This window comes from Pseudomonas sp. LS44, from assembly GCF_024730785.1.
GTDB lineage: Bacteria > Pseudomonadota > Gammaproteobacteria > Pseudomonadales > Pseudomonadaceae > Aquipseudomonas.
In genome coordinates this window covers 3965376-4080718 of the sequence record NZ_CP102830.1, presented here as the reverse complement: position 1 = coordinate 4080718, position 115343 = coordinate 3965376, and the positions used below count along the sequence as shown (strand labels likewise).

Genomic DNA, 115343 nt, shown 5'->3' with positions numbered 1-115343 from the left:
CATGACGTCGAACATGGCGGCCAAGGCCTGCCGGAATCCCTGGGCCTGGCCGTCAGCGAAATGGTTGGCCAAGCCAACTGGTCGTGGGGCATGTACCCGGGCCTGTCGCACGGCGCGATGAACACCATCTCCGCCCACGGCACCCCGGATCAGCAGCACACCTACCTGACCAAACTGGTCTCCGGTGAATGGACTGGCACCATGTGCCTGACCGAACCGCATTGCGGCACCGACCTGGGCATGTTGCGCACCAAGGCCGAGCCGCAGGCGGATGGCTCGTACAAAATTACCGGCACCAAGATCTTCATCTCCGCCGGTGAACACGATATGGCCGACAACATCGTTCATATCGTCCTCGCCCGTCTGCCCGATGCGCCGGCCGGTACCAAAGGTATCTCGCTGTTCATCGTGCCGAAGTTCCTGCCGCAAGCCGACGGTTCGGTTGGCGAGCGCAACCCGGTGTCCTGTGGCTCGCTCGAGCACAAGATGGGCATCCACGGTAATGCGACCTGCGTGATGAATTTCGACGCCGCCACCGGTTGGTTGATCGGTCCGGCGAACAAGGGTCTGAACTGCATGTTCACCTTCATGAATACCGCTCGCCTGGGTACCGCGCTGCAAGGCCTGGCCCACGCCGAAATCGGTTTCCAGGGTGGCATCAAGTACGCTCGCGAGCGTCTGCAGATGCGTTCGCTGACTGGCCCGAAAGCACCGGACAAACCCGCTGACCCGATCATCGTGCATCCGGACGTGCGCCGCATGCTGCTGACCATGAAGGCCTTCGCCGAAGGTAACCGCGCGATGGTGTACTTCACCGCCAAGCAGGTCGACATCGTTCAGCGCAGCCAGAATGAAGAAGAGCGCAAAGCCGCCGATGCGCTGCTGGCGTTCCTCACCCCGATCGCTAAGGCGTTCATGACCGAAGTCGGTTTCGAATCGGCCAACCACGGCGTGCAGATCTTTGGTGGTCACGGCTTCATCGCCGAGCACGGCATGGAACAGAACGTTCGCGATGCGCGGATTTCCATGTTGTACGAAGGCACCACCGGCGTGCAGGCGATCGACCTGCTCGGGCGTAAAGTCCTGGGGACCCAGGGCGCTGCGCTGAAAGGCTTCACCAAGATCATCCACAAGTTCTGCCAGGCCAACGAAGGCAACGAAGCCGTGCAGGGCTACGTCGCGCAACTGGCCCAGCTGAACAAAGAGTGGGGCGAGCTGACCATGAAGATCGGCATGGCCACGATGAAGGACCACGAAGAGGCCGGCGCCGCTTCGGTGGATTACCTGATGTACTCCGGCTACGTTTGCCTGGCCTACTTCTGGGCCGACATGGCGCGCGTGGCTGCTGAGAAGCTGGCCGCCGGCAGCGAAGACGCGGCGTTCTACAAGGCCAAGCTGCAGACCGCGCGCTTCTACTTCGCGCGTATCCTGCCGCGGACCCGCGCGCATGTGGAAACCATGCTGTCGGGTGCCAGCAACCTGATGGAAATGGCCGAAGAAGATTTCGCACTGGGCTACTAAGCCTTACGCGGGTCGACTCGAAACGCCGCCTACCGCGAGGTAGGCGGCGTTTTTGTTGGTGCAATAGACCTTCCGGGCGCTCCTACAGAGAGTCCCGAGTCACGGCGAAACGCGGTTTCCCCAATCAATGGTCAGCAGATAAGGCAAAATGCCAGCTTTCTATCCTGTCGATTAAGTCCGGAGCTCGCGTGCCTTCCTCTGCTGCCTTCAAATTCAGCCATTTTCTGCCCTCTGCGCTGCTGCTCGGCGGCGGTCTGGTGGCAGCGAATCTGGGCGGTTTGAGCGAATTCTTCAACTCGCTGTTTAATGTACTGCCGACCCTGCTGTTGTTGCTCGGCGGCGCCTTCTGCCTGGTCTACAGCCGCCAGCGCGAAGCCTTCCTGCTCCTCGCGGTGTACCTGGCGTATTTCTTTCTCGACAGCCAGGCCGATTACTTCCGCGAACACGGCAAACCGTTACCGGACGCGGCGCTGGTGTTTCACCTCTGCTCGTTGCTCCTGCCGCTGCTCTATGGCCTGTACGCGTCCTGGCAGGAGCGCTCGCACTTGTTGCAGGATCTGGTCGCCCGTGGCGCCGTGCTGCTGGCCTTTGGCAGTGTCGCGGCCGGCTTGGCGCAACGCTATCCGCAGGCCTTACTCGGCTGGCTGACGGAAGTTCGCTGGCCGCTGTTGCACGCAAGCTGGATGCCGCTGATCCAACCCGCCTACGGCCTGTTTCTGCTCGCCTTCGGCTTGCTGGTGGTCCAGTACCTGCGCCACCCGCGGCCGCTGCATGCGGCGCAATTGCTGGGGTTGTTCGGCTTGCTGTGGATGCTGCCAAAGACCTTCAGCCTGCCGTTCGCGCTGAACATCATGAGCAGTCAGGTGATGCTCATGCTGGTCGCGGCCGTGGTGCATGAGGCCTATCAGATGGCCTATCGCGACGAGCTGACCGGCTTGCCGGGACGCCGCGCCTTGAACGAGCGCTTGCAGCGCCTCGGGCGCAGCTATGTGATCGCCATGGCGGATGTCGATCACTTCAAGCAGTTCAACGATACCCACGGCCATGACATCGGCGATCAGGTGCTGCGCCTGGTCGCCAGTCAGCTGCGCAAGGTCGGTGGTGGCGGCACTGCCTACCGCTATGGCGGCGAGGAATTCACCTTGCTGTTCCCCGGTAAGAGTCTGGAGGAATGCCTGCCGCATCTGGAGGCCGTGCGTGAGGCGGTCGCCGGCTATGCCCTGCAGTTGCGCGACAAGGGCCAGCGGCCGCGCGACGATCAGCAAGGTCGGCAACGGCGCGGCGCCGGCAAGGCCGCCAGCGTGTCGGTGACGATCAGCATCGGCGTCGCCGAGCGCCATCAGCAGCCCGGCTTTGAACCGGTGATTCGCGCCGCCGACAAGGCGCTTTATGCGGCCAAGGCGGCCGGCCGCAATTGCGTGCGCGCGCATGGCCAGCAGCGTCGCGGCGCGGTGCGCGAACGCCAATCGGGCGCCGCCACTGTCACTCGCTGATAGAGCCCTATTCAGCCGGCCCAGTGTAATTGTCGCTCCGCGCCATCGGCAGTAGCCTGCAGTTTTCCCGCCGCGCTCGGCCGACCTGCCGATGGAGAACTGTCATGCCTGAGTACAAAGCCCCGCTGCGCGACATGCGCTTTCTGTTCGATGAAGTGTTCGATTTCTCCTCCACCTACACCGCCGTCGGCGCCAACGACGCGACCCCGGATATGGTCAACGCGATCCTCGAAGAGGGCGCCAAATTCTGCGAACAGGTGCTCGCGCCGCTGAACCGTTCCGGTGACGAGGAAGGTGCTGTCTGGAACGACGGCGTGGTGACCACGCCCAAGGGCTTCAAGGAAGCCTTCGCCCAGTACGTCGAAGGCGGCTGGAACGGCCTGGCCGCCGACCCGGCCTACGGCGGCCAGGGCCTGCCGCATTCGCTGGGCCTGGTGATCGCCGAGATGGTCGGCACCGCCAATACCTCCTGGGGCATGTACCCGGGGCTGACTCACGGCGCGATGTCGGCGATCCACGCCCACGGCAGCGCCGAGCAGAAAGACACCTACCTGACCAAGCTCACCGCGGGCACCTGGACCGGCACCATGTGCCTGACGGAGCCGCATTGCGGCACCGACCTCGGCATCATCAAGACCCGCGCGGTGCCGCAGGCAGACGGCAGCTACGCAGTATCCGGGACGAAGATCTTCATCTCCGCCGGCGAGCACGACATGAGCGAGAACATCATCCACCTGGTGCTCGCCAAGCTGCCGGACGCGCCGGCCGGCACCAAGGGCATCTCGCTGTTCATCGTGCCGAAGTTTCTGCCCAACGCCGCCGGTGACGCAGGTGAGCGCAACGCTGTGGCGTGCGGCTCGATCGAACACAAGATGGGTATCAAGGCTTCGGCCACCTGCGTGATGAACTTCGACAGCGCCAAGGGCTTCATGATTGGCGAGGCCAACAAGGGCCTCAACTGCATGTTCACCATGATGAACCACGCGCGCCTGGGCACCGGCATGCAGGGCCTGTGCAACGGCGAGGCGAGCTACCAGGGCGCCGTGCGCTACGCCAACGACCGTCTGCAGATGCGCGCACTGACCGGGCCGAAGGCGCCGGACAAACCGGCCGACCCGATCATCGTCCACCCGGACGTGCGCCGCATGCTGTTGACCATGAAGGCGTTCAACGAGGGCAACCGCGCGCTGGCCTACTTCACCGCGCAACTGCTCGACCTGCTGCACAGCCCGGATGCCGAACAGGTCGCCGAGGCCGAGGGGCTGTTGGCCTTCCTCACGCCGATCTGCAAGGCCTTCATGACCGACACCGGCCTCGAGGTGACCAGCCTCGGCATGCAGGTGTTCGGCGGCCACGGCTACATCCGCGAGTGGGGCATGGAGCAGCTGATGCGTGACTGCCGCATCGCACCGATTTATGAAGGCACCAACGGCATCCAGGCCCTCGACCTGCTCGGCCGCAAGGTGCTTGGCAGCCAGGGCAAGGCGCTGCGCAGCTTCACCAAGATCGTCCACAAGTTCTGCCAGGCGCAGGTTGAGTATCCGCAGCTCAAGACCCAGGTCGCCGAGCTGGCGCGCCTCAACCAGCAGTGGGGCGAGCTGACCACGCGCATCGGCATGGCGGCGATGAAAAACCCGGACGAGGTGGGCGCGGCTTCGGTGGACTACCTGATGTATTCCGGCTACGTCACCCTGGCTTACCTGTGGCTGCGCATGGCCGCGGTCGCCCAGGCCAAGCTCGAGGCCGGCAGCGGCGAACCGGCGTTCTACGAGGCCAAGCTGGCCACCGCCGAGTTCTACTTCAAGCGCCTGTTGCCGCGCGCCGGTGCGCACCTGGCGGCAGCGGACGCTGGCAGCGAGGTGTTGATGCGCCTGTCGGCTGCGCATTTCAGCGCCTGATCAACGGTAGAAGCGTCGCAAAAGCCCGCCTTTAGGCGGGTTTTTGCGTTCTTGGGCCGGCGTATTTAGCGGTGACTGAGTGGTCATGACACGACTCTATGTCCCGTAAAAGTTGTTAAGTAAACTCGGCAGCCTCGTTTCATTCCTGCCCGCAAGGCCCCGTCGCAACGCTTGAGGAATCATCATGGCTGACTACAAAGCACCCCTGCGCGATATGCGCTTTGTTCTCAACGAAGTCTTCGAGGTTTCCAAGCTTTGGGCCCAGCTGCCGGGTCTGGCCGAGGTGGTCGACGAAGAAACGGCGGCGGCGATTCTCGAAGAAGCCGGCAAAGTCACCGGCGGGGTGATCGCCCCGCTGAATCGCAGCGGTGACGAAGAAGGCTGCAGCTGGAACGACGGCGTGGTGACCACCCCGCAAGGTTTCCCGGCGGCCTACCAGACCTACGCCGAGGGCGGTTGGGTCGGCGTCGGCGGCGACCCGGCGTTCGGCGGCATGGGCATGCCCAAGGTGATCTCCGCGCAGGTCGAGGAAATGGTCAACTCGGCCAACCTGTCGTTCGGTCTGTATCCAATGCTGACCGCCGGCGCGTGCTTGTCGATCAACGCCCACGCCAGCGAAGAGCTGAAGGAAAAGTACCTGCCGAACATGTATGCCGGCGTCTGGTCCGGCTCCATGTGCCTGACCGAAGCGCATGCCGGCACCGACCTCGGCATCATTCGCACCAAGGCCGAACCGCAGGCCGACGGCAGCTACAAGGTCAGCGGCACGAAGATCTTCATCACCGGCGGCGAGCACGATCTGGCCGAGAACATCATCCACCTGGTGCTGGCCAAGCTGCCCGACGCGCCGGCTGGGCCGAAAGGCATTTCGCTGTTCCTGGTGCCGAAGTTCATGGTCAACGTCGACGGTTCGCTGGGCGAGCGTAACGCCGTGGCTTGCGGCTCGATCGAGCACAAGATGGGCATCAAGGCCTCGTCGACTTGCGTGATGAACTTCGACGGCGCCACCGGCTGGATCGTCGATGCGCCGAACAAAGGCCTCGCGGCGATGTTCACCATGATGAATTACGAGCGTCTGGGCGTCGGCATTCAGGGTCTGGCGCTCGGCGAGCGTTCCTACCAGAGCGCCATCGAATACGCCCGTGATCGCATCCAGAGCCGCGCGCCGACCGGCCCGGTGGCCAAGGACAAAGCCGCCGACCCGATCATCGTGCACCCGGACGTGCGCCGCATGTTGCTGACCATGAAAGCGCTGAACGAAGGCGGCCGCGCCTTCTCCAGCTATGTGGCCATGCAACTGGATACCGCCAAGTACAGCGAAGACGCCGCTACTCGCAAGCGCGCCGAAGAGCTGGTCGCCCTGCTGACGCCGGTGGCCAAGGCGTTCCTCACCGACATGGCGCTGGAAACCACCGTGCACGGCCAGCAGATTTTCGGCGGCCATGGTTTCATCCGCGAGTGGGGCCAGGAGCAGCTGGTGCGCGACTGCCGCATCACGCAGATCTACGAAGGCACCAACGGCATCCAGTCGCTCGATCTGGTCGGCCGCAAAGTGGTCGGTAGCGGCGGGGCGTTCTACAAGCACTTTGCCGACGAGATCAAAGCCTTCACCGATTCGGCCGATGCCTCCTTGGCTGAGTTCGTCGAGCCGCTGAAACAGGCAATCGCCAACCTCGAGCAGATGACCGCCGACCTGCTGGAACGCGCCAAGGCCAACCCGAACGAAATCGGCGCCGCCTCGGTCGAGTACCTGCAGGTGTTCGGCTACACCGCCTACGCCTACATGTGGGCGTTGATGGCACGGGCCGCGCTGGCCAAGCAGGATCAGGGCGAGTTCTACGTCAGCAAGCTGGGCACCGCGCGCTTCTTCTTCGCCCGCCTGCTGCCGCGTATCCACTCGCTGACCGCCTCGGTCAAGGCCGGCAGCGAGTCGCTGTTCCTGCTCGACGCCAACCAGTTCTAGCAGGCCGTTGAAAAACGTAGCGAGCGAAGGCTAGACAAGGCGAAATCAGGCGAAAAAGCGCAGTTTACGAGCGGTAAATGAGCATTTTTAGCCTGATTTCAACGCGGTATAGCCGAGCGCAGTAGTTTTTCAACGGACTGCTAACGGTGCCGTGATGCAAAAAGCCCCGCTGATGCGGGGCTTTTTTATGCGCGCTGAAGCGTCTGCAGCGAACCTATTAATCCTGTTTCAGGTTCTTGGCCAATTCGGGATTGTCGATGAACGCGTTGCGGTTGCCCTGGAGCATTTCGATCTGCTCGTTGCGGGTTTTCTCGGCGGCATCCGGCGGGTCCAACTCGTTCCAGCGCTGGTACATCTGCAACTGGCCAACGATGGGCAGACCGTATTCCTGGTGCATGTAGAAGATCGCTCGCGCCACATCGCCCTTGGCCGCGTCGCGCGGTTCGATCAACTGAAAGGTCGCCTTGAGGTCGCAACCGATATCGGCGAACTTGCTCGGCACGTCGTCGCCGACCTCGCCGAACTGCGCATTGCGCCGCGCCAGCTCGACGCGGGTCAACTCTGGATACAGGTTGTGCAGGTCGGCGAGCAGGTAGTCGAAAGCGGGATTGACCACCCGGCACTGGTTTTCCGTCATGCAGCGCAGGGCCGATTTGACCTGCTTGCCGGTATATACCGCGCTGGCGGTGTACTGGCTGCTTTCGCCGGTGAACGGCTGATCGCAGTACAGCGTGTTGCCGCCCTTGCCATACAGCTTCGGCCAGAACACTTGCTCGATGGCAACTTTGGCGTCTTTCAGTTGATCTTGACCGGCTGAGAAACACGGCTGGGCGACACTCGCCGCCAGACAAGTTAGGGCAATCGCAACGGCTCGCATGGGACCACCTGGTAATTCTTTGTTGTTAGATTGTCGGACAGCCAAAGTCTAGCAAGTGGCCAGCATTCTGGGGAGCCAACCAACCGCTTGCTTTTCTTGTAAGCCAAGGCTTACAAGATTCGCCGCATATTGGCGGCTATTGCCGTTCGTCGCTCACAGTTATCCTGCTGTACATGGACCCCGCGCAGGAAGCGCTGAGCACCAACAGGGATATCTGGGATGCCGTCAGGATGACGGATGGATCAAGGATGTCAGGAAACGGAAGTCAGGTTCAGTCTGCAAAAGCCCCGCCTCGGCGGGGCTTTTTTTCGCCTCGATAAAACCCATCCACGCTTTGGCAGAGCTGAACAGTGAGCGAGTAGCCGGCGGGTGAGGCATCCCCAGCCTCGGGCGCAGCTTGCCAGCGTGAATTTTTTCTGTTTATATTTCATGAAAATAAATTAATAGAACTTCACGCTCCCCGTTGGCATCCCACTGCTCCGCCAGCAGCAGTTTGGCCAACCCCGCGAACGACCGATGGCTCCGCGCGGTGATGGCAGTGCAAGCGTTGTGCGTCTGAAGTGAGACCGTATTGATGGACATGCAGGAAGAAATCGAAGGATTGGCAATCCTGATCCGCGATCTGCGCAAACACAAAAACATCACACTTGGTGCGCTGGCCGAGCGCATTGGTCGCTCGGTGGGTTTTCTCTCCCAAGTCGAGCGAGGCCTGTCGCGGCCGACGGTTGCCGATCTCACCGCGATCAGCGCGACGCTCGGCGTGCCCACCACCTATTTCTACAGCCTCAGCCGCCCCCGGGCGTTGCCCTGGGTGACGCGTCCCGACGAGCGTCGCACGCTGTATTACGGCGCCGGGATTACCGACGTATTGCTCTCGCCGAGCATGTCGGCCGGCTTTTCCATGCTTGAAAGCCATCTGGAGCCCGGCGCCAGCAGCGGCGAAGGGCACCTGAACGATAGCGACGAACAGGGCGGCTTCGTCCTCGCAGGCGAGCTGACCCTCTGGCTGGGCGACCAGCCGCCGGTGACCCTGCAGCCCAACGACAGCTTCCAGCTACCGGCGCACGCGCAGTTCCGCTACGCCAACCTGACCGATCAGCCCACCCGCGTACTTTGGGTTTTCACCTGACCCCCGGATCAGCACCATGACCAGCACCGATACGTTTCCCGATCTGCTCAGCGAGGTGCGGACCTTCCGTACCGAGCACCCCGACGTGCGTTATGTCGACCTGATTTCCCTGGATATCCCCGGGCACTTCTACGGCAAGCGTTACCCCATCGAGATGCTCGAAAAGGTCGCCGCCGGCAGCCCGCTGAAATTGCCGCAAAACTGCGTGCTGCTGGGTACCCAAGGTGGCTTGTACGAAATTGGCGACTACTGCTTTCGCGATGGTGACCCGGATGCCGTGCGCCGGCTGGTGCCGGGCACCCTCAAGCCGGTGCGCTGGGAAAGCCAGCCGCTCGGCCAGATGCTGATCACCTCGGACGGCACCGCCGCGCCGATCGAGTTCGAGCCGCGCGAAGTGCTGGCGCGGGTGCTGCAACGGCTGGCGGCGCGCGGCATCCATCCGGTGGTGGCCTTTGAATTGGAGTTCTATCTGTTCGATCGCCACCTGCAAGGCGGCCTGCCGCAGTTCCCACGCGACTCGCTATGCGGCGATGAAGACAGTCAACCGAACATGCACATCGAGCGGCTGTCGCGCTTCTCCGAGGTGCTCCACGAGACGGTCGACGCGGCCCGCGAGCAGGGCGTGGATGCCAACGTGATCACCGCCGAGCTCGGTCCTGGGCAGTTCGAAATCAACTTCGCCCACTGTGACGACGGCCTGCGCGCCGCCGATTGGGCCGCATTGTTCTGCCGCAGCACACGCGGTGTGGCGCTCAAGCATGGCCATCGTGCCAGCTTCATGAGCAAGCCCTATTTGCAGGCACCGGGCAGCGGTATGCACGTGCACGTCAGCCTGTACGATGCGGCCGGCAACAATCTGCTGGCCGCCGATGAACAGCGACCGCTGCGCCATGCGGTTGCCGGCTGCCTGGAGTGGCTGCCGCACTGCATGCCGATCTTCGCCGCCAATCACAACGCCTTCCGCCGCTATGGCGCCATGGTCAACGCCGCCAGTCGCGCCAGCTGGGGCTTCGAAGACCGTGACGCGTGCATCCGTATCCCCGAATCCGACCCGCGCAACCTGCGGATCGAACATCGCCTGGCCGGCGCTGACGCCAACCCTTATCTGGTGTTGGCGGCGATCCTGGCCGGCATGGAGCACGGCCTGGATGCCGCGCGCGCGCCGATCGCACCGCTCAATCAGGACCGGCAAAGTGGCATCGACTTCCCCCAGGACATGCTCGCCGCGGTGCGCGCCATGGAGGATTTCCCAGCCGTGCGGGCCGGGCTGGGCGACGAATTCGTGATGGTCTATTGCGCCAATAAACGCCAGGACCATCAGGCGTTCATGCAGGAGATCAGCGCGCGCGAATACCGCTGGTTTCTTTGAGGGGTTGCGCAGCCCGAAGAGCATCGAGTCTGCCGCTGTCGCAGCCGGCAAGATGCTCAAGCGGGGCTTGTGCGCGAGGGTCAGTGGCTATAAGCAGGAAGGCTGCGTAACTCACCACGCGTCAGCTCGTAGGTGCGATATAGCAAGTACAGCGAGCCGACAACCGGCAGAATCACCAGCAGCAATGCATAGCGCAGCGACTCGATACCAAACAGTGGCTGCAAGGCATCGCTGAACAGGCCGGTGAGCAGTGGGCCGATGCCGATGCCGAGCAGGGTGGAGACGATGGTCTGCAGGGCCATGGCGGTGCCGCGCCGATTCGCTGGTACCAACTGGGTCACCAGATTGTACGAGGGCGCCACCCACCATACGGCGAAGAAGCTGTAGAGCGCGCACCAGAGCATGGCGCTGGGCACCGGCACGCTACCGATCTGTACCAGCAGCGCGCTCGGCCACAACAGGTAAGCGGTCAATGCCGCGATGGCGGTCAGGTGTCCAATTACCGGAATGCCGATTTGCCAATGGCGATTGCGTTGCGTCAGATGATCGCTCAGCCAGCCACTGAACAGCCCGCCGATACCGGCGGTGGTGCCGCAAATCACCCCGGCCAGCAATCCCGCATGTTGTAGCGACAGATCATGGGAGCGCACCAGAAAGCTGGTGTTCCACATGCCGATGGCATAGGAGCTGAGGGTGGTCAGGCCGCAGGCGAGAATCAGGCAGCGGTAGGCGGGCATGGCCCAGAGGTTGCCCGCTTCACTGGCCATGCCTTGCAGCGGGTGCGCCGCATGGGCGTTGGCCAAATCCCAGCGGCCACGCGCGGGCTCACGGACCATGAACGCCAGCAGGCTGGAAAACAGCAGCGCGGGCAGGCCGATGGCAATAAATGCCGTGCGCCAACCATAGTTGTCGACCACCCAGGCGCCGACACTCAGGCCGATGATGGCGGAGAAGGTCGGTGCAGCGGTGAAACAACTGATGGCGAACGAGCGTCGATGGGGGGGATATAGGTCGGCGATGATCGACATCGACGCCGAAGTGGTCGGCGACTCGCTCACTGCCACGAGCATCCGCGCGACGGCCAGCACCAGGAAGCTGCCGGCCAGGCCGCAGGCCATGGTAGCCAGGGCCCACAGCAGGCAGGACATGGCCAGCAGGCGAGTGCGCGGCATGCGATCGGCCAGGCGGCCGGCCGGCAGGGCGAGCACGGCGTATACCGCCGCGAAGGCCAGCCCGGAAATCAAGCCCATTGCCGTGTCGCCGACGCCGAACTCGAGCTTGATCGGCTCGATCATGACCGCCAGGATCTGCCGCCCGACGAAGTTGTCGGCAAAGACCATGGCAATCAGGCACAGCAAGCCATGGCTGCGCCAGCCGGCGGTCGCGGATTGCGCGCTGGACATAGGGAATTCCTTGGCGCCCGGTTCGAGGTGACTCGAACCGGGCACGACTCTTAAGCGCTGGCGCGCTGTTTGGCCAAGGTCATGGCGGTGTCTTCGATCATGTCTTCCTGACCGCCGACCATGCCGCGGCGGCCCATCTCGACGAGGATTTCCCGCGCCGACACGCCGTACTTCTTCTCCGCGCGCTTGGCGAACAGCAGGAACGAACCGTAGACCCCGGCATAGCCCATGGTCAGGGCGTCGCGGTCGCTGCGGATGGGGAAGTCCATGATCGGCACCACCAGGTCTTCGGCGACATCCTGAATGCCGAATACGCTGACGCCGGTTTCGATGCCCATGCGGTCGCAGACCGCCACCAGCACTTCCATCGGCGTGTTGCCGGCACCGGCACCCAGGCCCGCGCAGGCGGCGTCGATGCGCGTGGCCCCGGCGGCGATGGCGGCGATGGAGTTGGAGACGCCCATCGACAGGTTGTGGTGGCCGTGGAAGCCGATCTCGGTCTCCGGTTTGAGCACCTCACGCAGGGCGGCGATCCGTGCGCTGACGTCATGGGGCAGCATGTAGCCGGCCGAGTCGGTGATGTAGATGCAGTTGGCGCCGTAGCTCTCCATCAGTTTGCCCTGGGTGACCAGGCCTTGCGGGCTGTTCATGTGGGCCATCATCAGGAAGCCGACGGTGTCCATGCCCAGCTTGCGGGCGTAGGAGATGTGCTGCTCGGAGACATCCGCCTCGGTGCAGTGGGTGGCGACACGGATGGTGTTGACCCCCAGCTCATGCGCCATCTGCAGGTGATCGACGGTGCCGATGCCCGGCAACAGCAGGGCCGAGACCTTGGCCTGTTTCATCAGCGGGATCACCGCCGATAGGTATTGCTCGTCGGTGTGCGCGGGGAAGCCGTAGTTCACCGAGCTGCCGCCCAGGCCGTCGCCGTGGGTCACTTCGATCAGCGGGACGCCGGCGGCGTCCAGGCCGCAGGCGATGTCTTTCATCTGCTGCAGGCTGATCTGGTGGCGTTTGGGGTGCATGCCGTCGCGCAGGCACATGTCGTGGACGGTGATTTTCTTACCGTGAAGGTCCATGGGGTGCTCCTTAGGCGATGGCGGGTTGGGGGGCGCTGGCGCTGAGCGTCAGGTCGCCCTTGAGGATTTCCTCGGCGAACATCTCGGCGGTGCGCGCGGCGGCGGCGGTCATGATGTCGAGGTTGCCGGCGTATTTCGGCAGGTAGTCACCGAGGCCTTCGACCTCCATGAAGATTGACACGCGGTTGCCGTCGAACACCGGGCCGTTGACCAGCTTGTAGCCGGGCACGTACTTCTGCACCTGCTCGATCATCGCCAGGATGGCGGCGCTGATGGCGGCCTGGTCCGGCTCGGACTCGGTCAGGCAATGCACGGTGTCACGCATGATCAACGGCGGCTCGGCCGGGTTGATGATGATGATCGCCTTGCCTTTTTTCGCCCCGCCGACTTTCTCGACTGCCGCCGAGGTGGTGCGGGTGAACTCGTCGATGTTCTTGCGTGTGCCCGGGCCGACCGACTTGGAGGCGGCGGTGGCGATGATCTCGGCATAGGCCACCGGCTGCACACTGGAGACGGCCGCCACCAGTGGAATGGTGGCTTGGCCACCGCAGGTGACCATGTTGACGTTCATCGCGCCGAGGCTGAGGTTCTGCTTGAGGTTGACCGGCGGTACGCAGTACGGGCCGATGGCGGCCGGGGTGAGGTCGATCATCAGCACGCCCAGCTCATTGAGCTTGCGGCTGTTCTCGGCGTGGACATAGGCCGAGGTGGCGTCGAAGGCGATCTGGATACCGTCTTCGAGCACGTGTGGCAGCAGGCCGTCGACGCCGTCGCTGGTGGTCTTCAGGCCCAGTTCACGGGCGCGGGCCAGGCCTTCGGAAGTGGCGTCGATGCCCACCATCCAGACCGGCTCCAGCACCTCGCTGCGCTTGAGTTTGTAGAGCAGATCGGTGCCGATATTGCCGGGCCCGATCAGGGCGCATTTGATCTTTTTGCTCATGACATTGCTCTCGATCAGAGGAAGGTAGGCCGGTGGCTCAAGAAACGAAGCGCAGACGGGAGTCGCCCAGGCCGCTCAGGGTCAGGCTGATTTCGTCGCCGGGGACGACCGGCACCAGGGGCGCCAGGGCGCCGGACAGAATGATTTCGCCCTTGCGGAACGGGATGCCGAACTCGCCGAGGGTATTGGCCAGCCAGGCCACCGCGGCGCAGGGATGGCCCTGCACCGCCGAGCCCAGGCCGCTGCCGGCCGGTTGGCCGTTCTTCCACATCTGCAACTCGACTTTGGCCAGGTCCACCTCACGCGGGTTGACCCGCTGCTGACCGAGGGCGAAGACGCCACAGGAGGCGTTATCGGCGACGGTGTCCTGGATGCGGATCTGCCAGTCCTCGATGCGCGAGTCGACGATCTCGAAGCACGGCAGCACCCATTCGCTGGCGGCCAGCACGTCGTCGGCGGTGATGCCCGGGCCGTGCAGGTCTTCGCCGAGAATGAAGGCGATCTCGCCTTCGGCGCGGGGCTGCACCAGGTTGTAGGCGGCAAAGCTGACGTCACTGCCGTCCAAGACCTGCATGCGGTCGGTGAGGAAACCGAAGTCCGGCTGATGCACGTCGAGCATCTCCTGCACCGCGCGGCTGGTGACGCCGATCTTCTTGCCGATCACGCGCTCGCCCAGGGCTTCGCGGCGTTGCAGGAAGCGCAGGGAGATGCGGTAGGCGTCGTCCAGGCTGATGGCCGGATAACGGCTGGTCAGCGGGGCCAGGCTGTGGCGTTCGCTCAGGGCGCGGAACAGTTCATCGCCGAGGGCTTCAATCAGGTGTGCATCCATAGAGGGGTCGCTCTGTGGGGAGTGAATAAAAAGCCGAGCCGCCCGCAGGCGAGCCCGGCAAAAATGCTTAGCTGGGCCAGACGCTGAAGTCGGCGCCGCCATCGACCTCGAGGATCTTGCCGGTGACCCAGCCCGAGGCGGGTGAGGCCAGGTACAGCGCGGCGGCGGCGATGTCATCCGGCTCGCCGAGGCGCTTGAGCGGGGTGTTGGTTTCCATGGTGACGCGCATGGCATCGGGCATCACAGAGGCCAGGGCGTCGGTCAGGATCGGTCCGGGCGACACCGCGTTGACGCGGATGTGCGGGGCGAATTCCTGGGCCAGCAGGCGCGTCAGGTGGGTCAGCGCCGCCTTGGCCGTGCCGTAGGAGGTGAAGTGGCGCTGGGCGTAGCGCGCGGCCACCGAGGTGATGTTGATGATGTTGCCGCTGCCGGCCTCACGCATCAGCGGCACGCACAGCTGGCTCAGGGCGTAAGCCGAGGAGACGTTGAAGCTCATGACCCGCTCGAATTCTTCCGGGCTCATCTTCAGCGGGTCGTTCGGGCCACCGCCGCCGGCGTTGTTGACCAGGTGGGTGATTCGGCCGAGTTGTTCGCGGGCGTTGCTGACCAGGGCCTGGCGTTGTGCGCTGTCGGTCACGTCGCAGCTCAGGGCCAAGGCGCGCCGGCCACGGCTGCGGACTTCTTCGGCGACCGCTTCGACATCCGCCAGGGAGCGGGCGGTACAGACCACATCGGCGCCGGCATCGGCATAGGCGAGGGCAATGGCGCGGCCAATGCCACGGCCGCTGCCGGTGACGATGGCCACGCTACCGGTCAGGTTGAAGCGTTGCAGAATGCTCATGGCTGTCCTTGTTGTTCGAGTGGTTAAGCGTTGCTTAGCGCGGCGCCCAGAGGTCCGGCAGACCTGGGTCGGAGGCGTCGATCAGGCGTTTGAGCAAGACCTTGAGCGCCTGGGCGTCGCCGGCACCGAGCTTGGCGGCGATGTCTTCTTCCACCGCTTTGGCCAGGGCCATCTCCTGCAACGAAGCCTCACGGCCATTGGCGGTCAGCACATAGCGCACCTGCTCGCCGTTGACCTCGCGGGCCACCAGCTTTTGCCCTTCGAGGAAGCGCATGCTCGCCAGGCTGACGACCTGACCGGTGTACTCGACGAAGCTGTTGAGCTCCTCGAGGGTCAGGTTGTCGCGGATGCACAGCACCGAGAGGATGAAGAAGGCGTGATCGTCCAGCTGCTGGTTGGTCAGCAGGCGGCGCAGGGCATGGAGCATCTGGTAGTGCGCGCGACCGAGCAGATAACCGAGCAAGTCCTCGGTGTAGCTGCACTCGGGCGGTGGCGGAGTGGTGGCCAGACGCAGTTCGCTTCTCGGCTTGCGCGTGGCCAGGGCGTATTGGCCGCTCTGGAAGGCCAGCGGCGCGCGATCGCTATGATCGAACGCGAGCACTTCGCCGACGAAGATCACATGGTCGCCGCCCTCGTACTGGAAGGCCGTGCGGCACTGGAAGCGTGCCGTACAGTCCTGCAATAAAGGCGCCTCGCTGATCCCCGTGTCGAGTTCGACTTCGGCGAACTTGTCCTCGCCCTGCTTGGCGAAGCGCCCGGACAGGGTTTCCTGTTCGGTCGACAAGACGTGCACGTTCCAGTGCCGGCCATTGCTGAACACGGGTAGGCTGCGGGCGTTCTTGGCCAGGCTCCAGAGCACCATCGGCGGGTTGAGCGACACCGAGTTGAAGCTGTTGGCGGTGATGCCGACAGGGGAGCCGTCTTCGGCCTGGGTGGTGATGATGGTCACGCCCGTGGTGAAGGTGCCGAGTGCGGTACGGAATGCTTGGGGATCGAAACTGGTTTGCACTGCCATGATTGACCTCATGGATTGGATTTACGTGACGGCAGTATTCCCAGGCCCTGGGCGCGTGGCATCGTCTTAGTGGACTAAGAGCCTGGTTGCGATCTGCCGTACGTCGGCCAGGCGCTGTTAAAGATAGTCATGGCCCCGTTAAGTGTTGCGCCTCGCTTGTGTAGGGCGGGTTAGCCGCGTAGCGGCGTAACCCGCCAGCGGCGGCGCTTTGGGCATCGGTCTTCAGTCAGGTCGGTGGGTTACGCCTGCGGCTAACCCACCCTGCGAGCCTGCTTTCGATCTGCTGCGCGTCGGCCATGCGGTGTTGAAAATGACGATGTATCTGTTAAGTGTTCGCCACCACTTGTGTAGGGCGGGTTAGCCGCGTAGCGGCGTAACCCACCAGCAGTGCCGACCTGAGCATCAGTGTCCAGCAGGGTCGGTGGGTTACGCCTGTGGCTAACCCAGCCTACGAATCTTCAGTCAGCAGGCTCCAGGGAAATCCCGCCCGCCACTCGTCCGATTGGACGAGGCGCCGCTCGGGCATATCGGACTAGTTTCACCCAGGGTGCCGTCGGTCGTTGGCCATGGTGGGCAAAGACTGTGTTGCTGGCCCATGCATATTTCAGGAGGCACGAATGAGTTGCGCAATTTCATCCGTTGAGGGGCTGTCGGCCCTGTTGGCCGGGCAAAAGGCAGCATTTATCGCGGCAGGCGCGGTCAGTGCCGCCGAGCGCAAAGCGCGTATCCAGCGGGTGATCGACTTGCTCGTGCAGCACCATATGGCCCTGGCCGAAGCGATGGACGCCGACTTTGGCGGGCGCCCGCAAGGCTACTCGCTGATGAACGACGTGCTGGGCTCGCTGGGATCGCTCAAGCATGCGCGTGACCATCTGGAAGGCTGGATGCAGGATGAGCCGCGCCCCGCCTTCTTCCCCTACGATCAAATGGGCGCCGAAGCCTGGGTGATGCACCAGCCGAAAGGCACGGTCGGCATCATCGGCACCTGGAACGCGCCCTTGTATACCTTGCTCAGCCCCCTGGCTTGCGCCCTGGCGGCCGGCAACCGGGCGATTCTCAAGCCGTCGGAGGTGGTGCCACGTACCGCCCGGCTGGTGGCCGAGATGTTTGCCGAGGCCTTCGACCCTCTCGAGGTCGGCGTGGTCACAGGCGAGGCGGACCTGGCTCAGGCGTTTACCGCACAGCCGTTCGACCATCTGGTCTTCACCGGCAGCACCGCGGTGGCCAAGTCGGTGATGCGCAACGCGGCCGAGAACCTGGTGCCGCTGACTCTGGAGCTGGGCGGCAAGTCGCCGGTGATCGTTGGGCGCAGCGCCAACTTGGCCAACGCGGCCTCGCGCATTGCCATCGCCAAGGCCACCAATGGTGGGCAGATTTGCATCAACGCGGACGTGGTCTATGTGCCGCGCGAGCAGCTTGAGGATTTCCTCGGCGCCCTGGGTAACGCCTACGGCGAACTATTCCCTGCGGTGGCCGGCAACCCCGACGTGGTCGCCGTGGTCAATGCCCGTCATCTGGCGCGGGTCGAAGGTTATGTGCAACAGGCGCAGGCCGCCGGCGCACGCATCCTGAGCCTGCCGGAAACCCTGGCCGCTGACCCCGAGGAGCGTCGTCGGCCGCTGCGAGTGGTGATCGATCCGCCGCGTGACAGCCAGATCATGCAGGAAGAGATCTTCGGCCCGGCGCTGGTGCTGTTGCCCTATGACGAGGTCGACCAGGCCATCGCCGATATCAATTCCCGGCCGCGTCCGCTGGCCCTGTATTACTTCGGCGAGGATGCCGAGGAGCAGCGCCACGTGCTGGAACATACCCTCTCGGGCGGCGTCACCCTCAACGACGTGATGATGCACGCGGCCCTGCATGACGCGCCGTTTGGCGGTGTCGGCGCGTCCGGCATGGGGCATTACCACGGCCGCGAAGGCTTCATCGAGTTCAGCCACCTGCGCACCGTGTTCAAGGCTCCGGCTTATGATCCGCGCCGCGAGTGGGGCATGTTGCCGCCCTATGGTGAGCACTACCTGGCGGCGATGGTGGCCCAGATCACCCGCGACTAACCAGGCTTCAGACTGTGATGGTTCTGGCGCGTCCCTGCGCCAGGGCCTTCGCTTGCTTACCTGTGCGACGGAACGACACCCATGTTCAAGACGATCACCATTGCCCAGCGCCTGTGGTTCTGGGCGCTGCTTGCTAGTCTGCTGTTCTTCGCCGCCGTTGGTTTCGGCTGGTACGGCCTGCAGCTGGCGCGCGACAGTCTGAGAACGGTTCACGACGAGCACCTGACTGCGTTGCTCAGCTTCGGCGACATTCAGAAGCGTCTGGACGATAACCGGCGCCTGGCGTTGCTGGCCTTTCAGTACGATCCAGAAGGCCCCCTGGTCGTGGCTCACGACCGTCCGGTGGGTGCCACCCTGGACATCATCGAAGCCAATAATGGCGAAATCGCCCGTCTCTGGGGGCTGTACCTGCAGCGCCCACTGGGCGACGAGGAGAAGCAGGCGGCGGACGCCTTCAGTACTCACTTTGCCACCTGGCTAAGCGAGCTGGAGATGGCGGTGGAGACCATGCGCGTCGCCGACTTCAGCACGCGCTATGTGGTGTCCTTCCTGCGCCTGGGCGAGCCCGAGGGCGAAGCGGCCAGCAAGGCCCTGGCCAAGCTGCGGGCATTCCAGGAAGACGGTATCGCGCGCGCCTACCAGGCCGCGCAGCAGCGTTACCGCCTGACGGTGACGGTGTACCTGATGCTGGCGGTGTTCGGCGCGCTGGCCGGCAGCGTAACCGCGTATTCCACCTTGCGGCGCCTGAAGATGGCCTTCGCCATTGCCTCCGACAACTTGCGGGCGATCGCCCGTGGTGACCTGTCGAACAAGGTCGCGATGAGCGGGAACGATGAGTTCGGGCGCATGCTGGCGGATGTCGCCCTGATGCGTGACAACCTGCATGGGTTGATCGCCGAGATGCGCCAGCAGGTGCAACGCCTGAGTGTCGAGGCGCGGCAACTGGCGGGAACGGCCGCGCACGCCTCGTCGGCGGCGCAGGAGCAGGCCGCGGCGGTGGGCGGCATTTCTAGCGCGGTGGAGCAGTTGTCGGTGTCCATCAATGAGGTGGAAAACCATGCCGGTGCCTCGCGGCGGATCACTCAGGAATCCGCCGGCCGCTCCGGCGAGAGCGAGGGTTTCATCAGCGACATGGCCGAGGAGATGCACGGCATCGCTGCGGTGGTCACCGATACCGCGCAGCATGTCCGCGAGCTGGAGGCGTTTTCCGGGGAAATCAGCGGCGTGCTAAATGTCATCAATGCGGTGGCCGAGCAGACCAATTTGTTGGCCTTGAACGCCGCCATCGAGGCGGCCCGCGCCGGCGAGCAGGGTCGTGGTTTCGCCGTGGTGGCCGACGAGGTGCGCCTGCTGGCGCAGCGTACCGCCAGTTCGATTGCCGAGATCAGTTCGACTGTGACGCGGATACAGGAGGGCACCCGTGAGGTGGTGGTCGGTATGGAGCGGGCGGTCACGCGAGTGCAGGGCGGTGCCAACCTGGCGCAGAAGGCCGGCGCTTCGGTCGCGCAAATCCGTACCGGCACCGCACAGGTGATCCGCGCGGTGGACGATATCGGCGCGGTGCTCAAGGCCCAGGTGGAGGCGACCCGTGAGATCGCCCAGCGGGTCGAGGGGGTATCGACGGGCACCGGCGAATTGTCGGCCAATGCCGGCCGTAGCGCGGCGGCGGCGGTTGACCTGGAGCACTTGGCCGAGAGCCTGAAACAGCTTTCCGAACGCTTCAATATCGGCGCTGGAGAAAGCGTCGTAGGTGAGCGCGTGAGCGCTTAGCGCCTGTGCAAGGTTTCGAGAGACCGGCACCGGTCATTGCCCAGCGGTGGAAAATGCTGCGCAGTTTTCCACCCTACGCCAACGTTCAGGCTTTGTAGGGTGGATAACGCTGTGCTTATCCACCATTGCGCCGGCACGGAGCGGGCAGTGGAGAGAGCTTGCGCGAACTATTGGTAACACATTGATTTAATAGATATTTAAGTGAATTTAGGCGCGAGCCGAGTCTGTTTGTTCCTCCAACAATCACACAAGAAGCGGAGTTCAGAGCATGGACAAGAGTGTTATGCCACCAGTCGACGAGATCGCTGCAGCCTCGTCTGAATCTGCCACGCCAGCTGGCTGGCCGCGCCGCCAGGTGCTCAAGGCCGGCGCCGTGGCGCTCGGGGCCGGATTGTTCGGGCGGTTTGCCGATGCCACGGCCAGCGCCGGGCTCTCGGCCAGCGACTATCTGGGCCTCGACGCCTGGGCCATGGCCAAGGGGCTGCAGGCCGGCCAGTTCAGTGCCGAGGATCTGCTGGCGGCGGCCATGGCGCGCTGCGATGCGGTCAATCCGCAGCTCGGCGCGGTGAATATGCGCCATGACGACTATGCCCGGGCCTTGTTGCTGGCGCGCCGCAGCGCAGGCACTTCGGCCAAGGGCGCATTGGCCGGTGTGCCGATTCTGCTCAAGGATCTCAGTACCTATTTGACCGGCACCGTCACCAGCAATGGCAGTCGGCTGTTCAAGGACACGCCACCGGCGAAGTTCACCAGCACCCTGGTCGCCCGTTACGAGGCGGCCGGCGCAGTCGTCTTCGGCAAGACGGCCAGCCCCGAGTTCGGCCTGACCACCACCACCGAGTCGCAGCTCTGGGGCCAGACCCGCAACCCCTGGAATCTGGCGATGAGTGCCGGCGGTTCCTCCGGTGGCGCGGCTTCGGCCGTGGCGGCGGGCATCGTGCCGGTGGGCCATGCCACCGACGGCGGCGGTTCGATCCGGATTCCGGCGTCCTATTGCGGGCTGGTTGGGCTGAAGCCGAGCCGTTACCGCATCCCCAGCGGCCCCGGGCGCTTCGAGGGTTCGTTCGGCGCCAGCGTCGGTAACGTGGTGTCGCGCAGCGTGCGCGACACGGCGCTGTTTCTCGATGCCGGCCAGGGCCATGAGCCGGGCAGCCCGTATTGGGCTCAGCCGTTGGTGCGCCCTTATGTCGAAGAGTTGGGACGAGAGCTGGGGCGTCTGCGCGTGGCCCTGGTCCGCGAGTCGCTGACCGGCGCGCCGTTGGATCCGGCCATCGCCAAGGTGCTGGAGGAAACTGTGAAGCAGCTGCTCAGCCTCGGTCACGAGGTCGAGGAACTGCGTTTGCCGATCGATCCACGGCAATTGTTCGGCGCCCATGGTGAGGCCCTGGGTGCCGCGGTGCTGACCATGGTGCACGATCGCGAGCAGGCGCTCGGCCGGTCGCTGCGCCCCGATGAGCTGGAAATCGTCACCCACACGGTCCTGAGTAATGCGACGAAAGTCACCGGCGAGGGGTTGTACCGTGCCCGGCAATCGTTCGAGGCGATCAGCGCGACCATGGAGCAACAGTTCGAGCGCTACGACGTGATCCTCTCGCCCGTCACCGCCAGCCTGACCCCGGCGCTGGGCCAGCTGGCCCTCAATCAGCCCTACGAGAGTTATGCACAGAAGGCCATGGGCAGCGCTGGCTTCACCGTATTGGCCAACGTCAGCGGCCAGCCGGCGATTTCGCTACCGCTCGGCTGGAGCGACAACGGCCTGCCGGTCGGCATGATGTTTACCGCGCGGATCGGTGCCGAAGACCTGCTGCTGCGTCTGGCCGGGCAGCTGGAGCAGGCGCGGCCCTGGGCGGCCAGGCGCGCCGTGCTGTAAGAACCCGGTTCAATGTCCCGTGAGACCGGCACTTGGCATTGCCCAGCGGTGGAAAATGCTTCGCAGTTTTCCACCCTACGCCAGCGTTCAGACTTTGTAGGGTGGATAACGCTTTGCTTATCCACCATTGCGCCGCACGGCGCGGTCATCGGAGAGACCTTGAACAGGTCCTAGTGCCCTGAATTTGAAGTTCGTTTAAGAATTGGCGACAAAAGACGGCGCCAAAATTAAACAGCCAACTTCTGATTCAGGACACTAGTCCGCTTTGACGATGAACGATAAGTCGCCGAGTCCGATCATCAATCATGGCCCGCGCAACCGCGCACGAGATTGGGAGAACTGACGGATGGATAGCATGCGAGAAAAGACTCGGGACGAAATCGAACTGATTGAACGAGCGCGGCGCATGGTGCCGGCACTCAAGAGCCGCACGGCGCAAGCCGATCGCGACTTCAAGGTCCCCAACGAAACGATTGCCGAATTACAAGAGGCGGGCCTGCTGCGCGCCTTGCAGCCGAAGGCGTTTGGCGGCTACGAAGTCGATCCGCGGACCTTCTTCGAAATCCAGATGACCCTCGCCGAGGGTTGCATGTCCACCGCCTGGATCTACGGCGTGATGGGCGTCCACCCGTGGCAGCTGGCGCGCTACCCGATCGAGGCGCAGCGCGATGTCTGGGGGACGGATCACGGGACTCTGATCTCCTCCACCTACATGCCGGTGGCCAAGGTCACGCCGGTGGAAGGTGGCTACCGCGTCAGCGGGCGCTGGGGCTTCTCCAGCGGTAGCGAACACTGCCAGTGGTGCTTCCTGGGCGGCATCATTCCGCCAGAAGGCGAGCTGGCTGCCGAGCACGGTACTTTCCTGCTGCCACGCAGCGACTACCGCATCGAGCACAACTGGGACGTGCTGGGCCTGCGCGGCACCGGCAGCCACGACATCATCGTCGAAGACGTCTTCGTCCCGGCGCACCGCGTGCAGCGCACCAACAACTGCACCCTCGAGGCGACGCCGGGGCGCTTGGTCAACACCAACCCGATCTACGCCATTCCGTTCGCCCAGGTGTTCTCCCGCGCGGTGTCCACGTCGGCCATCGGCGCGCTGCAGGGGGCGATCAACGAGTTCTGCGCCAACGCGGCGGCGCACATCGGCAAGCACGGCATCAAGACCGCCGACGATCCGGTGGCGCAAACCACCGTGGCGGAGGCGTCGATCATCGTCGACAGCCTGCGTCTGGTGCTCGACCGCAACTACGCGCACCTGCTCGAACTGGCCAAGGCCGGGGAATATCCGGATGTGGAAACCCGTCTGCTGTATCGCTACCAGTCGTCCTATGTGACCAACGTCTGTGCCGAGAAGGTCAACGAACTGCTGCGCTGCATGGCGGCCTCCGGCCTGTACAACACCAATCCGGTAGCGCGACTGTTCCGCGACCTGCACCAGGCGCGCGGGCACATCGCCAACAACTACATGGCCTACAGCCGCAGCCTCGGCGCGGTGCAATTGGGCCTGCCCAACCCGGATCCTTACGTGTGATGGTGACCCGGGCCGGCCTGCAGCTGCGGTCGGCCCGACACCTGAATCCCCGGCCTGCGTGCCGGGAGCTCTCTGATCACAGCTAATGGCATAACAACAATGACGGCTCAAGTTCAGTCTCAGACCAGCTACGACGTGATCGTCGTCGGCTCCGGCGCAGGTGCGATGACTTCGGCGCTATTCGCCGCCGATCAGGGTCTTTCCGTGCTGATTGTCGAAAAAAGCGACAAATACGGCGGTACCTCGGCGATTTCCGGCGGTGGTATCTGGATTCCCAATAACCACTATTTCGCCGAGAAGGGCGGCAAGGACAGTTTCGATCTGGCCCTGCAGTACCTCAAGGCCGCGACCGGCGAGCACGGCGATGAAGTGCGTCTGCGGGCCTACCTGAACAACGCTCCGCAGATGATTCGCGCGCTGGAAGACAACAGCCGGGTGCGTTATGCCGTGGCGGAAAAGTATCCGGACTATTACCAGCAGCTGCCGGGCTCGCTGCCGGGCGGCCGCTCGCTGGACCCCGAGCTGTTCGACACCAGCCTGCTCGGCGATGAACTGGACAACCTGCGCAAGCCTTCGCCTTCGACCCTGTTGATGGGCTGCATCGCCTGGACCGCCCGGCATGCGCACAAGGTCATGTCCCGCGAGTTCGGCTGGCGCCTGCTGATTGTCGGGTTGATGGTGCGCTACAAGCTGGACTTCAAGTGGCGGCGCAAGAGCAAGATCGACCGCCGTGCCTCCCTGGGCAGCTCGCTGGTGGCCTCGCTGCGCCGCTCCCTGATGGACCGCAACGTGCCGCTGTGGCTGAACACCGATTTCCGTGAGCTGCTCACCGAACAGGGCCGGGTCACTGGCGTGCGGGTGCAGCAGGGCGGCCAGGAGCTGGAACTGCACGCCCGCCGTGGGGTGATTTTCGGCTCCGGCGGCTTCGAACAGAATCAAGAACTGCGCGAGAAGTACTTGCCGCAGCCGACCCGTCGCGAGTGGAGCGCCACGCCGCCGGGCAACAACACCGGTGCGGCGCTGGAAGCCGGCATGGCACTGGGCGCCGCGACGTCGCTGCTGGACTGGGCCTGGTGGGCACCGACCATCGCCGTGCCGGGCGAGGATAAGCCGCGCGGAATCTTCGCCGAGCGCGCCTTCCCCGGCGCCATCGTGGTCAACGGCCTGGGTCGGCGCTTCGTCAACGAAGCCGCGCCGTACCTGGAGTTCGTCGACGCCATGTACCGCGACAACCAGAGCAGCGGCGGCAAGTCGACCCCGGCCTGGGTGATCTTCGATGGGCATTTCCGTTTCCACTACGCCATGGGCCCGTTGATGCCGGCGCAGGTGGCGCCCGACAGCCGCCTGCGCAAGGCCTGGCTCAACAGCGTGTACTGGAAGGCCGACAGCCTGGCGGAACTGGCCGGGCAGATCGGCGTCGATGCCGCTGGGCTGGAGAGCACCGTGCAGACCGTCAATGAATACGCCCGCACCGGGGTCGATGTGGAGTTCGGCCGCGGCGGCAACGTGTTCGACCGCTACTACGGCGACAGCAATGTCAAACCCAACCCGTGCCTGGCGCCCTTGAAGAAGGGGCCGTATTACGCCATGCGCCTGGACGCCGGCGATATCGGCACCAAGGGTGGCCTGTTGACCAACGAACACGCCCAGGTGGTGAGTGAAGATGGTCAACCGATTGCCGGCCTGTATGCCATCGGCAACTGCTCGGCGTCGGTGATGGGCACCAGCTATCCGGGCGCCGGCGGCACCCTCGGCCCGGCCATGACCTTCGGCTACATCGCCGCCAACCACATTGCCGGCAACCCATAAGGAGTCGCCATGCCATCTCCAGTCCGTACCACCTGCACCGATATCCAGCCCGCGCTGCGGGTTGCCGACGCCGATGCGCTGCAATGGGATGACAGTTGCGATGTCCTGGTGATCGGCTGGGGCGCGGCGGGAGCCTGCGCCGCCCTCGAAGCCCGCGCCAATGGCGCCGACGTGCTGGTGGCCGATCGGTTCACCGGCGGCGGCGCCAGCGCCAAGAGTGGTGGCGTGGTCTACGCCGGCGGCGGCACCCGGCACCAGCAGGCGGCCGGTTTCAGCGACACGCCCGAGGCGATGTTCGATTACCTCAAGCACGAAACCGAGGGCGTGATCAGCGACCAGACCCTGCAGCGCTTTTGCGCCGACAGCGTGGCCAACCTGGCCTGGCTGGAAAGTCACGGCGCCCCTTATGCCCACAGCATGCCACCGGGCGGCGGCAAGACCTCCTATCCGTCGGATGGCTACTTCCTCTACTACTCGGGCAACGAGCTGGTGCCCTCGCACACCGACAGCCTGCCGCCCGCTCCGCGCGGTCACCGCACGGTCGGCAAGGGCCAGGGCGGCGCGGTGCTGTATGCGCACCTCAAGGCCGCCTGCCTGCGTAACGGCGTGCGTACCCAGTTGCAAGCGGCGGCCCGGCGGCTGGTGCTCGACGCCGATGGGCGGGTGCTGGGCGCCGAACTCTGGTGCCTGCCGGCCGGCAGTCAGCAGGCGCAGCTGCACGCCAAGCTGGCGGCGCGCGCCGAGCGCCTGCAGAACTTCGCCCCGGGTTATTGCGACAGCCTGCGGCGTCGGGTCAGCCAGCTTGAGCGCGACTTCGCCAAGCCACGGCTGATCCGTGCCCAGCGTGGGGTGATCCTCAGCACCGGCGGCTTTATCTTCAATCGCGAGATGCTCGCCGAGCATGCGCCGAAATTCCGCCGCAACTTCAAGGTCGGCGCCACCGGTTGCGATGGCAGCGGCGTGCGCCTGGGGCTGAGCGCCGGGGCGGTGAGTGATCGCCTGGAGCGCGTGTCGGCCTGGCGTTTTCTCAACCCGCCGCTGTGCTGGCCGAAAGGCATTGTGGTCAACACCCGTGGCCAGCGCTTCGTCAACGAAGAGGTCTACGGCGCGACGCTGGGCCAGCCGCTGTGCGAAGAGCAGGGCGGCAAGGCCTGGCTGGTGCTGGATGCGCGGCTGCGCAAGCAGGCGATCAAGCAGGCGCTGTTCGGCGGTTACTGGTGGTTCCAGAGCGTGCCCGCGCTGGCCTTGATGCTGCTGGGGGTGCGCAAGGGCCAAAGCATCGAGCAACTGGCCGGCGCCACCGGGATGCGCGCCGATGTGCTGCGCAGCTCGTTGCAGGCCTATAACGCCGCGGCGCGTGGCGAGGCGGAGGACGCCTTCGGCAAATCGCCCAAGAGCCGGCAGGTGCTCGATCAGGGGCCGTTCTACGCCTGCGACATTTCGGTCGATAACAAGGCGTTCCCACTGGGGGCGCTGACCCTCGGCGGGCTCAAGGTCGATGAAGACAGCGGCGCCTTGCTGGACAGCAACGGCCAGCCGATTCCCGGCCTGTTCGCCGCCGGGCGCACGGCCATTGGCATTCCTTCACATCTGTATATCAGTGGCCTGTCGCTGGCCGACTGCGTGTTTTCCGGGCGGCGCGCCGGGCAGGCCGTGGCCGCCTCCGCAGTGCCGATCGCAGCCGAAGCGCTGGCGCCGGCGTACTAATTTCTTTTCAGGAGACAACCAACATGGCAGGACGAGTTCAAGGCAAGGTGGCGCTGGTCACCGGTGGCGCCAGTGGCGTCGGACGCGAGACTGTGCTGCTGCTGGCGCGTGAAGGCGCGCAGGTGCTGATCAGCGACATCAATGTCGAAGCCGGCCAGGCGCTGGTCGCCGAGATCGGCGGCGCGGCGAGCTTCATTCGCCATGATGCGGCCAGCGAGGCGGATTGGAACGCGGTCATCGAGGCCCTGCGCGCGCGTTACGGGCGCCTCGATATCCTGGTCAACAACGCCGGCATCCTGCTCAAGGGCTCCATCGAGGATGCCAGCCTGGACGACTGGCATCGCCTGCAGCGGATCAACTCCGACAGCGTGTTTCTCGGCTGCCGTGCCGGTATCGCGCTGATGAAGGAAGGCGCGGGCGGCTCGATTATCAACATCTCGTCCCTGGCGGCCCTGGCCGGCAAGGATGACTACGCCGCCTACAGCGCCTCCAAAGGTTCGGTGGCGGCCCTGACCCGCTCGGTCGCGGCCCATTGCCGGCGCAGCAAGTACCGCATCCGCTGCAACTCGCTGCACCCGGACGGCGTGCTGACGCCGATGACCAATGCCCAGTATCCGGCGGGCATGGACCCGAGCAAATTCACCATCGACATCGACCCGATGAACCGCATGTGCCTGCCGGAAGACGTGGCCGCCAGCGTGCTGTACCTCGCCAGCGACGATTCGCGGGCGATCAACGGGGTCGAGCTGCGTGTCGACAGTGGCCAGTTTGTGATGAGTATCTGATATGAGCACTCCTGACTATCTCACCGTACGCGTGGCGCGGGTGATCGAAGAAACCTTCGACAGCCGTTCGCTGGAGTTCGAGCTGCCGGCTGAGCTGGTCGAACGTTTTAGCTACCGGCCGGGACAGTTCCTGACCCTGCGCGTGCCGTTCGAAGGCGGTTGGTTGCCGCGCTGCTATTCGCTGTCGAGCACGCCGTTGCTCGAAGAGCCGCTGCGGGTCACCGTCAAGCGGGTGCGTGACGGACGGGCCTCGAACTGGTTGTGCGACGCGGTGCAGGCCGGTGACAGCCTGCAAGTGCTGGAGCCGGCCGGGATCTTCGTGCCGCGTAATCTGGACACCGACCTGCTGCTGTTCGGCGGCGGCAGCGGGGTCACGCCGGTGCTGTCGATCCTGCGTTCGGCCTTGCTGGCCGGCAGCGGGCGCATCCTGCTGATCTACGCCAACCGCGACGAAGCCTCGGTGATCTTCCGTGATGAGCTCAAGGCCCTGGCCAGCGAGCACCCGCAGCGTTTGCAGGTGATCCACTGGCTGGACTCGGTGCAGGGCATCCCGGCGGTCGCCCAGCTGGCCGAGCTGGCTCGCCCGTTCGCGGCGGCCGAAGCCTTCATCTGCGGCCCCGGGCCGTTCATGGATGCGGCGGTCAGTGCGCTGAACAGCCTCGACATGCCGCATGCGCGGGTGCATGTCGAACGCTTCGTGTCCCTGCCGGAAGAGGGTTCGATAGCGGAGCATGCGCCGGTCGATACCACCCAGGTGAGCAGCCAGTTGTCGGTGCGCCTGGACGGTGAAGAGTTCGAGATGCCCTGCGCCGAAGGCGAAACCATTCTCGAGGCCATGAAGCGCGCCGGCCTGAAACCGCCGAGTTCGTGCCTGGTCGGCTCCTGCGCGACCTGCATGTGCACGGTCGAAAGCGGCGCGGTGGAAATGCTCCGCAACGAAGCCCTCGACCAGGACGAAATTAATGAAGGCTGGACCCTGGCGTGCCAGTCGCTGGCCCGTAGTGAGCACCTGCGGGTGCGCTTCCCTGAATGATCCGTTTGCCGAGTCCGTCACCATGACTGCATTTTCCGCATCACCAGACACCTGCGCTGCCAGTAATTCGCTGCCCCAGTCGATTCCCGCCCTGTTGTCCGCGGCCGCCGAGCGCCATGCCGGGCGGGCGGCCATCGAGGAAAACGGGATCGCCACCGATTACCGCGACTTGCCGGAGCTGGCTCTGGGGGTCAGTCGCAGCCTGATGGCGTTGGGTATTGCGCCTGGCGACCGGGTGGCGATCTGGGCGCCGAACTGCCGCGACTGGATTGTCGCCGCGCTGGGCGTGCATTGCGCCGGCGCGGTGCTGGTGCCGCTGAACACCCGCATGAAGGGCGGCGAGGCAGCGGATATCCTGCTGCGCAGCCAGGCGCGGGTGCTGTTCGTCCAGGGCGAGTTTCTCGGCGTCGACTACCAGGCACAGCTGGCGCCGCAACGTCCGGCCAGCCTCGAACACCTGGTGCTGTTCGGCACGGCAGAGCCGCAGCAGGCCGGTGATCTGAGCTGGTCCGGGTTCCTCGGCAAAGGCGCTGCGGTGAGTGCCGCGGACGCCCGCGCGCGGGCGGCGGCGGTGGGTCCGGAGGATTTGTCCGATTTGTTGTTCACCTCCGGCACCACCGGCAAACCCAAGGGCGTGATGAGCGCCCACGGACAGAACCTGCGGGCCTTCAACGAGTACGTCAAGGTCATCGGCCTGCAACCCGGCGACCGTTACCTGATCGTCAATCCGTTCTTCCATTCCTTCGGCTACAAGGCCGGGTGGCTGACCTGCTTGCTGGCCGGGGCGACCATTCTGCCGCAGCCGGTGTTCGACGCAGAAGCGGTGTTCCAGCGCATTGCCGCCGAGCGCATCAGCGTGCTGCCGGGGCCGCCGACCCTGTACCTGTCGATGCTGGCCCACCCGCGTCTGGCCGAGACCGATCTGTCGAGCCTGCGCATTGCCGTGACCGGCGCGGCGACCATTCCGCCGGTGCTGATCGAGCGGATGCGCAACGAGCTGGGTTTTGCGGTGGTCACCACGGCTTATGGCCTGACCGAATGCGGCGGCCTGGCGACCATCTGCAACCCGGATGACCCGGCGGAAACCATCGCCGGCACCAGCGGCCAGGCGATTGCCGGGACCGAGGTGAGCATTCGTTCGGCGGACAACCAGCCGCTGGGCGCGGGCGAGTCGGGGGAAATCTGCCTGCGTGGCTTCCATGTGATGCAGGGCTATTTCAACGACCCGGCCGCCACCGCCGAGACCATCGACGCCGAGGGCTGGCTGCACACCGGCGACGTCGGCAACCTCGATGCGCGCGGCAACCTGAGAATCACCGACCGGCTCAAGGACATGTTCATCGTCGGCGGCTTCAACTGCTACCCGGCGGAGATCGAAGCCGGGTTGATCGAGCACCCGGCCATCGCCCAGGTGGCGGTGATCGGCATTCCGGACGAACGCATGGGCGAAGTCGGTTGCGCCTGCGTGGTGCTGCGTCACGGCCAGCAATTGGATGAGCCGGCCCTGATCGCCTGGGCCCGCGAGCGCATGGCCAACTACAAGGTGCCGCGCCAGGTGCGCTTCTTCCAGGCGCTGCCGGTGAATGCCTCGAACAAGGTGGTCAAGAACGAGCTGCGGGCGGCGCTGGCTGGCTAAGTCCGTAGGATGGGTTGCCCATCGGTGGAAAATGCTTCGCAGTTTTCCACCCTACGCGGTCGTGCAGATTCGTAGGGTGGATAACGCTGTGCTTATCCACCGACCGGCCGTCAGGCCGGCAATGGCGATGCCTTATGGCGTCGATGGCGGGTTACGCCGGCGGCTAACCCACAGGTCTTTCAGCGCGCCATCGCGAATGAATTCGCTCCTACAAGGCCTGCGGCTCTAGGTCGATCAGAGGTAGGGCGGGTGAAACCCGCGAGCGGCGAACATTGGCGGGTTGCACCCGCCCAAAAGCGGCGCGCTTGCGTAGTCAGGCCGATCAGCGCCCTTCGAACTGCGGCGGGCGCTTGTCGATAAAGGCCTGCATGCCTTCCTTCTGGTCGCGCGAGGCGAACAGCAGGGCATTGGCCTTGCGCTCCAGAGCCAGGCCGGCTTCCAGCGGCGCGTCCATGCCGGCGAGGATGACTTCCTTGATCTGCTCGGCGGCCAGCGGCGGCATCGCCGCAATCAGTTGTGCCATCTGCAGGGAGTGGGCCTGCACCTGATCGTCGGCCACCACTTCGCTGACCAGCCCGGAGATCCAGGCTTCCTCGGCGGTGATCGGCTGGCCGGTCAGCGCCATGCGCATGGCCTTGGCCTTGCCCACCGCGCGCACCAGGCGCTGGGTGCCGCCGATGCCGGGCATGATGCCGATGCGGATTTCCGGCTGGCAGAAGCGCGCGCCGTGCCCGGCGACGATGATGTCGGCGAGCATGGCCAGCTCGCAGCCGCCTCCATAGGCGTAACCGCAGACGGCGGCGATCACCGGCTTCGGGCAATGCTGGATCGGTGCCCAGACCCGCTCGGTGTGGCGTTGGTAGATATCGATCGGGCCGACCCCGGCCATGCTGTTGATGTCGCCGCCGGCGGCGAACACCTTGTCGCCGCCGGTCAGCAGGATGCAGCGCACCTCGGGGTCGACGCCCAGCGCGCTGAAGTGCTGCGAGAGCAGCGCCTGCAGCTCCAGGCTCAGGGCATTGGTCGCCTGCGGGCGGTTGAGCCGCAGCAAGGCGACGCCGGGGGCCGGGTATTCCAGCAATACCGGTGGAGCCAGTGGATCAGGCATGGGCTTCCTCATTCTGTTAGCGCAGATGGCCGCTTCATCGGGCTCCGTCGCAGGGACGGCGGCAATGCTCTGGATTGTTGCGGCCACGGGTTTGGCCTTCATCGTCCATTTAGACGAAGTTGGCGCGCGGCTTTGTCCCTAGAGTGCCAGTCATTACAGAAATAAGGAGCGCGCCATGAGTGGTCACTCGGGGCTGGATTACAACGGTAAGGTGGTGCTGATCACCGGCGGCACCAAAGGCATCGGCGCGGGTATCGCCCGCAGCTTTCTGGCGGCCAATGCCCGGGTCATCGTCTGCGGGCGCACCGCTCCCGAGGAGTTGCCGAGCGTGGGTGAGGCCCGTGCGGCGTTCATCGCCGCCGACGTGCGCGACCAGGATTCGCTGCGCGCCTTGTTCGACACGGTGCGTGCCGACTACGGCCGCCTCGACGTGCTGATCAACAATGCCGGCGGCAGCCCGGCGGCGGAAGCCGCCACGGCTTCGCCGCGCTTCCACGAAGGCATCATCCGCCTCAACCTGATCGCGCCGCTGAGTGTTGCGCAGCTGGCCAACCAGCTGATGCAGGAACAGGCGGAGGGCGGCTGCATCGTCTTTATCGGCAGCATCAGTGCCCTGCGCGCCTCCCCGGGCACCGCAGCCTATGGCGCGGCCAAGGCCGGGGTCTTGGCTCTGGTGCAGTCGCTGGCGGTGGAGTGGGCACCCAAGGTGCGGGTGGTGGCAGTCAGCCCCGGCCTGGTTCGCACCGAGCTGTCCCATCTGCACTACGGCGACGAGGCCGGCATCGCGGCGGTCAGCGCGGGTATTCCGGCTGGGCGCATGGCCGTGCCGGAAGACATCGGCAATGCCTGTCTGTTTATCGCTTCACCGCTGGCCGGTTACGCCAGCGGCTGCAACCTGCTGCTGAATGGCGGCGGCGAACGTCCGACGTTCCTCGCTGCTGCGCAGGCTGCATCCAACTGATCGACCCATGGCGGCGCGCCGGAGTCGGGCGCCGTTCTCAACACGCAGGAGACGAACTTGGCTGATCCAGAATTGCAATCCAAAGTGCGCGCCCTAGTGGGGCGCGAGTACGGTCGCGTGAATGCCTGGGACGAAGTCAATGCGCCGATGATTCGCCAGTGGTGCGAAGTCATGGGCCTGGACAACCCGCTCTACAGCAACCCGCAGTTGGCCGCCAACAGTCGTAACGACGGGCTGGTGGCCCCGGCATCGATGCTCCAGGTCTGGTGCATGGAAGGCCTGCACGCGAACAACTATCCGCCCGGCTCGACCACTGAGAACCCCTACGAGGTGCTCAAGATCATCGAGAGCTACGGTTACCCGGCAGTGGTGGCGGTGAACTCCGAGCTGACCTTTGAGCGCAACGTGCGCCCCGGCGAGAAGCTCTACTACACCACGCGGCTGGACGCGGTCGGCGACGAGAAGACCACGGGCCTGGGCACCGGTTTCTTCGTCACCCTGATCATGAGCTACTTCAGCGAGCAGGCCGGTGGCGACGAGAAGGTCGGCGAGCTGCTGTTCCGCGTCTTTAAGTTCCGCCCGGCCCATGTGCAGAAGCCGGCGGCCGCAGCGGCGGAAATGCCGGCAGCGCCCAAGCGGCCCAAACCGGGCGTGAGCGATGACTCGCGTTTCTTCTGGGACGGCTGCACCGAAGGCAAGCTGCTGATCCAGCGTTGCACCCAGTGCGCGACCTTGCGTCACCCGCCGGCACCGGTGTGCATCGAGTGCCACAGCTTCGACTGGGACACCCTGCAGGCCAGCGGCAAGGCCAGCCTGTATTCCTTCGTGGTGATGCATTACCCGGAAGTGGCGCCCTTCGATCACCCCAACCCGATCGGCTTGATCGAGCTGGACGAAGGCGTGCGCCTGGTCGCCGGCCTGGTTGGCGTCAAGCGCGAAGACATCCGCATCGGCCAACGCCTGCAGGTCGAATTCCAGACCTTCGATGGTGATCTGGCGCTGCCGATGTTCCGGCCGTTGGCAGAGTAGGGGGCGGCATGAATTTCGAATTCAGCGAAGACCAGCGCGCCATTGCCGAAATGGCCGGCAGCCTGATGAGCGACTACTGCACCGACGACCGTCTGCGCGAGTTTGACGTGGCGGGCCAGCCGTATATGCATGGCCTGTGGACGGCGTGCGTGGAGACCGGCCTGCAAGCCTTGGCCATCCCGGAAGCGGCCGGCGGCAGCGGGCTGGGCATGACCGAATTGATGTTGCTGCTCGAAGCCCAGGGCCGCGCCCTTGGCCAGGTGCCGCTGTGGCGTCACCAACTGGCGGCGGCGACCCTGGCGCAGTTCGGCGGCGAGGCGTTGGCGCCCTGGGCCGAGCAAGCGGCCAGCGGTAGCGCGCTGTTGAGCCTGTCGCTCGATGGCCTGAGTAGCGCCCATGGCATCGAACTGCAAGCGCAGCCCGACGCCGACGGCTGGCGTCTGGACGGCCGGGTCGCGGCCGTGGCCCTGGCCGAGCAATCGGCCGCGGCATTGGTGGTGGCGCAGGTCGAGGGTCAGCCACGGCTGGTCTTGCTGGACCTGAGTCACGCCGGTATCAGCACAGTGCCGGGGGTGATGACCCACGGCGAAGCGCTGGCCGACCTGCAGGTGCAGGGCGTCACTCTCGCTGCTAGCCAGGTGTTGCCGGTCGCCGCGCTGGACTGGCTCGAGTCCCGCGCCATCGCCGCCCTGGCGGCCTTGCAGTTGGGCGTCAGCGCCGAACAGATCCAGCGCACCGTCGCGTACGTCAGCGAGCGCGAGCAGTTCGATCGCCGCATCGGCAGTTTTCAGGCCGTGCAGATGAGCATGGCCGACGCGCATGTGGCCCTCGAAGCCTTGCGCGGTGCGCTATGGCAATTGTGCTACCGCCTGGACGCCGGCTTGGCGGCACCTTCCGAGGCCCTGGCCACGGCTTGGCTGGCCTGCGAGGCCGGGCACCGGATCGGCCACATCGCACAGCATGTGCACGGTGGCATCGGCGTCGACCTGACCTATCCGATACACCGCTTTCTCTACTGGAGCCGCGCCCTGAGCAGTGCCCTGGGTGGCTCGGCGGCGAGCTTGGAACGTCTCGGCGATTGGCTGAGCGATAACGACACGTTGGGATGGAAATATGACCTCGAAGAACACCAAGCGCTTTGAAGACGTGCGCCCCGGCGAAGTGTTGCCGGAGCTGGCGATCCCGATCACTGTCAGCCTGATCACCGGGGGCGCGATCGCCACCCGCGATTACTTTCCCGGTCACCATGACCTGGAGGCGGCGCGCGAGCTCGGCTCACCGCATATTTTCATGAACATCCTCACCACCAACGGCCTGGTCCAGCGCTTCGTCGAAGAGTGGGCGGGCCCGGAGGCGCGTTTCCTGTCGCTGAAAATCAAGCTCGGAGCGCCGAACTACCCGGGTGACTGCATGACCTTCAGTGGTGAAGTGACCCATCAGGATGCCGCCACGCGCAGCCTGGAAGTGACCCTCAAGGGCAAAAATTCCATGGGCAACCACGTGACCGGTACGGTCGCGCTGGTTCTGCCCTAAGTCGCGGGAGACAGAACAGATGACGAATTCGTCGATTTCCGGGCGCGCCGCCATTGTCGGTCTGGGCGCGACCGAGTTTTCCAAGAACTCCGGGCGCACCGAACTGCGCCTGGCCATGGAAGCGACGCTGGCGGCACTGAAGGATGCCGGTATCGATCCGTCCGAGGTCGAGGGCTTCAGCTCCTACTCGGTGGACAAGGTGCCGGAGTACGAGATCGCCCGCCTGCTGGGCTGCAAGGACGTCAAGTTCTTCTCCCAGGTGCCCCACGGCGGCGGCGCAGCCTGCGCCCCGGTGATGCACGCGGCGATGGCCGTGGCCACCGGCGTGGCCAAGGTGGTGGTGGTCTACCGGGCGATGAACGAGCGTTCCTGGTATCGCTTCGGCACTGGTAGCTACGGCTTCGGCGCGACGCCGTTCTTCGATAACGTCAACTACGGCTGGTACATGCCCCACGGCCTGCACACCCCGGCCTCCTGGGTCGGGATGTTCGCCCAGCGCTACATGCACCGTTACGGCGCCACCTCCGAAGACTTCGGCCGAGTGGCCGTGGCCGTGCGCGACTTCGCCGCGACCAACCCGGCGGCGTTCTTCTATGGCAAGCCGATCACCCTCGAAGAGCACCAGGCCTCGCGCTGGATCTGCGAGCCGCTGCACCTGCTCGATTGCTGCCAGGAGTCCGATGGCGCGGTGGCCATGGTTATCACCTCGGCCGAGCGCGCCAAGGACCTGCGCCAGAAGCCGGTGGTGATCAAGGCTGGCGCCCAGGGCATCAGCGATGGCCAGCAGAGCATGACCTCGTTCTACCGTGACGACATCACCGGCCTGCCGGAGATGGGCGTGGTCGCCAAGGAACTGTACGGCCAGTCGGGCCTGGGTCCTGATGCGTTCCAGACCGCGGTGATCTACGACCACTTCACCCCGTTCGTGTTGCCGCAGCTGGAAGAGTTCGGTTTCGTCAAACGCGGTGAGGCCAAAGACTTCATCCGCGCCGGCCACCATGCGCGTGGCGGCAAGCTGCCGATCAACACCCACGGCGGGCAGTTGGGCGAGGCTTACATCCACGGCATGAACGGCATTGCCGAAGCGGTGCGCCAGGTGCGTGGCGTGGCGGTGAACCAGGTCGCGGATGTCGAAAACGTGCTGGTAACCGCCGGGACCGGCGTGCCTACTAGCGGCCTGATTCTCGGCTCGGCATAAGGAGCGGCCCATGTTCGTCGATCTCACCCCCGAACAGCATGCTCTGCGCCTCAAGGTTCGCGACTATTTCCAGAACCTGATGACCCCCGAGCTGCGCCAGCAATTGCGCGGCAAGGAAGGCGGCGAGCTGTACCGCAACACCATCGCCAAGATGGGCCGTGACGGCTGGCTGGCCGTTGGCTGGCCCAAGGAGCACGGCGGCCAAGGCTATGCCGCCACCGAGCAGTTGATCTTCTTCGAAGAAGCCAACATCGCCGGTGCACCGCTGCCGTTCGTGACCATCAGCACCGTGGGCCCGGCCTTGATGGCCCATGGCTCGGCGCTGCAGAAGGAAAAGTTCCTGCCGGGGATCGCCGCTGGTGAAGTCATTTTCGCCATCGGTTACTCCGAAGCCGGCGCCGGCAGCGACCTGGCGGTGCTGAAAACCACGGCCCGCGAAGACGCTGACGGCTTCGTGGTCAATGGCAGCAAACTCTGGACCTCGGGCGCCGAGGCGGCCGACTACATCTGGCTGGCGGCGCGTACCGATCCTGAGCGGCCACGGCACAAAGGCGTGTCGATCATGATCCTCGACACCACGGCCGAGGGCTTCTCCAGCACCGTGATCCCGACCACCAGCAACCCCACCGCCGCCACCTACTACGACAACGTACGGGTGCCGCGTGAGATGCTGGTCGGCGAACTGCATGGCGGCTGGAAACTGATCACCGCCCAGCTCAACCACGAACGCCTGGGCCTGGGTGCCTGGTCGGACAAAGTGGTCGGGTTGTTTCGCCGGGTTTATATGTGGGCACGCAGCGCCGACGAGCAGGGCCACCGTGCCACCGACAAGGCCTGGGTGCGCCGCGAACTGGCTGAGTGCTATGCACACCTGGAGGCGATGCGGATGATCAACTTCCGCATCGCCGCCGACCTCGAACAGGGCCGCATGGACGTGGCACTGGCCTCGACTACCAAGGTCTACGGTTCGGAATCGGCCATCGAGATCCTGCGCAAGCTCTCGGCGATTGTCGGTGTCGGCGGCCTGGTGCGTGCCGGATCGGCGGCGGCCTCGCTGCTCGGCGAGCTGGAATACGAAGTGCGGGCCTCGGTGACGTTGACGTTCGGCGGTGGCACCAATGAAATCCAGCGCGAGCTGATCGCCCAGTTCGGCCTGGGAATGCCACGTACGCAGCGCTGAGTGGTCTGAACCACTCAGCCAACACAACAATGACGTCCCTTTTAGGTGAACGAATGAGCGCAATCGAACAATTCAGACAAGCGACGCGCACCTGGCTGGAAGCCAACTGCCCGCCGTCGCAACGCACCGCTATCCCGGAGGGTGAGCTTGTCTGGGGCTCCAGCAAGCCCGAGTTCCCCAGCGAAGACGCCCGCCTGTGGTTCGAGCGTATGCGCGACAAGGGCTGGTTTTGCCCGCAGTGGCCGACCGAGTACGGCGGTGGCGGCCTGAGTGCCGAAGAAAATGCGGTGCTGGAGCGTGAGATGCGCCGCCTCAAGTGCCGGCCGCCGCAAATCAACCTGGGCATCTGGATGCTCGGCCCGGTGTTGCTGGAGTTCGCCAGCGAGGCGCAGAAGCTGGCCCTGCTGCCGCCGATGTGCCGTGGCGAAGTGCGCTGGTGCCAGGGTTTCTCTGAGCCGAATGCCGGTTCCGACTTGGCCAGCCTGAAAACTGCGGCGGTGGAGGATGGCGACGACTTCGTGGTCAACGGCACCAAGATCTGGACCTCCTACGGCGACAAGTCCGACTGGATGTACGCCCTGGTGCGCACCGACCCCAAGGCGCCGAAGCACCTGGGCATCAGCCTGATCGTGCTGGACATGAAGAGCCCGGGAGTGAGCGTTTCGCCGATCGACCTGATCAGCGGCAAGTCGGCGTTCTGCCAGGTGTTCTTCGACAACGTGCGCGTGCCGAAAAGCCAGTTGATCGGCCAGATCAATGCTGGCTGGAACCTGGGCAAGAGCCTGTTGCAGCACGAGCGCAAGGCGATGTCCACGTTCGGCGAGTTCAGCCTGCCGAACCAGTTCCATCTGCTGCCGTTGATCCGCCAGTACCTGCCGCAAGGCGCGTCGGCCGCCGACCAGGCCTTGCGGGCACGGGCTCAGGCCTGCGCCATGGACGAGCATGCCTACAGCCTGACGGTGCAGCGCATGGGCGAAGAGGCGCGGGCGCGCAAGGACATCAGCGGGATCATGGCGATCATGAAGCTGGTGCATTCCGAACAGGAACACGACAAGTTCGAAATCCTCCTCGATGCTCTTGGCTACCGTGCGCTGGGCTGGGAGGACGAGAGCTTCAGCGAGCAGGAGTTGGCGCTCACCCGTAGCTGGCTGAGCAGCTACGCCCTGAGCATTGCCGGCGGCTCGTCGGAAGTGCAGTTGAATGTCATCGCCAAGCGGGTCCTTGGCCTGCCAAGCGTTTAAGGGGAGTTTGACGATGAGTCTGGTATATAGCGAAGAACAGAGCCAACTGGCCGACAGCGCCCGCGATTTTCTCGCCGCGCGCAGCCCGGTGGCCGCCCAGCGTCGTTTGCGCGACGAAGCCAGCGAGCTGGGTTACGACCCGCAGCTGTGGCAGGACGCCGTGGGCCTGGGCTGGAGCGCGATTCCGTTTCCGGAAGCGTTCGGCGGGCTGGATTTCGGCTGCATGGGCCTGGGGCCGATTTTCGAGGAGATCGGCAAGAACCTCTCGGCGTCGCCGCTGCTCTCCAATGTGGTGCTCAGCGGTTCGTTGCTGCACCTGGCCGGCTCGCCTGCGCAGCAGGACCAGTGGCTGACGGCGCTGATCGGCGGTGAGCGACGCCTGGCCCTGGCGCTGGAAGAGCAGCCGCGGCATGCCCCGCTGCACACGGCCCTGATCGCGACGGCCGACGGCGCGGGCTTCCGCCTCGACGGCGAGAAGGGTTTCGTCATCGATGGCCTGGGCGCGGATGCCTACCTGGTGGCTGCGCGCACCTCCGGCCAGGCCGGGGACGAGCAGGGCATCAGCCTGTTCCTGGTGCCGGCGACAGCGCCGGGGCTGAAGGTCAGCGCGCTGTCGTTGATTGACTCGCGCAATTGCGCACGTCTGCACTTCGACGGCGTGCAGCTGGGCGCCGATGCCCTGCTCGGCGCTGCCGGAGCCGCCTGGCCGGCACTCGATACGGCGCTGGATCGTGGCCGGGTGTGCCTGGCCGCAGAGTTGCTTGGCGCCTCCGAGCAACTGTTCGCCAGCACCCTCGATTACCTCAAGACCCGGGTGCAGTTCGATGCGCCGATCGGTTCGTTCCAGGCCTTGCAGCACCGTGCGGCGCGTTTGCATGTCGACCTGGTGCTGGCCCGTAGCACGCTGATGGCGGCGCTGGCGGCGCTGGACGACAGCAGCCTGAGCGCTGCCGAGCGCGGGCGGCTGGTCAGCCTGGCCAAGTGGAAAACCGGCGAGACCGCCACCCGTGTCAGCAACGAAGCGGTGCAGATGCACGGCGGGATTGGGGTCACCGACGAGCTGGATGTCGGCCTGTATCTCAAGCGGATACGGGTGGCTCAGGCGTGCCTGGGCGACAGTGATTTTCACTGTGAGCGCTACGCGGCACTCGACGAGGCGCACGCCTGACTGCGGGTACCAGCCTCTCAAGGAGCAGCTAAATGCACTCACTCGAAGGAAAAGTCGCCATTGTCACCGGTGCCGGTCAGGGGATTGGCCGCGGTATCGCCCTGGCCTACGCGGCCAGTGGCGCCACGGTGGTGGTCGCTGATATCAACCCGGAAACCAGCGTCGAGACCCAGGCCTTGATCCACGCCCGCAGCGGCAAAGCCGTGGTGATTCCCTGCGACATCGCCGAAGAGCAGAGCGTGCAAGCGCTGGTGGATCAGGTGATAGAGCAATTCGGGGCGCTGCATATCCTGGTCAACAACGCCTACCTCGGCAATAAACCGGCGGCTCTCGAAGACAAGTCGGTGGCTGACTTCGAGCGTGCCTTGCGAGGCAGCTTGTACGCGCCGTTGGCGGCAATGCAGCGGGCTTTCCCGCATATGCGTCGTCAACAATGGGGGCGGATTATCAACCTTTGTTCGCTGAACGGGGTCAACGCCCACCAGCATTCGGCCGACTACAACGTCAGCAAGGAAGCCTTGCGCTGCCTGACGCGTAGCGCCGCGCGTGAATGGGCCGTGCATGGCATCACAGTCAACGCCATCTGCCCTGGGGCGCGCACGCCAGCTTATGAGCGCTATGCGGCGTTGGCGCCAGAAAATGCCGCGCTGCTGCTGCAACAAAACCCGATGGGGCGCATGGGCGACCCGGAACTGGACATCGGCAGCGTGGCCTGTTTCCTGGCAAGCGATGCGTCACGCTACCTGACCGGCGATACCTTATTTGTCGATGGTGGTTCACATATCAACGGCGTGGCCTGGCAGCCGCCGGCCCGTCAGACGGTATAAAGCCCGGACTATGTTTTGGAGAATAAGAAAATGAAGATTGAACAGTGGCAGAGTGCCTGGCAGCAATTGACTGCCCCGGGCGCACCTTTCGAAGTGGTGACCCCGGCCGATGGTGGTCCGGCGTACTTTCGCAATGCCGCCGCCAACCTGCTCGAGGCGGTCGAGGTCGGTCGCCAGCACGGCGATCGCGAGTTTCTGGTGTGGGATCAGCAACGCCTGACCTTCGCCGAGTTTTTCGCCCAGGTCGATCGGCTGGCCGGGCAACTGGTCCAGCGTTTTGGCGTGCGCCAGGGTGATCGGGTGGCGATTGCCATGCGCAATCAGCCGACCTGGCTGGTGGCCTTCATCGCCATCCAGCGCTGTGCCGCCGTCTGCGTGCCGCTCAACAGCTGGGGCCTGCGCGACGAGTTGTTCCATGGCCTGGAGGACAGTGGCGCGACGGTGTTGCTGTGCGATGAGCCGCGCCTGCAACTGCTCGCCGATGATCTACGCACCCTGGAGTTGCCCAGCATCGTGGTTGGCCTGAGTGACGAGCAGCCAGTGCCGCCGCTGTGCCAGCGTTACGAAGCGCTGCTGCAGGAGCCGTTGGTGAACGTGCCGACGGTGCGCATCAATGCCGATGATCCGGCGCTGATTCTCTACACCTCGGGCACCACCAGCCGCGCCAAGGGCGTGCTGTCTAGCCATCGCGCGGTGTGCCAGGCGCTGGCGGCCCTGGAGTTCCAGGGCATGTTCGGCGCCATGAGTTCGCCCGAGCGCATCGGTGCGATGATGAAAAGTGGCTTTGCTCCGACCAGCCTGATGGCGGTTCCGCTGTTCCATGTCAGCGGGTTGCATGTCCAATTCCTGCAGCCCTTGCGTGCTGGGCGGCGGGTGGTACTGATGTACAAGTGGGACGTGGACAAGGCTTTAGATCTGATCCGCGATGAGCGTTGCACCCAGTTCAACGGCGCACCGCTGATGATGCAGCAGCTGCTGACCTCGCCGCGCTTCGGCGGTGCCGACACCGCCAGCCTGTTCGCCCTCGGCCTGGGCGGCGCGGCAGCCACCAGCAGCCTGCTGGCGCACCTGCGCGAGCGCAAGCCCGAGGCCATCGCTGGTGCCGGTTTCGGTCTGACCGAAAGCAATGGCATCGGCGCTGCCATCGGTGGCGACCAGTTTGCCTACAAGCCCCGTTCGGTTGGCTGGCCGTTGCCGATTGTCGAGGTACGCATCGGCAATAACCCGCACGAACCCGTGCCACAAGGGCAGGAGGGCTTGATCTGGCTGCGTTCGCCGACCCTGATGAGCGGGTACTGGAACTTGCCTGTGGAGAGTGCCGAGACCCTGCAGGATGGCTGGTTGGACACTGGCGACATCGGCCGCATGGATGACGAGGGCTTCCTCTACATCACCGACCGGGCCAAGGATCTGATCAACCGCGGCGGCGAGAAAATATCCGCTGGCGAGGTCGAGTCCTGTGCCTGCGAAATGCCGGGGGTGATCGAGGCGGCGGCCATTGCCATCGCCGATGAAACCCTGGGCGAGCGCCTGGTGTTGATCGTGCGCAGCGAGGCTGATCCAGCGCCGTCGAGCGAACAGATCTGCGCATTCATTGGCCAGCGTCTGGCGGCTTACAAGGTGCCTGCGCAGGTTTGTGTCCAGCGTGAGCACTTGCCGCGCAATGCTTCTGGCAAGGTGCTCAAGGCCGAGCTCAAGGCCGCTTTGGCCAGTCGCTGACTGAGAGCCTGTTCAAGGTCTCACCAGTGACCGCTGCGTGTCGGCGTGATGATGGATAAGCACAGCGTTATTCACCCTACAAAGTCTGCATGACCGCGTAGGGTGGAAAACTGCGGAGCATTTTCCATCGATGGCCGTGACAGATGTCGGATTCGCGAGGCATTGAACACCCTCTAAGAACCTGTCTGCGATCTCCTGCCTGTCGGCCAGTCTGTGTTAGACACGGCTTCGGAAACCGCTTTCGGCTAACGCACTTCAATGCGGCCCCCGAAGGGGCGAACGTAGCGAGTCATGCTCATGTACAGCTCGTAAACTGCGCTTCCTCTTGCCTGGCTCTAATTCAGAAGATCGTAAACAGGCTCTAAGTAGTCTTTCCGGACGTTGTTCTTCCTGCCAGAACGGGAAGAATAGAGTCACATTCCGGAAATCGTTTACCCGCTAAAAAGGCAGTAGGGTTGTATATGCAAATCAAAACAACAGGCGCGCTGCTCGCAGCCGCGATGGTAGTCAATGCCGGCTTGCTCGGCAGTGCAATGGCGCAAGTGTCGCCGGACGAAGCGGCAAAGCTCGGCAAGGAACTGACCTGTGTCGGCGCCGAGAAAGCCGGTAATGCCGAGGGCACCATCCCCGAATACACCGGCAAGTACCTGGGCGAAGTGCCGGGCTGGAATCACGTGAAGTTCTCTGGCGATCATCCGGTTGACCCGTACGCCGCCGAGAAGCCGATTCTGGTGATCACCGCGCAGAACATGAGCCAGCACGAGGCTCACCTGAGCGAAGGCCAGAAGGCGCTGCTGAAGAAGTACCCGACCACCTACAAGATGAATATCTATGCAGGCCACCGCGATTTCCGCTACCCGGACTATATCTGTGACCGGCTGATGAAAAACGCCCTGAATGCCAAGGTGGTCAACGATGGCATGGGCGTCGAGGGCGGCGCTCAGGATTCGTTCCCTATCCCGAAAAACGGTCTGGAAGCACTGTGGAACAACCTGTTGCCGGTGCGTGCCTGGACCGAGGTAAAGACCACCGATCTGGCATCGGTATTGCCCACCGGCAGCATCGGTTGGGGGCGTACTTATCAACTTAACCTGTCGCAGGCCAACTCGCCGACTGTCGAGCCAAAGGCCGACGACACTGTCAGCGCCATGGCCATGAACACCACGCTCAAGCCCGCTCGCGACAACGGCAACATGACCATCGCGCACGAGCCCTATAACTACCTGACCAGTGGGCGCCAAGCCTGGAGCTACAGTCCCGGGACCCGCCGTGTGCGCCAGTTGCCTGGTTATGGTTTCGACCAGCCGATGGCCGGCACCAACGGCACCATGATCATCGACGAAGACCGCTTGTTCAACGGCTCGCCGGAACGCTACGACTGGAAACTGGTCGGCAAGCGTGAGGTCTATATTCCGGCCAATGCCTTCAAGCCCAACGCGGCTGATATCAAGTACGCCGACATGCTGACGCCGAACCACCCCAACCCCGAGTTCATGCGTTATGAACTGCGCCGCGTCTGGGTTCTGGAGGCTGACCTGAAGGCAGACTATCGCCACGTCTACGGCAAGCGCGTGATGTTCATCGATGAGGACACCTGGCATGCGGTCATGTCGGACAACTACGACACCCGTGGTGAGCTGTGGAAACACGCCATGGTCAACTACTACTACCACCCGGACATGAGCGCCTGGCAGGCCGGTTCGCAGTTCTTCATGGATCTCAACTCGGGCCAGTACACCGGTTACAGCATGACCAACGAGGCGAAGAAAGGTCCGGTTCTCAACGAAGGCAAGCTCACCCCGGACATGTTCACCGCCGATGCGGCACGGGCAATGGGGCGTTAATCCTTCAGGTTCTGTGGCTGTACGGTCGGTACTCGGGATTGTGCTTTTGCCATGAGCGGAAAGCATCTGCCGAGTGATTAAAATCTGGCAGGTTCTTAGCACTACCCTACGTCCACAAAGCAAAAGGCCCGCTCGTGCGGGCCTTTTGCTGTCTCCATGGTGCCCAGATGGGCGAGTCCGGCACCCGTTCCAGTGCGTGCCCTCGCAATGCTTCGGGCAAGGTGCTCAAGGCCGAGCTCAATGAATTTTTGGTCAGCTGCTGACTAAGTAGTCTTTCCGGACGATGCCCTTCCCGCCAGAACGGGAAGAATGGGGGTGCACCCCCCAGAAATCGCTTACCCGCGAAGGAGGCAGTACATGAAAATAAAAACAACAGGCGTAATGCTCGTAACTGCAATGGCTGTCAATGTTGGTTTGGCAGGTAGTGCATTGGCGCAAGTGTCGCCTGAAGAAGCGGCAAAGCTGGGCAAGGAGCTGACCTGTGTCGGCGCCGAGAAAGCTGGTAATGCCGAGGGCACTATCCCCGAATACACCGGCAAGTACTTGGGCGAGGTGCCAGGCTGGAAGCACGTGAAGTATTCCGGTGGTCATCCGGTTGACCCATACGCCGCCGAGAAGCCGATCCTGGTGATCACCGCGCAGAACATGAGCCAGTACGACGCTCACCTGACCGAAGGCCAGAAGGCACTGCTGAAGACGTACCCGACCACCTACAAGATGAACATCTACCCAGGCCACCGGGATTTCCGCTACCCGGACTATATCTGCGAGCGGGTGATGGGCAACGCCGTGAATGCCAAGCTGGTCAATGATGGCATGGGTGTCGAGGGGGGCGGTCCTGATCCTTTCCCGATCCCGAAAAACGGTATGGAAGCGCTGTGGAACCACCAACTGCCAGCACGCTCCTGGACCGAGGAAAAGTCCAGCGATGTGGCCTCGGTATTGCCCAACGGCAGCATCGGTTGGGGGCGCACCTATCAACGTAACCTGTCGCTGGACAACTCGCCGCCGAATGCCGAGACCGTAGAAGGCCTCTCTTCGATGAGCTGGAACTCCATCTTCAAGCCCGCTCGCGACAACGGCAACATGACCATCGTGCATGAGCCCTACAACTACCAGACCAGTACTCGCCAAGCTTGGAGCTACAACGCATCGACCCGTCGTGTACGGCAGTTGCCCGGTTTTGGTTTCGACCAGCCGATGGTCGGCACCAACGGCACCATGACCACCGACGAAGACCGCATGTATAACGGCTCGCCGGAGCGCTTCAACTGGAAGCTGGTCGGCAAGCGTGAGATCTATATCCCGGCCAATGCCTACAAGCCCAACACGGCTGATATCAAGTATGCCGACATGCTGACGCCGAACCACCCCAACCCCGAGTTCATGCGCTTTGAACTGCGTCGCGTCTGGGTCCTGGAGGCCGATCTGAAGCCAGACTATCGCCATGTCTATAGCAAGCGCGTGCTGTTCCTCGACGAGGACATCTGGAGCGCAGTCATGGCGGACAACTACGACACCCGTGGCGAGCTGTGGAAACACGGCATGGTCAACTACTACTACCACCCGGACATGAGCGCCTGGCAGGCCGGTTCGCAGTTCTTCATGGACCTCAACTCGGGCCAGTACACTGGTTACAGCATGAGCAACGAGGCGAAGAAAGGTCCGATCCTCAACGAAGGCAAGTTCACCCCGGATATGTACACCGCTGATGCGGCGCGGGCGAACGGGCGTTAATCCTCGGGTCGATTGACTGGATGGCCGAATCGGAGAATCGATAAGGCCATTTAAAGCAATATCTACCTGATGTTTATCAATAGGTCGGTTGAAGATGATTAAGAAGAATTATAAAAACCCCCTGCTCTTGATGGGGCTTGTTTTGTTTTCGGGTGCGTCCAGCGCTGCTACAGAAACATCCAAGCCGGATGTCAAAGCGGTTCAGCGTTTTGAATTGCGCTCTGAACTCATGGCGCAATATCCTGGTGTTCTGAACGCGTTGCAATCAAATGCGAACGCAGGTTTTGGTGGCCCTCAGTCAGCTGCCATTGCCAACCATATGTACAGCCGCACCAATCAAGCCGCGATTGACGATGCACGCGCAAAGCTGGTTGTCGAACCGCACGGCAAGGGCACTTGGTTGTTGCGCTTCCCTTATGTCAATGTCGCGGTATTTGAAACATCCGAAGGGCTGGTCCTGGTTGATAGTGGTTATGCACCTGCCGGCCCGGCTCTAGTCGAGGCGTTGCGCAAGATCAGTAACAAGCCCGTCAACACAGTTATTGTCACCCATCATCATGCCGATCATGGATTCGGTACTTGGGCGCTACTCAAGGCTGGGGAAAATCCGCGAATCATTACAACCGAAACATATCTTTCCGAATTGGCGCTGGATATTAAAACGGCCAACTATTCCATCGTTCGCCTGAACAACCAGGATCCCCGGGATGTTCCACGGCGAATGGAAGACACCGTCTTGCCAACGGAGACATTTCAAAATACCAAAACCCTGGTTATTGGTGGCGAGGAGTTCGTCCTGACCCACGCTCGAGGCGAGTCGGCCGATCAACTATGGGTCAATGTCCCTTCGCGCAAAATAGTTGTCAGTGCTGACTATTGGCAGCCCTTCCTGCTCAACGCCGGCAATGGCAAGCGCCGTCAACGGTATGTGGCGGAGTGGGCCCAGGCATTGCGCGATATGGCGGGAACCAAGCCGGAACTGGTTCTGCCGATGCACGGTGCGGCAATGACCTCTCCCGCCGAGGCCCAGGACAAGTTACTGGCCTCTGCCGACATGCTTGATTCGGCAGTTACCCAGGTGATCGACGGGCTGAATGCCAATAAGCGCCCAGATGAAATCGTCGCTTCCGTCAAGTTGCCGGAGCGCCTGCAAGGGCGTGCGGATATGGTGGAAACCTACAATCGCTTTCAAAACGTCGCCAGCATGGTCTTGAAGGAGTATGGCGGTTGGTGGGACGGTATACCTTCGGATTGGGATCCAGCCCCTCGGTCAGACTCCAGCAAAGAACTGGTTGAAATGAGTGGCGGGATCGATAAGGTCACTGCTCGGATTCGAGTGTTGCTGGACGTTAACCCGGCGTTGGCGTGCCAATTGGCAGATATCGCCTATTTTGCCGCTCCCGATAATGCGGATGTTTTACAGGTTGCCATGGATGCCTATGCAAAGCGTATTGTGCCGGGTATTCCAACTCAGGAACTTACTGTTTATATGGAACATATGCTGAGTCTGAAACAGCGCCAGAAGGCTTTGGCTGATAATTCAGCGCTTGTCCCCAAAAAGTAATCTCGTGGCGCTGTCTGATAGTAAGTAAGCTATTTATCAGCCGAAACCCTGTGTGTGGTGTTCCATGCACAGGGTTTTTTGTTGCTTGTAGTTTTGTCTGCGCTAACTGCGCAGTAACGTGTAGCACTTTTATAAATAATTGCGCGTATTTTTCGGCGCATTTCATCGTTTTGTTTACGCCGACTGTTTTTCCTCAATAAGTAGTCTTTTTGGACGATGCCCTTCCCGCTAGAGCGGTAAGAATGAATTCGCAATCCAGAAATCGGTTATCCGCGAAGGAGGCAGTACATGAAAATAAAAACAACAGGCGTAATGCTCGTAACTGCAATGGCTGTGAATGTTGGTTTGGTAGGTAGTGCATTGGCGCAAGTGTCGCCTGACGAAGCGGCAAAGCTCGGCAAGGAGCTGACCTGTGTCGGCGGCGAGAAAGCAGGTAATGCCGAGGGCACTATCCCCGAATACACCGGCAAGTACCTGGGCGAAGTGCCGGGCTGGAAGCATGTGAAGTATTCCGGCGATCAGCCGGTTGATCCGTACGCTGCCGAGAAGCCGATCCTGGTGATCACCGCGCAGAACATGGGCCAGTACGACGCTCACCTGACCGAAGGCCAGAAGGCGCTGCTGAAGAAGTACCCGACCACCTACAAGATGAACATCTACCCAGGCCACCGCGATTTCCGCTACCCGGACTACGTCTGTGACCGGGTGCTGAAAAATGCCCTAAGTGCCAAGCTGGTCGATGATGGCATGGGTTTCGACGGGATCGGCCAGCTTGCGTTCCCGATCCCGAAAAGCGGCATAGAAGCACTGTGGAACAACCTGCTGCCGGCGCGTGCCTACACCGAGGAAAAGATCACCGATCTGGCATCGGTATTGCCCGATGGCGGAATCGGTTGGGGGCGAGCCTATGGTCGTAACCTGTCCCAGCAAAACTCGCCGACTGTGGAGCCGAAGACCGCAGACGGCATCAGCGCCATGAGCTGGAACACCACCTTGAAGCCCGCTCGCGACAACGGCACCATGAGCATCTCGCACGAACCCTACAACTTCCAGGCCAGCGCTCGTCAGGCCTGGAGCTACAACCCCTCGACCCGCCGTGTACGCCAGTTGCCCGGTTACGGTTATGACCAGCCGATGATCGGCACCAACGGCACCATGACCATCGACGAGGACCGTTTGTTCAACGGCTCGCCGGAGCGCTACAACTGGAAACTGATCGGCAAGCGTGAAATCTATATCCCGGGCAATGCCTACAAGCCTAACTCGGCTGATATCAAGTATGCCGACATGCTCACGCCAAACCACCCCAACCCCGAGTTCATGCGTTATGAACTGCGTCGCGTCTGGGTCGTGGAGGCCGACCTGAAGCAGGGCTACCGTCACGTCTATGGCAAACGCGTGCTGTTTCTCGACGAGGACACCTGGCATGCGGTCATGGCGGACAACTACGACACCCGTGGCGAACTGTGGAAACACGCCATGATCAACTACTACTACCACCCGGACATGAGCGCCTGGCAGGCCGGTTCGCAGTTCTTCATGGACCTCAACTCGGGCCAGTACACCGGCTACGGCATGAGCAACGAGCAGAAGAAAGGCCCGATCCTCAACGAAGGCAAGTTCACCCCGGATATGTACACCGCTGATGCGGCACGGGCGATGGGGCGTTAATCCTTCAGGTTTTGTTGCTGTACGGCCTGTACTCGGATTTGTGCTTTTGCCATGAAGGCAAGGCGTCTGCCGAGTGATTAAAACCGGAGGTATGCACAGAGCTCACTTAGGTGGGCTCTGTATTTATGTGCCCAGCACCAAGTGGTGTTGAGTGCGGATTGTCCTATCGCTGTTCCGGGGCAGTGGTGGTCTTAGAGTCTGTCCAAGGTCTCTCCAGTGACCGCTCCGTGTCGGCGTGATGGTGGATAAGCACAGCGTTATCCACCCTACAAAGTCTGCACGTCCGCGTAGGGTGGAAAACTGCGAAGCTTTTTTCACCGATGGGCTGGACGCGTGCTGCTGATGACTGCGGTTCGCTCGCTGAGCTCGCGTCGCCAGATCAATTTCTGAATACGCTGCGCCCTGGTGTCTAGTCATCAAGGCGGTAGTGAGGGCTGACAATGAAAAAACGTTGGGTAATTGCCACGACTGCGGCGGCCGTAGTCGCGGCCTCCTTTGTGCTGTTGTCGATCGCCAATCGCGAACGATCGGAAGCGGTCCCAATCGAGGGTAAATCGTCCGCGCCCATCCAATGGGATGCCACGTACACGTCGACGTCGGTTCCGGGCACGTCTGAAGCGCACCCCTATCTCGCCTCGATCGGCATGATGCATGGGGACGGCTTTCAGTCTGATACGCACTCGGCCGTAGGGCCGATGGGTACTGCGCTTGAGGTTCGCACGCGGCAGGCAGGCAATACCTTGCCGCGCCAATGCGCGACTTATGTGATCCGCTCCGACGGCAAGATCGTGTCCATGTGCGGGGGCATTGCAGGCTTTCGTATCGTCCTGATCGATCCGGCGACGCTTGAGGCCTTGGCCTCTTACGATCTGCCGCTACGGCCGAGTTCGTTCCAGGCGCTGATCAAGCGCGACCCCAACCTGATGATGAGTGACACCTCTGGTGGGGCCTATCTGTTCCTCGATAATCAGGACCGTATCGTCCTTGGCGACAGCCGCCAGATGATCCAGCGCATCGCTATGCGTCAGGAGGGTGGCAAGTGGCGTTTCGTCGTCGATAAGGAGTGGGACATGCGCCCCTATGTCCCGCATGACTGCCAGAACTACGACAACTGGTTCCCGCCTGGTGCGTGCGACATGATCACATCCGTCGCGCCTGACTATGCAGGACGCTATTGGTGGGTGACGCGCTTTGGTCGCGTGGGCACGCTCGATCCTGAAACCGGGCTGGTCAAGCAAGTGCAGCTGCAGAACGAGGAAATCCAGAACGGCGTCGCGATGGATAGCCGTGCTGTCTATGTATTGTCCGACCATGCCCAGTACGCCTTTGCTGCGGACAAGGATGGCATGCCGCAGCAACTCTGGCGGCAGGCCTATGATCGTGGCAGCGAGCGCAAGGTCGGTTCGATCAATCAGGGCAGCGGTACGACGCCAACGTTGATAGGCGATCGCTATATCACCTACGCCGACAATGCGGACTCGCGCATCAACATCATCGTGTTGCGGCGTGGCGATCTGCAGCCCGGTGAGCAGCGCGAAGTCTGCCGGGTTCCCGTGTTCACCGCAGGAAAAAGCGCCACCGACAATTCAATGATTGGCTGGGGCCGCTCGATCCTGCTGGAGAACAACTACGGCTACCAGAACGCGCATGTGCAAAAGGATTGGAATGCCGTGATGGGTGGCGTGGTCCGAGTCGACATCCGTGAAGACGAAAGCGGTTGTGACACGATCTGGACCTCGCCGCTAAAAGTCCCCTCAGTGGCCGCCAAGATGTCAGCCGGTAACGGCATTGCCTATTACTACACGTTCGACATTGGCCCGGAGGGCAAGCCGGATTGGTCGATCGCCGGCCTGGATTTCCGCACCGGTAAGCAGGTCATCAAGATCCCTACGGGGCAGGGCAAGGTCTTTGACACCAACTGGGCCACGATGGCGATTGCTCCTGACGGCGCGCTCTATGTAGGCACCACGCGAGGATTGGTCCAGGTGCGCCAGCGCAACTGACGCCTTGATCGACGGCCTGACGGGTAAGCGCCGCTGAGTTGGCGGCGCGGATCCGTCAGAGGCCTGGCATCTGGGGCACTATCCAACTTGAATCAGTCCACACCCCCGGAATAGACCTCCCGCTTGACGCACAGCGCTTGGCTTCTAGCCTACAAGCGAATGAGCGTGGATAGGGGGACGACGGACATGGGTATTAAGCGACTGACGCACCGTGCAAGAACCGACGATGTGACCGCGGGCATAGCGACAAAGGCAGTGTGCATCCCGCCGCCACGAGCCTCAACGCTGGTTTGGAGGCAACATCTGCCGTCATCCCCTCGTTTCCAGCTCGGCATTCTTGCGGCGACTATTGCCATGACGTGCCTGGGCAGCTCCCCGGTATCTGCGGACTGCACCCCGAGCACCCCGGCAGATGGCGGCACGGTGACGTGCACAGGCGGCTTTATCGCCGGCGGCGTCAACAGCAGCGCAGCGAACATCACCGTCAATGTCGACAGCAGCGCCCAAGTCGGTAGTGGCGTCTCCCTGTCAGGGACCGGCCAGAGCACGGTCAACAACGACGGCACCATTCAAGGGGCAGCGGTTACGCTGACCAACCCTACAGCCGACTCAAGCAAGACGCTGACCAACAACGGCACGCTCAACAACGGCATCGTCGGCAGCGGCGACGGCACCATCACCATCAACCAGAACGGCACCCTGAACAGCGGCGGCATCACCATCACCGGCAACGGTACGAACACCCTGATCCTGTCCAGCGGGCACAGCACCAACGGTACGGTGAGCCTCACCGGCGCGGTCAACCGCGTCGAAAGCTCCGGCAACTTCAACAGCGGGCTTCAGCTGAACGGCACGGTCTCCAATACCTTCATCAATCGCGGTGGGCAGGTCAGCGGCGTCGATACCTATGTCGGCCCCAGCAACTTCATCCGGAACGACGGCGGTACCTTCAACAACGGCATCAGTTTCGCCAGCGACGGCCAGAATCTCGTAGAGAACTTTAGCGGCGGGATTATCAACGGCAACCTCGTCAGCACCGGGCTATCCAACGACGTCATCGATAACAACGGCACCATCAACAGTTCCGTGTCTCTCGGTGCCGGCAACGACTTCTTGTTCAATCGCCCGCTGGGTACGACCATTTCCCAATCGGTTCAGGGGACCATCGACTTCGGTACGGGCAACGACGTTTTCAACATGCTCGGGGGGACTGTCAACGGCAATATCCTGATGGGCGAAGGAAACGATTCGATCATCATCGCGGGCGGCACCATTTCCACCGACATGAACGCAGGCAGCGGCAACGATGTGCTGCTCTGGACCAACGGCCAGATCATCCACTTCACCATGGGTGATAACACTGACCGTGCAGTGTTCCTGAACCTGTCACCGACCCAGTTGGCAACCGGACTGCGCTTCGAGGGCGGCCAAGGCAGCGATGAGCTTGAATGGAACAACACCGTCGGCGACGGCGTGGACCGCTACATTGCCTGGGAGCTGTTCAACCTCACCAAAGGCTCCCAACTGACCTTCTCCAACTTCTCCACCCTGACGTTGGGTGACAGCGGCACAGGCACCGGCCAACTGGTCATCGATGCCACCAGCAGCGTGCTCGCCGGCAATGGCACCCACACCGTGTCGCCTGCCGTGTCCGGGCAGCTGGTGACCGTGACCAACGCCGGCCTGATCAACCTGACCAACAGCAACCCGACTGCGACCGACCGCTTCGTCGTGCTCGGCAACTATGTCGGACAGGGTGGACAGCTCAATATCCAGACGGTACTGGCCTCCGATGACTCTCCTTCGGATCAGTTGGTGATCCGAGGGGCCGGCGCCAGCGGTTCAGGCAGCACCACCCTGAACGTGACCAACCTCAACGGTCCAGGCGACATGACGGTGCTTGATGGCATCCGGGTCGTGGATGCCGACGGTGGCGCGACCACTACCCCTGGCGCATTCCAGCTGGGTGGCCCGGTGGCCGCCGGCTTGTTCGAATATCAGCTGTTTCGTGGCGGCAAGGCCGCTGGCAATGAGGAGGACTGGTTCCTCCGGACGGAAGCACCGTCTCCGCCGACGGTATCCCCGCCGCCTCCACCACCGGTATCCCCGCCGCCTCCACCACCGGTTTCCCCACCGCCTCCGCCGCCGGTATCACCACCTCCGCCGCCACCGGTATCCCCGCCACCGCCGCCCATATCGCCTCCGGTTTCTCCACCGGTGTCGCCGCCGGGATCGGTCTCCCCACCACCGGTTCCGCTGGTCCGGCCGGAAGTGCCCGGCTACACGCTGGCGCCCGTCATCGCACGGCAAATGGACCGGGAAGTGCTGGGCACCTTCCACAAGCGCCAGGGCGACCAGTTCCTGCTCACCGGCGACGGTACGCTCCCGGCAACCTGGGCGCGGGTATATGGCGAGAAGTACGAACAGGAGGCCCGGCAGAAAATTTCGAGGCTGGACTTCGACATCGCCCCCGAATTCGATGGGCACATCTGGGGCTTCCAGGTCGGCCAGGACCTGTATGCCGTGACCAACGACGATGGCAGCAAGGACCGGGTCGGCCTGATGTTCAGCCAGACCGAGGCCGAAGGTGACGTCGAGGGCTACACGCTGGCCCGCCGCAACAACCAGTCTGGGAAGCTCGACCTCGATAGCTACAGCCTTGGCCTGTACGGCACCCATCTGGGCGACAACGGCTGGTACCTGGACGCCGTGCTCATGAATTCCTGGATCGACGGCGAAGCCAAGTCCGACCGAGGGATAAAAGGAGACATCGAGGGCACCACTTTCCTGGCCTCACTGGAGGCCGGCTATCCCATCGAACTAAACAGTAGCTGGACGCTCGAGCCCCAGGCCCAGGTGATCTGGCAGAAATCCAGCCTGGACGACACCCATGACCGTTTCTCGGAAATCGGCTACGAGAACGCCAGCACCTACACAGGCCGCGTGGGCGTGCGGGCCGAGAACATGACACGACTGCAGACGACCGTACTGCAGCCCTACCTTGACCTCAATCTTTGGCACGACTTCAACACCACCGACAGCGTATCGTTCAACGGTCGCGAGGTGGACATGAGCTACCGCGGCAATGTGCTGGAAGTGGGCGGCGGGATATCAGCCCAATTGACGCCGGAACTGAGCGTCTACGCGGCCGTCAGCAGCAGCTCCAACCTGGACAAGGAAGACTCCCAATCCACGTTTGGCAACATCGGCCTGAGAATTCTATGGTGAGTGACGCAGTATGAAAGACCTGACCGCCTTTGTACTCGACGGCCATCCGTTTCACATCCGCCCGGCACCGCTCGAACGTACCTGGATGGACAACAGCCCGCAGCGCTTCGCCTACCGTTGCCTGCCCCTGAACATCGCCAATACCTACGGCTGGGAGGTGTTGTGCACATCGACCTTCTCCGCCGTATGGGACGGTGGTGGCGACAAGGAGGCTATCCGGATAGTCCCCGAAGGAGGCGACACCTGCCCGGCCGTCAGCCACTTCGGTGGCGGCGTGCTGACCTTTCACATCCCTTGCCTGTTCCAGACGGAGGCGGGGATCGACCTCTTCGTTACCGGCCCGATCAATCGCCCCAAGGACGCCATCAGTGCGCTGAGCGGTGTGGTCGAGACCGACTGGTCGCCTTACACCTTCACCATGAACTGGCTGTTCACCCGCTCCGGCCAGCGGGTGCGGTTCGAGGAGGGCGAACCCATCTGCCATCTGTTCCCGATCCGGCGCGGCGATCTTGAGGAGGTCTCCCCGAGCCTGCGGCAGTTGTCAGAAAATCCTGAGTTGGAACATGAGCAGAAGACCTGGTCGGAAAACCGCACCGCCTTCAACGCGAGCCTCTCGGACCCGCAATCCAAAGCCGCCCAAGAACAATGGCAAAAGTCCTATTTTCAGGGGACGACACCGTCAGGCCAGCCCGCCGCTCATGGGCACCGCAGCCGGTTGCGGCTGAAACCCTTCAAGGAAACTATTGAGTAATGGATTGGCCAGACACAGGCCGAGAGCGCTCCTGTGGACTGCCCCCAGCGGTAGCGTTTTTCGGTCTCACGATGAGGCTCAAATGCGTCAGGCTTGCCCCACGCTGCTCCCGACACTTCCAACCACTAACGCGTTTTTGGCTAGGTGCCGGCTAAGTGTTGCGCCGCGCTTTTGTAGGGTTCGCCGGCTGCGTCTGGGCAGCGGCGCTTTTGTAGGGCGGGTTAGCTGCGTAGCGGCGTAACCCGCCGGCGGTGTCGGGCTGGACGGCGGCGCTCGGCCGGGTTGGTGGGTTACGCCTGCGGCTAACCCACCCTACGGGGCTGACAAAAATGTGCGGGGGCGGGAGGGGAGGCTGGGGCGGCGTGGGCCGCCCCAGCGCAGGCTCAGGCTTCGCGTCCGGCGCGGTGGCCGGCGGCGATGGCGCCTTCGATATAGCCGAGGCTCTGGCAGTCGCCGATGCTGCTGACATTCAGCCCGGCGCTGGTCAGGGCATCGCCCAGACGCGTGTCGGGCATTGCGCCGCTGGCCAGCACCACCGAGTCGCCACGGATCTCAGCGGCCTGGCCGTCTGCCGTTTGATAGCGCACGCGGTCGCCTTCGATGGCGTTGACCGTTACCCCGGTCAGCAGCTGCCCGCCATGCTCCTGGATGCCGTGCAGCACCCGCCAACGGCGCACGACGGCCAGCTCGCGGCCCAGGTGGCTGCCGCTCTCCAGCACGCAGACCTGACGCCCGCGCTCGATGAGAAACTCCGCCAGCTCCAGGCCGACCAGACCGCCGCCAATGATGGTGACGCGCTTGCCCAGGGGCATCCACACGTGGGACAGCTTGTGCATCGCCTCGGTGCTGTCGGTGACGCCGATCAGGCTGCCGGCTTTCATCAGCGTGCGCTGAGTCAGCGACAGCTTGCGCTTGGCGATTTCATCGGCGCGGTCGCCGGTCATCAGACGGCGCAGCTCGTCACCGCTCCAGACGTGATTCTGGTTGGCGCCGGGAATGTCCGGTGCGGCACGCTGGGCGCCGGTGGCGACGATCACTTGGTCGGCACCCATGTCGCTCAGCAGGGCCGCGTTGACCTCGGTGTTCAGGCGCACCTCGATGGGCAGGTTGCGCACCTGGTACAGCAGGTTGTCGAGCAGCTTGCCGTTCTCCGGGTAGGCGAGGGCGGCGAAGAACAGCGTGCCGCCGAGCCGATCGCTGCGCTCCAGCAGGGTGACCCGATGGCCGCGCAAGGCCGCGACACGGGCCGCCTCGAGACCGGCCGGGCCGCCGCCGACCACCACCACATGCTGCGCGGTGGCGGCCGGGCTGATGACGTACTCGGCTTCGTGTCCGGTCATGGGGTTGACCGCGCACTTGACGTGTTGGTTGACGAAAATCTGGCTGACGCACACGTAGCAGTAAATGCACGGGCGGATCGCCTGTGGCTGGCCGCTGATCAGCTTGTTCGGCAGCTCGGGGTCGGCCAGCAGCTTGCGGCCCATGGCGATGAAGTCGCACTGGTTGCGGGCGATGGCGCTATCGCCGACCTCCGGTTCCAGGCGGCCGACGGCGATCACCGGGATCGACACGTGTTGCTTGATCGCCGTGGCCCAGTCGAGGAAGCCCGCCGGCTTCTGCACCAAGGGGGCTTCGGTGAAGTTCACCCCGCGAGTGATGGCGGCATAGGCCGAGACGCTGACCGCATCGGCGCCGGCCGCTTCGGCCATGCGCGCCACGGCCTGGGCATCGGCCAGGGTGATGCCGCCGGGAGTGAACATCTCCTCGGCATCCAGGCGCAGCCAGACGGCAAATTCATTGCCCACCCGTGCGCGCACGGCGGCCAGTATTTCCAGCAGCATACGCGCGCGGTTCTCCAGCGAACCGCCGTAGTTGTCCTCGCGCTTGTTGTAATACGCCGAGAGGAAGCCGGCGATGATGTAGCTGTGGCCGGCATGGATTTCCACGCCATCGAAGCCCGCCCGCTTGGCGCGCTCGGCCCCCGCGGCGAACCACTCGACCATCTGGGCGATATCGTCCTGGTCCATCACCTTGAGTTGCACCCCGCCTTCGCGGCGGCGCGAGGAGCTGACAAAAGTGGACAGCTCTTCGGGGGTGAGGGCGGCCATCATGTCGGTTTGCATCGCTGGCGGAATCGACGGCACCCACAATGGACGGCCTTCGGCCATGTCGCGCACCGCGGTCTTGCCGGAGTGCAGCAACTGCATGGCGATCTTCGCGCCATGCTTGTGCACGCGCTCGGCCAGGCGGCTCAGGCCGGGAATGAACTCATCGGACGACACCCCGACTTGATGTGGCTCGGAGGTGCCCGCCGGGAAGGCGACGGCGCACGCCCCCACGATCAACAGCCCGGCCCCGCCAGCAGCGCGAGCCTCGTAGTAAGCCTGGATGCGTTCGCTGCAGTGCCCGTCGGTTTCGGCAAAGCTGTCGCCCATGGGGGCCAGGACGATGCGGTTACGCAGTTCGAGCGAGCCGATGCGGCCCGGGGCAAGCAAATGGGAGAAGGTTGTCATTGTTATCTCAGCCCTTGCTGGTGGCCTGTCGCTGCGCCAGCGGCGAGGTTGCCGCTGGCGCAGGATGCTTATTGTTGGCTATGTACCCGTTAAGTGTTGCACACCGCTTTTGTAGGGTGGGTTAGCCGTAGGCGTAACCCACCAACCCGGTTGGACGCCGCCGTACAGGCCGACACCGCCGGCGGGTTACGCCGCTGCGCAGCTAACCCGCCCTACAAAAGCGCCGCTGCCCAGACGCAGTCGGCGAACCCGGGAAAAGACCCGTAGCCATCACCTGGCAGGCCTGCATGTCTTAACACGTAACTGATGTACTGCCTTATTGTTCGCGCAGGAAATCGATGCAGGAACGGTTGAACAGTTCGCGATGTTCGACCTGGACCCAGTGCCCGCAGCGGTTGAGCAGGATAAAGCGCGCATGCGGAGCGTTATCGAGCACTTTCATCGCGCCGCTGACCGGGTTGAAGTTGTCGTTGGTGCCCCAGAAACCGAGGATCGGCACACGCAGTTCACCCAGGCGTTCGGTCATGTTCGGCACCAGCATGGTGGTGAACAGGTTGCGCGGCTGATGCACTGCCACGGCCACGCGTTCGGCCAGCAGGCTGTCCGGCAGTTGCGAGGCGTCGAACAGTTGCAGGTTCATGATCTGGCGCATCTGTTCGATGTCCAGCGGGCCTTGGCTGTACAGCCCGACCATGCGCTGGATGCCGGGCATCTGGAAGTAGGTCTCGCGTTCTTCGACCCCGCCCGGGGCCATCAGGATCAGCGCTTCGACAGCCTCCGGCTCGGCCAGGGCCAGGCCCAGGGAGATGGCGCCGCCCAGGGAGTTGCCGAGCAGGGTGCAGCGCTGCACGTCGATGGCCTTGAGGAAGCCGGACACGGCCTTGACGAAGAACTCCAGGTTGTACTGGGCGTCCTCGGGTTTGTCCGAGCGGCCGAAGCCCGGCAGGTCGAGGATCAGGTTGCGGTAGCCGGCGGCGACGAACTCCGGGTAGTTGCCCTTGAAGTTGCTGAAACCGCTGGCGCCCGGGCCGCTGCCATGCAGCCAGAGGACCACGGGGCCGCTGCCTTCATCGAGATAGTGCAGGCGCAGGCCGTCGTTCAGGGTGACGAAGTGACCGATGGGCAGTGGCAGGTCTTGTTCAGACATAAATGAATCTCCAGGAGTCAGGCAGTGACCGCATTCGCCGGCTCGGCGAGGGGCGCGGTCGGTTTGGTCAGTTGAGCGCGATAGCGTGGCAGGGCCATCGCGATGAACACGGCGGCGAGCAGCGGCATCGAGGTCGAAGCCGCCAGCGCATAGCGCAGCGCTTCAACACCCAGGCTCGGCGTGAGGTAGTCGCTGAGCATGCCGGTGAGCAGCGGGCCGAGACCGACGCCGAACAGGGTCATGGACATGACGAAAAGCGCGGTGGCTTGGGCCATGCGGGCGGCGGGGAACAGGTGAGTGATCGCGCCCAGGCAGGGCGTTGCCCACCAGGTGCCGAAGAAGCTGAACACGCTGTAGAAAATGAACGCGGTCGGTACCGGAATGCTGCCGATATGGAAGGCAATGCCGGCTGGCAAGAGGAAGTAAGCCAGGGCGCACGGGATGCAGATCAGCGTGCCGAGCAAGGGTATGCCCATCTGCCAGCCAGCATCGCGGCGGGCCATGCGGTCGGTGAGCATGCCGCAGACCAGGGTGCCGATGGTGGCGCCGACGCCGCCGACTACGCCGACGAGGAAGCCGGCTTCCTGCAGGCTCAGACCGTGGGAGCGGATCAGGAAGCTCGGGCTCCAGGTGCCCATGCCATAGCCGGCAATGGCCCAGGCGCCGCCGGTAAGCGCGATCCAGATGAAAGACGGGGTCTGCAGCAGCAGGCTCAGGGTCTGGGCCCAGCCTTCCTGCGGCGTCTGCAGCAGCTGTTTGGGCGCCGGTGCCGCAGTCGGGGTGCGCACGGTGAACCACAACAACAGGCCGAGGAAGATGCCCGGGGCGCCGATGATCAGGAAGGCGAAGCGCCAGCCGTAATGCTGGGCGACCCAGCCACCGCAACCCAGGCCCACGATCGCACCGAGGCTGGAACCGAGCATCAGGATCGACAGGGCGGTGGAGCGGCGCTCTGGCGGGTACAGCTCGGAGACCATCGCCACCGACGGCGCGGTACCGCCGGCTTCGCCGACGGCCACACCGATCCGCGCCAGCACCAGCAGCAGGAAGCTGGTGGCCAGGCCGCAGGCCATGGTCATCACGCTCCAGGCGATGCAGCACACGGCGATCACCGGCTTGCGGCCGATGCGGTCGGACAGGCGCCCAAGCGGGAAGCCGAAGAAGGTATAGAAGATCGCGAACGTCACCCCCGAGAGCAAGCCGATGCCAGTGTCGGAAATGCCGAACTCGGCTTTTACCGGCTCGATCAGGATCGCCATCAACTGCCGGTCGATGTAGTTGAAAACGTAAATGATGGCCAGCACGAACAACGCGTAGTGAGTGCGCCAAGTGGGGCGGATGGGTGAGTTCATAGCGAGTGCTCCCGATCTTGTCTTGTTCTAGTGAGCGGGATCGTCCCTCTGGTTGAAGGCTTCGACATCGTCCATTCAGACCACATTCGCCCAGGTGCGGACATTCGCTCGATGTCCCTTGGGGGCGTCCTGCATTTCTTAGTCTTATCGGACGATGTTGTTCTTCCTAGCAGGGTTAATTATTCGTTCCGTACCCGACCGTCAGGCGTCCAGCACTGGGGAGTCGGAATGGATACGAGCTGCGGAGAACAACAAGAATGAAGTTATCGAACAAGGTGGCGTTCGTTACCGGTGCCGGCCAAGGCATGGGGCGGGCTATGGTCAAGGGCTTTGCCGAAGCCGGCGCGTTGGTGGTGGCCGCCGATATCAATCTTGAGGCTGCGCAGCAGACCATCGCCGGCCTGGGCGAAGACGCTCTGGCGCTGGTGTGCAATGTCGCCGACAGCGCGTCGGTGGCTGCCGCGATGGCCGCGGTCGAGGCGCGTTTCGGCCGTGTCGACATCCTGGTCAACAATGCCGGCGTCGGCTCGGTCGATGCCTTTGTCGAGACCCCTGACGAGAACTGGCAGCGGGTCATCGGCGTCAACCTCACCGGGGTCTTCCTGTGCAGCCGTGAAGCGGTGCGCCTGATGCAAAAGACCGGCACCAAGGGCACGGTGATCAATATCTCCAGCACCTCGGCAGTGACCGGCGAAGGCCCGAGCCACTACTGCGCGGCCAAGGCCGGGGTGATGGGGCTGACCCGTAGCATGGCGCGCGAACTGGCCGCCAGCGGCATCCGCGTCAACACCATCGTGCCTGGTCCGACCAACACGCCAATGATGGCCGGCATCCCGGATGAGTGGATGCAAAGCATGCTCAAGGGCATCCCTCTCGGCCGCATGGGCGAAACCGACGAGATCGCCAAAGTAGCGGTATTCCTCGCCAGCGAAGACGCCGGCTTCATCACCGGTCAGAACCTCGCCGTCAACGGCGGCATGGCCTTCATCTAAGCCGGGAGCACGCCATGAGCGCACGTCTGCAGGGAAAAATCGCGTTTATCACCGGTGCCGGTTCGGGCATCGGTGCCGCCACGGCCAAACGTTTCGCCGAAGAAGGCGCGACCGTGGTGCTGTGCGGTCGCACTAAAGAGCCGCTGCAAGCGGTGGCCTCGGCCATCCGCGATGCCGGTGGCAAGGCCGAATGGACCGTGGCCGATGTCAGCAACGAGCAGGTATTCGTCGCCGCCATCGAGGCGGCTGCCAAGCAGCACGGGCGCCTGGATATTCTGGTCAACAACGCCATGGCCTATAGCTGGGGCGCTATCGACAGCACCTCGACTGCCGACTGGCACTCGAATTTCGCCACCACGGTCGACGGTACCTTCTGGGGCACGCGCACGGCCATGACCCTGATGAAAGCCCAGGGCAGTGGTGGCGCCATCGTCAACATCGCCTCGATCTGCGGCCTGTTTGGCACGCCGTGGATGGCCGGCTACTCGGCCGCCAAGGCGGCGGTGATGAACTTCAGCCGCGCCGCCGCCTCGGAAGGCGCGAGCAGCAAGATCCGCTGCAACGTGGTGATCCCGGGCGTCGTCGATACCCCGGCCACCGCCGGCATGTTGGCCGACGACAAGACCCGCGCCAACACCGAAAAGCTGATCCCGCTGCGCCGCGTCGGACAGCCGCAGGAGCTGGCTAACGCGATCCTCTTCCTGGCCTCCGACGAAGCTTCCTACATCACCGGCGCTTGCCTGCCGGTGGATGGCGGGCGCAGCTCGGAGCTCTATACGGTGCTGGAGTGATGAGCATGGAGCAGAGCGCATTGCTGGCGCGTATCGACCGCCTCGAGTCGATCGAGGAGATTCGCCAACTGGCCGGCAAGTATTCGTTGTCGCTGGACATGCGTGACCTCGATGCGCACGTCAACCTGTTCGCCGCGGACATCCGCGTCGGCCGTGAAAAGACCGGTCGCGCGCATCTGAAAGCCTGGGTCGATTCGACCCTGCGCGACCAGTTCAGCGGCACCTCGCACCACCTGGGTCAGCACATCATCGAGTTTGTCGACGCCGACCACGCGGTGGGCGTCGTGTACTCGAAGAACGAGCATGAGACCGGCCCGGAATGGGTGACCATGCAGATGCTCTATTGGGACGACTACGAGCGCATCGACGGGCGCTGGTACTTCCGTCGGCGCCTGCCTTGCTACTGGTACGCCAGCGACTTGAACAAGCCACCGATTGGCGAGCGGAAAATGCGCTGGCCGGGACGTGAACCGTATTTCGGCACGTTCCACGATCTGTTCCCGTCCTGGACCGAGTTCTGGGCCAATCGCCCGGACAAGGACTGCCTGCCGCAAGTCGCCCCGGCGGCGCCCCTGGAACAATTCCTTAACACGCTGCGCCGTTCCACCCAGGCGCCGAAGATTCGTGTGCGCTGAGGAGTCGATATGAGCATCTTGTTTGAGCCGGTACGGTTGGGTGAGCTGGAGTTGGCCAACCGTATCGTCATGGCGCCGATGACCCGCAGCCGTGCCGATGCCCGCGCGGTGCCGACAGCGGAAATGGTCGACTACTACCGCCAGCGCGCGAGTGCCGGGCTGATTGTCGCCGAAGGCACCGCGCCCTCGGCCAATGGCCTCGGTTATTGCCGCACCCCGGCGATCTACAGCACTGAGCAGATCGCTGCCTGGCGCAAAGTCACCCGAGCGGTGCATGACGCCGGCGGACGGATCGTCCTGCAACTGATGCACGTCGGCCGGGCGGCCAGCCATCACAACAAGCCGGCCGGTGCGTTGACCGTGGCACCCTCCGCGGTGCGCGCGCACACCCAGTTGTTCAGCGATGCCGCCGGCCTGGTCGATAGCGACGAGCCGCAAGCACTGGCCCTGGACGAGGTCGCCACGGTGATCGAGGAATATCGCCGCGCCGCACTGAATGCCCGCGAAGCCGGCTTCGACGGCGTCGAGCTGCATTGCACCAGCGGTTACCTGCCGATGCAGTTCATGGCTTCGGGCAGCAACCTGCGCGATGACCGCTACGGCGGCAACACCGAAAACCGTGTGCGTTTCCCGGCCGAGGTGCTGGGCGCCATGGCCACGGCCATCGGGGCCGGGCGAGTGGGTTTCCGCCTGTGTCCGGGCAACTCTTACAACGATATTAGCGACGCCGATCCGGCCGCCACGGCGGCAGCACTGTGCACGGTGGTCGAGCCGCTGGGCCTGGCCTACCTGCACATCATGCGTTCGCCGCTGGCCGAGCTGGATGCCTTTGCCCTGGCGCATCAGTACAGCAGTAGTGGGCTGATCCTCAATGACGGCTTCGATGGCCCGTCGGCAACGGCGGCGCTGGAGGCCGGGCAGGGTGAAGCGGTGTCGTTCGCCCGGCATTTCATCGGCAACCCGGATCTGGTCGAGCGCCTGCGTGCGGGGCTGCCGCTGTCCGGTTTCGATCGCAAGACCCTGTATTCCCCTGGTGCCCGTGGTTATTCGGATTACCCGAACGGGGCGAGAGCGTTGGCATGAATGGCAGGTCTTTTGCGGAGGTAGGGATGAACGATTTCAACGAACTGAGTCAACTGTCGAGTGTCGACAACAAACCTGTGTCCCGCGAGCAGACCCAGGCCCTCCTGGATCGCCGCTCAGTGGCCAGCGGGCAGATCAAGCCGGCGGACCGCTACACCATCGCCGACCGCGTGGAAGAGCAGGCGCGGCGTTTTCCTGAGCGCCCGTTTCTGATCTATGGCGAGCAGTGCCTGAGCTATGCCGAGGTGGACGCGCGCGCCAACCAACTGGCCCATGCTTTCCATGCCCGTGGCTTGCGTCCGGGCGATGTCTGCGCCATTGCCATGGAGAACCGTCCGGAGTTTTTCTGCAGCTGGTTCGGTCTGGCCAAGCTGGGTGTGGTGGCAGCCTTCATCAATACCCAGGTCAACGGCCGGCCACTGGTGCATGCGCTGGAATCCACGGGAGCCAAGGCTGTGGTGGTCGGCGAGGAATGCCTGGCCAATCTGCTGGCGACCGAAGGCCTGCCGGATCTGCCCTGGTGGCTGGTGCCGGACGCCGAGAACCCCGCCAGCGAGGCACTGCTCGCCAGGGTCGATGCCAGCTTTGCCGCACAGGTGGCGGCTGCACCGCGCACGGCATTCCCGCGCGACTTGCGCGCGGACCTGCCGGCCGAGACAACGGGCCTGCTGATTTTCACCTCCGGCACCACCGGGCTGCCGAAAGCGGCGCGTTACAGCCATATGCGCTGGATGTCTTCCGGCGATGTGATGGAAGAAACCCTGCAAGTCACGCCCGAGGATGTCTTTTACTGCTGCCTGCCGCTGTACCACGGCGCGGCGGCCACCTCGGTGACCTCCACCGCGCTGCGCGGCGGGGCGAGCATCGTGGTGCGGCGCAAGTTCAGTACCCGCGAGTTCTGGAAAGACGTGAACCGCAACGGCATCAGCGTGTTCCAGTACATCGGTGAAATCTGCCGCTACCTGCTCAACCAGCCGGAAGCGGCGGGTGATCGCGAGCACAGCCTGCGCTGCATGCTCGGCGCCGGCCTGAGCCCGGAGACCTGGCAGCGCTGGGTGGAGCGTTTCGGCCCGATCCAGATTTTCGAGGGCTGGGGTGCCACCGAGGCCAACACCGCAGTGATCAACGTGGACAACTACCCAGGCTCCTGCGGTCGCGTGCCGTTCTGGGAAAAGACCAACCTGCGCCTGGTGCGTTACGACGTCGATAGCGAAAGTCATCCGCGCGACGAGCAGGGCTTCTACCGCCTGTGCGAGGTCGGCGAGATCGGCGAAGCCATGGGCTTTATCGTCAATCATCCGCAAATCGGCGGCGGTCGCTTCGAGGGCTACACCTCGGCCGAGGCCACCGAAAGCAAGATTCGCCGCAATGTCTTCAGCCAGGGCGATGCGTTCTGGAGCTCGGGTGACCTGCTGCGCTACAACGAGGACGGCTACCTGTACTTCGTCGACCGCATCGGCGATACCTTCCGCTGGAAGAGCGAGAACGTCTCGACCCAGGAAGTCGCCGATGGCCTGAGTGATTTCCCTGGGCTGGAGCTGATCAACATCTACGGTGTGCAGGTGCCTGGGCATGAGGGCCGCGCCGGTATGGCGGCGGTGTTGATGCAGGAGGGCCACGCCTTCGACCCGGCGGCGTTCTACGCGCTGACCGAGGCACGCTTGCCGCGCTATGCCGCGCCGGTGTTCGTGCGGGTGTCGGCGGCGGCCGACCTGACCAGCACCTTCAAGCTGCGCAAGGTCGACTTGCAGCGCCAGGGCTATGCCCCGACGGCCTTTGCCGACCCGCTGTACATCCGCGATGAAAGCAGCCGCAGCTATCAGCCGTACTCGGCCGAGTTGCTGGCCCGGGCTGGTCTGCCGGCCTTCGCCGGTGACTCCCGTGGCTGAGCTCGACGCCCAGGGCCACGAATGGCGTGACGGCCTGCGCTTCCCCTGGCCGCAGCCGCCGGCCAACGGGCAGGTGCAGGAGGTCGCGCCGGGCGTGCTCTGGCTGCGCATGCCGCTGCCGTTCGGGTTGGACCATATCAACCTCTACCTGCTGCGCCATGGTGACGGCTGGGTGGCGGTCGATACCGGTCTGAACACTGAGCAAACCCGCGAAGTGTGGGAGCAGGTGTTTGTCGAGGCGATGGACGGCCTGCCGCTCCGCGGGGTGATCTGCACGCACTTTCATTCCGACCATGCCGGAGTGCTCGGCTGGCTGGCCGAACGCTTCCGCTGCCCGGTGTTCATGACCGCCGGCGAGTTCCAGTGGCTGCACCTGGGAGCGCCAAAAGATTCCACGCCGAGCTGGGCGTTTGTCGATCACTTCCACAAGGCCGGGTTCGACAGCGAACGGACCGAGGCCATGTTGCCGCTGATCCAGGTCGAGCATTTCCGCACGGTCCTGCCGACCGGCTTCCGTCGCCTCAGTGAAGGCAGCGTGCTGGACATCGGCGGACGCCGTTGGCAGGTGGTCATCGGCCGCGGCCATTCCCCCGAGCATGCCTGTCTGTATGCCGAGGCAGACGGCCTGTTGATATCCGGCGATCAGGTGCTGCCACGGATCACCTCGACGGTCTCGGTGCAGGTGACCGAGCCCGACGCCGATCCGTTGCGCGACTGGCTGCAATCCATTGAGCGGCTGCGTGAGTTGCCTGACAGCCTGTTGGTGCTGCCGGCGCACGAGCGTCCGTTTTTCAATTTGCACCACCGACTGGACCAATTGCGGGCCCATCACCAGGTGCATCTGGAGCAAATGCTGGCCGTCTGTGAAGAGCCGCGTAGCGCGCTTGAGCTGATGACCGCGCTGTTTCCGAGGGTCAAAAGTCGTTTCGACGAACTGATGGCCGTCGGCGAAACGTTGGCGCATGCCAACTACCTCATCGCCGAGGGGGCGCTCGTGCGTGAGGAGGAAGCTGCAGTGCATCGCTATCGGCGTACCCCTGCGGGTGCGTCGGGGGGCAACCCACTCGGGCAACTCCGGGCTGATTGGTGATGAACGCTGTTCAAGCATTTCATACGGCCAGTCGGCCGTTAATCAGGAGAAGCAGTGTGATCAATAAAAACAACAAATCTGGTACTGGTCCTGGCTTACCGAGTTTTCAGGTTGCGAGTCTGGCGGTCGCCATCGCACTGGTTTCGAGCCCGGCCTGGTCGGGCGAAACCATCGAGTTTGACAATGGCACCACCATCGACTGGACCCTGACCACCAGCTACGGCATGGGTGTGCGCCTGAGTGATCAGGACAAGGACCTGCTCACGGTCAACGCGGATGACGGTGATCGCAACTTCGACAAGGGCAGCCTCACCACCAACCGCGTTGGCGCCCTGGGCGAGATGATCGTGCGCAAAGACAACTACGGTGCCGTGTTGCGCGCCAGTACCTTCTACGACGACGTTTACCACCAGAAGAACGACAACGACTCGCCCGCGACGGTGAACAAGACCGGCGCCCATGATGAATTCACCAGCGACACCAAGTACTACAGCGGTGGTCGCAGCAAGTTCCTGGATGCCTATGTCTTCGGCGGCTGGCGCTTCGAGAATGATTCGATGCTCGACATGAAGGCCGGTCGGCATGTCGAATCCTGGGGCGAGGGTCTGTTCTACTCGGGCGTCAACGGCGTACAAAGCCATGCCGACGCGGTCAAGGCGGCGCAGCCGGGGGTTGAGATCAAGGAAGTGCTATTGCCGGTTGGGCAGGTTTCCGCGAATTACCGTTTCAACCCGCAAATCGGTGTCAGCGCCTATTACCAGTACGAGTGGAAGGGCACCGAATTGCCGCCGGTGGGCAGTTACTTATCCACCAGCGATGTGGTTGGCCCAGGCCGTGAGTTCATTTTCGGTCAGGGGGGCAGCCGGATCAACTACGCAGGCGCCGACGAGCCGCGTGACGATGGTCAGTGGGGGGTTCAGGTGCGTTACCGGCCTGTGCCAGCCTGGGAAGTTGCGCTGTTCCACGTCAACTACCACGACAAGAACCCGGCCACCGCGCTGGTCAATTATCGGGCCGTACCCGTCGGTGGCGGTGCATTTGCCGGTGCGCCGTCCGGCTACAACATCACCTATTTCGAAGATATCAAGCTGACCGGGCTTAGTGCCTCGACCAAGTTTGGCGATGTCCAGGTCGGTGCCGAGTGGTCCTACCGTGACGGCGTACCGGTGATGGTCAATACCGGGCTCGGTGCGACGCCGGCGCGTGGCAAGGGCCAGCAGATGCAGCTCTCGGCCATCCGCATCCTCGGTGACCGGCCATGGGCCAGTCAGACGTCGTTAACCGCCGAGATCGTCCATGTGCGCGTCGATAGCGTCGAAGACACGTCGGCGGCGCCGAACCTGCTGGCATTGGGCAATCGCCTGATTCCACAGATGAGGCCGCTGGTGCAGGAATCCGATGACTACACCTACAAGACCGCCGCCGGCTGGCGCAGTCAGGATGCCAGTGCCTTCACCGTGGGCGCCTCGTTCAGCTACCCGGGGGTATTCGAAGGCTGGGACCTGGAGGTGCCGTTCAACTTCTCCAACGTGTTCAGCGGCGCTGCGCCGATGGGGGGGACCATTTCCGGGGCGCAGGGTGATCGTCGCTTCAGTGCCGGCACCACCTTCAAATACCTCGGCAACTTTGAGGTCGCGATGAGGCTCATCGGTTATCTGGGTGAGGCGGATCCGGTCAAGCGGCAGTTGGCGGATCGTGACTACGCCACCCTGGCGCTGAAATACAGCTTCTAATCGACTCGTTCGGCGGTGAAGAAGGGAGCCTGCGGGCTCCCTTCTTTTTTGGCTATGCCCCAATGACGTGTTGAGGCGTGCAAGCCCGGCAGGTGATGCCTGAGACGATGCTTCGTAGGGTGGGTTAGCCGTAGGCGTAACCCACCGAGCAGGTTAGACGCCAGTGTTCTGGGCGATGCCGCTGGTGGGTTACGCCGCTACGCGGCTAACCCACCCTACAAAAGCGCGGTGCCACACTAAATCGGTACATAGCCTTCTTTTTGCCGACCCGGGCACTTGCGCCGGCACCGGGTGAAAGCCTGGCGGGCGACTCGATTTAGTTGTCTAGTCAGTTTGGACGATTATCTGCCGACCTAGATGTGGAAAGGTTGGTGTACGACAAAAACCTGAAGAACACTGTCTTCGAGTGGGGAACCCATGGGTCTGAAAGGTAACGCGGCGATCATAGGCGCCGCTCAATACAAGCCGGAAAAATACGCCACGGCGCCGCGGATGTTCCACCTGGAGCAGGTCGCCGATCTGGCGGCGCAAGCGCTGCGGGATGCCGGGCTGCGCGCCGAGGACCTCGATGGTCTGGTGATTAACGGCCCGCATTTCCACGAGGCTTCGGTGTTCGTGCCGGCCATGGCCGCCGAGTACTTGGGTCTCAAAGTCAATTTCGCCGAAGTGGTCGATCTCGGCGGCTGTACCGGCGTCGGTATGGTCTGGCGCGCGGCTGCGGCCATCGAGCTGGGCCTTTGCCAGGCGGTGTTGTGCGTGATGCCCGCGCGGATGGCGCCCATGGGTCGCGACGAGGACGTCGGCGCGATGGCTCGTGGCATGCGCTACGGTGGCCACAGCACGGCCTTCGGCGCTCCGGAAGCGGAGTTCGACCTGCCTTACGGGCACATGGGCCAGAACACCGGCTATGCCATGATCGCGCAGCGTTATGCGGCGCAGTACGACTACGACCCGGTGGCCATGGCCAAGATTGCCGTGGACCAGCGCACCAACGCCCTGGCCAACCCGCAGGCGATGTTCTACGGCCAGCCGCTGACCGTCGAGCAGGTACTGGCGAGCAAAATGGTCGCCGACCCCCTGCATGTCCTCGAAATCGTCATGCCGGTGGCGGGTGGCGCGGCGCTGATCATCGCCTCCAAGGAAGTGGCCGCCCGTGCGCGCAAACGTCCGGCGTTCATCACCGGCTTCGGCGAGCACCTGGCGTTCAAGTCTCCGTCTTACGCCGATGACATGATCCACACCCCGATTGGTCCGGCCTCGCAGCGCGCCTTCGCGATGGCCGGGTTGAAGCCGACCGATGTGGATGCCGCACAGATTTACGATTGCTACACCATCACCGCCTTGCTGACTCTGGAAGATGCCGGTTTCTGCGCCAAGGGCGAGGGCATGAGTTTTGTCCGCGAACACGACCTGACCTGGCGCGGCGATTTCCCCATGAACACCCACGGCGGCCAGCTCAGCTTCGGTCAGGCCGGCGCGGCCGGTGGCATGTCGCAGATCATCGAAGCAGTGACCCAAATTGCCGGTGAAGCCGGTGAACGTCAGCTCAAGCGCTGCGATAGCGTCTACGTCTCCGGTACCGGCGGCGTGATGAGTGAGCAGGGCGCGTTGATTCTCCAGGGAGCATGACGAACATGTCGAACAACAAACCAATGCCGGCGCCGACCGAGATTTCCGCGCCGTTCTGGGAAGGCCTCAAGGCCGAGCGTCTGTTGATCCAGCAGTGCAATGCCTGCCAGCACTGGGTGTTTTACCCGCGCCGGCACTGCCCGAGCTGCCTGGCCCATGACCTGTCCTGGCGGGAGGTCAACGGTAACGCCAAGCTGTACAGCTTCACGGTGACGCGGATTGCCACGCTGCCGGATTTCGCCGACGAAATGCCGCAGAAACTGGCGGTCGTCGAACTCGACGAAGGGGTGCGGATCAACACCAACCTGGTCGGTCTTGAGGAAGATGAAATTCGCATCGGCATGCGTTTGCAGCCGGTGTTCGCCGAGGTCGATGACAAAGGCACGCGCCTGCTGCGCTTCACCGGCATGGACAGCGACGTCGACAGCCTGAAGCGGCTGCCAACGCTAGCCGAGCCACAGGCCGAAAGCACCGAGTCGACGCCGCCGGCACGCCGGATTGCGCTGGACGACGAGGCCGCGCTGAAGTCGCTGGTGAGCGAGGAGTTCTCGGCCTGGAGTAATCAGATCGTGGTCGATCAGGCATTGATCAATGCCTTCGCCGAGTTGTCCGGCGACGACTACTGGATCCACACCGACCCCGAGCGCGCGCGCAAGGAAAGCCCGTTCGGCGGCACCATCGCCCATGGCGCCCTGGTGCAAGTGCTGCAGTCACGCCTGAACGTGCCGCTGGGCTTCGAGATCACCGGTTTCACCAACATGGTCAACTACGGCTCCGACCGCCTGCGCTTCCCGGCGCCGGTATCCGCCGGCTCGCGCATCCATTCGCGGGCACGGGTCAAAAGCGTGGAACGGGTCAAAAGCGGCACGCAGCTGACCCTGGAGTTGAATATCCATGTGGTCGGCAGCGAACGACCATCGGTGATCAACGAGCTGGTGATTCTGTACATGTAAGTGATTTGTGCCTGCCCGCAACGGGCAGGCACAACCCCTGTAGATGATGAGGAGTCCCTTGGACATGTTTCAACTGACAGGAAAAGTTGCCCTCGTGACCGGCGCCGGCCGTGGCATGGGTTTTGGTATTGCCCAGACGCTGGCGCGTCAGGGCGCTACCGTGGTGATCAACGACTTCTTTCTCGAGCGCGCCCAGGAGGCTGCAGAAGCCTTGCGTGCAGAAGGGCTGCAGGCGCACCCGGTGGCGACGGACATGACCGATCGCCAGGCTATTTTTGCCATGGTAGAGAAGGTGCAGGGCGAGATTGGCGCGATAGATATCTTTGTCCATAACGCCGGGGTGCCCGCCCTGGGCTGGGATTACGTGCAGTTCATGCAGTCGACGCCGGAGCAGTGGGATAGCTGGCTGCAGTTGAATCTGCACGGCCTGATGCACAGCTGCCAGGCGATCCTGCCATCGATGATGGAGCGCGGCTGGGGGCGGATTATCGCCATCAATTCCGATGCGGCACGCACGGCGACCGGCATGGGCCTGTGCGCCTACGGTGCTGCCAAAGCCGGTGCACTCGGCTTTCTGCGCAACCTTTCCGGTGAAGTCGGACCGCACGGCGTCACCGTCAATGGCCTTTCGCTCGGCACCATGAACAACTGGGAAGGCTCCGATGCCATCGCCAGGAAAAGTGCTTCGGTAAAACGCGCAGGCAGCCCGCAAGACGTCGGTGCCGCAGTCGCTTATCTGGCTTCGCTCGAAGCCGAATGGGTGAACGGCCAGATATTGCCGGTCAACGGCGGCAGCCTGGTGGCTTGAGTACCCCTTCGTCTCTGTAGCCGCTGCCCTGGGCGGACCAACACCTGCAAAGCACCTCAAATTTGACGTGTTTAGCAGGTGCCGATTTTTCCGCCTATTTCCGACGTCAACGCATGGGCAGCATGCTGCAGTTCCTCGACATATTGTCGTAATGAAGATGCAGAGACCAAATCTTGCATAGGGTGTAAGGACACCAGGTAGTGCGGCTGTCCATCGACCCCAAACACTGGGGCAATGATGTGACTCACACTTTTCGACTGGGAGTCATCCAGCTCCTGGGGGGTATATAAGTGTGCATCTACAGCCAATGCCATTTTGTCTAGCTGCCGACGTAAAACCTCCATAGATCCGGCATGCTGAACTGCACTGAGCAGATCACGAAACTGCGCCATCATTGCACTGCCATTGCTGCGCATCCCGTAAACCGCGTAGCCCAGCCCCCGCACATGTTCGAGCAGCTCAAGCTGCACCTTGGTATCGACAACGGCCCCGGATTTTTCCGCCTGCTGCAGCCACACACTGACTTCTTTAGGCGTACGCCAGGCCATTGCTAGCGTGCCATGAGGCGGATCCATCGGTAATTGAACGCCGGGACTGATACCTAGCTCTCCCGTGTTGCCTACAGTCAGAACCACTTCCTGCCTTCCGCTAGTCACCTGCGCTAGCGCACAGCCGCATCGACATTGTTCGGCCAAACGACCCAAAACATCGTTGGCAACCCCCAGCAATGGATAACGCTGTCGAACCCCCTGAAGCAGGCGCAAGACCCCAGCCCCCAGCCGAAAACTCCGATCAGGCAAGCGCTCCACATAACCAGTCTCGTGCAGAGTCTTGAGGATGAGCGACAAGGTCGATGTGCTCAGTTGCAGCCTGCGCGCGATTTCGGAGGCGCTTAGCGATTCTGGCTCGCCAGCGAGCGTTTCAAGGACGGCGATCACTCTTGACGTCGGAGGTGACGACTGCATAATAAATTACTACTTGGAAATAGATTCCATATATTAGTAAATGGAGGCGAGGATGACAACTGCAGTTGAACGCGATACGTCTGTCGGTGATTTCAGCAGTTGGGGGCTGACGGCTTGGGAGTTTGACGATTTCCACCATCACGAATTACCGCAGCGCTTGCAGTCCGGCGTTAATGCTCAAGTGGTATGGGATCTGAGAGGCGCACCGCCTTTCGCTGTCGCTCTCAAAGATGGCAGGGCCTATAGCTATGTGGTGGACGGGGAGGTGGTGCGCATTGAGCCGGGTGTGCATGCGCAGGCTGCATGTGTCGTGGAGTTTGATGAGCGCGCCTGGCAGAACTATGTGCATGAACTCCGTACCCCCTCGGCACTGGTACTCGCGCAGTCAGTTCGATTGTTGCGCGGCGGCATGCAGGAGTGGGACGTCTGGTCACCGGCGCTGCAGTGCATGTATTCGGGGCGTGATATTTACGACCCCGCCAAGCCTCTGCTGGATGCCCAGGGACAACCGCTTGACCTGCGCCGCAGCTTTACCTTGGACGACAGTCGGGAGGAGATGTCGCACTACCTGCGCACTGCTGGCTATATCGTCGTGCGTGGGGCAATGCGCCACCGACTGGAGGACATTCGCGGCGAGATCGAGCGCATACGCAGCGAAGCCACGGAAGGAGAAATTTTCTCGTGGTGGACCAATCATCTGACTTCCGGTCAGCGCTTCCCGTATCGCCTGATGTTCATTTCGGAACATTCGCAACTGGTTCGTCAATTGATGAACGACGATCCCACGATTGCCGAACTGGTTGCTCTGAGCCAGCGCGAACTGGTACCGCTGCATGATCGGGGGCAAGGAGCCATGACGGTGCTCAAACCTTTCGGTGTCGGCGCTAAACTGGCGCCCAGCATTGCCGCTAATTTGGGCTGGCACACCGATTGCGGTTTGGGCGGATGCGGAATTACTTGCCCATCGATTAACGTCGGCATCCATCTGGATGCGGCAAACCCAGAAAGCTCCCAGCTCTGGGTGCTGGCTGGCTCCCACGGACGCGGCGTCCACCATTCCACAGCCATCGGCGTAGAAAGCCCTAAAGCGATTCCGCTCGATACCGAGCCTGGAGACATCACCATCCACTACTCGTGCGTAAAACATGCCGGCCCACCACCCACCGGGCCCAATGTGCGTCGCACACTGTATTTACCCTTCTACAGCCCGGACACGCTCAAACTGCTGGGACGCTTCCAGAGCTTTGAGCAAATCCTGCCGGGCTTTGGAAGCGGACACATTCCCAGCCTGGACCAAGTGGCCAAGGAACAGACCGCCATGAACCCCATGTAAGGGGTGAGCATTGCCTCGAAGGTGCCGCGGGTGAACTCCCCGGCGCCTTTTTGTTTGGCTTACGCTCCAATGGTTAACCGCTTCGCTGCTTTGCGCCCCATGCCATGCGGCGGAATGACTGCTTATTCCGTTGGGCAGCGACTGCTCTTGGGCCGCTTCTGTTGAAAAGCTAGATCCAGCATCGCCTGAACGCTCGCCTCCGTGGCGAGGCGTCGTTCGAGCGCGGGTAAGGGCGACGTCCCTGTCGCCTTAAGTGGTTAGTAGGGCAGGAAGTGGCCGCCGTTGACGTCCAGTTGCGCGCCGGTAACGACCTTGGCGTAGTCGCTGGCCAGGTACAGGGCGGCCATGGCGCAGTCGCTGTCTTCGGGAATCTTGCGCAGGGCAATCTGCTGGGCGACCTGGTCGACCAGCGACTCCATCGGCACGCCCAGGCGCTTGGCTTCGCTCTTGAAGTAGCCGACCACCGGCGCGCCCCACATCCAGCCCATGAAGGTGGAGTTGACGCGGATGCCGAACGGGCCGAGATCCTGGGCCAGGTACTGCACGGCGGTTTTCAACGCGCCCTTGGAGACGGCATAGCCGGACTCCAGCTGGTTGGGGGTGCGGGTGGCCATGGTGTTGATCATCACGATGCTGCCCGACTTCTGCTTCTTCATCTGCGGCAGCACGGCGTGGGTCATCTGCATGGTGCCGAACAGGTTGACGTCCATCGCTTTGCGCCAGTCGTCCATTGACGACTCGCCGGAGCTGCCCCAGGCGCCATGGGCATAGGCGGAGTTGATCAGGGCGTCGATCTGGCCGAAGTGCTCGACGGTGAGCTCGGCGAGCTTCTGGCACTGCTCGACCTGAGCAATGTCGGTGGGAACCTTCAGAACCGGGGTGCTGTAGCCGGCGTCGCGGATCGCCTGTTCGGCATCGTCCAACTTGGCCGGGGTGCGGGTGGCCAACACCACGGCCTTGGCCTGGTATTCGGCGGCGCGCACGGCGAGCTTGATGCCCAGGCCAGGACCGATACCGGAAATGATGACAACTTTATCTTTCAGCAACATGGCAATTACCTTTTTGTTCTTGTGATGGCGAATGGGCCGCTAAGAACCTGTTTACGATCTGCTGCGCGTCGGCCATCCAGCGTTGAAGTCGGACTCAGAATGCTCATTTACAACACGTAAACTGCGCTTCTTCGCCCGACTTCGCCTTGTCTGGCCCTAGCTCGCGAGATCGTAAACAGGTTCTCAGGCACGGCTGGCGTGCAGTTCTTCGGCGCGCTTTTTCAGATCCAGGGCGACCTGGTCGAAGCCTTTTTTCACCCAGGCACCGTGCTCGCGCATGATGGTGTCCTGGTTCAGGCCGAGGAAAATGTCGGTGGTGAAATAGCTGCAGCGGTTGGCGTCGATGGCCTGGATGTACTGGTCGCGGCGGGCTGCGTCCATGTTTTCCGGGACCGGGCGCTGCTCCCAGGACAACAGCTGCTCGCGGTCGCAGGCCACCAGGTATTCGAAGACTGGAACGGTTTCGCCGGTATCGGGGGTAAGTACCTGCATATGCACCTCGTCGCCGAGCTGCATGCCGCAGCGGATGCTGGGGCAGAAGCTGTTCCACTGCGCGTAGTTGTCCAGATCGGTGAGCACTTCCCAGACCAGGCTGGCGGGTGCGTTGATTTCAACCTTGATCGACGTGACGATGTTTTCAGCCTTGGCCATGACTCGCTCCTGTTTCAGTTGATGGGCTTGGAGGTGATCTGCAGCTGTGCGCTCAACGGCTGGATGGTCTCCAGCAGGGTTTCATAGCCCGTCTCGGCGATCATCCAGCGGCCCTCGCGCTTGACGTAGCGATCCTGGTAGATCGCGCTGCCGTGCATGTGGGTGTTTTCCTCGAGGTTGATGAACACGTAGCTCAGGTACCAGAGGGCTTTGGCCTGGTCGCCATCGACTTCAATTTCCGGGGTGTGACCGTTGTGGGTGGCCAGGCGGGTCTTGGTGAACGAGGTGCGGTAGAAGTTCAGCGCATCGCCCAGGCCGTTGACGTGGAACTCGTAGGCAGGGCTCTTGAACGACAGGGTGATGTCTTCGGTGAGCATGCCCTGCAGCAGTTCGATGTTGCAGGTGTCGATGGCGCGGAAATAGCGCGCCTTGAGCTGCTTGATCAGTTCGATTGCTTCTAGGTCCAACATTTAAAGCCTCCTTGTGGGTTGCTCAGTGTGGGCTGCTCAGGCACTGAGCTGATATTCGCTGGTGAGGATGCAGTCGAACTGCTGGAAGTCGATAAAGTGGCTGGTCGATTCGTACATGGCCTGCCGCCGCTGCGCGCACTTGTCCGGATCGCCTATGGCGTCGAAGAAGCCTTGCTGGTTGCCAATCGCCTCGGGCGGGAAGTTTTCTTCGACTATGGCGTGCAGCTCCGGCGCGCCGGAGGTGAGCGCGCGTACCACGGCGTTCTGCCGGTAGCCGAAGATCGACTGCAGCGGGTAGGCCTGAGGCCCGTGCTCGTTGCGCCAGGCGTCGTACCACTGCTCGTAGCTCATCCGATCCGGCTTGCGCAGCAGCACCACCTGATTCATGCCGGGGGTACGCTGGCCAAGCGGCACCCGGTATTTGGCTGCGCGCGCCTCGCGCTCCTCGGGGTAGGGCTCGGATTCCGAAACCAGATACGCCTCCAGGCGGCTGGTCAAAGGCGTCAGAAGCTTCTGGATGGAGGGCAGTTGCAAGGCACTGTCCAGCCACAGCGAGATCATCCCGTCCAGGGGGACGGCGCTATTGGTGATGCGCTGTTCAGACGCGGCGGCCACCGCCTCATCGACCACCATGACGCGGATGTCTTGTGCACCGACGGCAGTCAGGTCGTCGTGCAGGCCGAGCAAGGCCTGGCGCCATTGTTCGGCGCTGTGTTGTGGTTGTTTCCACAAGCTCAACATGAGTTTTTCCACGATTCCTCCAACCTGCGTTTAGTGATTGGCGCTCAGATGACGGGCGCGATATTCCCTGTAGTCCTGGGTCATCTGTGCTTCGTTCAGACCGAAGCGCTCCAGGCTGTAGTCGTGGCTGGCGCGTTTTCCCCGGCTGTTTTGCGACAGCCAGACCTGCGCGTCGGCGCGGGCCTTGTCGGTGAACGGCAGATTGGCGAAGGCGTAAACCTTTTCCAGCATTTCCATCGGCTTGGTCACGGTGTCGGCGAAGTTGATGTCGAGGAAGCGCTCGGCAGCGTGCTGATCGCGGACCTGCATGGTGTGCCGGATGCCTCGCGCCATGCGGCTGTTCCACTGAGCGCCGGCGGCTTTCGGGTCCGGGTTGTCGCTGTACATCTGCCACAGGGTGTGGGCCATGCTGGCCATCGAGGGGATGGTCTGGGCGGGTTCACGGTGGGTCAGAATCACCTGCGCCTTGGGGAAGACATCCAGCAACAGGTGCAGGGTGTGCAGGTGCTGGGGGGCTTTCAGCAGCCAGCGTTGGCCAGCAGGCTCGCCACGCTGGTTTTTCTGCCACTGCAGGAACTGCAGCATTCTTTTCAACTGGGTGTAGACCGGGCGCTGATCTTGCTGATCCAGCCAGCGGGTATAGCTGGGCACGTTGGCGTAGGCGTCCATGGCGCACAGGAAGGAGTGTTCCATGAGCATGAACTCTTCGTCGCAGAGCACGGCATCCAGCGGGTGGATGGCGAGGATCTGCGGGATGGCCTCGGCCATCAGCTCGACCTCGGCTTTGGCCTGGGCGATGCGCTTGGCTGGCACGGCCAGGGTTTCGCCTTCCAGCGGCGCCGGATAGCGGGTTTCCCACCAGGCGGCCGAGTAGAAGCGTGGGTCAACGGCCAGGGTGCGCTGCAGCATGGTGGTGCCGGTGCGTGGCAGGCCGACGATGACCAGCGGATCGTCGAGCTCTATCTGGGTGATTTCCGGATAGCGGCTCAGGTAATCCTCCATCACCAGGCGGTTGACCAGTTGCCCGACCAGCCTTTCCTGCATCAGATACAGGCCGGTCTGCGACAGCTCGGCGTCGGCAGCCAGGGCATCGAGTAGCGCCTGCAGAGCCTGGCGATAGTTGTCATCGCCAAAATTGTTCAGGCCCTTGGCGCGCTCGATGGCGCTAGCCAGCAGGTTATCGACGGTCAAATCTTGAATTTGGGTGTGCGCGTTCATAGGGCCTCCGCGACAGCAGATACTTTTACGACCTGGGTGGTGGGGTGGCATTGCTCCTGGGCACCGACCCAGCGCAGGCACAGGGTGCCCTGGCGTACGCCGGCGGTTTGCAGCCAGTTGCTCACACCTGGATCTCGTTCGCTGAGCACCATGGTCACGCCGCCGTTGGCGTCGTACTGGGCCTGGTGTTTGTTGAAGCAGATGCGGTGGTAGCGGTAGTCCAGCGACTCCATCCAGTAGTTGTTGATCTGCAAGTTCCAGAAGTCGCAGTCCGGCACCTTGTCGATGTGGATGACCAGCGCCTCGTCCTCGGCCAGCGCCCAGTGCGAGTGGTAGTAGAAGATGTTCGGGTCGCCGCCCACGGCCTGGCACACAGCCTGGTCGGCCGGAGGCAACTGGTTGCTGTGGGGCTGATAGCTTTGCGCCCAGTCGGCAAACAGTTTGGCGGTGTTCTCGACGAAGCTGGACACCCGCGCCAGGCCTTGCTGGAAGGTCGCCGGGTCGAGGGCCTTGGGTTTGGCATCGGTGCCGATGCGCTCGATGCTCAGCTTGGCCGGCACTTCGCTCTGACGGTCAAGAAAGGTCTGGCGCACGATCAGGGCGTTGCTGGCGTCTTCCATCTTCAGCCAGTTGCCCGGTTGCGGTTCGCGGCTGAGGATGATTTCGAAGTTGCCCTGGGCATCGACCTGTAACTGGCTGGCATCGATGAAACCGGTCTGGATCAGGGTGCCGTCGGTTTCATAACCGCCTTTCTGGGTGCCAAAGCTCAGGTAGGCGACGCTGCCGCGCTGACCTTTGATGCGGTATTCCAGGGTGCCGTCCAGGCGCGCGTATTCGTAGAGGTTGTCCGGGTTGTCGGCACCGATCTTCGCGGTCTCGTGGGAAGTCTTGAAGAAGCTCGGGAAGGCCGGATCGGCGAACTCGATGTGCATCTCCAAGCCGATGCGCAGCAGGCGCGTGAGGTAGCGGAAGCCTTCGGCACGGGTGGCCGGATCGGCTGGCGTTTCCGGGCGCAGAATCTGTTCGCCACAGCGCTTCAGGTGATCGCAGAACTCGGACCAGGTCTGGCCGCTGAGCAGCTTTTCGTCAATGGAGCTTGTTGTCATTGTTGTGACTCTCCTGAACGGGCGGGCATTCGAGGCCGCCGCAGGGCGGCGGCGCGAATGGCGCGTCGGTCAATGTAAGGGCGAGAGAGAAAGGATTTCCTCATCCAGACGGACTAGCCGCGCGGTTTGCCCCCGCAAGGGCATGACGCCATTGCGGGGGAGACCGCGTCTGTCAGTAGTCCGGGCTGATGATTTCGCGCTCGACCAGCGTGGCGATGATCCGATCCACCGCCTGCTCCGGCGTCATCCGAGTGGTCTGGATGTGGATGTCGGGGGCGTCCGGGGCCTCGTAGGGCGAGTCGATGCCGGTGAAGTTTTTCAACTCACCACGGCGAACCTTCTTGTACAGCCCCTTCGGGTCGCGCTCTTCGGCCACCGCCAGCGGCGTGTCGATGAAGATCTCGAGGAACTCATCCTCCCCCAGCAGTTTGCGGGCCATTTCACGCTCGGACTGGAAGGGCGAAATGAAGGCGGTGATGGCGATCAGGCCGGCGTCGACGAACAGCTTGCCGACCTCGGCCACCCGGCGAATGTTCTCCACGCGGTCGCCGTCGGTGAAGCCCAGGTCGCGGTTCAGGCCGTGGCGCACGTTGTCGCCGTCGAGCAGATAGGTATGCCGGCCGCGGGCGTACAGACGGGTTTCCAGCAGGTTGGCGATGGCCGACTTGCCGGCCCCGGACAGCCCGGTGAACCACAGCAGCACCGGCTTCTGACCCATCTGCTCGGCGCGCGCCTTCTTGCTCACGTCGACGTGCTGCATATGGATGTTCTGCGAGCGGCGCAGGGAGAACTCGATCAGGCCCGCACCAACGGTGGCGTTGCTCAGGCGGTCGATGAGGATGAAACTGCCGGTTTCGCGGTTGTCCTTGTAGGGGTCGAAGGCGATCGGCTGGCTGCTGGAGAGGTTGCACACGCCGATTTCGTTCAGCGCCAGTTCCTTGGTCGCCAGATGCTCCATGGTGTTGACGTTGATCTTGTACTTGGGCGCCGCCAAGGTCACCGGCAGGGTCTTGCCGCCGATCTTCATCAGGTAGGGGCGACCGCCGAGCATGGGTTGTTCGTGCATCCAGATCAGGCTGACCTGGAACTGATCGGCCACGCTGGCCGGGTCTTCTGCGGTGGCCAGCACGTCGCCGCGACTGCAATCGACTTCGTCGGTCAGGGTCAGGGTGATGGACTGTCCAGCCACGGCCTGCTGCAGGTCACCGTCGAGGGTCACGATGCGGGCGATATGGCTCTCTTGCCCGGCCGGCAGAACCCGTACGCGGTCACCGGGGCGTACCACGCCGCTGGCGATGGTGCCGGTGAAGCCACGGAAATCCAGGTTGGGACGGTTGACCCACTGCACCGGCATGCGGAACGACAGCTTCTGCTGGTGCGCTTCGTCGATCTCGACGGTTTCCAGATAGCCCATCAGCGTGGTGCCGCGGTACCAGGGCATGTGCGCGCTCTGCTCGGTGATGTTCTCACCGCGTAGCGCCGACATCGGGATGGCGGTGACATCCTGCAGGTTGATCTGCTTGGCGAAGGCGCGGTAGTCGTCAACGATGTCGTTGAAGACCTTCTCCGAGTAGTCCATCAGGTCCATCTTGTTGACCGCCAGCACCACCTTGCGAATGCCGATCAGCGAGGCCAGAAAGCTGTGACGCCTGGACTGGGTCAGCACGCCGCGGCGGGCATCGATCATCACCACCGCCACGTCCGCGGTGGAGGCACCGGTGACCATGTTGCGGGTGTACTGCTCGTGGCCGGGGGTGTCGGCGACGATGAACTTGCGCTGATCGGTGGAGAAGAAACGGTAGGCCACGTCGATGGTGATGCCTTGCTCGCGCTCGGCGGCCAGGCCGTCCACCAGCAGGGCGAAGTCCAGCTCGCCACCCTGGGTGCCGACTTTCTTGGAGTCGGCTTCCAGCGCTTCCATCTGGTCTTCGAAGAGCATTTTCGAGTCGTACAGCAGGCGTCCGATCAGGGTGCTCTTGCCGTCGTCCACGCTGCCGCAGGTGATGAAACGCAGCAGGCTCTTGTGCTCGTGGGCTTTGAGGTATTGCTCGATGTCCTCGGCAATCAGGTCAGATACGTGTGCCATTAGAAGTACCCCTCTTGTTTTTTCTTCTCCATCGATGCCGCCGAGTCGTGATCGATCATGCGGCCCTGGCGCTCGGAAGTGCGGGTCAGCAGCATTTCCTGAATGATCTTGGGCAGGGTGTCGGCCTCGGACTCGACCGCGCCGGTGAGCGGGTAGCAGCCCAGGGTGCGGAAGCGCACGTTGCGGATCATTGGCACTTCGCCAGGGTTGAGCGGCATGCGCTCGTCATCGACCATGACCAGCATGCCGTCGCGCTCGACCACCGGACGCGGCGCGGAGAAGTACAGCGGGACGATCGGGATGTTCTCCAGATGGATGTATTGCCAGATGTCCAGCTCGGTCCAGTTGGACAGGGGGAACACGCGGATCGACTCACCCTTGTGTTTACGCGCGTTGTACAGGTGCCAGAGTTCCGGTCGCTGATTCTTCGGGTCCCAGCGGTGCTGATCGGAGCGGAAGGAGAAAATCCGTTCCTTGGCCCGCGATTTTTCCTCGTCACGGCGTGCGCCGCCGAAGGCCGCATCGAAGCCGTAGTGATCCAGCGCCTGCTTCAGGCCCTCGGTCTTCATGATCTCGGTGTGGATCTGCGAGCCGTGCTTGAACGGGCTGATGCCCATTTCAAGGCCTTCCGGGTTGGTATGGGTCAGCAGCTCCAGGCCAAGTTTGGCCACCATCTGATCGCGGAAGCGATACATGTCTTGGAACTTCCAGGTGGTGTCGACATGCAGCAGGGGGAAGGGGGGCTTGGCCGGATAGAAGGCCTTCATCGCCAGGTGCAGCATGACCGCGCTGTCCTTGCCGATGGAGTAGAGCATGACCGGGTTGTCGGCTTCGGCGACCACTTCGCGCATCGCCTGGATGCTCTCGGCTTCCAGGCGTTGTAGATGAGTAAGCGTCATAGATTTTTTCTCCGCTCTTTGTTGTTGTCGTTTCTCAACGTACAACCCCTGTCGCTCGGATTTATGCGCGACTTGATGTTTTAACATCAGGCGCAACATGTGCAGCATGGGGTTGCTGGGAAGGGTGGGAGCGGCATCGGACGCGTTGTCGAGCACATCGTCATTGCTGGCGCGGACGGCCTGTTGACGGATGTGCGTCGCCAACTCGCGGGCACCGCTGAGCATCTCGTTGGCTTCGGGCAGGTGGAACAGGTGCAGGCGCTCCGCGCGTTCCCCGGCCCAGGTGCTGAACGTGGCGGCGCGCTGCCAGTGCATGCCCGAGAGCAGGGCGAACACCTTGCGTTCGGCCGAACGTTGCAGGCGCTCGAAGAACTCTTCCAGGTGGGGGGCGCGCAAGCCGCCTTCGTAAGGCAGCCAGAGCACCTTGCCGCGGTTGCTGACCGCGCGTAGCACGCCGTAACTGAGCTTGCCCTGCGCGTTGCGCGCGCCGAAGTCGTCGATCCAGTGGATCTCGCCGTTCTCCGTGCGGGCCTGGGCGAGGATCTGCCGGTAGGTGCCGCGGTACCAGCGCTGCACTGCCGGCGAGGCATTGGCGACGCGCTTGGCCGGGCGCTCGGCATTCAGCTGCCAGCGTTGCAGGTAATGGGCGGCGGTGCGCTCCGGCAAGTCGATATCATGCAGGCGCTTGACCAACTCCTGCATGGCCTCCAGTTGCCAGAGCAGGAAGGGCAGCTGGTGCCGCTCCGGTGCCGAGCTGACCAGCAATTGGTAGATGTGCTGCTCTTGCTGCGCCGAGAGGCTGCGGCCTTCGCCTTGCTTGCGCCCGCGCTCGCGCACCGGTACGGCATTCCAGCCGCCGCTTTGCCAGGCCTTGTGGGCCGCGATGATGGTCGGCGCCGAGAGGCCGGTGTCCTGAGCGATCGCCTTGAGCGTATTGCCGGCGATGCGCAACTGCACGGCGCGCAGGCGTAGCGTGTTGATCTGGGGAATGGATAGCTGCTTGCCGTGGGACACAGGCGCTCCTGTTAAACATCCAGTTGCTGATTGGCGATACCGTGGATGCCTGTACTGTTCCCCTATCCCGAAAACGGCGCATAGGCCGTATGGATTAGTCGAACAACAAAAAACAGGAGAGACCCATGAACGAGCCAATGGCTGTTCTGCTCGAAGACGTCATCGGCATTACTCGCGCAGCGGGCGAGCTGGTGATGGCGGTGTACCGCTCGGATTTCGAGGTGCGCGGCAAAGAGGATGCGTCCCCGGTGACCGAGGCCGACGAACGGGCCGAGGCCTTGATTCTGCAAGCCCTGGCGGCGCGCACGCCGGAGATCCCGGTGATCTCCGAAGAGGCCGCCGCCGCCGGTCAGGTACCCGAGGTGGGTCAGCGCTTCTGGCTGGTGGACCCGCTGGACGGCACCAAGGAATTCATCAATCGCAATGGCGAGTTCACCGTCAACATCGCCCTGATCGATAACGGCGAACCGGTGCTGGGGGTGGTTCTGGCACCCGCGCTGGAGCGCCTGTTCGCCGGTGCCCGTGGTTGCGGAGCCTTTATCGAACAGGCCGGGCAGCGCCAGGCCATCCACTGCCGGGCGGTGTCGGAAGAGGGCCTGGACGTGGTCGCCAGCCGTTCCCATGGCGACGCCGAGGCGCTGGATAAATTCCTCGACGGGCGCAAGGTGCGCTCGCTGAAAAGCGCAGGCTCATCGCTGAAGATCTGCCTGGTCGCCGCCGGCGAGGCGGATCTCTATCCGCGCCTGGGGCGCACCATGGAGTGGGACATCGCCGCCGGACATGCGGTGCTAGTGGCGGCCGGTGGACAGATCCGCACCCTGGCCGGCGATGCGCTGCGCTATGGCAAGGACGGTCTGGACAACCCGCATTTCTATGCCAGCGGCTTGTAGGCCCTCTCGGTTTTGGTTTGGCTATGTACCCGTTAGGTGTTGCGAACCGCTTTTGTAGGGTGGGTTAGCCGCGCAGCGGCGTAACCCACCAGCGGTGCCGGCCTGAACATCAGTGTCCAGCAGGGTCGGTGGGTTACGCCTACGGCTAACCCACCCTACGAGTCTGATCGACGCTCTCGGTTTTGGCTTCCTGTCCTGTATCCATGCAGTCGTCGCGACATTCACGTCGCTCGTGGCGTAATTGCACTGACTCGACCACCCAATTGCATTCCTACTGACCATTCTGCACGCGGCTTAACCAGTGCACGCCGGAGGAAAACGGCCAAGAGCGGCCGATCGCAAAGCCGGTGGACAAGTAAACGTTGTCCACCCTACACCGCCCTCGAGTTCGAGTAGGGTGGAAAACCGCGCAGCGTTTTCCACCAATTTCTATCCAGGCTACCTTGCTTGGCGGGTGTGCTTGTGGAGACGGCTGGTAGGAACCTTGCTGATACCAACCTTGAACACATCGCCACCACTGTGGACGAGCAGGTATAGATACCCATTGGACATGGTCAGTACTCCGAAAGTTGGGACATATTTATTTTCTTTAGCCTAGCCATGCCTACACCCAGACAGTTCTGGGGCAGGCAAAAATAAATACATCCACTTTCTGCACCAATACTTCAAAAGGCTTGAGCAGCTAGTTGGATAGGTTCTTGCGGCAAGCGAAAAAGTCTTACATCAAGCGAAGTGAACGATCAACGACGAGCTTGGCCTGCTGCAATACCGAACCGAACTCTAAGGAGTTCTGCAACGGTGCGTCCCACCAAATATGCTCATGGGAGCTTGATGCCTGGGTCTTACATTTCCGCCTAAACCCGTGGCGCGAAAGAAATTCAGTAAAATCACTTCGGAGGACAACACCGGACGAAATGTAGCAGTGACGGTGCTTGCGATTTACGCCACCAAGTTTTACTCCACGGTAGTAAACAGCGGTTTGCATCCTTCCCGACTGCACAATGAAATGCATAGTTCTTTCGAGTTCACGCAATAGCGAGGCCATGGCGTACGGCATTTCACTGAACGCCTCCTCATTGTCGATTGCTTCCCATAGACCCGATTTTCCAGTGCCTCCATGTAATACGCCGGCAGCTCTGCGTTCGCCAATAAGATCTTTCTCACCAAGACCGCGTGCCAACATTAGTGCCTCACATTTCGAATATGAGATAGCAAGCGTCTTGACTCCTGAGTTTTCGGCTTGCTCAGCGACTTGGATGGGTATCTCATGAGCAACAACCCATGGGATTACTGTGGCGCAATCCAGCAAGGCAGACAGTTCTTCGGAATAGCGTATAGCTTGAGTGATCGCGTCCGGCTTAGCGCGCCCCTTCTTCAGTTCGATGAGATGACGATTTCCAGCGCCATCCGCAATTAGCAGATCTAAACGTCCAGATGGCAGCGAAAGTTGCTGAGCAAGCACACTCCAGCCAGTTCCTAAGATATCCTCCAAACAGCTTCTAACAAGTATCTCAAGGGCTCGCTCATGCATGGTGAATAACTCCAGCTGCGGCAATCATAGAGCTTCCAATTTCCGTCGGACGGTGTGCCTAACCGGCAGAGAGGAGAAAGATCGAACGGCAAGATCTGTAGTTTTTGTACACCCCCTCTGGCCGTGGTTATTGACTGGGATCAGGAAAAACGCCTGAGAAGGTACGCATCAGTCCTCATCAAAAAGACCAATGCAGTTAGCCTAGGCTGCTTTCGGCCGGCCAGGAGCTGGCGAAGGCGCGACCAGAGGTCGTCCGACGTCAGGAGGCGATAGATTCGAAGGGCAGCTAATGGCCGATATCTGCCTCTCGCGAACGCCCGCTATGGGGCGTGTGCGGCCGGTCGTCACTACGGCGTGTATTGGTCATGCCGCATGCTATTGATTGGTCAGTGCAATGCAATTGGCCGGTCAAATGCGATGCCAATACGCGCGCTCGTGGCTGCGCGCCTGGCCTTTTCCGCAACGACTCCGTTCGGCCTGCTGACAGGGGAGCTGCGGAGTGTGCGGAAGTTTCGCTGAACGTCGAGCAGTAGGGCGGATAACGCGCCGCGCTATCCGCTGTTGTGGAGTTTCGTTTCGTGATGCGGGCTGTCTTCGGTTCTTGCGGAACATCGGGGGCGTGGTTGTCGGTCAGTCTTGCAGGTCGACTTTCTCGATAAGGCCGACCTGCACTTCGCGCCGCAGGAAGCGCCATTGGCCGTTTTCGCGCAGCAGTTCGTCGTCGTAGCGAACGTGCCAGTCCTCCTTGCGGCGCTGCCCTTGCTCGTCAGCTACGTGGGTCGCCAGGCAGTAGGTGTAGCCCCGGGCACGATCGCCCTCGACCTCGAAGGCATGGTTGAACACCTTGTGCATGGTCCACTGGTACTGGCTGAGCGAGTCGATGATGGTCGCGCCGTCGGTTACCACGAAATCCGCCCAGTGAACGGCGACACCGTTGCTGGAGAAGCAGGCGCGGTAGGCGGCCGTGTCCTTGTCGTCGGCGGCGCGGGCATAGCGGTAGAGCAGGTCCTGGATCGCCAGGCGGTCATCCAACGTAGTGGTCATGGTGAATCTCCAAGAAAAAAAAGACCGGCCAGAGGCCGGTCAAGAGGAGCGGGCAAAGGGCGTTCAGGCCCGTGCCCGGGGTTCGCGAGGCATGCCGAGGGCGCGTTCGGCGATGATGTTGCGCTGGATCTCGTTGCTGCCGCCGTAAATGGTGTCGGCGCGGGTGAAGAGAAATAGTGACTGCAGGCGTGACAGCTCGTAGGGTGCGCCTTCGAGGATTTCGCCGGCGGCGCCGAGCACGTCCATGGCCAGTTTGCCGAGTTCGGCGTGCCAGGTGGACCAGGCCAGTTTGTAGATCATCGCTTCGCGGCGCAGGCTGCCGTCCTGGCTGCCGGAGAGCATGCGCAACGAGTTGTAGCGCAGCACTTTGAGGCCGGCCCAGGCCTGGGCCAGGCGCTGGCGCAGGATCGGGTCCTGGGCGGCGCCGTTGCTCTTGGCGATGCGGATGATCTCTTCCAGTTCGTTTTGAAACTGCATCTGCTGGCCGAGGGTCGATACGCCGCGCTCGAAGCCGAGCAGGGCCATGGCGATTTTCCAGCCGTCGCCGGGCTGGCCGATCATGTTGTCCGCTGCGGTTTGCGCCTGGTCGAAGAACACCTCGTTGAATTCCGCGGTGCCGGTCAGTTGCTGGATCGGCTGCACGCTGATGTTGGCCTGCGCCATCGGCACCAGCAGGAACGACAGGCCGTGATGGCCGACGCTGCCGGGCTCGGTACGGGCGAGGACGAAGCACCAGTCCGACTCGTGGGCCATGGAGGTCCAGACTTTCTGGCCGCTGATCAGCCAGCTATCGCCGGCCTCGTTGAGTGCCGCGCGGGTCTTGACGTTGGCCAGGTCGGAGCCGGCGCCGGGTTCGGAGTAGCCCTGGCACCAGAACTGCGTGCCGGCGAGGATGCCGGGCAGGAAACGCTGTTGCTGGGCGGGGGTGCCGAACGCGGCCAGGGTCGGGGCGACCAGGCCTTCGCCGATGTGGCCCATGCGTCCGGGGCCGCCGGCGCGGGCGTACTCCTCGTTGAAGATCACCTGCTGGCTGATGCTCAGGCCACGGCCGCCGTGCTCGGGCGCCAAGCCGACGCCGGTCCAGCCGCCGGCGGCCAGTTCGCGCTCCCAGGCTTTGCGTTCGCTGGGGAACATGTGTTCGTCGCCGGGCCCGCCGCGAAAGCGCAGGGGCTCGAAGGCGCCGCGCAGATGGGTGCTCATCCAGTCGGCGACTTCCGCGCGGAACTGCTCGTCTTGCGTGCTGAAGCCGATTTTCATAGCTGTTCTCCTAGGATCTGGACGGCCAGGCGCTCGCGGTGCACGGCCGGGGTGCCGAGGAACTGCTCGCTGGCGCGGGCGCGTTTGAAGTACAGGTGCGGGTCGTATTCCCAGGTGAAGCCAACCCCACCGTGCAGCTGGATGGCATCCGCGGCGCCGTGGAAGAAGGCTTCCGAGGCGTGGATCTTCGCCGTCGCCGCGGCGACCGCCAGTTCGCTGCGCACGGCTGCATCGCCATGCGGGTCGAGGCGTTCCTGGGCCACGCAGGCGGCGTAATAGGCCGCCGATCGGGCGCATTCGAGCTCCAGCATCAGGTCGGCGCAGCGGTGCTTGACAGCCTGGAAGCTGGCGATGGCGCGGCCGAACTGCTGGCGCTCGCGGGTGTAGGCGAGGGTCAGATCCAGCGCCTGCTGGGCGCCGCCGACCTGCTCGGCAGCGAGGCCGATGCAGGCGATCTGCAGCACCTCGCGCAGCAGTGGCCCACTTGCGCCGAACGCGCCGAGCAGGTCGGCGGCGCTCAGCTCGACGTTGTGCAGTTCGATGCGCGCGAGGCGCCGGGTCTGGTCCAGGGTCGGCAGGGTGTGGCGCGCCACGCCTGGGGTGCTGGCGGGCAGGGCGAACAGGCTGATGCCGGCCTCGCCACTCGTGCCTGGGCTGCGGACGGCGACGATCAGCAGATCGGCCTGGGCGCCGTCGACCACCTGCAGGTACTCGCCGTTCAGGCGGTAGCCATTGGCGCATGGCTGCACCACGGCCTGCACGCTGTCGGCATCCCAGCTGTTATTGCCGGCGAAGGCCAGGGTGGCGGTGCTGGTGCCGGCGGCGATGGCGGGCAGCCACTGTTCTTTCAGTGCTTGGTTGTCGCTGAGCAGCAGTGCCGGGGTGGCCAGGCAGGCGGTGGCATAGAAGGGCGCGCAGAGCAGGTAGCGGCCCATTTGCTCCAGCAGGATGCTCAGCTCGACGAGGCCCAGCCCCAGCCCGCCGTACTGCTCGGGGATATGCAGGGCCGGCCAATACATCTCCTCGGCGATCCGTGCCCACACGGCAGGTTCGTAACCCGGTGCGCTGACCATGGCCGCGCGCACGGCGGCGGAGTCGGAAACTTCGGCGAGAAAGCGTGCGGCCGTCTCCTGGATCAGCCGTTGTTCGTCGTTGAAAGCAAACTCCATGGGGCACCCGTCTTTGGCTCAGTCTGGTCGTGCGTGCAGTTTGGAATACCTGCAATCGGGTCGAATCATTGAAACGGACTAGGGGCTGTTCCCGTTTCGTTCGCGAATGAAGCGGGAACAGCCTGGTAGGGCGGGTGCAACCCGCCGGTAGGAGCGTCACGCGGGTTGCACCCGCCCTACGATTCATCGCCGCAGGCATCACCTGGCGGGCTTGCACGTCTCAACACGCAACGCTTTTGTAGGGTGGGTTAGCCGCGTAGCGGCGTAACCCACCAGCGGTGCCGACCCGAGCATGGTAGGGCGGGTGCAACCCGCCGGTAGGGGCGTCACGCGGGTTGCGCCCGCCCTACGATTCATCGCCGCAGGTATCACGGGCGTCCCGTCGGGCTTTAATGGCTTGATTTTTCGTAGGGTGGGTTAGGCCGCAGGTCGTAACCCACCGACCGGCCGCAGGGCCGGACACGGGAATGCCTGCCGACATCTACGACTGCTACGGCCCATCGGGCGGGGCGTGACACCCCATTTGCGTAGTCTCAACGGACGATGAGCGGCTGGCCCGCGCTTCGCACAATGGCTGCCATCAAGGGTCCAGTCATTCGGGAGCAGGACATGATCGATATCCGCGGGTTGAGCTATTTCGTCGCTCAAATCGAGAACCTCAGTGAATGGCAGCGCTACGCCGAGGACGTGCTCGGCATGATGGTGACGCCGGCGCCGGGTGGTGGCCTGTACGTGAAGATGGACGAGCGGCCGTTCCGCATGCTGATCGTCGAAGGCCCGGCGCAGCGTTACCTGGCGTCCGGCTGGGAGCTGGCCAACGAAACCGCGTTCAAAGCCGCCGTCAAGGCGCTGGATCAGGCCGGTGTGAGCTGGGAGCCGGGCTCTGCGGCGGAAGTCGAGCAGCGCGGCGTGCAGGCGCTGGCGGTGGTGGTCGATCCGTCCGGCAATCGCCACGAGCTGAGCTGGGGCCACCGTTCCGACTGCTTGCCGTTCGTCTCGCCGCAGGGCGTGCCTCGCTTCCTCACCGGCGACATGGGCCTTGGGCATACCGTGCTGCCGGCGCCGAACTTTGACGCGACCCTGGCGTTCGCCAAGGATGTGCTGGGCTTCGAGCTGTCGGACATCTTCAACTTCCGTCCCGACCCGTCGGCGCCGCCGGTGCGCATCCACTTCCTGCATTGCCGCAACGCCCGTCATCACTCCCTGGCACTGGCCGAGTACCCGACGCCCTCCGGTTGCGTGCACGTGATGGTGGAAGTGGATTCGATGACCGAAGTGGGGCGTGCCCACGACCGCCTGCTGGCGCACAACGTCCAGCTGTCGGCGACGCTCGGTCAGCACCTGAATGACCAGATGACCTCGTTCTACATGAAGACCCCGTCGGGCTTCGACCTGGAGTACGGCTTCGGCGGTTTGCAAGTCGACTGGGCCGAGCATTCGGCGTTCGAATTCACCCGCGTCAGCATTTGGGGGCACGACTTCTCGGTCGGCCAGCAGTAAGGAGTAGCGCCATGAACAAGCAACTGACGGCGGCCGATGCCGTCGCCCAACTGCGCGATGGCATGACCATCGGCTTCGGCGGCTGGGGCCCGCGGCGCAAGCCGATGGCCATTGTCCGCGAGATCCTGCGTTCCAGCGTCAAGGACCTGACCGTGGTCGCCTACGGCGGCCCGGAAGTCGGCATGCTGTGTGCCGCCGGCAAGGTCAAGAAGCTGGTGTTCGGCTTCGCCACGCTCGACGCCATCCCGCTCGAGCCCTACTACCGTAAGGCCCGCGAGGCCGGTGAGCTGGAGCTGATGGAGGTCGACGAGGGCATGTTCGAGTGGGGCCTGCGCGCCGCCGGCATGCGCCTGCCGTTCCTGCCGACCCGCTGCGGCCTGGCCACCGACGTGACCCGCCTCAACCCCGAACTGAAGACCATCCAGTCGCCCTACGCCGACGGCGAAGTGCTGCTGGCCATGCCGGCGCTGAACCTGGACGTGGCCTTCCTCCACGTCAACGTCGCCGACCGCCTGGGCAACACCCTGGTGACCGGCCCGGACCCGTACTTCGATCACCTGTTCGCCCGCGCCGCGCAGCAGTGCTTCGTGTCCTGCGAAAAACTCGAGGAACGCCTCGAGCTGACCGCCGAGCAGGCCCGTGGCAACACCTTCGAGCGCTACCTGGTGAGCGGCGTGGTGCATGCGCCGTTCGGTGCGCACCCGACTTCGTGCCCGTCCGACTACGGCTGGGACATGAGCCACTTCAAGCGCTATGTCGCAAGTAGCCAAGAAGAGGGCGGCTGGCAGGCCTATGTCGACGAATTCGTCGCCCCCGGCGAGCTGGCTTATCAAGACAAAAACGGCGGTGCCGAGCGCCTGGGCAAGCTGCCCATGCCGGTGTTCTGAGGAGGATGGAAATGTCTGCTACCTGTGATTTCACCCTCGCGGAACTGATGATCGTCGCCGCCAGCGAAGCCTGGCGCGGCAACGGCGAAGTGGTCGCCTCGGGCCTGGGCGTGATCCCGCGCCTGGGCGCCAGCCTGGCCAAGCTCAGCCACAGCCCGGAACTGCTGATGACCGACAGCGAGGCGTTCCTGGTCGAAGAGCCGATTCCGCTCGGCCCACGCGGCGATTACGTGCCCAAGTACTCCGGCTACCTGAGTTTCGAACGGGTCTTCGAGTGCGTCTGGGGCGGTCGCCGCCACGCCATGATCGGCCCGACCCAGGTCGACCGCTGGGGCCAGACCAACCTGTCCTGCGTCGGCGACTACCACAAGCCGAAGACCGCGATCCTCGGCGTGCGCGGCCTGCCGGGCAACAGCATCAACCACATCAACTCGTTCTTCGTGCCGAACCACAACACCCGTGTGTTCGTCAGCGGTGAGGTGGACATGGTCTCCGGCGTCGGCTTCAAGGCCGAGCGTTGGCCGGAGGGCGTGCGCCGCGACCTGATGGACATCCGCGTGATCGTCACCGACCTCTGCGTGATGGATTTCGACGGCCCCGAGCGCGCCGTGCAGGTTCGTTCCCTGCACCCGGGCGTGAGCTTCGAGGAAGTGCAGGAAAAAACCGGCTTCCCGTTGCTCAAGTCGCCGCAGCTGAAAGAAACCGCACACCCGACCGCCGAGCAGTTGGCGCTGATCCGCCGGCTCGACCCCCACGATTACCGCGCTGCGCAGATCAAGGGCAACCCTGCCGGCATCCGCGCGGCCTGAGACGAGGAAATCGATGATGAGCAACGACAGCGAATTCGTCCTCCGCGAGGACAACTCGGTCTACGAGACCGATGAACCGGTGCTGTACAGCGTGGCCGACGGTATCGCCACGGTGACCATGAACCGGACAGGCTTCAACAACGCGCAGAACTCGCAGATGACCTATGCGCTGGACGCCGCCTTTCGTCAGGCAGTCAACGATGACGCGGTCAAAGTCATCGTGCTGCGCGGGGCGGGCAAGCATTTCTCGGCGGGCCATGACATCGGTACGCCGGGGCGCGACATCAACAAAGAGTTCGAGCGTGCACACCTCTGGTGGGACCACACCAACAAGCCCGGCGGCGAGCAGCTGTATGCCCGCGAGCAGGAGGTGTACCTGGGCATGTGCCGGCGCTGGCGCGAGCTGCCCAAGCCGACCATCGCCATGGTGCAGGGCGCCTGCATCGCCGGCGGGCTGATGCTGGCCTGGGTCTGCGATCTGATCGTCGCCAGCGATGACGCCTTCTTCCAGGACCCGGTGGTGCGCATGGGCATTCCGGGGGTGGAGTATTTCGCCCATCCCTACGAGATGGATCCGCGCATCGCCAAGGAATTCCTCTTCACCGGCGACCGCATGCCGGCGGCCCGTGCCTACGAGGTCGGCATGGTCAACCGCGTGGTGTCACGTGAGGAGCTTGAGGCGACCACCTACGCACTCGCGGAGAAAGTCGCCAAGCAGCCGCGCATGGGCCTGGCGCTGACCAAGCAGGCGATCAATCACGTCGAGGATCTGGCCGGCAAACGTACCGCGATGGATGCGGTATTCGCCTGGCACCACTTCGCCCACGCCCACAACGAATTGCTCTCCGGCGACAAGCTCGGCGGCTTCGATGCCAAGGGCATGGCCCAGGCCAACAAGCAGGCTGCGGGCGACGGGAAACAGGCATGAGCAGCTGGCTGAACACACCACTGACCGAAGCGCTGGGTTGCCGCTACCCGATCGTGCAGACGGCCATGGGCTGGGTCGCCGATGCCAATATGGTGATCGCCACCACCCAGGCGGGGGGCTTCGGCTTCCTCGCCGGGGCGACCATCGCCGCCGACGCCATCGAAGGCGAGATCAAGAAGGTCATCGCCGCCACCGGCGGCAGCAACTTCGGCCTGAATTTCCACATGTTCCAGGAAAACGCCGCGCAGTGCGTCGACCTGGCGATCCAGTACCGCCTGCGCGCTGTCAGCTACGGCCGTGGCCCGGACAAGCAGACCATCGCCCGCTTCAAGGCCGCCGGAGTGCTGTGCATTCCCACGGTCGGCGCGCTCAAGCATGCGCTCAAGGCGGTGGAACTGGGTGCCGACATGATCACCATCCAGGGCGGCGAGGGCGGCGGCCACACCGGCGGCGTGCCCAGCTCGATCCTGCTGCCCCAGGTGCTGGCGGCGGTGCGGGTGCCAGTGATCGCCGCTGGCGGTTACTCCACCGGCCGGGGCCTGGCCAGTGCGCTGGCCGCCGGTGCGGCGGGGATCGCCATGGGCACGCGGTTTCTGATGACCCGCGAATCGCCGACTCCGGCGGCGACCCTGGCGCGCTACCTGAGCGTCGCCGATCCGCAGCAGGTGCGGGTCACCCTCGCAGTCGACGGCATGCGTCACCGCATGATCGAAAACCCCTTTATCAACCGTCTGGAACAGGCCGGGCCGTTCGGTCGTCTGCGCATCGCCCTGCGCAGCGCCTGGCAGTGGAAGCAGCAGACCGGCATGAGCCTCGGGCACATGCTCAGCGTGTTCCGCCAGGCGCTGAAGGAAGACCCGGGCGCCGTGTCGCAAACCGTGATGGCTGCGAACCAGCCGGTGCTGCTGCAGCGCTCGATGGTCGATGGCTTCCCCGACGAGGGCATCTTGCCCAGCGGTCAGGTGGCGGCGGCCATCGGCGAGCTGAAGAGCTGCCGGGAAGTGATCGAGGACATCGCCGAGGAAGCCGAGCACTGCCTCGATGCGCTGCTCGCCCGGCGCAACCGTACGGCGTCCCAGGTGGGCGCCGAGCAACTGAACTGAGCCGCCCCTGCGAGTATTGGAGAGAGCAATCATGAGCCAAGCATTCACTACACAGATCGACGCGGGCATTGCTGAACTGGTGCTCGCCAAGCCACCGGTCAACGCCCTGGACAGCCATGAGTGGCTGGCTCTGGCGCGGCAAATCAACGCCCTGGGCGACGACCCCGAGGTACGGGTCATCGTCATCCGCGCCGAGGGCCGCGGCTTTTGCGCCGGCGTCGACATCAAGGAACTGGACGCCCATCCGGAGCGCATCGTCGCGGTCAACGCCGGCAACTACGAGACCTTCAAGGCCGTGCACCGCAGCCCGGTGCCGGTGATCGTCGCCGTGCACGGCTTCGTCCTCGGCGGTGGCATCGGCATCACCGGCTCCGCCGACATCGTCGTCGCATCCGAGTGCGCGACCTTCGCTCTGCCGGAAGTCGACCGTGGCGCGATGGGCGGCGGCGCGCACCTGCAGCGCCTGTTCCCGGTGCAGAAGGTGCGTTACCTGTTCTTCACCGGCGACAAGATCGGCGCGCCCGAGGCGGCGCAATACGGCTTTATCGAGCGCGTGGTGCCGAAAGAGCAGCTGCGCGAAGTCGCGCTGGAGATCGCCGCCAAGATCGCCGCCAAGAGCCCGTCGATGATCCGCATCGCCAAGGAAGCGCTGAACGGCATCGAAGACGGCAACCTGGAAGACAAATACCGCTGGGAGCAGGGCTTCACCCTGCAGGCCTACACCAGTCCGGATTCCGCGGAAACCCGCCGTGCCTTCGTCGAAAAACGCGACGCGAAGTTCTGAGAGAACGCCATGGACCTAGCCTACACCCCGAAACAGCAAGCCTTCCGCCAGGAAGTACGTGCCTGGCTGGCGGCCAACGTGCCGCGCGAGCCGCTGGCCCACTGCGACACCCGTGAAGGCTTCGAGCAACACCGCGCCTGGGAGGCGAAGCTGTTCGAGGCTCGCTACTCCATGGTCATGTGGCCGGAGCACCTCGGTGGCCGTGGCTGCGATTTGATCGAGTGGCTGATCTTCGAGGAAGAGTATTACGGGGCCGGCGCGCCGATGCGCGTCAACCAGAACGGCCAGTACCTACTCGGCCCGACCCTGATGGAATTCGGCACCGAGGCGCAGAAACGCCACTTCCTGCCGCGCACCTCGTCCAGCGAGATCATGTGGGCGCAGGGCTGGTCCGAGCCGAATGCCGGTTCCGACATGGCGGCCATCAGCTCCAAGGCGATCCGCGACGGCGAGCATTACGTGCTCAACGGGCAGAAGACCTGGTCGACCCGCGCGCTCTTCGCCGACATGGCCTTCTGCCTGTTCCGCAGCGATCCCGGCTCGACTCGTCACCACGGCCTGACGTTCCTGATGGTGCCGCTGGATGCGCCGGGCGTGACCATTCGCCCGATCAAGGCGCTGAACGGCCAGGACGCCTTCGCCGAATTGTTCTTCGACGACGTGCGCGTGCCGGTCGCCAACCGGATCGGCGATGAAGGCCAGGGCTGGCATGTGGCGATGGCCACCGCCGGCTTCGAGCGCGGCCTGCTGCTGCGTTCGCCGGCGCGTTTCCAGGCCACCGCGCGCAAGCTGGTGGCGCTGTACAAGGCCAACCGCGAGAGCGCCGACCGCGACCCGAGCATCCGCGATGCGGTGCTTGAGGCCTGGATGGGCACCGAAGCCTACGCGCTGTCCGCCTACCACACGGTGGGCCGGCTGAGCCGCGGCGCGCAGATCGGCGCCGAGTCGAGCACCAACAAGATCATCTGGTCGGAACTCGACCTGAAGATGCACGAAACCGCCATGCGTATCCTCGCGGCCCGCGGCGAGCTGCTGGCCAGTGCTCCCGAGGCGGAGCGCGACGGTTGGCTGGAAGGCTTCCTGTTCGCCCAGGCCGGGCCGATCTACGCCGGCACCAACGAGATCCAGCGCAACATCATCGCCGAGCGGATGCTCGGCCTGCCGAAGTAAGGAGCCGGCCATGGACTTTACCTTTACCGATGACCAGCTCACGTTCCGCGAGGCCATCAGTCGTTTTCTGATGACTGAGGCAGCGCCGGAAATGCTCCGCGAGATTTGGGAAACCGACGCCGGGCGCTCGCCCGCCCTGCGCAACAAGATCGCCGAACAGGGCCTGACCGCCTTGTCGGTGCCCGAGGAGTTCGGTGGCCTGGGCATGGGCGACGTGGCCTGGGCGCTGATGACCCAGGAGCTCGGCTACTACGGCATCCCCGATTCCCTGGCCGACACCGCCTATGTCGCGGCCGGCCTGCTCAACGGCTTGCCGGCGGGGAACCCGCTACGGGAAGCCTGGCTGCCGCGCATCGCCGACGGCAGCGTGCGCCTGGCCATCGGCCACCCAGTCAATCCGCTGGTGTCCGATGCCCAGCTCGCCGATCTGCTGATTCTCGCCCACGGCGACGAGGTGCATGCGCTGACGCGTGCGCAGGTCGACGTCGAAGCCAACCCGAGCATCGACTCCTCGCGCCGCCTCTACCGCGTGAGCTGGACGCCCCGCGCCGAGACGCTCCTGGCCAGTGGCGAAGCAGGCCGCGCGCTGTGGGCCGAAACGCTGAACCGTGGCGCCTTGTCGGTGGCCGGGCAACTGCTGGGCCTGGCCCAGCGCATGCTCGACCTGTCGGTGGACTACGTCGCCCAGCGCAAGCAGTTCGGCAAACCGATCGGCAGCTTCCAGGCGGTCAAGCACCACCTGGCCGACGTCGCGACCAAGATCGAATTCGCCAAGCCGGTGCTCTATCGCGCCGCCCATGCCCTGGCCAAGGGCGAGCGGGGCGTCGACGTGTACGTCTCGCAAGCCAGGCTGGCCTGCTGCGAAGCCAGCTGGCTGGCCGCCCGCCACGGCATCCAGGTGCATGGCGCCATGGGTTACACCTGGGAAGTCGACCTGCAGATGTTCATGAAACGCGCCTGGTCCCTGGATTCGTCCTGGGGCGACCGCGCCTTGCACAAATCCCGTGTCGCCGCCTACGTGCTCGGCGACAGCGCCCGGCTCGGCCCGGGTCATACCTTCGAGGACTGAGTCATGCCCCAAGCCTATATCGTCGATGCCCTGCGCAGCCCCACCGGCAAGCGCAAGGGCGCCCTGGCCCATGTCCACGCCATCGACCTCGGCGCCCATGTATTGAAGGCGCTGGTCGAACGCAACGGGATTCCGGGCGAAGACTATGACGACGTGATCTTCGGTTGCGTCGACACCATTGGTTCGCAAGCCGGCGACATCGCCCGCACCAGCTGGCTGGCCGCCGGCCTGCCGCTGAATGTGCCGGGCACCACGGTGGACCGCCAGTGCGGCTCCTCGCAGCAGGCCGTGCATTTCGCCGCGCAGGCGGTGATGAGCGGCATGCAGGACGTGGTGGCGGTCGGCGGCGTGCAGACCATGACGCAGATCCCGATTTCCTCGGCGATGCTCGCCGGCCAGCCGCTGGGCTTCACCGATCCATTCTCCGGCAGCAAGGGCTGGCAGGCACGCTTCGGTAACCAGCCGGTCAACCAGTTCTACGCGGCCCAGCGCATCGCCGATCACTGGCAGCTCAGCCGCGAGCAGATGGAAGTGTTCTCTCTGGAAAGCCATCGCCGCGCGCTGGCAGCTGCCGAGGGCGGGCGCTTCGCCCGTGAGATCGTCGCCTGCGAAGGCCTCGACTTCGATGAAACCCCACGGGTCAGCAGCCTGGAGAAAATGGCCAGCCTGGAGCCGGTGGGCAGCGAGTACCCGTCGATCACCGCGGCGGTGTCGAGCCAGACCTGCGATGCCTCGGCGGCCCTGCTGGTGGTCTCGGAAGCGGCGCTCAAGCGCTACAACCTGACCCCGCGGGCGCGCATCCACCACCTCTCGGTGCTCGGCGACGACCCGATCTGGCACCTCACCGCCCCGATCGCGGCCACCCGCGCGGCGCTGAAGAAAGCCGGCATGCACATGAACGACATCGACCTGGTGGAGATCAACGAGGCCTTCGCTTCGGTGGTCATGGCCTGGGCCAAGGAACTGGATTACGACCCGGCCAAGACCAACGTCAACGGCGGCGCCATCGCCCTCGGCCACCCGCTGGGCGCCACCGGCGCGCGGCTGATGACCACGCTGCTGCACGAACTGGAACGCACCGGCGGCCGTTATGGCCTGCAGACCATGTGCGAAGGCGGTGGCCAGGCCAACGTCAGCATTATCGAACGCCTGTAGGACGCGAGCGCGTCCTGCCTGACTTACAGAAGGAACAGACCATGGGAATCCTCAACGACCGCGTCGTCATCATCACCGGCGCCGGTGGCGGCCTGGGTGCCGCCCATGCCCGCGTGTTCGCCGCTGAAGGCGCCTGCGTGCTGGTCAACGACATCAACCAAGCCGCCGCCCAAGCGGTGGTGGACGAGATCGTCGCGGCCGGCGGCCGCGCGGCGGCCAACCATTCCGATATCACCAACTACGCCGACAGCGCCAATGCGGTGCGCCAGGCCATCGAGACCTGGGGCGATCTGCACGTGGTGCTGAACAACGCCGGGATCAACCGCGACCGCATGTTCGCCTCCATGACCGAGGCCGACTGGGACGCCATCATGGCGGTGCACCTGAAGGGGCATTTCTGCATCAGCTCCCACGCCGTGCAGCACTGGCGCGAGCAGTCCAAGGCCGGCCACAAGGTTGATGCGCGAATCATCAACACCACCTCTGGCGCCGGTCTGCAGGGCTCCATCGGCCAGTCCAACTACGCCGCCGCCAAGGCCGGCATCGCTGCGCTGACCCTGAACCAGGCCGCTGAACTGGTGCGCTACGGCATCACCGCCAACGCCGTGGCTCCGGCCGCGCGCACCGGCATGACCACTGCGGTGGAAGCCATGGCCACGCGCATGGCCAGGCCGGAAGACGGTAGTTTCGACTACTGGGCGCCGGAGAACGTGTCGTCCCTGTTGGCCTGGCTGGCCTCGGCCGATGCCGCGCGGGTGACCGGCCGGGTGTTCGAGTCCGAGGGCGGGAGAATCTCCATCGCCGACGGCTGGCGCAGCACCGCAGGCATTGACAAGGGCGCGCGCTGGCTGCCGGCGGAAGTGGGCGAGGCCATGCAGGCCCTGCTCGCCGCCGAAGTGCCGGCGCAGAAGGTTTACGGCAGCTGAGAGCCTGCTCCAAATCTCTCCGGTGTGATGGTGGATAAGCACAGCGTTATCCACCCTACAAAGCCTGAACGTTGGCGTAGGGTGGAAAACTGCGAAGCATTTTCCACCGCTGGTCAAAGACAGGTGCTGCTGCGTTCTGGCACCGACCGATATCCCGAGTCCAAGCAGAAAAGGAAATGCTGATGCAAACAGGCAAATCGCAGGGCGTGGCCCTGGTTACCGGCGCCAGTCGTGGTGTCGGGCGCGGCGTAGCCGAGGCATTGGGCGCTGCCGGGATGACGGTGTACGTCACCGGGCGCAGTGCGCGCGAGGGCGACAGTCGGTTTCGCGGTGAGATTTTGCATGGCACGGTATTCGACAGCGCGCAAGCGGTGACCGATGCGGGTGGGCAGGGGATCGCGGTGCTCTGTGACCATGGCGACGATGCCCAGGTGCAGGCGCTCTTGGCGCGTATCGAACGTGAGCAAGGGCATCTCGATGTACTGGTCAACAACGCGGTCTACATCGATGACTCGCTGATCGAGCCTGGCCCGTTTTGGACCAAGCCGTTGGCGCAGTCCGACATCCTGCAGGTGGGGCTGCGCTCGGCCTATGTGGCGAGCTATTACGCCGCCCCCTTGCTGCTCAAGGCTCAACAGGGCCTGATCGCCTTTACCTCCTCCTTCGGCGGCGGCTGCTATATGCACGGCCCGGCGTACGGGGCGCAAAAAGCCGGTTGCGACAAGATGGCTGCGGACATGGCGGTGGACTTCGAGGGGCAGGGCGTCGCTGCTGTGTCCTTGTGGCTGGGACCGCAACTGACCCAGCGTACCGAACTGGCCAGCTCAGGCCGCGATGACGACTACGAGCAATTCCTGGCGATGGCGGAAACCCCACAGTTCACCGGGCGCATCATCCACGCCCTGTGGCGCGATCCCGAGCTGACCAGCCTGTCCGGGCAAACCTTGATCAGTGCCGAGTTGGCGCTGCGTTACGGCATCCGTGACGCAGGTGATCGCCAGCCACCGTCCTGGCGCGAGATGTTGGGCGCGCCGAGAGCGGTGCATCCGGCGCGGGTCAGTTAAGGAAGGGAGAGATATGGATCTGCAACAGCGCATCGCCCGGCTTGAAGCATTGGAAGCCATTCGCCAACTGAAACATCGCTATCTGAACGCCTGTGACCTCAAGGAGGTCGAGCGTATTCGGGAGTGTTTTGCCGAAGGGCCGGTGGCGATCGATTACGGGCCTTTAGGCTGCTTCGATAACCGTGATGACTTCATCGAGCTGTACAGCCGCCTGGCCTGCCAGCCGCGGGTAATAGACAGCCACCACGGCGCCAACCCGGAAATCGACTTGTTGAGCGAAGACCAGGCGCAGGCGCGCTGGGCGCTCAGCTACTTCAACCTGGATGCAGAGACCGGCGCCACGCGCCAGTTGGGGGTCATCTACCAGGACCGTTACCGCCGCATCGCGGGGCAATGGAAGATCGTGGCCACGCAGTCGCGGATTATTTCCGAAGTGTGCGGTCTGCATCAGGCGCCGGTCATTGCCTAGTCCGTTTGGGCGAGGTCAGCGACTGACGGCACTCATAGCCTGCTGTTCAGCGGCAGGCTCTCGAATTCGCCGCTTAAGGTTCAGCGTTGCACCCTCACTTTGACTTTGGCATAGCGGAGATAACAACAATGAAGCAGCTGTTAGCCACCTCACTGGCCCTGGCCGGTTTTGCCCTGGCCCAGCCGGCCCAGGCCCTGAACATCATGCTGACCAACGACGACGGCTGTCGTGCGCCGGGGATCAGCGCTGTCTATCAGGCACTGGTCGGCGCCGGCCACCAGGTCACCCTGGTCGGCCCGGAGAAGAACAGCAGCGGCATAGGTGCCGCCGGCGTAGTCGTTCCCGGCCAGCCCCTGGCGGTGACCGAACTGGCCCCCGGCAAGTTCTGCGTCGGCGCGCCGGCCGGCTACAGCTCACCGACGGACAAGACCACGGCGATTGGCACGCCGGTGGATGCGGTCAACGTCGGCCTCGACGTGCTGCTCAAGGACAACCCGCCGGATCTGGTGGTTTCCGGAACCAACTTCGGCGAGAACGTCGGCTCGGGGACGCAGGGGTCCGGCACAGTGAACGCTGCGGTGCGTGCCATGTTCAAGGGGGTGCCGGCGGTGGCGGTATCCACTGAGCTCGACCTGGAACTGTATATGCGCGACCGGCAGGCCGCCTTCCTGAAGACCCAGGGAGCCATGGACGACACGGCCAACTTCGTGGTCAAGGTGATCGACAAGGCCGTCGCGGCCGGCGCCCAAGCCCAGAACGTCTGCGAGAAGAGCAAGGGCAAAGCCAAGCCCTTCTGCGAGTTGAACGTGCTCGGGCTACCGGGCACCACCGGCTTGAATATCAACTACCCGGCCCGCGAATCCAGCGAGGTGACAGGCGTCAGCTATGCGCCGATCGGCGACTGGGGCATCGGTATGGTCGCCAAGCGCGGCGCGGACGGCGTGGTGCAGATCAACCTGGTGGCACCGCCGACTCCGACTGCCGAGCAGCAGCAGGCCGATGGCTACCAGCTCTGGCTGGGCAAGGCGGTGATCACCGTAATCGACGGCAATATGACCGCGTTGCCGGCGCTGCAGGCGCGGGCCAAGCAGATGCTCGAAGGCCTGACGCCTTGATTCAAACGCGATGAAAAAGCCCCTGCGCTCCAAGAGCGCAGGGGCTTTTTTCATTGGTCGGGTTCCGTAGGGAGGGTTAGCCGCGTAGCGGTGTAACCCACCCAAAATCTGGTTTCAGCGCTTTGGTAGGAGCGAATTCATTCGCGATCCGTGGTGCCGGCTATCGCGGATAAATCCGCTCCTACAAAAAATCTGAGTCAGACCTGTAGATACAAGAGTGCGCAACACTTTACGGGTACATAGCCAATAAAAACGCCCCCGGCCTTAACAGCGCAGGGGGCGTTTTTCATATCGGCTAAATCAGGGTTCCAGGCCTTTGAGGATCAGTTCGGCCTGCGCCTGCGGCAACGGAAGTGCGGTCATATTGCCGTCGATTACGGTGATCACCGCCTTGCCCAGCGAGAGCTGATAGGCATCGGCTTGCTGTTGGGCCGCGGTCGGCGTCGTTGGCGCCACCAGGTTGAGCCGCAGCACGCCGTCCGCGCCGCGTTGCGGGGCGTAGTTCCATATGCCCCAGTCGCCGATCGGCGCATAGCTGACGCCTGCCACCTCGGCGGCTTCGCGGGCCGGGTAGTTGATGCTCAGCCCGGTAGTGCCTGGCAAACCGAGTACGTTCATCTCGCAGAAGGGCTTGGCCTTGCCCTTGCTCTTCTCGCAGATTTGCTGGGCCTGGGCTGCGGCAGCGCCGGCCTTGTCGATCACCTTGACTACGAAGTTGGCCGTATCGTCCAGCGCATTCTGGGTCTTCAGGAAGGCGGCCGTCCGGTCCTTCATATACAGCGCCATGTCGAACTCGGTGGAGACCGCTATCGCCGGCACGCCCCTGAACATGGCGCGCACCGCAGCGTTCACCGTGCCAGACATTTGCGAGGTCGGGCCGACGTTTTCGCCGAAGTTGGTCCCGGAGACCACCAGGTCCGGCGGGTTGTCCTTGAGCAGCAGACCGAGGCCGACGTTGACCGCATCCACCGGGGTGCCGATCGCCGAGGTCTTGCCGGCCGGCGGGGTGTAGCCTTCCGGCGGGCCGACGCAGAACTTGCCGGGCGCCAGTTCGGTCACCGACAAGGCCTGTCCGGGCGTGACCGCGCTGGCGGCGCTTATGCCGCTGCTGTCGTACAGCGGGCCGATTAGGGTGACCTGGTGGCCGGCGCCGACCAGCGCCGTATACACGGCGTTGATCCCCGCGGCACGGCAGCCGTCGTCGTTGGTCAGCATGATGTTCAGGGCCTGGGCCGGCTGGGTCAGAGCAAAACCGGCCAAGGCCAGTGAGGCGGCTAACAGCTGTTTCATTGTTGTTGTCTCCGTTATGCCAAAGGTCGCCGCCCACCGGGATGGGCAGCATTCGGATGTCGAACGCCTGTTACGGTCTTGCAGGGTGGGCGAGGGACATCGACTTCTGCCGGACAGCCCGGCTACTCGCGCGCAAGAACTGCAACGCGTCGAGACTGGTTGTTGTGCTGGTCATAGCGTCCTGTGCCGAGGTCGGGGGTCAGCCCGACCTGCAACTCAGGCTTGGGGAGTCAATGCGCGTGACTATGTAGTCATGGAAAAAGACTCGGCATCGTCCAGTTGGACTAACTGAGGCCTTCCCCCTCTTTCAGCGCAGCCGTCGGCCGTATAGCGACGACGCAGCGGCCTGCAGCACATCTTCCGGGCGATGCGGGCCATGCTGCGCCGCCGGCAGCGACCGCTCTGGAATAAGCCGTTTGGACGATGTTAGGGAGGCGGGACGGTCGGATGATCGTTGCCAGTCTGTGTCTTCGGGCTCGAAGCAGCCCGGCATGAGAAGAAAAACAAAATCAGAGGATCGCGAGCATGAAACCAGTCGTGCGCTTACCTGTCGCACCATGGAGTCCGTCATGCGCCAGCTGATCGGATATGCCATGAGCGCCATTGTCATGGTGACTGTCGTATACGCCTTTGCTCCTCGCAGCCCCGCGCCCATGGCGGCGACCGTGCTGCATACCGACCGCGTGCAAATCAACGACATGCTCGCCAACGACCAGCAGCTGGTCGCGGTGGGCGAGCGCGGCACCATTCTGCTCAGCGCCGATCAGGGCAAATCCTGGCAGCAGGCGCAACTGTCGAAGCAGCGCGATGCAACGCTCACCGGTGTGGTCGCGTTGACCCCGTCGGTGCTGGTGGTGGTCGGCAACGATGGCTGGATCCTGCGTTCGCAAGATGCGGGCAAGACCTGGCAAGAGGTTCGTTACGACGTCGAGCGGGCCGAGCCGCTGCTGGGTGTGTGGGCGGATAGCGAGCGGCATGTGGCGGCTTTCGGCAGTAACGGCAAGTTCCTCGAATCGACTGATGGCGGGCTTAGCTGGTTGCAGCGCGAGGTGTCGGTCGACGGTTACCACCTGAATGGCATGGATGGCGGTCACGATGGCCGCCAGATGCTTGTCGGCGAGCAAGGCATGGTGCTGCGCTCGGTGGATCACGGGGCCAATTGGGAAAGTCTGCCGGCCTTCTACAACGGCTCGTTGTTCGGCGTCGTGCGCCTGTCGCCCGAGCGCTGGGTGGCCTACGGCATGCGCGGGCACATATTCGTGACCCAGGACTTCGGCCTCAGCTGGAAGCAGGTCGAGGTGGGCAACAACCTGCCGCTCTATGGCCATGTGCGGTTGCCCGGTAACGCTGGGCTGGTGATCGTCGGTGCCGAAAGTACCTTGGTCCGTCTCGACGCCGGCGGCGCATTGCACGACATCACGCGCCGCGCCGGACTTGGCACGTTGACCTCCGCCGTAGTCCTGAATGGCCAGGATGTGTTGGTGGCTGGCGAACACGGTGTATCCCAGGGTGCCGGTGGCAGCCTTGCAGCGGTTGGACATTGAGAGGCTGGAGATGAAGCAGAGCAGGACGTGGGTGGAACGCTGCGTGGAATGGTGCGCGGACCAACTGATGGCCAAGCGCAGCGTGCTGCTGGGCCTGTTCGTAATCGTGACGCTGGGGCTGGGCTACAGCGCCACCCAGGTGCGACTTGATCCGGGCTTCAACAAACAGATCCCGGTGCGCCATGAGTACATGCTGAACTTCCTCGATTTCAGTCGAGTCTTCACCGGTGCCAACCGCCTGCTGGTCAATGTGCATTGGAAGGGCGAGGGCGATATCTACAACCCGGAGTTCCTCAAGACTCTGCAGCAGGTCACGGATGATGTGTTCTTCATCTCCGGGGTCAGCCGCCCCAGCGTAACTTCGCTGTTCACCCCCAACGTGCGCTACATCGAGATCACCGAAGAGGGCTATGTCGGCGACCTGGTGGTGCCGCCGCAATATTCTGGCTCGCCGGCCGACCTCGATCAGGTCCGTAGCAATGCCGCTCGCGCCGGGCAGACGGGGCGGTTGCTGGCGAACGATCTGAAATCGGCCATGGTCCGCGCCGACCTGCAAGACCGCGACCCGAAGACCGGCAAGTCGGTGTCCTATGTCGACGTCGCCAAGAGCCTGGAAGCGATCCGCGCCAAGTACAACAGCGAGAACATCGAGATCAATATCGTCGGCTTCGCCAAGCTGGTCGGCGATGTGGTCGAAGGGCTGAACACGGTGATTGGTTTCTTCGTGGTCGCGTTCCTGATCACCGCACTGTTGCTATGGCTGTATTCGCGTTCGCTGAAGCTGACCGTGGTGGCGCTCACTGTGGCCTTGTTGCCGGTGGTGTGGTTGCTGGGCCTGTTGCCGCTGCTGGGGTTGGGTATCGATCCGATGTCGATCCTGGTGCCCTTCCTGATCTTCTCCATCGGCGTCTCCCATGCGGTGCAGATGACCAACGCCTGGAAGCAGGATGTGCTGTCCGGCAGCGACTCGGTGGCGGCTGCTCGCGCGGCCTTCTGCAAGATTTTCATCCCCGGTTCCCTGGCACTGCTGATGAACGCGTTGGGCTTTGCGGTGATCATGCTGATCGACATTCCGATCGTGCATGAGCTGGGGGTGACGGCCTGCATCGGCGTGATCCTGATGATCGTCACCAACAAAATGATGCTGCCGATCATCATCTCGCACCTGCATCTGGAACCTGCGGCGCACGGCAGCAACGACGCCAGCGCGCAGACCAAGCATCCGCTGTGGTGGCGCCTATCGGCCCTGGCCGAGCCGCGTCCGGCGCTGGCGGTGTTCGCCATCAGCCTGTTACTGCTGGGCTTCGGGGTGGTCAAGGCGCGGCAGCTCGAGGTCGGTGATATTGGCACTGGCGCACCGGAGCTGCGCGCCGACTCGCGCTATAACCAGGACAACGAAAAGATCATCAACAGCTACTCCATTGGCTTGGATGTGCTGGCGGTATTCGTCGAGGTGCCGGGCATCACTGAGGCGTGTCTGAACCCTACGGTCATGCGTGCGGTGGAGTCCTTCGACTTCCAGATGCGCAACGTTGCCGGGGTGCAGTCGGTGCAGAACGTGGCGCGGATGAGCAAGGAGATGATTGCCAGCAACAACGAGGGCAACCCGCGTTTGGCCGCCATTCCTGGCTCGTCGCGTGGCTTGCAGCAGGGTTCGCTGGCCTATTCGCCGGACTCCGGACTGGTCGTCGATGGCTGCCAGCGCATGCAGATCCTGGTGTTCCTCAACGACCATGAAGGCGCCACGGTGTCCCACGTGGTCAATGAGGCCAAGCGCATCATCGGCGGCATCAAGGCACCCGGCGTCGAGTTCAAACTGGCCGGCGGCAACGTCGGCGTGATGGCGGCCTCCAACGACGCGGTCAAGCGCGCCGAGGTGGTGATGCTGGCTGCGTTGTTCTGCTCGGTGGCGCTGTTCTGCCTGCTGACGTTCCGCTCGCTGCGCGCGGTGCTGTGCATTCTGGTGCCGCTGGGCATCGTGGCCATTCTGTGCAATGCCCTGATGGCGGCGCTGGGGATCGGCCTGAAGGTCGCGACCCTGCCGGTGATGGCGTTGGGTGTCGGGGTCGGGGTCGACTACGGCATCTACCTGTACGAGCGTATCCAGCATGAAATGGCCGAGGGCCAGGACCTGCGCCATGCCTTCTACCTGGCCATGTGTCAGCGCGGTACAGCGGCCGTGTTCACTGCGGTGACCATGTCCATCGGTGTCTGCACCTGGGCCTTCGCGCCGCTGAAGTTCCAGGCTGACATGGGTGTGCTGTTGGCCTTCATGTTCCTGGTCAATATGTTCGGGGCGATCTTCCTGTTACCGGCGTTGGCGGCCTGGTTCAACCAGGGGCGTCCCCTGGTGAAGTCGGCAGTGGCCGAGCAGGGGGCTGCCCAGCTGGCGCAGCAGGCCGCGAGCAAACAACCCGAGCCGGTGCTCGAGGTCTGAAATGGCTTTTATCCCCTCGCCACTCTGGGGAGAGGGTTAGGGAGAGGGGTGCGTAGTAGATACAGGCGGAGATATTGCGTTGCTGCGAGTTTTCTCCTCTCTCCCCGGCCATTTCCCCAGCGGGGCGAGGGAGAACAGCACGTAGGATGGGTTGAGCGCAGCGATACCCATCGTTGGCCAGGTGAGCACTGCTCGTTGGGTATCGCTCAACCTACAAGAGCGGGAGCGCTCCTGCAGGCGGCTCAGCGCGTAGGGCGGGTGCAACCCGCCGGTATGGTGGCCACGCGGGTTGCCCCCGCCCTACGCAGCTGCCGCCTCCGTGCACTTTTTGGGTGCGCAAGGAGTGTCGCGTAGTCCGCGCGGACGATGCCGCCGACCATGGGCCCTGTCGATACTGGGCTACCGCCATCCATTGGCGGAGCCAAACAGGGGGGCATAACAAGAATGACACGCACCTATTTTTACCTGCCGTCAGGCCCCCGTCGCAGCCACGGCCACGCCAGCGCTGTGCGCTCCGAAACCTCGCTTATTCCATTCACCTGTCAGGTGCCCCACGTCATCTGTAGGCGAGCGCTGGCCGTCGATTTGTAACAAGGAGAAAAGCATGCGACGTAATTACCAAATTGGCTTATGCCTGAGCGCAGCATTAGCACTGCAAAGCTATAGCGCGCTGTCCTTCGGGCAGGCACCGGCCGATCAGATTGCACGACTCGGCAAGGACCTGACGTGCGTCGGGGCGGAAAAGGCTGGCAATGCCGACGGCAGCATTCCCGAATACAGCGGGAAATGGCTGGGCGTACCGACGGGGATGAAGTTCGACGGAACGGGTAAGCATCCGCTTGATCCTTACCCTGATGAGAAGCCGCTGTTCGTCATTACCGCGCAGAACATGGCGCAGTACGCCGAGCGTTTGTCCGACGGGCAGAAAGCCCTGTTCAAGCTGTACCCACAGACTTTCCGTGTTCCAGTCTATCCCTCGCACCGTGACTTCCGTTTCTCCGACACGGTTTGCAAGGCGACTCTAGAAAACGCCGCGGTGGCCAAGCTGGTCGACGATGGCGAGGGCGTCGTGGGGCGCACGGGTGGCGTGGCTTTCCCGATTCCCCAGTCGGGGGGGGAGCTGCTGAAAAATTCGTCGCTGTTTACGATACGAGCCTGGACTGAGGAGTATGTCTCCGATAACGCCTACGTCCTCAACAACGGCAATATCAACTGGGGCCGCGTGAACTCGCGCAACATCGCGCCGGGGCTGGAGCCAGGCCGGATCGGCGATACCGTTGGCAACTCCGCGTACTACCTGAACGAAACCCAGTTGCCGCAACGCGACAAGGGCGAGATCAACACGGGCACCGAGTTCTGGAACGACAAGACCGAACCGCGCCAGAGCTGGCGCTATGACCCGGGTACCCGGCGGGTTCGCCAGTCGCCTGGTTATGGCTTCGATATGGCGTTCCCGGGAACCGGTGGTTCGATCACTGTCGACGAGGTACGCATCTTCAACGGCTCCGGCCAGCGCTATGACTGGAAGATCGTCGGCAAGCGCGAAATGTACATTCCCTCCAACACCGCCCGCCTGCACTCCGAGAAGCTCAAGTACGCCGACATGCTGACCCCGGGGCACATGAACCCGGACTACATGCGCTACGAGCTGCACCGTGTCTGGGAGCTGGAAGGCACCCTGAAGCCGGGTTATCGCCACCTGTATGGCAAGCGCAAGATGTATATCGACGAGGACACCTGGTTCCCGATCATGGGCGACAACTACGACAACCGTGGTGAGTTGTGGCGCACCTCGATGCTCAACTTCTTCTATGCGCCGGAAACCCAGACCTGGCAGGCCGGTGTTGGTCTCTACCATGACCTGAACGCCTCGAGCTACCTGGCTTTCAACCTGGTGAACGAGCAGCGCAACGCTTATTTCCTGAACAAGGGTGACATGACCATCCGCGACTTCGGCCCTGAGGCCGCGCGCCGCTTAGGCCAGTAAGGATCATGCGGGTCGAGGCGGAGAACATCTCCTCGGCCCGCCATGCCGCTGTGCGCTGTGGCAATGGCTCGGCAGCGGCAAAAACAACAACAAGGAGAAGGGCATGTCTAGGCTGGAAAATAATGCTTATCGGGGAGCGGGCAAGCGTCGCGCGCCTTGCCTTTTGAGTCTCGCGGTGGCCATGGCCAGTGGTTCGGCCATGGCCGGGCCGAGCTTCGAATTGGGCGAGAACACCACACTGGACTCGTCACTGACGGCCAACTACACCGCATCGATGCGTACCGCCAAGCAGGCGCACGAGTACCTGAACCACCCGAACTACGACGACGGCACGCGCAACTTCAAGCGCGGTTCGCTGATCAACAACCGGGTCAGCCTGTTCGGCGAGCTGCTGCTCAAGCATGACAATCTCGGCGGGGTGCTGCGTGGCAGCACGTTCTATGACGATGTCTACCACAACCGCAACGCCAACGATTCGGCGTCTACGGTGAACAAGATCGGTCGTCACGACGGGTTCGTCGAGGACACCCGCGAGCTTAGCGGCGGCAAATCGCGGCTGCTGGACGCCTATGTCTACGGCAATTTCGACGTCTTCGGTGACCAGTACCTGTCGGTCAAGGCCGGCCGCCATCTGGTCGCCTGGGGCGAGAGCCTGTTCTGGCCGAACATCAGCCAGGGCCAGGCGCCGGTCGATGCCACCAAATTCAACGTGCCGGGCACCGAAGCCAAGGATGCCTACCTGCCGGTCGGTCAGGTTTCCGGCTCCTGGTCGCTGAACGACGAGCTGACGCTGCTGGCCTACTACCAGTACAAGTGGGAAGAAACCCAGCTCAACCCGGTGGGCGACTACTTCGGTAGCGACTACTTTGGTCCTGGTGCGCAGTTCTTCCGCCTCGCCCCGGGGGTAATCGACACGCTGCCGGACAAGACCTTCACGGCGGTCAACTCCGCCGGTGACGTCGAACCGGGCGACAGTGGCCAGTGGGGCCTGGGCGGCCGCTACCGCCTGACCGAGAGCACCGAAGTCGGCCTGTTCCACTACCGCTACCACGAGCGCATCGGCGCGCTGTTCTTCGATTTCACCGGGCAGACCCAGTACTCCTCGTTAACAAGCGTCGGCAAGCATGCCAGTGCGGCCGAAGCGCCCTCGTACCGGCTCGGTTATTTCGATGACGTCGAACTGACTGGTGCCAGCTTCAGCTCGAAGATCGGCGACGCCGTACAGTTCGCCGGCGACCTGAGTTACCGCGATGGTGCGGCGGTCTACCTCGCCAACGGTGCGCCAGCCCGCGGCCAGTTGCTGCAGGGCAACCTGAACGCCATGTACATCATCGGCCCAACCGCCATCGCCCAGCAGACCACGCTGATGGGCGAGGTGGTGCACCAGCGCCTCGAGGGTGTGGACGACCTGACCGTCAGCGGTGGCGGGCCGGGGGTAGACGGTACCTTCAATGACTTCGAGTATGAAACCCAGACCCGTGGTTCGACCCTACTGGGGGTCGGCGCCATCCTCGACTATCCATCGATAGCCGATGGCTGGGACCTGACCACCAAGGCGATCTGGAACCAGAACGTCGATGGCAGTGCCTATCAGGGGCTGGGGCGTGACGAGAAGCGTCTGACCCTGGGCGCGGACTTCAAGTACCTGGGCAACTTCCAGGTCGGGCTGACCTATGTCGGTTACCTGAGCTCGCCGGACATCGACCAGGGCCGTACTCTGGCTGACCGCGACTACCTGTCGTTCAACGCCAAGTACACCTTCTGATGTCTTGGCCGCGTGGGCTGCAGCGGTTGCGGGTGTCGATCCTGCAACCGCTGTGCACGCTTGCGGGACGTGGCCAATAGTCCGGGGGCACAGGCATGTCTGGATCTGAATGCCAGGATCACCCCGTTGACCTGCTCGAGTTGCTCGGGTTGGTCTACGAGGGTGTGCTCGAGCCCGTGCCCTGGACTCAATTGTTCGACCAGTTGCGCCTGCGTCTGCAGGCCAACTACGTATCCCTGACGATTCGTTCGCCAGCCCCGGGCGACCCCGGCCTGGTGATCTTTGCCGGTCAGGCGCGGCCGACTATTGCCGTGGTGTATGAGCGTTCGCTCTATGCCCTCGACCCCTTCGTCAAACTGCCGCGTGATCGAGTGGTGATGCTGCAGGAGCTGATCGACGAGCGCGAGTGGCTGGACAGTGTGATCTACCGTGACTTCCTCCAGCCGCTGCAGGTGCGCTACATGATGGGCGCCGATCTGCATACCGAAGAGGGCTTCGAGAGCCGCTTGCGTGTCAGTCGTGGTCCGGACGGTGCGCCTTTCGAAGAGCGCGACCGTGCGCTCTGTACACTGCTGCTGCCGCACCTCAAGCGTGCCCTGCGCCTGCATGCGCGGCTTGGCGGCGAGCGAACCGAGCGGCGCCTGTACGCCGCCACCCTGGAGCGTCTGAGCATCGGCACGCTGATTCTCGGAGCCGAAGGCGAGATCCTGCTATGCAACCGCACGGCGGAGCAGATGCTTGCCGAATCCGATGGCCTGCAACTGCATAACGGCCGCCTGCAGGCCAGCTCCGGCCTGGATGACCGCCGTCTGTGGCGACTGATCCGCAAGCTGATCGAGGCGCGGGCGGAGCCGGGCGGCAGTGTGGTGGAAGCCATTTCCCTGGGTCGCAGCAAACGCCCGGGCAGCCTTGGTGTGCTGTTGCGCAGCATCGCCCGAGCAGAGCGCTATGAAGCCGGCCCGCCGGCGGCGATAGAGGTGATCATTCGAGCCCCCGAACGGCAGGCCGAGCCCTCGGAAAGCCTGTTGCGCCAATTGTTTCAGTTGACCCCGGCGGAAGCCGCGCTGGCCGTGCAACTGGGCCATGGCTTGACTCTGGAGCAGGCGGCCATGGACCTGAATATCAGCCGCAACACCGCCCGCGCGCACCTGCGCGTAATCTTCGCCAAGACGGGTGTGAGCCGGCAGACGGCGCTGGTGCAATTGCTGCTGAGTAGCGTGGCGGCGCTGAACTAGTGTCCTGAATCAGAAGTTGGCTGTTTGATTTTGGCGGAGTCCCCGTTACGTGTTGAGACATGCAGGCCTGCTAGGTGATGCCTGCAGCGATGATTCGTAGGGTGGATTAGCCGTAGGCGTAACCCACCGCCCTGTTGGGCACTGATGTGCGGGTCGACACCGCTGGTGGGTTACGCCGCTACGCGGCTAACCCACCCTACAAAACGGTGCGCAGCAGATCGTAAACAGGTTCTTAAACGAACTTCAAATTCAGGGCACTAGCGAAGGCAGATGAATAGTCCTATCGGACGATGTTGCTGCTGGGGGTGAGTACGACAATCCAGGCACCTGCAGGTGCGGCCTGCTGCCGGTCTGGGCGTCGTTCCAGACCCCTCGCCTGACGCCTCACCGACAATTTGAACAAGAAACCAGGGATCGTCATGCCTAACAATAAAGACCTGCCCGTGTCGCCTTTCAGTCCGCTGACCATCGGCCCGCTGACGCTGAGAAACCGCTTTATCAAGTCGGCCACCAACGAGGGCTCGGCCCCGGGGGGTGTGCCTTCCAAGCGCTTGGTCCAGTTCCACGAGTCGATGGCCGCCGGCGGTGCCGGCATGACTACCTTGGCCTACTGCGCGGTGAGCCCGGATGGCCGCACGCTGCCGAACCAGATTGTGCTCGACCGCGATACGCAACCGCACTTGCGGGTGCTGACCGATGCCGTGCACCGTCATGGCGCGGCGGCTTCGGCGCAGATCACCCACGGCGGCTGCTTCACCTTCTTGAAGCCGCAGCAGGCGCCACGACCGTTGTCGTCCAGTAGCGGCTTCAACAAGGTCGGCCTGATGAGCGGCATGTTGCGCAAGCAGGCGATGAGCGAGGCGGACATACAGCAGATCGCCGACGAGTTTGTGCGCGGTGCGCGCCTGGCTCGCGAGGCCGGTTTCGATGCGGTGGAACTGCACATGGGCCATGGCTACCTGCTCAGCCAGTTCGTCTCGCCGCTGTACAACAAGCGCCGCGACCAATACGGCGGCAGCCTGGAGAATCGTCTGCGCTTCCCCAGCCTGGTGCTGCGCCGGGTGTTGGATGCCGTCGGCAAGGATCTGGCGGTAGTGTGCAAATACAGCATCACCGAAGGCGCGCGGGGCGGCCACACCGCCGAGGACGGAGCCGCCATCGCCCAAATCCTCGAGCGTGAGGGTGCGCATCTGCTGGTGTTGAGTGCGGGGATGAACGTCGAGTCGATCACTACCATGTTCGGCTCCTCCTTTCCCAAGGAAAACCGCGTCAGCAGCAACAACCCGATCATGGCCGCGGCGATGTTTATTCAGAGCCTTACCGCGCCCAAGGTGGATTTCCGCGAGCTGTACCTGCTCGAACACGCCCGTAAGGTGCGCGCTGCGGTGAAGATGCCGCTGGCTTATCTGGGCGGGGCGAAAAGCCTGCAAAGCATTGAGCAGGTGATGGGCGAAGGTTTCGACGCCGTGACCATGGGTCGCGTCCTGATCGCCGAGCCGGACTATGTCAACAAGCTAGCCGCCGGCACCAGCCGCGACTCGATCTGTACATCGTGCAACCGCTGTGTGGCGATGATGTACACCCCGGGCGGCACTTCCTGCGTACTCGGCCAACCCGGCGATGCACAACTCAATGCCCAGCCGGCTGCACTCATCTGAGGTTGCCGCAGAACAGGTCCAGGTTCCCGTCCATCGGCCCCGAGCGGACCACCAGGGCATAAGCGCCCGCGCGTAGTTCGCTCAGCGGCACGGGGACGCGTCTCCAGAATTGCCAGGGTGGACGCCTCGAGAGGGTGTCCGCGCCCACCGTCTGGTTCATGGAGTACGCCGGTTTCGGGCCAAGCTGCTGGCAGGAGCCGGGGTAGACGTAGGTGTACAGATGAACCGGCAGGGTGGTGCCGCTCGGCACGCCACCGACGACGAACGAGATGGTTGTCTCGTTGCCGGCTGAGCTCAATGACGCATGGGCAATAGTCCCGGCGCTGTTCATCGTAGCGAGCAGGGGGATGTCGACGCTCTGTTCGGGTCTGGTGGCGCACCCTGATATCCATCCAAACGCTACCACCAGTGCCAGCCAAGGTATGCCGTTCATTTCAGGTCTCCTGATGTCAAGGACGCGTTGCAGTTGCCCCCTCGCGAATTCTAGATGATGCAGGCTCCAGGGCCTGCGTACGCGAAGCGTGCCTGACGTGCGGCGGGGCACGGCAGGGCGGCCGTTCGCAGACCTGCCCGCCTGACGCTGTTCGTGGCCGACTGTCCTGCTCATCGCAATAGCAACACTCTGGTGTTTTTCCTGCCCCGTCCGTTTTGACGATGTGCCGCGCTGGCGCGCCGCTTATATCTGTACGCGTCCGTTTTCGTCAGAGGTTTCCATCGTGAGACAAGCCCCTCCTTATGTCCCTGGCCACCAGTTGCTGGCCGGCAAGTCCGTACTCATCACCGCCGCTGCGGGCGCCGGAATCGGCTATGCCGCGGCCAAGCGCTGCGCCGAAGAAGGCTGCCGGGCGCTGATGATTTCCGATGTCCATCCGCGCCGTCTGGAAGAGGCGGTCGAGCGCCTCAAGGCGGAGACCGGGCTGCAGGCGATTTACGGCCAGCTGTGCAACGTCACTGTCGAAGACGAGGTGCAAGCGCTGGTCGCCGCCGCCGAACAGGCACTGGGCGGCGTCGACGTGCTGATCAACAACGCCGGGCTCGGCGGGCAGAAGCGCGTCACCGAGATGAGCGACGAGGAATGGCTGCGGGTGATCGA

General features: G+C 63.5%; 90 protein-coding genes (2 of these 90 cut by a window edge). 64 read left to right on the top strand and 26 right to left on the bottom strand.

Annotation, left to right across the window (positions count from 1 at the left end; genetic code table 11):
- The 4 genes from NVV93_RS18320 to NVV93_RS18305 form a co-directional block, all read left to right on the top strand.
- Window positions 1-1521 carry the 3' portion of a phenylacyl-CoA dehydrogenase gene (locus NVV93_RS18320; RefSeq protein ID WP_258252091.1) on the top strand. 285 nt of this gene lie to the left of the window's left edge, so the window shows 1521 of its 1806 coding nt (coding positions 286-1806); its start codon lies off the left edge, out of view; it ends in the stop codon at window positions 1519-1521.
- 188 nt (window positions 1522-1709) lie between these two features.
- Window positions 1710-3014: a diguanylate cyclase gene (locus tag NVV93_RS18315; RefSeq protein WP_258252090.1), complete on the top strand. Its 1305-nt coding sequence runs from the start codon at window positions 1710-1712 to the stop codon at window positions 3012-3014.
- Window positions 3015-3118: 104 nt separating this feature from the next.
- The gene (locus NVV93_RS18310) at window positions 3119-4912 is read left to right on the top strand and encodes an acyl-CoA dehydrogenase C-terminal domain-containing protein (RefSeq protein WP_258252089.1); all 1794 of its coding nucleotides are present in this window, start codon (window positions 3119-3121) and stop codon (window positions 4910-4912) included.
- A gap of 184 nt (window positions 4913-5096) precedes the next feature.
- Window positions 5097-6875 carry an acyl-CoA dehydrogenase C-terminal domain-containing protein gene (locus NVV93_RS18305; protein WP_258252088.1) on the top strand — a complete coding sequence of 593 codons (1779 nt, stop codon included), beginning with the start codon at window positions 5097-5099 and terminating at the stop codon, window positions 6873-6875.
- A gap of 217 nt (window positions 6876-7092) precedes the next feature.
- Here NVV93_RS18305 and NVV93_RS18300 read toward each other — a convergent pair whose 3' ends face one another.
- A complete protein-coding gene (locus NVV93_RS18300) occupies window positions 7093-7752 on the bottom strand; it encodes an endonuclease (RefSeq protein WP_258252087.1) in 660 nt (219 codons plus the stop codon).
- A gap of 574 nt (window positions 7753-8326) precedes the next feature.
- On the opposite strand from NVV93_RS18300, the gene NVV93_RS18295 reads away from it, so the two are divergent.
- Window positions 8327-8881: a helix-turn-helix domain-containing protein gene (locus NVV93_RS18295; protein WP_258252085.1), complete on the top strand. Its 555-nt coding sequence runs from the start codon at window positions 8327-8329 to the stop codon at window positions 8879-8881.
- A 16-nt stretch (window positions 8882-8897) separates the two neighbouring features.
- On the top strand, window positions 8898-10250 hold the full coding sequence (locus NVV93_RS18290) for a glutamine synthetase family protein (RefSeq protein WP_258252084.1): 1353 nt from the start codon (window positions 8898-8900) through the stop codon (window positions 10248-10250).
- Between the two features lie 80 nt (window positions 10251-10330).
- Here the strand turns inward: NVV93_RS18290 and NVV93_RS18285 are convergent, their stop codons facing one another.
- The 6 genes from NVV93_RS18285 to NVV93_RS18260 all read right to left on the bottom strand — a co-directional run bounded on the left by NVV93_RS18285 (window position 10331) and on the right by NVV93_RS18260 (window position 16357).
- Window positions 10331-11653 (bottom strand): MFS transporter, encoded by a 1323-nt coding sequence (locus NVV93_RS18285; protein WP_258252083.1) that lies wholly within the window; start codon window positions 11651-11653, stop codon window positions 10331-10333.
- 50 nt (window positions 11654-11703) lie between these two features.
- Window positions 11704-12732 (bottom strand): 4-hydroxy-2-oxovalerate aldolase, encoded by a 1029-nt coding sequence (dmpG, locus tag NVV93_RS18280; protein WP_258252082.1) that lies wholly within the window; start codon window positions 12730-12732, stop codon window positions 11704-11706.
- A gap of 10 nt (window positions 12733-12742) precedes the next feature.
- Window positions 12743-13672 carry an acetaldehyde dehydrogenase (acetylating) gene (locus NVV93_RS18275; RefSeq protein WP_258252081.1) on the bottom strand — a complete coding sequence of 310 codons (930 nt, stop codon included), beginning with the start codon at window positions 13670-13672 and terminating at the stop codon, window positions 12743-12745.
- 37 nt (window positions 13673-13709) lie between these two features.
- Entirely contained in the window at window positions 13710-14501 is a 792-nt protein-coding gene (locus tag NVV93_RS18270; RefSeq protein ID WP_258252080.1) for a fumarylacetoacetate hydrolase family protein, read from the bottom strand.
- A gap of 67 nt (window positions 14502-14568) precedes the next feature.
- Entirely contained in the window at window positions 14569-15342 is a 774-nt protein-coding gene (locus NVV93_RS18265; protein ID WP_258252079.1) for a glucose 1-dehydrogenase, read from the bottom strand.
- Window positions 15343-15376: 34 nt separating this feature from the next.
- Complete coding sequence (locus NVV93_RS18260) at window positions 15377-16357, bottom strand: flavin reductase (RefSeq protein ID WP_258252078.1); 981 nt, start codon at window positions 16355-16357, stop codon at window positions 15377-15379.
- A 617-nt stretch (window positions 16358-16974) separates the two neighbouring features.
- Between NVV93_RS18260 and NVV93_RS18255 the strand changes: the two genes are divergently transcribed.
- The 9 genes from NVV93_RS18255 to NVV93_RS18215 all read left to right on the top strand — a co-directional run bounded on the left by NVV93_RS18255 (window position 16975) and on the right by NVV93_RS18215 (window position 30555).
- On the top strand, window positions 16975-18411 hold the full coding sequence (locus NVV93_RS18255; RefSeq protein WP_258252077.1) for a coniferyl aldehyde dehydrogenase: 1437 nt from the start codon (window positions 16975-16977) through the stop codon (window positions 18409-18411).
- 81 nt (window positions 18412-18492) lie between these two features.
- Window positions 18493-20181 carry a methyl-accepting chemotaxis protein gene (locus tag NVV93_RS18250; RefSeq protein WP_258252076.1) on the top strand — a complete coding sequence of 563 codons (1689 nt, stop codon included), beginning with the start codon at window positions 18493-18495 and terminating at the stop codon, window positions 20179-20181.
- A 283-nt stretch (window positions 20182-20464) separates the two neighbouring features.
- Window positions 20465-22051: an amidase gene (locus tag NVV93_RS18245; RefSeq protein WP_375162938.1), complete on the top strand. Its 1587-nt coding sequence runs from the start codon at window positions 20465-20467 to the stop codon at window positions 22049-22051.
- 346 nt (window positions 22052-22397) lie between these two features.
- Window positions 22398-23585 (top strand): acyl-CoA dehydrogenase family protein, encoded by a 1188-nt coding sequence (locus tag NVV93_RS18240; RefSeq protein WP_258252074.1) that lies wholly within the window; start codon window positions 22398-22400, stop codon window positions 23583-23585.
- 99 nt (window positions 23586-23684) lie between these two features.
- Window positions 23685-25394 carry an FAD-dependent oxidoreductase gene (locus tag NVV93_RS18235; protein ID WP_258252073.1) on the top strand — a complete coding sequence of 570 codons (1710 nt, stop codon included), beginning with the start codon at window positions 23685-23687 and terminating at the stop codon, window positions 25392-25394.
- Window positions 25395-25403: 9 nt separating this feature from the next.
- Window positions 25404-27101 carry an FAD-binding protein gene (locus NVV93_RS18230; RefSeq protein WP_258252071.1) on the top strand — a complete coding sequence of 566 codons (1698 nt, stop codon included), beginning with the start codon at window positions 25404-25406 and terminating at the stop codon, window positions 27099-27101.
- 23 nt (window positions 27102-27124) lie between these two features.
- Complete coding sequence (locus tag NVV93_RS18225; RefSeq protein ID WP_258252070.1) at window positions 27125-27886, top strand: SDR family oxidoreductase; 762 nt, start codon at window positions 27125-27127, stop codon at window positions 27884-27886.
- A gap of 1 nt (window position 27887) precedes the next feature.
- Window positions 27888-28919, top strand: coding sequence for a ferredoxin--NADP reductase (locus NVV93_RS18220; RefSeq protein WP_258252069.1), 1032 nt, complete (start codon window positions 27888-27890; stop codon window positions 28917-28919).
- 22 nt (window positions 28920-28941) lie between these two features.
- The gene (locus NVV93_RS18215; protein ID WP_258252067.1) at window positions 28942-30555 is read left to right on the top strand and encodes a FadD3 family acyl-CoA ligase; all 1614 of its coding nucleotides are present in this window, start codon (window positions 28942-28944) and stop codon (window positions 30553-30555) included.
- A gap of 322 nt (window positions 30556-30877) precedes the next feature.
- On the opposite strand, the gene NVV93_RS18210 is transcribed toward NVV93_RS18215, so the two are convergent.
- The gene (locus NVV93_RS18210) at window positions 30878-31663 is read right to left on the bottom strand and encodes an enoyl-CoA hydratase (RefSeq protein ID WP_258252065.1); all 786 of its coding nucleotides are present in this window, start codon (window positions 31661-31663) and stop codon (window positions 30878-30880) included.
- Between the two features lie 175 nt (window positions 31664-31838).
- Between NVV93_RS18210 and NVV93_RS18205 the strand changes: the two genes are divergently transcribed.
- From NVV93_RS18205 to NVV93_RS18125, 17 genes are all read left to right on the top strand, one after another.
- Window positions 31839-32624, top strand: coding sequence for an SDR family oxidoreductase (locus tag NVV93_RS18205; RefSeq protein WP_258252063.1), 786 nt, complete (start codon window positions 31839-31841; stop codon window positions 32622-32624).
- A gap of 57 nt (window positions 32625-32681) precedes the next feature.
- Window positions 32682-33653, top strand: a complete 972-nt coding sequence (locus tag NVV93_RS18200; RefSeq protein WP_258252061.1) for a bifunctional MaoC family dehydratase N-terminal/OB-fold nucleic acid binding domain-containing protein — start codon at window positions 32682-32684, stop codon at window positions 33651-33653.
- Window positions 33654-33661: 8 nt separating this feature from the next.
- Window positions 33662-34795, top strand: coding sequence for an acyl-CoA dehydrogenase family protein (locus NVV93_RS18195; RefSeq protein WP_258252059.1), 1134 nt, complete (start codon window positions 33662-33664; stop codon window positions 34793-34795).
- Window positions 34767-35186, top strand: a complete 420-nt coding sequence (locus NVV93_RS18190; protein ID WP_119894684.1) for a MaoC family dehydratase — start codon at window positions 34767-34769, stop codon at window positions 35184-35186. The genes NVV93_RS18195 and NVV93_RS18190 overlap by 29 nt, the downstream gene beginning before the upstream one ends.
- Before the next feature lie 19 nt (window positions 35187-35205).
- Window positions 35206-36384, top strand: a complete 1179-nt coding sequence (locus NVV93_RS18185; RefSeq protein WP_258252056.1) for a lipid-transfer protein — start codon at window positions 35206-35208, stop codon at window positions 36382-36384.
- 10 nt (window positions 36385-36394) lie between these two features.
- A complete protein-coding gene (locus NVV93_RS18180; protein ID WP_258252055.1) occupies window positions 36395-37564 on the top strand; it encodes an acyl-CoA dehydrogenase family protein in 1170 nt (389 codons plus the stop codon).
- A 53-nt stretch (window positions 37565-37617) separates the two neighbouring features.
- Window positions 37618-38805 (top strand): acyl-CoA dehydrogenase family protein, encoded by a 1188-nt coding sequence (locus tag NVV93_RS18175; protein ID WP_258252052.1) that lies wholly within the window; start codon window positions 37618-37620, stop codon window positions 38803-38805.
- Between the two features lie 13 nt (window positions 38806-38818).
- A complete protein-coding gene (locus NVV93_RS18170; protein ID WP_258252051.1) occupies window positions 38819-39973 on the top strand; it encodes an acyl-CoA dehydrogenase family protein in 1155 nt (384 codons plus the stop codon).
- A 32-nt stretch (window positions 39974-40005) separates the two neighbouring features.
- Window positions 40006-40800: an SDR family NAD(P)-dependent oxidoreductase gene (locus NVV93_RS18165; RefSeq protein ID WP_258252049.1), complete on the top strand. Its 795-nt coding sequence runs from the start codon at window positions 40006-40008 to the stop codon at window positions 40798-40800.
- Between the two features lie 30 nt (window positions 40801-40830).
- Window positions 40831-42519 (top strand): class I adenylate-forming enzyme family protein, encoded by a 1689-nt coding sequence (locus NVV93_RS18160; RefSeq protein ID WP_258252046.1) that lies wholly within the window; start codon window positions 40831-40833, stop codon window positions 42517-42519.
- A 461-nt stretch (window positions 42520-42980) separates the two neighbouring features.
- Window positions 42981-44363, top strand: coding sequence for a DUF1329 domain-containing protein (locus NVV93_RS18155; RefSeq protein ID WP_258252044.1), 1383 nt, complete (start codon window positions 42981-42983; stop codon window positions 44361-44363).
- A gap of 381 nt (window positions 44364-44744) precedes the next feature.
- Window positions 44745-46100 (top strand): DUF1329 domain-containing protein, encoded by a 1356-nt coding sequence (locus tag NVV93_RS18150; RefSeq protein WP_258254415.1) that lies wholly within the window; start codon window positions 44745-44747, stop codon window positions 46098-46100.
- Window positions 46101-46194: 94 nt separating this feature from the next.
- Window positions 46195-47664 (top strand): alkyl sulfatase dimerization domain-containing protein, encoded by a 1470-nt coding sequence (locus tag NVV93_RS18145; RefSeq protein ID WP_258252042.1) that lies wholly within the window; start codon window positions 46195-46197, stop codon window positions 47662-47664.
- Window positions 47665-47976: 312 nt separating this feature from the next.
- Window positions 47977-49335 carry a DUF1329 domain-containing protein gene (locus NVV93_RS18140; RefSeq protein WP_258254414.1) on the top strand — a complete coding sequence of 453 codons (1359 nt, stop codon included), beginning with the start codon at window positions 47977-47979 and terminating at the stop codon, window positions 49333-49335.
- 440 nt (window positions 49336-49775) lie between these two features.
- Window positions 49776-51338, top strand: coding sequence for a hypothetical protein (locus NVV93_RS18135; RefSeq protein ID WP_258252041.1), 1563 nt, complete (start codon window positions 49776-49778; stop codon window positions 51336-51338).
- A gap of 186 nt (window positions 51339-51524) precedes the next feature.
- Window positions 51525-54566 (top strand): autotransporter outer membrane beta-barrel domain-containing protein, encoded by a 3042-nt coding sequence (locus NVV93_RS18130; protein ID WP_258252039.1) that lies wholly within the window; start codon window positions 51525-51527, stop codon window positions 54564-54566.
- A 10-nt stretch (window positions 54567-54576) separates the two neighbouring features.
- Window positions 54577-55317, top strand: coding sequence for a DUF6065 family protein (locus NVV93_RS18125; protein ID WP_258252037.1), 741 nt, complete (start codon window positions 54577-54579; stop codon window positions 55315-55317).
- A 383-nt stretch (window positions 55318-55700) separates the two neighbouring features.
- On the opposite strand, the gene NVV93_RS18120 is transcribed toward NVV93_RS18125, so the two are convergent.
- The 3 genes from NVV93_RS18120 to NVV93_RS18110 form a co-directional block, all read right to left on the bottom strand.
- Window positions 55701-57830, bottom strand: coding sequence for an FAD-dependent oxidoreductase (locus NVV93_RS18120; RefSeq protein WP_258252035.1), 2130 nt, complete (start codon window positions 57828-57830; stop codon window positions 55701-55703).
- 316 nt (window positions 57831-58146) lie between these two features.
- On the bottom strand, window positions 58147-58977 hold the full coding sequence (locus NVV93_RS18115) for an alpha/beta fold hydrolase (protein ID WP_258252033.1): 831 nt from the start codon (window positions 58975-58977) through the stop codon (window positions 58147-58149).
- A gap of 17 nt (window positions 58978-58994) precedes the next feature.
- Window positions 58995-60329, bottom strand: a complete 1335-nt coding sequence (locus NVV93_RS18110) for an MFS transporter (RefSeq protein ID WP_258252031.1) — start codon at window positions 60327-60329, stop codon at window positions 58995-58997.
- A 257-nt stretch (window positions 60330-60586) separates the two neighbouring features.
- On the opposite strand from NVV93_RS18110, the gene NVV93_RS18105 reads away from it, so the two are divergent.
- From NVV93_RS18105 to NVV93_RS18060, 10 genes are all read left to right on the top strand, one after another.
- A complete protein-coding gene (locus tag NVV93_RS18105) occupies window positions 60587-61321 on the top strand; it encodes an SDR family NAD(P)-dependent oxidoreductase (protein ID WP_258252030.1) in 735 nt (244 codons plus the stop codon).
- A 14-nt stretch (window positions 61322-61335) separates the two neighbouring features.
- Complete coding sequence (locus NVV93_RS18100) at window positions 61336-62112, top strand: SDR family NAD(P)-dependent oxidoreductase (RefSeq protein ID WP_258252027.1); 777 nt, start codon at window positions 61336-61338, stop codon at window positions 62110-62112.
- 5 nt (window positions 62113-62117) lie between these two features.
- The gene (locus NVV93_RS18095; protein ID WP_258252025.1) at window positions 62118-62747 is read left to right on the top strand and encodes a nuclear transport factor 2 family protein; all 630 of its coding nucleotides are present in this window, start codon (window positions 62118-62120) and stop codon (window positions 62745-62747) included.
- Between the two features lie 9 nt (window positions 62748-62756).
- Window positions 62757-63830, top strand: coding sequence for an alkene reductase (locus NVV93_RS18090; protein ID WP_258252023.1), 1074 nt, complete (start codon window positions 62757-62759; stop codon window positions 63828-63830).
- A 26-nt stretch (window positions 63831-63856) separates the two neighbouring features.
- Window positions 63857-65719, top strand: a complete 1863-nt coding sequence (locus NVV93_RS18085) for a long-chain-acyl-CoA synthetase (protein ID WP_258252022.1) — start codon at window positions 63857-63859, stop codon at window positions 65717-65719.
- On the top strand, window positions 65712-66809 hold the full coding sequence (locus tag NVV93_RS18080) for an MBL fold metallo-hydrolase (RefSeq protein WP_258252021.1): 1098 nt from the start codon (window positions 65712-65714) through the stop codon (window positions 66807-66809). Before NVV93_RS18085 ends, NVV93_RS18080 begins: the two co-directional genes overlap by 8 nt.
- A gap of 56 nt (window positions 66810-66865) precedes the next feature.
- Entirely contained in the window at window positions 66866-68542 is a 1677-nt protein-coding gene (locus tag NVV93_RS18075; protein ID WP_258252019.1) for a DUF1302 domain-containing protein, read from the top strand.
- 417 nt (window positions 68543-68959) lie between these two features.
- Window positions 68960-70171: a thiolase family protein gene (locus NVV93_RS18070; protein WP_258252018.1), complete on the top strand. Its 1212-nt coding sequence runs from the start codon at window positions 68960-68962 to the stop codon at window positions 70169-70171.
- Window positions 70172-70176: 5 nt separating this feature from the next.
- Window positions 70177-71124 carry an OB-fold domain-containing protein gene (locus tag NVV93_RS18065; protein ID WP_258252017.1) on the top strand — a complete coding sequence of 316 codons (948 nt, stop codon included), beginning with the start codon at window positions 70177-70179 and terminating at the stop codon, window positions 71122-71124.
- A 64-nt stretch (window positions 71125-71188) separates the two neighbouring features.
- Window positions 71189-71932 (top strand): SDR family NAD(P)-dependent oxidoreductase, encoded by a 744-nt coding sequence (locus NVV93_RS18060; RefSeq protein WP_258252016.1) that lies wholly within the window; start codon window positions 71189-71191, stop codon window positions 71930-71932.
- Between the two features lie 71 nt (window positions 71933-72003).
- Here NVV93_RS18060 and NVV93_RS18055 read toward each other — a convergent pair whose 3' ends face one another.
- A complete protein-coding gene (locus NVV93_RS18055; RefSeq protein ID WP_258252015.1) occupies window positions 72004-72870 on the bottom strand; it encodes a helix-turn-helix domain-containing protein in 867 nt (288 codons plus the stop codon).
- Window positions 72871-72949: 79 nt separating this feature from the next.
- Here NVV93_RS18055 and NVV93_RS18050 point away from each other — a divergent pair, with 79 nt between their 5' ends.
- The gene (locus tag NVV93_RS18050; RefSeq protein WP_258252014.1) at window positions 72950-74230 is read left to right on the top strand and encodes a phytanoyl-CoA dioxygenase family protein; all 1281 of its coding nucleotides are present in this window, start codon (window positions 72950-72952) and stop codon (window positions 74228-74230) included.
- A 257-nt stretch (window positions 74231-74487) separates the two neighbouring features.
- On the opposite strand, the gene NVV93_RS18045 is transcribed toward NVV93_RS18050, so the two are convergent.
- The 8 genes from NVV93_RS18045 to cysD all read right to left on the bottom strand — a co-directional run bounded on the left by NVV93_RS18045 (window position 74488) and on the right by cysD (window position 82537).
- Entirely contained in the window at window positions 74488-75279 is a 792-nt protein-coding gene (locus tag NVV93_RS18045) for an SDR family oxidoreductase (RefSeq protein WP_258252013.1), read from the bottom strand.
- A gap of 183 nt (window positions 75280-75462) precedes the next feature.
- Window positions 75463-75930 (bottom strand): SRPBCC domain-containing protein, encoded by a 468-nt coding sequence (locus tag NVV93_RS18040; RefSeq protein WP_258252012.1) that lies wholly within the window; start codon window positions 75928-75930, stop codon window positions 75463-75465.
- 14 nt (window positions 75931-75944) lie between these two features.
- Entirely contained in the window at window positions 75945-76400 is a 456-nt protein-coding gene (locus tag NVV93_RS18035) for a nuclear transport factor 2 family protein (RefSeq protein WP_258252011.1), read from the bottom strand.
- A gap of 36 nt (window positions 76401-76436) precedes the next feature.
- Window positions 76437-77141: an EthD domain-containing protein gene (locus tag NVV93_RS18030; protein ID WP_258252010.1), complete on the bottom strand. Its 705-nt coding sequence runs from the start codon at window positions 77139-77141 to the stop codon at window positions 76437-76439.
- A 30-nt stretch (window positions 77142-77171) separates the two neighbouring features.
- Window positions 77172-78359, bottom strand: coding sequence for a sulfotransferase (locus NVV93_RS18025; protein ID WP_258252009.1), 1188 nt, complete (start codon window positions 78357-78359; stop codon window positions 77172-77174).
- Window positions 78356-79465 carry a DUF1214 domain-containing protein gene (locus NVV93_RS18020; protein ID WP_258252008.1) on the bottom strand — a complete coding sequence of 370 codons (1110 nt, stop codon included), beginning with the start codon at window positions 79463-79465 and terminating at the stop codon, window positions 78356-78358. The genes NVV93_RS18025 and NVV93_RS18020 overlap by 4 nt, the downstream gene beginning before the upstream one ends.
- 172 nt (window positions 79466-79637) lie before the next feature.
- Entirely contained in the window at window positions 79638-81551 is a 1914-nt protein-coding gene (cysN, locus tag NVV93_RS18015; protein ID WP_258252007.1) for a sulfate adenylyltransferase subunit CysN, read from the bottom strand.
- On the bottom strand, window positions 81551-82537 hold the full coding sequence (gene cysD, locus NVV93_RS18010; protein ID WP_258254413.1) for a sulfate adenylyltransferase subunit CysD: 987 nt from the start codon (window positions 82535-82537) through the stop codon (window positions 81551-81553). The genes cysN and cysD overlap by 1 nt, the downstream gene beginning before the upstream one ends.
- A gap of 1052 nt (window positions 82538-83589) precedes the next feature.
- On the opposite strand from cysD, the gene cysQ reads away from it, so the two are divergent.
- The gene (cysQ, locus tag NVV93_RS18005; protein ID WP_258252006.1) at window positions 83590-84354 is read left to right on the top strand and encodes a 3'(2'),5'-bisphosphate nucleotidase CysQ; all 765 of its coding nucleotides are present in this window, start codon (window positions 83590-83592) and stop codon (window positions 84352-84354) included.
- A gap of 718 nt (window positions 84355-85072) precedes the next feature.
- On the opposite strand, the gene NVV93_RS18000 is transcribed toward cysQ, so the two are convergent.
- The 4 genes from NVV93_RS18000 to NVV93_RS17985 form a co-directional block, all read right to left on the bottom strand.
- Window positions 85073-85885 carry an endonuclease NucS domain-containing protein gene (locus tag NVV93_RS18000; protein ID WP_258252005.1) on the bottom strand — a complete coding sequence of 271 codons (813 nt, stop codon included), beginning with the start codon at window positions 85883-85885 and terminating at the stop codon, window positions 85073-85075.
- Window positions 85886-86515: 630 nt separating this feature from the next.
- Window positions 86516-86929, bottom strand: a complete 414-nt coding sequence (locus NVV93_RS17995; RefSeq protein ID WP_258252004.1) for a nuclear transport factor 2 family protein — start codon at window positions 86927-86929, stop codon at window positions 86516-86518.
- 63 nt (window positions 86930-86992) lie between these two features.
- Window positions 86993-88186, bottom strand: coding sequence for an acyl-CoA dehydrogenase family protein (locus tag NVV93_RS17990; protein ID WP_258252003.1), 1194 nt, complete (start codon window positions 88184-88186; stop codon window positions 86993-86995).
- Window positions 88183-89355: an acyl-CoA dehydrogenase family protein gene (locus tag NVV93_RS17985; RefSeq protein WP_258252002.1), complete on the bottom strand. Its 1173-nt coding sequence runs from the start codon at window positions 89353-89355 to the stop codon at window positions 88183-88185. Before NVV93_RS17985 ends, NVV93_RS17990 begins: the two co-directional genes overlap by 4 nt.
- A gap of 609 nt (window positions 89356-89964) precedes the next feature.
- Here NVV93_RS17985 and NVV93_RS17980 point away from each other — a divergent pair.
- From NVV93_RS17980 to surE, 13 genes are all read left to right on the top strand, one after another.
- On the top strand, window positions 89965-90855 hold the full coding sequence (locus tag NVV93_RS17980; RefSeq protein ID WP_258252001.1) for a VOC family protein: 891 nt from the start codon (window positions 89965-89967) through the stop codon (window positions 90853-90855).
- An 11-nt stretch (window positions 90856-90866) separates the two neighbouring features.
- Window positions 90867-91742, top strand: coding sequence for a CoA transferase subunit A (locus tag NVV93_RS17975; protein WP_258252000.1), 876 nt, complete (start codon window positions 90867-90869; stop codon window positions 91740-91742).
- Between the two features lie 11 nt (window positions 91743-91753).
- Complete coding sequence (locus tag NVV93_RS17970) at window positions 91754-92551, top strand: CoA-transferase subunit beta (RefSeq protein WP_258251999.1); 798 nt, start codon at window positions 91754-91756, stop codon at window positions 92549-92551.
- A gap of 13 nt (window positions 92552-92564) precedes the next feature.
- Window positions 92565-93479: an enoyl-CoA hydratase gene (locus tag NVV93_RS17965; protein WP_258251998.1), complete on the top strand. Its 915-nt coding sequence runs from the start codon at window positions 92565-92567 to the stop codon at window positions 93477-93479.
- Entirely contained in the window at window positions 93476-94582 is a 1107-nt protein-coding gene (locus tag NVV93_RS17960) for a nitronate monooxygenase family protein (RefSeq protein WP_258251997.1), read from the top strand. The genes NVV93_RS17965 and NVV93_RS17960 overlap by 4 nt, the downstream gene beginning before the upstream one ends.
- A gap of 31 nt (window positions 94583-94613) precedes the next feature.
- Entirely contained in the window at window positions 94614-95366 is a 753-nt protein-coding gene (locus NVV93_RS17955) for an enoyl-CoA hydratase family protein (RefSeq protein WP_258251995.1), read from the top strand.
- Window positions 95367-95375: 9 nt separating this feature from the next.
- A complete protein-coding gene (locus tag NVV93_RS17950) occupies window positions 95376-96536 on the top strand; it encodes an acyl-CoA dehydrogenase family protein (protein ID WP_258251992.1) in 1161 nt (386 codons plus the stop codon).
- Between the two features lie 10 nt (window positions 96537-96546).
- The gene (locus tag NVV93_RS17945) at window positions 96547-97605 is read left to right on the top strand and encodes an acyl-CoA dehydrogenase family protein (protein WP_258251991.1); all 1059 of its coding nucleotides are present in this window, start codon (window positions 96547-96549) and stop codon (window positions 97603-97605) included.
- A 3-nt stretch (window positions 97606-97608) separates the two neighbouring features.
- Window positions 97609-98760: an acetyl-CoA C-acetyltransferase gene (locus NVV93_RS17940; RefSeq protein ID WP_258251990.1), complete on the top strand. Its 1152-nt coding sequence runs from the start codon at window positions 97609-97611 to the stop codon at window positions 98758-98760.
- Between the two features lie 41 nt (window positions 98761-98801).
- Entirely contained in the window at window positions 98802-99686 is an 885-nt protein-coding gene (locus NVV93_RS17935; protein ID WP_258251989.1) for an SDR family oxidoreductase, read from the top strand.
- Between the two features lie 182 nt (window positions 99687-99868).
- Window positions 99869-100750 carry an SDR family NAD(P)-dependent oxidoreductase gene (locus NVV93_RS17930; protein ID WP_258251988.1) on the top strand — a complete coding sequence of 294 codons (882 nt, stop codon included), beginning with the start codon at window positions 99869-99871 and terminating at the stop codon, window positions 100748-100750.
- A gap of 13 nt (window positions 100751-100763) precedes the next feature.
- The gene (locus NVV93_RS17925) at window positions 100764-101219 is read left to right on the top strand and encodes a nuclear transport factor 2 family protein (RefSeq protein WP_258251986.1); all 456 of its coding nucleotides are present in this window, start codon (window positions 100764-100766) and stop codon (window positions 101217-101219) included.
- A gap of 128 nt (window positions 101220-101347) precedes the next feature.
- Window positions 101348-102334, top strand: a complete 987-nt coding sequence (gene surE / locus NVV93_RS17920) for a 5'/3'-nucleotidase SurE (RefSeq protein ID WP_258251983.1) — start codon at window positions 101348-101350, stop codon at window positions 102332-102334.
- A 300-nt stretch (window positions 102335-102634) separates the two neighbouring features.
- Here surE and NVV93_RS17915 read toward each other — a convergent pair whose 3' ends face one another.
- Window positions 102635-103624 (bottom strand): 5'/3'-nucleotidase SurE, encoded by a 990-nt coding sequence (locus tag NVV93_RS17915; protein ID WP_258251982.1) that lies wholly within the window; start codon window positions 103622-103624, stop codon window positions 102635-102637.
- Window positions 103625-104193: 569 nt separating this feature from the next.
- On the opposite strand from NVV93_RS17915, the gene NVV93_RS17910 reads away from it, so the two are divergent.
- From NVV93_RS17910 to NVV93_RS17885, 6 genes are all read left to right on the top strand, one after another.
- Entirely contained in the window at window positions 104194-105168 is a 975-nt protein-coding gene (locus tag NVV93_RS17910) for a YCF48-related protein (protein ID WP_258251981.1), read from the top strand.
- A gap of 10 nt (window positions 105169-105178) precedes the next feature.
- On the top strand, window positions 105179-107605 hold the full coding sequence (locus NVV93_RS17905) for an RND family transporter (protein WP_258251980.1): 2427 nt from the start codon (window positions 105179-105181) through the stop codon (window positions 107603-107605).
- Between the two features lie 604 nt (window positions 107606-108209).
- Complete coding sequence (locus tag NVV93_RS17900; RefSeq protein WP_258251979.1) at window positions 108210-109592, top strand: DUF1329 domain-containing protein; 1383 nt, start codon at window positions 108210-108212, stop codon at window positions 109590-109592.
- Between the two features lie 181 nt (window positions 109593-109773).
- Window positions 109774-111357, top strand: a complete 1584-nt coding sequence (locus tag NVV93_RS17895) for a DUF1302 domain-containing protein (RefSeq protein WP_258254412.1) — start codon at window positions 109774-109776, stop codon at window positions 111355-111357.
- A 95-nt stretch (window positions 111358-111452) separates the two neighbouring features.
- Window positions 111453-112592 carry a helix-turn-helix transcriptional regulator gene (locus NVV93_RS17890; RefSeq protein WP_258251978.1) on the top strand — a complete coding sequence of 380 codons (1140 nt, stop codon included), beginning with the start codon at window positions 111453-111455 and terminating at the stop codon, window positions 112590-112592.
- 419 nt (window positions 112593-113011) lie between these two features.
- Window positions 113012-114250 (top strand): NADH:flavin oxidoreductase, encoded by a 1239-nt coding sequence (locus NVV93_RS17885; RefSeq protein ID WP_258251977.1) that lies wholly within the window; start codon window positions 113012-113014, stop codon window positions 114248-114250.
- Here the strand turns inward: NVV93_RS17885 and NVV93_RS17880 are convergent.
- Window positions 114243-114683, bottom strand: a complete 441-nt coding sequence (locus tag NVV93_RS17880) for a hypothetical protein (RefSeq protein ID WP_258251976.1) — start codon at window positions 114681-114683, stop codon at window positions 114243-114245. The genes NVV93_RS17885 and NVV93_RS17880 overlap by 8 nt on opposite strands.
- A gap of 283 nt (window positions 114684-114966) precedes the next feature.
- Here NVV93_RS17880 and NVV93_RS17875 point away from each other — a divergent pair, with 283 nt between their 5' ends.
- Window positions 114967-115343 carry the beginning of an SDR family oxidoreductase gene (locus tag NVV93_RS17875; protein ID WP_258251975.1) on the top strand. It continues 409 nt past the right edge of the window, so the window shows 377 of its 786 coding nt (coding positions 1-377); the start codon lies at window positions 114967-114969; its stop codon lies off the right edge, out of view.

Coding starts and splice junctions, on each gene's coding strand:
- NVV93_RS17970 (WP_258251999.1), top strand. CDS start 91,754: ATGTCTGCTACCTGTGATTTCACCCTCGCGGAACTGATGATCGTCGCC.
- NVV93_RS17995 (WP_258252004.1), bottom strand. CDS start 86,929: ATGACCACTACGTTGGATGACCGCCTGGCGATCCAGGACCTGCTCTAC.
- NVV93_RS17960 (WP_258251997.1), top strand. CDS start 93,476: ATGAGCAGCTGGCTGAACACACCACTGACCGAAGCGCTGGGTTGCCGC.
- NVV93_RS18045 (WP_258252013.1), bottom strand. CDS start 75,279: ATGTTGCTGAAAGATAAAGTTGTCATCATTTCCGGTATCGGTCCTGGC.
- NVV93_RS18050 (WP_258252014.1), top strand. CDS start 72,950: ATGACAACTGCAGTTGAACGCGATACGTCTGTCGGTGATTTCAGCAGT.
- NVV93_RS18160 (WP_258252046.1), top strand. CDS start 40,831: ATGAAGATTGAACAGTGGCAGAGTGCCTGGCAGCAATTGACTGCCCCG.
- NVV93_RS18090 (WP_258252023.1), top strand. CDS start 62,757: ATGAGCATCTTGTTTGAGCCGGTACGGTTGGGTGAGCTGGAGTTGGCC.
- NVV93_RS18290 (WP_258252084.1), top strand. CDS start 8,898: ATGACCAGCACCGATACGTTTCCCGATCTGCTCAGCGAGGTGCGGACC.
- NVV93_RS17900 (WP_258251979.1), top strand. CDS start 108,210: ATGCGACGTAATTACCAAATTGGCTTATGCCTGAGCGCAGCATTAGCA.
- NVV93_RS18115 (WP_258252033.1), bottom strand. CDS start 58,977: ATGTCTGAACAAGACCTGCCACTGCCCATCGGTCACTTCGTCACCCTG.
- NVV93_RS18240 (WP_258252074.1), top strand. CDS start 22,398: ATGGATAGCATGCGAGAAAAGACTCGGGACGAAATCGAACTGATTGAA.
- NVV93_RS17890 (WP_258251978.1), top strand. CDS start 111,453: ATGTCTGGATCTGAATGCCAGGATCACCCCGTTGACCTGCTCGAGTTG.
- NVV93_RS18225 (WP_258252070.1), top strand. CDS start 27,125: ATGGCAGGACGAGTTCAAGGCAAGGTGGCGCTGGTCACCGGTGGCGCC.
- NVV93_RS18305 (WP_258252088.1), top strand. CDS start 5,097: ATGGCTGACTACAAAGCACCCCTGCGCGATATGCGCTTTGTTCTCAAC.
- NVV93_RS18030 (WP_258252010.1), bottom strand. CDS start 77,141: ATGTTGAGCTTGTGGAAACAACCACAACACAGCGCCGAACAATGGCGC.
- NVV93_RS18210 (WP_258252065.1), bottom strand. CDS start 31,663: ATGCCTGATCCACTGGCTCCACCGGTATTGCTGGAATACCCGGCCCCC.
- NVV93_RS18040 (WP_258252012.1), bottom strand. CDS start 75,930: ATGGCCAAGGCTGAAAACATCGTCACGTCGATCAAGGTTGAAATCAAC.
- NVV93_RS18300 (WP_258252087.1), bottom strand. CDS start 7,752: ATGCGAGCCGTTGCGATTGCCCTAACTTGTCTGGCGGCGAGTGTCGCC.
- cysD (WP_258254413.1), bottom strand. CDS start 82,537: ATGTTAAAACATCAAGTCGCGCATAAATCCGAGCGACAGGGGTTGTAC.
- NVV93_RS17895 (WP_258254412.1), top strand. CDS start 109,774: ATGGCCAGTGGTTCGGCCATGGCCGGGCCGAGCTTCGAATTGGGCGAG.
- surE (WP_258251983.1), top strand. CDS start 101,348: ATGAAGCAGCTGTTAGCCACCTCACTGGCCCTGGCCGGTTTTGCCCTG.
- NVV93_RS17965 (WP_258251998.1), top strand. CDS start 92,565: ATGATGAGCAACGACAGCGAATTCGTCCTCCGCGAGGACAACTCGGTC.
- NVV93_RS17985 (WP_258252002.1), bottom strand. CDS start 89,355: ATGGAGTTTGCTTTCAACGACGAACAACGGCTGATCCAGGAGACGGCC.
- NVV93_RS18275 (WP_258252081.1), bottom strand. CDS start 13,672: ATGAGCAAAAAGATCAAATGCGCCCTGATCGGGCCCGGCAATATCGGC.
- NVV93_RS18000 (WP_258252005.1), bottom strand. CDS start 85,885: ATGCATGAGCGAGCCCTTGAGATACTTGTTAGAAGCTGTTTGGAGGAT.
- NVV93_RS17880 (WP_258251976.1), bottom strand. CDS start 114,683: ATGAACGGCATACCTTGGCTGGCACTGGTGGTAGCGTTTGGATGGATA.
- NVV93_RS18310 (WP_258252089.1), top strand. CDS start 3,119: ATGCCTGAGTACAAAGCCCCGCTGCGCGACATGCGCTTTCTGTTCGAT.
- NVV93_RS18245 (WP_375162938.1), top strand. CDS start 20,465: ATGCCACCAGTCGACGAGATCGCTGCAGCCTCGTCTGAATCTGCCACG.
- NVV93_RS18265 (WP_258252079.1), bottom strand. CDS start 15,342: ATGAGCATTCTGCAACGCTTCAACCTGACCGGTAGCGTGGCCATCGTC.
- NVV93_RS18105 (WP_258252030.1), top strand. CDS start 60,587: ATGAAGTTATCGAACAAGGTGGCGTTCGTTACCGGTGCCGGCCAAGGC.
- NVV93_RS18190 (WP_119894684.1), top strand. CDS start 34,767: ATGACCTCGAAGAACACCAAGCGCTTTGAAGACGTGCGCCCCGGCGAA.
- NVV93_RS18260 (WP_258252078.1), bottom strand. CDS start 16,357: ATGGCAGTGCAAACCAGTTTCGATCCCCAAGCATTCCGTACCGCACTC.
- NVV93_RS18155 (WP_258252044.1), top strand. CDS start 42,981: ATGCAAATCAAAACAACAGGCGCGCTGCTCGCAGCCGCGATGGTAGTC.
- NVV93_RS18150 (WP_258254415.1), top strand. CDS start 44,745: ATGCTCGTAACTGCAATGGCTGTCAATGTTGGTTTGGCAGGTAGTGCA.
- NVV93_RS18060 (WP_258252016.1), top strand. CDS start 71,189: ATGTTTCAACTGACAGGAAAAGTTGCCCTCGTGACCGGCGCCGGCCGT.
- NVV93_RS18100 (WP_258252027.1), top strand. CDS start 61,336: ATGAGCGCACGTCTGCAGGGAAAAATCGCGTTTATCACCGGTGCCGGT.
- NVV93_RS17975 (WP_258252000.1), top strand. CDS start 90,867: ATGAACAAGCAACTGACGGCGGCCGATGCCGTCGCCCAACTGCGCGAT.
- NVV93_RS17945 (WP_258251991.1), top strand. CDS start 96,547: ATGGACTTTACCTTTACCGATGACCAGCTCACGTTCCGCGAGGCCATC.
- NVV93_RS18020 (WP_258252008.1), bottom strand. CDS start 79,465: ATGACAACAAGCTCCATTGACGAAAAGCTGCTCAGCGGCCAGACCTGG.
- NVV93_RS18255 (WP_258252077.1), top strand. CDS start 16,975: ATGAGTTGCGCAATTTCATCCGTTGAGGGGCTGTCGGCCCTGTTGGCC.
- NVV93_RS18205 (WP_258252063.1), top strand. CDS start 31,839: ATGAGTGGTCACTCGGGGCTGGATTACAACGGTAAGGTGGTGCTGATC.
- dmpG (WP_258252082.1), bottom strand. CDS start 12,732: ATGGACCTTCACGGTAAGAAAATCACCGTCCACGACATGTGCCTGCGC.
- cysQ (WP_258252006.1), top strand. CDS start 83,590: ATGAACGAGCCAATGGCTGTTCTGCTCGAAGACGTCATCGGCATTACT.
- NVV93_RS17925 (WP_258251986.1), top strand. CDS start 100,764: ATGGATCTGCAACAGCGCATCGCCCGGCTTGAAGCATTGGAAGCCATT.
- NVV93_RS17980 (WP_258252001.1), top strand. CDS start 89,965: ATGATCGATATCCGCGGGTTGAGCTATTTCGTCGCTCAAATCGAGAAC.
- NVV93_RS17910 (WP_258251981.1), top strand. CDS start 104,194: ATGCGCCAGCTGATCGGATATGCCATGAGCGCCATTGTCATGGTGACT.
- NVV93_RS18170 (WP_258252051.1), top strand. CDS start 38,819: ATGAGTCTGGTATATAGCGAAGAACAGAGCCAACTGGCCGACAGCGCC.
- NVV93_RS18285 (WP_258252083.1), bottom strand. CDS start 11,653: ATGTCCAGCGCGCAATCCGCGACCGCCGGCTGGCGCAGCCATGGCTTG.
- NVV93_RS18125 (WP_258252037.1), top strand. CDS start 54,577: ATGAAAGACCTGACCGCCTTTGTACTCGACGGCCATCCGTTTCACATC.
- NVV93_RS18295 (WP_258252085.1), top strand. CDS start 8,327: ATGGACATGCAGGAAGAAATCGAAGGATTGGCAATCCTGATCCGCGAT.
- NVV93_RS17940 (WP_258251990.1), top strand. CDS start 97,609: ATGCCCCAAGCCTATATCGTCGATGCCCTGCGCAGCCCCACCGGCAAG.
- NVV93_RS18095 (WP_258252025.1), top strand. CDS start 62,118: ATGGAGCAGAGCGCATTGCTGGCGCGTATCGACCGCCTCGAGTCGATC.
- NVV93_RS18250 (WP_258252076.1), top strand. CDS start 18,493: ATGTTCAAGACGATCACCATTGCCCAGCGCCTGTGGTTCTGGGCGCTG.
- NVV93_RS18270 (WP_258252080.1), bottom strand. CDS start 14,501: ATGGATGCACACCTGATTGAAGCCCTCGGCGATGAACTGTTCCGCGCC.
- NVV93_RS18180 (WP_258252055.1), top strand. CDS start 36,395: ATGTTCGTCGATCTCACCCCCGAACAGCATGCTCTGCGCCTCAAGGTT.
- NVV93_RS18070 (WP_258252018.1), top strand. CDS start 68,960: ATGGGTCTGAAAGGTAACGCGGCGATCATAGGCGCCGCTCAATACAAG.
- NVV93_RS18110 (WP_258252031.1), bottom strand. CDS start 60,329: ATGAACTCACCCATCCGCCCCACTTGGCGCACTCACTACGCGTTGTTC.
- NVV93_RS17950 (WP_258251992.1), top strand. CDS start 95,376: ATGGACCTAGCCTACACCCCGAAACAGCAAGCCTTCCGCCAGGAAGTA.
- NVV93_RS18195 (WP_258252059.1), top strand. CDS start 33,662: ATGAATTTCGAATTCAGCGAAGACCAGCGCGCCATTGCCGAAATGGCC.
- cysN (WP_258252007.1), bottom strand. CDS start 81,551: ATGGCACACGTATCTGACCTGATTGCCGAGGACATCGAGCAATACCTC.
- NVV93_RS18035 (WP_258252011.1), bottom strand. CDS start 76,400: ATGTTGGACCTAGAAGCAATCGAACTGATCAAGCAGCTCAAGGCGCGC.
- NVV93_RS18085 (WP_258252022.1), top strand. CDS start 63,857: ATGAACGATTTCAACGAACTGAGTCAACTGTCGAGTGTCGACAACAAA.
- NVV93_RS18025 (WP_258252009.1), bottom strand. CDS start 78,359: ATGAACGCGCACACCCAAATTCAAGATTTGACCGTCGATAACCTGCTG.
- NVV93_RS17955 (WP_258251995.1), top strand. CDS start 94,614: ATGAGCCAAGCATTCACTACACAGATCGACGCGGGCATTGCTGAACTG.
- NVV93_RS18230 (WP_258252071.1), top strand. CDS start 25,404: ATGCCATCTCCAGTCCGTACCACCTGCACCGATATCCAGCCCGCGCTG.
- NVV93_RS18235 (WP_258252073.1), top strand. CDS start 23,685: ATGACGGCTCAAGTTCAGTCTCAGACCAGCTACGACGTGATCGTCGTC.
- NVV93_RS18120 (WP_258252035.1), bottom strand. CDS start 57,830: ATGACAACCTTCTCCCATTTGCTTGCCCCGGGCCGCATCGGCTCGCTC.
- NVV93_RS18145 (WP_258252042.1), top strand. CDS start 46,195: ATGATTAAGAAGAATTATAAAAACCCCCTGCTCTTGATGGGGCTTGTT.
- NVV93_RS18165 (WP_258252049.1), top strand. CDS start 40,006: ATGCACTCACTCGAAGGAAAAGTCGCCATTGTCACCGGTGCCGGTCAG.
- NVV93_RS18135 (WP_258252041.1), top strand. CDS start 49,776: ATGAAAAAACGTTGGGTAATTGCCACGACTGCGGCGGCCGTAGTCGCG.
- NVV93_RS17905 (WP_258251980.1), top strand. CDS start 105,179: ATGAAGCAGAGCAGGACGTGGGTGGAACGCTGCGTGGAATGGTGCGCG.
- NVV93_RS18175 (WP_258252052.1), top strand. CDS start 37,618: ATGAGCGCAATCGAACAATTCAGACAAGCGACGCGCACCTGGCTGGAA.
- NVV93_RS18140 (WP_258254414.1), top strand. CDS start 47,977: ATGCTCGTAACTGCAATGGCTGTGAATGTTGGTTTGGTAGGTAGTGCA.
- NVV93_RS17990 (WP_258252003.1), bottom strand. CDS start 88,186: ATGAAAATCGGCTTCAGCACGCAAGACGAGCAGTTCCGCGCGGAAGTC.
- NVV93_RS18220 (WP_258252069.1), top strand. CDS start 27,888: ATGAGCACTCCTGACTATCTCACCGTACGCGTGGCGCGGGTGATCGAA.
- NVV93_RS17915 (WP_258251982.1), bottom strand. CDS start 103,624: ATGAAACAGCTGTTAGCCGCCTCACTGGCCTTGGCCGGTTTTGCTCTG.
- NVV93_RS18065 (WP_258252017.1), top strand. CDS start 70,177: ATGTCGAACAACAAACCAATGCCGGCGCCGACCGAGATTTCCGCGCCG.
- NVV93_RS17930 (WP_258251988.1), top strand. CDS start 99,869: ATGCAAACAGGCAAATCGCAGGGCGTGGCCCTGGTTACCGGCGCCAGT.
- NVV93_RS18130 (WP_258252039.1), top strand. CDS start 51,525: ATGGGTATTAAGCGACTGACGCACCGTGCAAGAACCGACGATGTGACC.
- NVV93_RS18185 (WP_258252056.1), top strand. CDS start 35,206: ATGACGAATTCGTCGATTTCCGGGCGCGCCGCCATTGTCGGTCTGGGC.
- NVV93_RS17935 (WP_258251989.1), top strand. CDS start 98,802: ATGGGAATCCTCAACGACCGCGTCGTCATCATCACCGGCGCCGGTGGC.
- NVV93_RS18215 (WP_258252067.1), top strand. CDS start 28,942: ATGACTGCATTTTCCGCATCACCAGACACCTGCGCTGCCAGTAATTCG.
- NVV93_RS17885 (WP_258251977.1), top strand. CDS start 113,012: ATGCCTAACAATAAAGACCTGCCCGTGTCGCCTTTCAGTCCGCTGACC.